At 54.1% G+C, this 112,604-nt stretch carries 113 protein-coding genes, 2 tRNA genes and 2 CRISPR repeat arrays (2 of these 117 running past the window's edge); of the genes, 74 read left to right on the top strand and 41 right to left on the bottom strand.

From position 1 onward, the window contains the following. Together ACPT9Q_RS04625 and ACPT9Q_RS04620 are read right to left on the bottom strand one after the other, a co-directional pair. Positions 1–823, bottom strand: the 5' portion of a protein-coding gene (locus ACPT9Q_RS04625; protein WP_017872566.1) for a TrkH family potassium uptake protein. It extends 536 nt beyond the left edge of the window; the window shows 823 of its 1,359 coding nt (coding positions 1–823); its start codon is at positions 821–823; its stop codon lies off the left edge, out of view. Between the two features lie 12 nt (positions 824–835). Next, entirely contained in the window at positions 836–1,960 is a 1,125-nt protein-coding gene (locus ACPT9Q_RS04620; RefSeq protein WP_026137218.1) for a uroporphyrinogen decarboxylase family protein, read from the bottom strand. Between the two features lie 148 nt (positions 1,961–2,108). Between ACPT9Q_RS04620 and ACPT9Q_RS04615 the strand changes: the two genes are divergently transcribed. Then, positions 2,109–2,318, top strand: coding sequence for a hypothetical protein (locus ACPT9Q_RS04615; protein WP_427366509.1), 210 nt, complete (start codon positions 2,109–2,111; stop codon positions 2,316–2,318). 5 nt (positions 2,319–2,323) lie between these two features. After that, entirely contained in the window at positions 2,324–2,797 is a 474-nt protein-coding gene (locus tag ACPT9Q_RS04610; RefSeq protein ID WP_017872563.1) for a chemotaxis protein CheW, read from the top strand. Here ACPT9Q_RS04610 and ACPT9Q_RS04605 read toward each other — a convergent pair. The 13 genes from ACPT9Q_RS04605 to ACPT9Q_RS04545 form a co-directional block, all read right to left on the bottom strand. Continuing rightward, positions 2,794–3,792 carry an NAD-binding protein gene (locus ACPT9Q_RS04605; protein WP_017872562.1) on the bottom strand — a complete coding sequence of 333 codons (999 nt, stop codon included), beginning with the start codon at positions 3,790–3,792 and terminating at the stop codon, positions 2,794–2,796. The genes ACPT9Q_RS04610 and ACPT9Q_RS04605 overlap by 4 nt on opposite strands. Continuing rightward, on the bottom strand, positions 3,789–5,216 hold the full coding sequence (locus tag ACPT9Q_RS04600) for a hypothetical protein (protein ID WP_427366507.1): 1,428 nt from the start codon (positions 5,214–5,216) through the stop codon (positions 3,789–3,791). The genes ACPT9Q_RS04605 and ACPT9Q_RS04600 overlap by 4 nt, the downstream gene beginning before the upstream one ends. Before the next feature lie 116 nt (positions 5,217–5,332). After that, a complete protein-coding gene (locus tag ACPT9Q_RS04595) occupies positions 5,333–6,112 on the bottom strand; it encodes a hypothetical protein (protein ID WP_017872559.1) in 780 nt (259 codons plus the stop codon). Positions 6,113–6,125: 13 nt separating this feature from the next. Next, on the bottom strand, positions 6,126–7,214 hold the full coding sequence (locus tag ACPT9Q_RS04590) for a hypothetical protein (RefSeq protein WP_427366505.1): 1,089 nt from the start codon (positions 7,212–7,214) through the stop codon (positions 6,126–6,128). Continuing rightward, positions 7,214–8,197, bottom strand: a complete 984-nt coding sequence (locus ACPT9Q_RS04585; protein ID WP_427366503.1) for a diguanylate cyclase — start codon at positions 8,195–8,197, stop codon at positions 7,214–7,216. Before ACPT9Q_RS04585 ends, ACPT9Q_RS04590 begins: the two co-directional genes overlap by 1 nt. Continuing rightward, positions 8,190–9,236, bottom strand: coding sequence for an acyl-CoA dehydratase activase (locus ACPT9Q_RS04580; protein WP_017872556.1), 1,047 nt, complete (start codon positions 9,234–9,236; stop codon positions 8,190–8,192). The genes ACPT9Q_RS04585 and ACPT9Q_RS04580 overlap by 8 nt, the downstream gene beginning before the upstream one ends. Beyond that, the gene (locus ACPT9Q_RS04575) at positions 9,214–10,335 is read right to left on the bottom strand and encodes an acyl-CoA dehydratase activase-related protein (protein ID WP_427366501.1); all 1,122 of its coding nucleotides are present in this window, start codon (positions 10,333–10,335) and stop codon (positions 9,214–9,216) included. The genes ACPT9Q_RS04580 and ACPT9Q_RS04575 overlap by 23 nt, the downstream gene beginning before the upstream one ends. Further along, the gene (locus ACPT9Q_RS04570) at positions 10,301–11,299 is read right to left on the bottom strand and encodes an acyl-CoA dehydratase activase-related protein (protein ID WP_017872554.1); all 999 of its coding nucleotides are present in this window, start codon (positions 11,297–11,299) and stop codon (positions 10,301–10,303) included. Before ACPT9Q_RS04570 ends, ACPT9Q_RS04575 begins: the two co-directional genes overlap by 35 nt. A 31-nt stretch (positions 11,300–11,330) precedes the next feature. Continuing rightward, positions 11,331–12,344 carry a M20 family metallopeptidase gene (locus ACPT9Q_RS04565; RefSeq protein ID WP_427366500.1) on the bottom strand — a complete coding sequence of 338 codons (1,014 nt, stop codon included), beginning with the start codon at positions 12,342–12,344 and terminating at the stop codon, positions 11,331–11,333. Continuing rightward, positions 12,325–12,858 (bottom strand): GNAT family N-acetyltransferase, encoded by a 534-nt coding sequence (locus ACPT9Q_RS04560; RefSeq protein WP_017872552.1) that lies wholly within the window; start codon positions 12,856–12,858, stop codon positions 12,325–12,327. The genes ACPT9Q_RS04565 and ACPT9Q_RS04560 overlap by 20 nt, the downstream gene beginning before the upstream one ends. Positions 12,859–12,913: 55 nt before the next feature. Further along, complete coding sequence (locus ACPT9Q_RS04555; RefSeq protein WP_427366499.1) at positions 12,914–14,242, bottom strand: tagaturonate epimerase family protein; 1,329 nt, start codon at positions 14,240–14,242, stop codon at positions 12,914–12,916. 1 nt (position 14,243) lies between these two features. After that, a complete protein-coding gene (locus ACPT9Q_RS04550; RefSeq protein ID WP_017872550.1) occupies positions 14,244–14,660 on the bottom strand; it encodes an ACT domain-containing protein in 417 nt (138 codons plus the stop codon). After that, entirely contained in the window at positions 14,657–15,925 is a 1,269-nt protein-coding gene (locus ACPT9Q_RS04545; protein ID WP_051040746.1) for an AMP-binding protein, read from the bottom strand. Before ACPT9Q_RS04545 ends, ACPT9Q_RS04550 begins: the two co-directional genes overlap by 4 nt. A gap of 126 nt (positions 15,926–16,051) precedes the next feature. On the opposite strand from ACPT9Q_RS04545, the gene ilvE reads away from it, so the two are divergent. From ilvE to ACPT9Q_RS04460, 17 genes are all read left to right on the top strand, one after another. Further along, positions 16,052–16,969 (top strand): branched-chain-amino-acid transaminase, encoded by a 918-nt coding sequence (gene ilvE, locus ACPT9Q_RS04540; RefSeq protein ID WP_427366498.1) that lies wholly within the window; start codon positions 16,052–16,054, stop codon positions 16,967–16,969. Between the two features lie 15 nt (positions 16,970–16,984). After that, on the top strand, positions 16,985–17,266 hold the full coding sequence (locus ACPT9Q_RS04535; RefSeq protein WP_017872547.1) for a hypothetical protein: 282 nt from the start codon (positions 16,985–16,987) through the stop codon (positions 17,264–17,266). 46 nt (positions 17,267–17,312) lie between these two features. Further along, positions 17,313–18,419: an MFS transporter gene (locus tag ACPT9Q_RS04530; protein WP_427366497.1), complete on the top strand. Its 1,107-nt coding sequence runs from the start codon at positions 17,313–17,315 to the stop codon at positions 18,417–18,419. A 5-nt stretch (positions 18,420–18,424) separates the two neighbouring features. Then, positions 18,425–20,194 (top strand): family 10 glycosylhydrolase, encoded by a 1,770-nt coding sequence (locus ACPT9Q_RS04525; RefSeq protein WP_427366496.1) that lies wholly within the window; start codon positions 18,425–18,427, stop codon positions 20,192–20,194. Positions 20,195–20,480: 286 nt separating this feature from the next. Beyond that, positions 20,481–21,479 (top strand): PfkB family carbohydrate kinase, encoded by a 999-nt coding sequence (locus ACPT9Q_RS04520; protein WP_017872544.1) that lies wholly within the window; start codon positions 20,481–20,483, stop codon positions 21,477–21,479. Positions 21,480–21,492: 13 nt separating this feature from the next. Further along, a complete protein-coding gene (gene uxuA, locus ACPT9Q_RS04515) occupies positions 21,493–22,620 on the top strand; it encodes a mannonate dehydratase (protein WP_427366495.1) in 1,128 nt (375 codons plus the stop codon). 79 nt (positions 22,621–22,699) lie between these two features. Continuing rightward, entirely contained in the window at positions 22,700–23,041 is a 342-nt protein-coding gene (locus ACPT9Q_RS04510; protein WP_427366494.1) for a hypothetical protein, read from the top strand. A 421-nt stretch (positions 23,042–23,462) separates the two neighbouring features. After that, a CRISPR array of direct repeats spans positions 23,463–24,156; the repeat unit is 30 nt; unit sequence GTTTGTAGCCTACCTATGAGGGATTGAAAC. A 133-nt stretch (positions 24,157–24,289) separates the two neighbouring features. After that, a complete protein-coding gene (locus tag ACPT9Q_RS04505; protein ID WP_017873987.1) occupies positions 24,290–25,267 on the top strand; it encodes a DctP family TRAP transporter solute-binding subunit in 978 nt (325 codons plus the stop codon). Between the two features lie 78 nt (positions 25,268–25,345). Further along, complete coding sequence (locus ACPT9Q_RS04500; protein WP_427366493.1) at positions 25,346–25,822, top strand: TRAP transporter small permease; 477 nt, start codon at positions 25,346–25,348, stop codon at positions 25,820–25,822. Further along, positions 25,819–27,093, top strand: a complete 1,275-nt coding sequence (locus ACPT9Q_RS04495) for a TRAP transporter large permease (RefSeq protein ID WP_427366492.1) — start codon at positions 25,819–25,821, stop codon at positions 27,091–27,093. The genes ACPT9Q_RS04500 and ACPT9Q_RS04495 overlap by 4 nt, the downstream gene beginning before the upstream one ends. 11 nt (positions 27,094–27,104) lie before the next feature. Beyond that, the gene (locus ACPT9Q_RS04490; RefSeq protein ID WP_017873984.1) at positions 27,105–28,118 is read left to right on the top strand and encodes an alcohol dehydrogenase catalytic domain-containing protein; all 1,014 of its coding nucleotides are present in this window, start codon (positions 27,105–27,107) and stop codon (positions 28,116–28,118) included. Positions 28,119–28,132: 14 nt separating this feature from the next. Further along, the gene (locus ACPT9Q_RS04485) at positions 28,133–28,966 is read left to right on the top strand and encodes an SDR family oxidoreductase (RefSeq protein ID WP_017873983.1); all 834 of its coding nucleotides are present in this window, start codon (positions 28,133–28,135) and stop codon (positions 28,964–28,966) included. A gap of 53 nt (positions 28,967–29,019) precedes the next feature. Beyond that, positions 29,020–29,709: a GntR family transcriptional regulator gene (locus ACPT9Q_RS04480; protein WP_427366491.1), complete on the top strand. Its 690-nt coding sequence runs from the start codon at positions 29,020–29,022 to the stop codon at positions 29,707–29,709. Between the two features lie 68 nt (positions 29,710–29,777). Next, the gene (locus ACPT9Q_RS04475; RefSeq protein WP_427366490.1) at positions 29,778–30,767 is read left to right on the top strand and encodes a C4-dicarboxylate TRAP transporter substrate-binding protein; all 990 of its coding nucleotides are present in this window, start codon (positions 29,778–29,780) and stop codon (positions 30,765–30,767) included. 42 nt (positions 30,768–30,809) lie between these two features. Then, a complete protein-coding gene (locus ACPT9Q_RS04470) occupies positions 30,810–31,283 on the top strand; it encodes a TRAP transporter small permease subunit (RefSeq protein WP_017873992.1) in 474 nt (157 codons plus the stop codon). Positions 31,284–31,293: 10 nt separating this feature from the next. Further along, a complete protein-coding gene (locus ACPT9Q_RS04465; RefSeq protein ID WP_017873991.1) occupies positions 31,294–32,580 on the top strand; it encodes a TRAP transporter large permease subunit in 1,287 nt (428 codons plus the stop codon). A 13-nt stretch (positions 32,581–32,593) separates the two neighbouring features. Beyond that, positions 32,594–33,634: a uroporphyrinogen decarboxylase family protein gene (locus tag ACPT9Q_RS04460; RefSeq protein ID WP_427366489.1), complete on the top strand. Its 1,041-nt coding sequence runs from the start codon at positions 32,594–32,596 to the stop codon at positions 33,632–33,634. Here the strand turns inward: ACPT9Q_RS04460 and ACPT9Q_RS04455 are convergent, their stop codons facing one another. Together ACPT9Q_RS04455 and ACPT9Q_RS04450 are read right to left on the bottom strand one after the other, a co-directional pair. Further along, entirely contained in the window at positions 33,635–34,411 is a 777-nt protein-coding gene (locus tag ACPT9Q_RS04455) for an HAD-IIA family hydrolase (RefSeq protein ID WP_017873989.1), read from the bottom strand. Positions 34,412–34,421: 10 nt separating this feature from the next. Further along, positions 34,422–35,063 carry a 4Fe-4S binding protein gene (locus ACPT9Q_RS04450; RefSeq protein WP_017873988.1) on the bottom strand — a complete coding sequence of 214 codons (642 nt, stop codon included), beginning with the start codon at positions 35,061–35,063 and terminating at the stop codon, positions 34,422–34,424. A 502-nt stretch (positions 35,064–35,565) separates the two neighbouring features. Here ACPT9Q_RS04450 and ACPT9Q_RS04445 point away from each other — a divergent pair. From ACPT9Q_RS04445 to ACPT9Q_RS04370, 16 genes are all read left to right on the top strand, one after another. Continuing rightward, positions 35,566–36,678 (top strand): DUF362 domain-containing protein, encoded by a 1,113-nt coding sequence (locus ACPT9Q_RS04445; protein ID WP_427366488.1) that lies wholly within the window; start codon positions 35,566–35,568, stop codon positions 36,676–36,678. A 119-nt stretch (positions 36,679–36,797) separates the two neighbouring features. Beyond that, positions 36,798–37,106, top strand: coding sequence for a helix-turn-helix transcriptional regulator (locus tag ACPT9Q_RS04440; protein ID WP_427366487.1), 309 nt, complete (start codon positions 36,798–36,800; stop codon positions 37,104–37,106). Between the two features lie 129 nt (positions 37,107–37,235). After that, entirely contained in the window at positions 37,236–37,637 is a 402-nt protein-coding gene (gene tnpA / locus ACPT9Q_RS04435; protein WP_427366486.1) for an IS200/IS605 family transposase, read from the top strand. A gap of 5 nt (positions 37,638–37,642) precedes the next feature. Beyond that, on the top strand, positions 37,643–38,881 hold the full coding sequence (locus ACPT9Q_RS04430) for an RNA-guided endonuclease InsQ/TnpB family protein (RefSeq protein WP_427366485.1): 1,239 nt from the start codon (positions 37,643–37,645) through the stop codon (positions 38,879–38,881). 70 nt (positions 38,882–38,951) lie between these two features. Then, entirely contained in the window at positions 38,952–39,086 is a 135-nt protein-coding gene (locus tag ACPT9Q_RS04425; RefSeq protein ID WP_427366484.1) for a WYL domain-containing protein, read from the top strand. Positions 39,087–39,227: 141 nt separating this feature from the next. Continuing rightward, positions 39,228–39,983: a CRISPR-associated endoribonuclease Cas6 gene (gene cas6 / locus ACPT9Q_RS04420; protein ID WP_427366483.1), complete on the top strand. Its 756-nt coding sequence runs from the start codon at positions 39,228–39,230 to the stop codon at positions 39,981–39,983. 114 nt (positions 39,984–40,097) lie between these two features. Further along, positions 40,098–41,561, top strand: coding sequence for a CRISPR-associated helicase Cas3' (cas3, locus tag ACPT9Q_RS04415; protein WP_427366481.1), 1,464 nt, complete (start codon positions 40,098–40,100; stop codon positions 41,559–41,561). After that, entirely contained in the window at positions 41,551–42,750 is a 1,200-nt protein-coding gene (locus ACPT9Q_RS04410) for a CRISPR-associated endonuclease Cas3'' (protein ID WP_427366480.1), read from the top strand. Before cas3 ends, ACPT9Q_RS04410 begins: the two co-directional genes overlap by 11 nt. Before the next feature lie 5 nt (positions 42,751–42,755). Next, positions 42,756–44,240, top strand: a complete 1,485-nt coding sequence (locus ACPT9Q_RS04405; protein ID WP_427366479.1) for a hypothetical protein — start codon at positions 42,756–42,758, stop codon at positions 44,238–44,240. 22 nt (positions 44,241–44,262) lie between these two features. Then, entirely contained in the window at positions 44,263–45,294 is a 1,032-nt protein-coding gene (locus ACPT9Q_RS04400) for a DevR family CRISPR-associated autoregulator (protein WP_427366478.1), read from the top strand. Next, positions 45,263–46,030: a hypothetical protein gene (locus tag ACPT9Q_RS04395; RefSeq protein ID WP_427366477.1), complete on the top strand. Its 768-nt coding sequence runs from the start codon at positions 45,263–45,265 to the stop codon at positions 46,028–46,030. Before ACPT9Q_RS04400 ends, ACPT9Q_RS04395 begins: the two co-directional genes overlap by 32 nt. Before the next feature lie 426 nt (positions 46,031–46,456). Further along, the gene (cas4, locus tag ACPT9Q_RS04390; protein WP_427366475.1) at positions 46,457–46,888 is read left to right on the top strand and encodes a CRISPR-associated protein Cas4; all 432 of its coding nucleotides are present in this window, start codon (positions 46,457–46,459) and stop codon (positions 46,886–46,888) included. A 17-nt stretch (positions 46,889–46,905) separates the two neighbouring features. After that, entirely contained in the window at positions 46,906–47,901 is a 996-nt protein-coding gene (cas1b, locus tag ACPT9Q_RS04385; protein WP_427366474.1) for a type I-B CRISPR-associated endonuclease Cas1b, read from the top strand. A 24-nt stretch (positions 47,902–47,925) separates the two neighbouring features. After that, positions 47,926–48,189: a CRISPR-associated endonuclease Cas2 gene (gene cas2, locus ACPT9Q_RS04380; RefSeq protein WP_427366473.1), complete on the top strand. Its 264-nt coding sequence runs from the start codon at positions 47,926–47,928 to the stop codon at positions 48,187–48,189. A 184-nt stretch (positions 48,190–48,373) separates the two neighbouring features. Beyond that, positions 48,374–49,435, top strand: a complete 1,062-nt coding sequence (locus tag ACPT9Q_RS04375; RefSeq protein ID WP_427366300.1) for an integrase core domain-containing protein — start codon at positions 48,374–48,376, stop codon at positions 49,433–49,435. Between the two features lie 118 nt (positions 49,436–49,553). Then, positions 49,554–50,180: a CRISPR direct-repeat array (repeat unit 30 nt; unit sequence GTTTGTAGCCTACCTATGAGGGATTGAAAC). A 344-nt stretch (positions 50,181–50,524) separates the two neighbouring features. Further along, on the top strand, positions 50,525–50,959 hold the full coding sequence (locus tag ACPT9Q_RS04370) for a hypothetical protein (RefSeq protein WP_427366472.1): 435 nt from the start codon (positions 50,525–50,527) through the stop codon (positions 50,957–50,959). A gap of 7 nt (positions 50,960–50,966) precedes the next feature. Here the strand turns inward: ACPT9Q_RS04370 and ACPT9Q_RS04365 are convergent, their stop codons facing one another. Genes ACPT9Q_RS04365 through ACPT9Q_RS04330 form a run of 8 tightly spaced genes read right to left on the bottom strand, consistent with a single transcriptional unit; the run spans position 50,967 to position 59,093 of the window. Continuing rightward, positions 50,967–51,818, bottom strand: a complete 852-nt coding sequence (locus ACPT9Q_RS04365; RefSeq protein WP_017874116.1) for an ABC transporter permease subunit — start codon at positions 51,816–51,818, stop codon at positions 50,967–50,969. A 9-nt stretch (positions 51,819–51,827) separates the two neighbouring features. Beyond that, positions 51,828–52,763: a carbohydrate ABC transporter permease gene (locus tag ACPT9Q_RS04360; RefSeq protein WP_427366471.1), complete on the bottom strand. Its 936-nt coding sequence runs from the start codon at positions 52,761–52,763 to the stop codon at positions 51,828–51,830. Beyond that, on the bottom strand, positions 52,753–54,006 hold the full coding sequence (locus ACPT9Q_RS04355) for an extracellular solute-binding protein (protein ID WP_427366470.1): 1,254 nt from the start codon (positions 54,004–54,006) through the stop codon (positions 52,753–52,755). Before ACPT9Q_RS04355 ends, ACPT9Q_RS04360 begins: the two co-directional genes overlap by 11 nt. Before the next feature lie 13 nt (positions 54,007–54,019). Continuing rightward, positions 54,020–55,057, bottom strand: coding sequence for a Gfo/Idh/MocA family protein (locus ACPT9Q_RS04350; RefSeq protein ID WP_427366469.1), 1,038 nt, complete (start codon positions 55,055–55,057; stop codon positions 54,020–54,022). 9 nt (positions 55,058–55,066) lie between these two features. Further along, entirely contained in the window at positions 55,067–56,341 is a 1,275-nt protein-coding gene (locus ACPT9Q_RS04345; RefSeq protein WP_017873897.1) for an aminotransferase class I/II-fold pyridoxal phosphate-dependent enzyme, read from the bottom strand. 12 nt (positions 56,342–56,353) lie between these two features. Beyond that, positions 56,354–57,271 carry a hypothetical protein gene (locus ACPT9Q_RS04340; RefSeq protein WP_017873898.1) on the bottom strand — a complete coding sequence of 306 codons (918 nt, stop codon included), beginning with the start codon at positions 57,269–57,271 and terminating at the stop codon, positions 56,354–56,356. A gap of 54 nt (positions 57,272–57,325) precedes the next feature. After that, entirely contained in the window at positions 57,326–58,231 is a 906-nt protein-coding gene (locus ACPT9Q_RS04335) for a GntR family transcriptional regulator (RefSeq protein WP_427366468.1), read from the bottom strand. Beyond that, positions 58,215–59,093, bottom strand: a complete 879-nt coding sequence (locus ACPT9Q_RS04330; RefSeq protein WP_427366467.1) for a PIG-L deacetylase family protein — start codon at positions 59,091–59,093, stop codon at positions 58,215–58,217. The genes ACPT9Q_RS04335 and ACPT9Q_RS04330 overlap by 17 nt, the downstream gene beginning before the upstream one ends. 102 nt (positions 59,094–59,195) lie before the next feature. Between ACPT9Q_RS04330 and ACPT9Q_RS04325 the strand changes: the two genes are divergently transcribed. The 11 genes from ACPT9Q_RS04325 (at position 59,196) to ACPT9Q_RS04275 (ending at position 70,633) form a co-directional block, all read left to right on the top strand. After that, on the top strand, positions 59,196–59,951 hold the full coding sequence (locus ACPT9Q_RS04325; RefSeq protein WP_427366466.1) for a sugar isomerase domain-containing protein: 756 nt from the start codon (positions 59,196–59,198) through the stop codon (positions 59,949–59,951). Positions 59,952–60,035: 84 nt separating this feature from the next. Further along, positions 60,036–61,364, top strand: a complete 1,329-nt coding sequence (locus tag ACPT9Q_RS04320; RefSeq protein WP_427366465.1) for an ABC transporter substrate-binding protein — start codon at positions 60,036–60,038, stop codon at positions 61,362–61,364. A gap of 72 nt (positions 61,365–61,436) precedes the next feature. Beyond that, positions 61,437–62,318: a carbohydrate ABC transporter permease gene (locus tag ACPT9Q_RS04315; RefSeq protein WP_427366463.1), complete on the top strand. Its 882-nt coding sequence runs from the start codon at positions 61,437–61,439 to the stop codon at positions 62,316–62,318. 4 nt (positions 62,319–62,322) lie between these two features. Continuing rightward, positions 62,323–63,438: a uroporphyrinogen decarboxylase family protein gene (locus tag ACPT9Q_RS04310; RefSeq protein WP_427366462.1), complete on the top strand. Its 1,116-nt coding sequence runs from the start codon at positions 62,323–62,325 to the stop codon at positions 63,436–63,438. After that, entirely contained in the window at positions 63,435–64,286 is an 852-nt protein-coding gene (locus ACPT9Q_RS04305) for a carbohydrate ABC transporter permease (protein ID WP_427366461.1), read from the top strand. The genes ACPT9Q_RS04310 and ACPT9Q_RS04305 overlap by 4 nt, the downstream gene beginning before the upstream one ends. 73 nt (positions 64,287–64,359) lie before the next feature. Beyond that, positions 64,360–65,346 (top strand): hypothetical protein, encoded by a 987-nt coding sequence (locus tag ACPT9Q_RS04300; protein WP_427366460.1) that lies wholly within the window; start codon positions 64,360–64,362, stop codon positions 65,344–65,346. A gap of 42 nt (positions 65,347–65,388) precedes the next feature. Next, positions 65,389–66,126, top strand: coding sequence for a sugar isomerase domain-containing protein (locus ACPT9Q_RS04295; protein WP_427366459.1), 738 nt, complete (start codon positions 65,389–65,391; stop codon positions 66,124–66,126). A gap of 9 nt (positions 66,127–66,135) precedes the next feature. Continuing rightward, the gene (locus tag ACPT9Q_RS04290; RefSeq protein ID WP_427366458.1) at positions 66,136–67,662 is read left to right on the top strand and encodes a xylulokinase; all 1,527 of its coding nucleotides are present in this window, start codon (positions 66,136–66,138) and stop codon (positions 67,660–67,662) included. A gap of 6 nt (positions 67,663–67,668) precedes the next feature. Beyond that, positions 67,669–68,415 carry a GntR family transcriptional regulator gene (locus ACPT9Q_RS04285; RefSeq protein ID WP_427366457.1) on the top strand — a complete coding sequence of 249 codons (747 nt, stop codon included), beginning with the start codon at positions 67,669–67,671 and terminating at the stop codon, positions 68,413–68,415. Between the two features lie 11 nt (positions 68,416–68,426). Beyond that, positions 68,427–69,587, top strand: a complete 1,161-nt coding sequence (nagA, locus tag ACPT9Q_RS04280; RefSeq protein WP_427366456.1) for an N-acetylglucosamine-6-phosphate deacetylase — start codon at positions 68,427–68,429, stop codon at positions 69,585–69,587. Positions 69,588–69,634: 47 nt separating this feature from the next. After that, positions 69,635–70,633: a GNAT family N-acetyltransferase gene (locus tag ACPT9Q_RS04275; RefSeq protein WP_427366455.1), complete on the top strand. Its 999-nt coding sequence runs from the start codon at positions 69,635–69,637 to the stop codon at positions 70,631–70,633. Between the two features lie 9 nt (positions 70,634–70,642). Here ACPT9Q_RS04275 and ACPT9Q_RS04270 read toward each other — a convergent pair whose 3' ends face one another. The 12 genes from ACPT9Q_RS04270 to ACPT9Q_RS04215 form a co-directional block, all read right to left on the bottom strand. Beyond that, positions 70,643–71,374, bottom strand: coding sequence for a carbohydrate ABC transporter permease (locus tag ACPT9Q_RS04270; protein ID WP_427366454.1), 732 nt, complete (start codon positions 71,372–71,374; stop codon positions 70,643–70,645). A 99-nt stretch (positions 71,375–71,473) separates the two neighbouring features. Beyond that, the gene (locus ACPT9Q_RS04265; RefSeq protein WP_427366453.1) at positions 71,474–72,358 is read right to left on the bottom strand and encodes a carbohydrate ABC transporter permease; all 885 of its coding nucleotides are present in this window, start codon (positions 72,356–72,358) and stop codon (positions 71,474–71,476) included. A 57-nt stretch (positions 72,359–72,415) separates the two neighbouring features. Then, complete coding sequence (locus ACPT9Q_RS04260) at positions 72,416–73,759, bottom strand: ABC transporter substrate-binding protein (RefSeq protein WP_427366452.1); 1,344 nt, start codon at positions 73,757–73,759, stop codon at positions 72,416–72,418. 89 nt (positions 73,760–73,848) lie between these two features. Continuing rightward, positions 73,849–74,883: a Gfo/Idh/MocA family protein gene (locus ACPT9Q_RS04255; RefSeq protein WP_427366451.1), complete on the bottom strand. Its 1,035-nt coding sequence runs from the start codon at positions 74,881–74,883 to the stop codon at positions 73,849–73,851. A gap of 12 nt (positions 74,884–74,895) precedes the next feature. Then, complete coding sequence (locus tag ACPT9Q_RS04250; protein WP_427366450.1) at positions 74,896–76,059, bottom strand: ROK family protein; 1,164 nt, start codon at positions 76,057–76,059, stop codon at positions 74,896–74,898. Between the two features lie 83 nt (positions 76,060–76,142). Next, on the bottom strand, positions 76,143–76,460 hold the full coding sequence (locus ACPT9Q_RS04245) for an integrase core domain-containing protein (RefSeq protein WP_427366449.1): 318 nt from the start codon (positions 76,458–76,460) through the stop codon (positions 76,143–76,145). Then, positions 76,442–77,203 carry a helix-turn-helix domain-containing protein gene (locus tag ACPT9Q_RS04240; RefSeq protein WP_427366448.1) on the bottom strand — a complete coding sequence of 254 codons (762 nt, stop codon included), beginning with the start codon at positions 77,201–77,203 and terminating at the stop codon, positions 76,442–76,444. The genes ACPT9Q_RS04245 and ACPT9Q_RS04240 overlap by 19 nt, the downstream gene beginning before the upstream one ends. A gap of 137 nt (positions 77,204–77,340) precedes the next feature. Next, a complete protein-coding gene (locus tag ACPT9Q_RS04235) occupies positions 77,341–78,165 on the bottom strand; it encodes a carbohydrate ABC transporter permease (RefSeq protein WP_427366447.1) in 825 nt (274 codons plus the stop codon). 1 nt (position 78,166) lies between these two features. After that, entirely contained in the window at positions 78,167–79,060 is an 894-nt protein-coding gene (locus ACPT9Q_RS04230; RefSeq protein ID WP_427366446.1) for a carbohydrate ABC transporter permease, read from the bottom strand. A 60-nt stretch (positions 79,061–79,120) separates the two neighbouring features. Beyond that, on the bottom strand, positions 79,121–80,353 hold the full coding sequence (locus ACPT9Q_RS04225; protein ID WP_427366445.1) for an ABC transporter substrate-binding protein: 1,233 nt from the start codon (positions 80,351–80,353) through the stop codon (positions 79,121–79,123). A 58-nt stretch (positions 80,354–80,411) separates the two neighbouring features. Beyond that, positions 80,412–81,275 (bottom strand): sugar phosphate isomerase/epimerase family protein, encoded by an 864-nt coding sequence (locus tag ACPT9Q_RS04220; protein WP_427366444.1) that lies wholly within the window; start codon positions 81,273–81,275, stop codon positions 80,412–80,414. A 13-nt stretch (positions 81,276–81,288) separates the two neighbouring features. Continuing rightward, positions 81,289–82,491, bottom strand: coding sequence for an ROK family protein (locus ACPT9Q_RS04215; protein ID WP_427366443.1), 1,203 nt, complete (start codon positions 82,489–82,491; stop codon positions 81,289–81,291). A gap of 160 nt (positions 82,492–82,651) precedes the next feature. Between ACPT9Q_RS04215 and ACPT9Q_RS04210 the strand changes: the two genes are divergently transcribed. From ACPT9Q_RS04210 to ACPT9Q_RS04105, 22 genes are all read left to right on the top strand, one after another. Further along, positions 82,652–83,140 carry a DUF488 family protein gene (locus tag ACPT9Q_RS04210; RefSeq protein WP_427366442.1) on the top strand — a complete coding sequence of 163 codons (489 nt, stop codon included), beginning with the start codon at positions 82,652–82,654 and terminating at the stop codon, positions 83,138–83,140. 10 nt (positions 83,141–83,150) lie between these two features. After that, on the top strand, positions 83,151–83,585 hold the full coding sequence (locus tag ACPT9Q_RS04205) for a DUF488 family protein (protein ID WP_427366441.1): 435 nt from the start codon (positions 83,151–83,153) through the stop codon (positions 83,583–83,585). Beyond that, a complete protein-coding gene (locus tag ACPT9Q_RS04200; protein WP_427366440.1) occupies positions 83,536–83,799 on the top strand; it encodes a dual OB domain-containing protein in 264 nt (87 codons plus the stop codon). The genes ACPT9Q_RS04205 and ACPT9Q_RS04200 overlap by 50 nt, the downstream gene beginning before the upstream one ends. Before the next feature lie 70 nt (positions 83,800–83,869). Then, on the top strand, positions 83,870–84,145 hold the full coding sequence (locus tag ACPT9Q_RS04195) for a dual OB domain-containing protein (protein WP_427366439.1): 276 nt from the start codon (positions 83,870–83,872) through the stop codon (positions 84,143–84,145). A 214-nt stretch (positions 84,146–84,359) separates the two neighbouring features. Next, the gene (locus ACPT9Q_RS04190; protein WP_427366437.1) at positions 84,360–86,981 is read left to right on the top strand and encodes a heavy metal translocating P-type ATPase; all 2,622 of its coding nucleotides are present in this window, start codon (positions 84,360–84,362) and stop codon (positions 86,979–86,981) included. A gap of 158 nt (positions 86,982–87,139) precedes the next feature. After that, positions 87,140–87,214 (top strand) — tRNA-Gln (locus tag ACPT9Q_RS04185). A gap of 27 nt (positions 87,215–87,241) precedes the next feature. Beyond that, on the top strand, positions 87,242–88,612 hold the full coding sequence (gene glmU, locus ACPT9Q_RS04180) for a bifunctional UDP-N-acetylglucosamine diphosphorylase/glucosamine-1-phosphate N-acetyltransferase GlmU (RefSeq protein ID WP_427366718.1): 1,371 nt from the start codon (positions 87,242–87,244) through the stop codon (positions 88,610–88,612). Between the two features lie 3 nt (positions 88,613–88,615). Continuing rightward, positions 88,616–89,584 (top strand): ribose-phosphate diphosphokinase, encoded by a 969-nt coding sequence (locus ACPT9Q_RS04175; RefSeq protein ID WP_017872680.1) that lies wholly within the window; start codon positions 88,616–88,618, stop codon positions 89,582–89,584. Between the two features lie 14 nt (positions 89,585–89,598). Next, positions 89,599–90,261 (top strand): 50S ribosomal protein L25/general stress protein Ctc, encoded by a 663-nt coding sequence (locus ACPT9Q_RS04170; RefSeq protein ID WP_427366435.1) that lies wholly within the window; start codon positions 89,599–89,601, stop codon positions 90,259–90,261. A gap of 8 nt (positions 90,262–90,269) precedes the next feature. Next, a complete protein-coding gene (gene pth / locus ACPT9Q_RS04165; RefSeq protein ID WP_017872677.1) occupies positions 90,270–90,860 on the top strand; it encodes an aminoacyl-tRNA hydrolase in 591 nt (196 codons plus the stop codon). Continuing rightward, positions 90,838–91,419: a hypothetical protein gene (locus ACPT9Q_RS04160; RefSeq protein WP_017872676.1), complete on the top strand. Its 582-nt coding sequence runs from the start codon at positions 90,838–90,840 to the stop codon at positions 91,417–91,419. Before pth ends, ACPT9Q_RS04160 begins: the two co-directional genes overlap by 23 nt. A 6-nt stretch (positions 91,420–91,425) precedes the next feature. Next, positions 91,426–94,497 carry a transcription-repair coupling factor gene (gene mfd, locus ACPT9Q_RS04155; RefSeq protein WP_427366433.1) on the top strand — a complete coding sequence of 1,024 codons (3,072 nt, stop codon included), beginning with the start codon at positions 91,426–91,428 and terminating at the stop codon, positions 94,495–94,497. Further along, positions 94,475–95,269 (top strand): nucleoside triphosphate pyrophosphohydrolase, encoded by a 795-nt coding sequence (gene mazG / locus ACPT9Q_RS04150; protein ID WP_017872674.1) that lies wholly within the window; start codon positions 94,475–94,477, stop codon positions 95,267–95,269. The genes mfd and mazG overlap by 23 nt, the downstream gene beginning before the upstream one ends. Beyond that, positions 95,230–95,655 carry a hypothetical protein gene (locus ACPT9Q_RS04145; protein WP_017872673.1) on the top strand — a complete coding sequence of 142 codons (426 nt, stop codon included), beginning with the start codon at positions 95,230–95,232 and terminating at the stop codon, positions 95,653–95,655. Before mazG ends, ACPT9Q_RS04145 begins: the two co-directional genes overlap by 40 nt. After that, positions 95,634–95,894, top strand: coding sequence for a S4 domain-containing protein (locus ACPT9Q_RS04140; RefSeq protein WP_017872672.1), 261 nt, complete (start codon positions 95,634–95,636; stop codon positions 95,892–95,894). The genes ACPT9Q_RS04145 and ACPT9Q_RS04140 overlap by 22 nt, the downstream gene beginning before the upstream one ends. Continuing rightward, complete coding sequence (locus ACPT9Q_RS04135; RefSeq protein ID WP_427366431.1) at positions 95,888–96,472, top strand: glycerate kinase; 585 nt, start codon at positions 95,888–95,890, stop codon at positions 96,470–96,472. Before ACPT9Q_RS04140 ends, ACPT9Q_RS04135 begins: the two co-directional genes overlap by 7 nt. After that, positions 96,451–96,849 carry a cyclophilin-like fold protein gene (locus ACPT9Q_RS04130; RefSeq protein ID WP_427366430.1) on the top strand — a complete coding sequence of 133 codons (399 nt, stop codon included), beginning with the start codon at positions 96,451–96,453 and terminating at the stop codon, positions 96,847–96,849. The genes ACPT9Q_RS04135 and ACPT9Q_RS04130 overlap by 22 nt, the downstream gene beginning before the upstream one ends. Next, on the top strand, positions 96,846–98,132 hold the full coding sequence (eno, locus tag ACPT9Q_RS04125) for a phosphopyruvate hydratase (protein ID WP_017872669.1): 1,287 nt from the start codon (positions 96,846–96,848) through the stop codon (positions 98,130–98,132). The genes ACPT9Q_RS04130 and eno overlap by 4 nt, the downstream gene beginning before the upstream one ends. A 25-nt stretch (positions 98,133–98,157) precedes the next feature. Continuing rightward, complete coding sequence (locus tag ACPT9Q_RS04120) at positions 98,158–98,412, top strand: septum formation initiator family protein (RefSeq protein ID WP_017872668.1); 255 nt, start codon at positions 98,158–98,160, stop codon at positions 98,410–98,412. A gap of 76 nt (positions 98,413–98,488) precedes the next feature. Beyond that, positions 98,489–98,564 (top strand) — tRNA-Ala (locus tag ACPT9Q_RS04115). Positions 98,565–98,618: 54 nt separating this feature from the next. After that, a complete protein-coding gene (gene leuS, locus ACPT9Q_RS04110; RefSeq protein ID WP_427366428.1) occupies positions 98,619–101,084 on the top strand; it encodes a leucine--tRNA ligase in 2,466 nt (821 codons plus the stop codon). Then, positions 101,084–101,641 carry a helix-hairpin-helix domain-containing protein gene (locus ACPT9Q_RS04105; RefSeq protein WP_427366427.1) on the top strand — a complete coding sequence of 186 codons (558 nt, stop codon included), beginning with the start codon at positions 101,084–101,086 and terminating at the stop codon, positions 101,639–101,641. Before leuS ends, ACPT9Q_RS04105 begins: the two co-directional genes overlap by 1 nt. On the opposite strand, the gene ACPT9Q_RS04100 is transcribed toward ACPT9Q_RS04105, so the two are convergent. From ACPT9Q_RS04100 to ACPT9Q_RS04085, 4 genes are all read right to left on the bottom strand, one after another. Continuing rightward, a complete protein-coding gene (locus tag ACPT9Q_RS04100) occupies positions 101,638–102,054 on the bottom strand; it encodes an Asp23/Gls24 family envelope stress response protein (protein WP_017872666.1) in 417 nt (138 codons plus the stop codon). The genes ACPT9Q_RS04105 and ACPT9Q_RS04100 overlap by 4 nt on opposite strands. 114 nt (positions 102,055–102,168) lie before the next feature. Beyond that, positions 102,169–102,777 carry a hypothetical protein gene (locus tag ACPT9Q_RS04095; RefSeq protein WP_427366426.1) on the bottom strand — a complete coding sequence of 203 codons (609 nt, stop codon included), beginning with the start codon at positions 102,775–102,777 and terminating at the stop codon, positions 102,169–102,171. Continuing rightward, positions 102,731–104,332, bottom strand: coding sequence for a TRM11 family SAM-dependent methyltransferase (locus ACPT9Q_RS04090; protein WP_427366425.1), 1,602 nt, complete (start codon positions 104,330–104,332; stop codon positions 102,731–102,733). The genes ACPT9Q_RS04095 and ACPT9Q_RS04090 overlap by 47 nt, the downstream gene beginning before the upstream one ends. A 31-nt stretch (positions 104,333–104,363) precedes the next feature. Further along, the gene (locus tag ACPT9Q_RS04085) at positions 104,364–105,488 is read right to left on the bottom strand and encodes an AAA family ATPase (protein WP_427366424.1); all 1,125 of its coding nucleotides are present in this window, start codon (positions 105,486–105,488) and stop codon (positions 104,364–104,366) included. Between the two features lie 234 nt (positions 105,489–105,722). Between ACPT9Q_RS04085 and ACPT9Q_RS04080 the strand changes: the two genes are divergently transcribed. The 6 genes from ACPT9Q_RS04080 to ACPT9Q_RS04055 all read left to right on the top strand — a co-directional run. Beyond that, positions 105,723–106,703: a LacI family DNA-binding transcriptional regulator gene (locus tag ACPT9Q_RS04080; protein WP_427366423.1), complete on the top strand. Its 981-nt coding sequence runs from the start codon at positions 105,723–105,725 to the stop codon at positions 106,701–106,703. Between the two features lie 103 nt (positions 106,704–106,806). Then, positions 106,807–107,757 (top strand): substrate-binding domain-containing protein, encoded by a 951-nt coding sequence (locus ACPT9Q_RS04075; RefSeq protein WP_017872662.1) that lies wholly within the window; start codon positions 106,807–106,809, stop codon positions 107,755–107,757. An 80-nt stretch (positions 107,758–107,837) separates the two neighbouring features. Further along, the gene (locus ACPT9Q_RS04070; RefSeq protein ID WP_017872661.1) at positions 107,838–109,343 is read left to right on the top strand and encodes an ATP-binding cassette domain-containing protein; all 1,506 of its coding nucleotides are present in this window, start codon (positions 107,838–107,840) and stop codon (positions 109,341–109,343) included. A 28-nt stretch (positions 109,344–109,371) separates the two neighbouring features. Further along, the gene (locus ACPT9Q_RS04065) at positions 109,372–110,364 is read left to right on the top strand and encodes an ABC transporter permease subunit (RefSeq protein ID WP_017872660.1); all 993 of its coding nucleotides are present in this window, start codon (positions 109,372–109,374) and stop codon (positions 110,362–110,364) included. Positions 110,365–110,696: 332 nt separating this feature from the next. Beyond that, the gene (locus ACPT9Q_RS04060; RefSeq protein WP_427366422.1) at positions 110,697–111,758 is read left to right on the top strand and encodes a LacI family DNA-binding transcriptional regulator; all 1,062 of its coding nucleotides are present in this window, start codon (positions 110,697–110,699) and stop codon (positions 111,756–111,758) included. Further along, a protein-coding gene (locus ACPT9Q_RS04055) for an ABC transporter substrate-binding protein (RefSeq protein ID WP_427366421.1) crosses the window boundary here: on the top strand, positions 111,755–112,604 show its 5' portion. The gene runs 488 nt beyond the window's last position; 850 of the gene's 1,338 nt are visible here — the first part of the coding sequence; its start codon is at positions 111,755–111,757; its stop codon lies off the right edge, out of view. The genes ACPT9Q_RS04060 and ACPT9Q_RS04055 overlap by 4 nt, the downstream gene beginning before the upstream one ends.

Below are 112,604 nucleotides of genomic sequence, written 5' to 3'. Positions count from 1 at the left end.
CAGCCATGAGCTTTCCCCAGAAGGGGAATGCTCCCAGGGTCGTGGGGTTTGAGGATTCTGTAAGGAGGAGGAAGAGCGTCCCCAGGGCAATGAGGGCGACGGTGGTGGTTACCACCGTTTTGGCGTGTAGAGAACTCAGGCGGCGGTGTTCCACGAGCTCCCGAATCACCACAAATCCGATACCTCCAATCACGATGAGCCCTATAACGGTGAGGTTCACAAGGGGGTCGAGAGCGAAACTCTCGAGGCTATTCGAGAACACTGAGAACCCGGCATTGCAGAAGGCAGACACCGAGTGGAAGAGGGCGGAGAAGAACGCCTGCGGAAGAGAGAAGTGCCGCAGAAAGGCCACAAAAAGCAGGAGAAATCCCACGCCTTCGACCCAGAGAACATACCGCAGAACGTCTAAAACGAAGCGCACCGCTCCTCCGGGGACGTCGAGGCTGAAGGAATCCCGTATGGCCAGGCGATCCCGGTACTCAATGCGACGCCTCAGGGCAAGGGCAAGGAGCGTTGCTACCGTCATATATCCCAACCCTCCGAACTGAATGAGAATGAGAATGATTATCTGGCCCCAGAGGGAAAAGAACGTCCCGGTATCCACAACGACAAGACCCGTGACGCACACTGCAGAGGTGGCAGTGAAGAGGGCGTCGATGAACCGCATGGCGTTCCCTGAAGCCACGGAGAAGGGGAAAAGCAGGAGGACCGTCCCAATGAGGATGAGGGCAGAGAACCCAAAAAGCACTAAAGAAGCTGGGGAAAGCAGAACCAGGCGTCTTCTCAGGCTTTGGAGAAGTGCCAAAAGACTTTCACTGGTCACCCTATCGCCTTCTTATGCGAAGATTCCGAAACGTCGGGCTTCATCGTACATAGCGACGATGTTCTCTGGGGGAACGTCCGGCTGAATGTCGTGCACCGCGCAGAGCACATACCCCTCAGGACCGAGGTCCTCGATGCGGCGGCGAACTTCCCGGCGCACGTCCTCTGTCCCTCCCCGGGGGAGGACGAAGGTCGTGTCGACGGCTCCCCAGAAGCACAGGTCCCTGCCGAAGCGCTCTTTCAGGGCTTTCGTGTCCATGCCCTGAGCAGAAACCTGGATGGGGTTGAGAATATCCACTCCGATTTCGATGAGGTCGGGAATGAAGGGGGCGATACTCCCGCAGGAGTGGTAGAGGAGCTTCGCCCTGGGTGCCATTTTCTTGAGGTTTTTGAAGTACTCCTTGTGGTATGGTTTCACGATGTCCCGGTAGGTCTTCGGGCTCATGATGGTGCTCTCGGCGGTGGCCAAATCGTCGCCCACGAAGATCACGTCGAGGAACTCCCCGCACTCAGCGAGGAACAGCGAGTACCGCTTGAGCTGGTACTCGTACATCTTCTCAAGGAGTGCCGTGGCGAAATCCACGTTGCAGACAAGGTCAACGAGGAAGTTCTCAAACCCCCGCAGGTACCAGCAGGGCTCGAAAATCCCCGTGTCGATCATATCCCCCACAAGGAGGTACTTTCCCTCTTTGGCGAGTGCTTCCGCCCGCTCCCGTACCCCCTCAAGGTTCATGGTCTTTGCAGGGTCCGGCCATTCGTAGTCCTCGAGTTCTTCCAGGGTTTTTCCTGCCAGGGGATGCTCCACCATATCGTAGTAGAGCCCGTCTTCGGGCATCCGGTATTTGATGCCAAATTCGTTGTAGTACGTTCGCTCATCAACCCACCGCTTTTGCGAAAGGGGTTCAGGATGAACGCCCCGGGTATCGATGCCCAGGATTTCGAGGACTTCCTCGTCCACAAAGACGATCTGGAAGTTCTCCATCATGAGGCGGGTTTCCTTCTCAATCCCCAGATAGGCCTTGAGGTTCTCGTAGGCTTTCTTCGTGAGGGTGGTACAGTTCGTCGTCCCAAGGTCCAGAGGAATGCGGTCGGGAACTTCATGGTTCAACGCGCGTAGCGCTCGCTCTCTCGGTGTCATGGCACTCCCTCCAGAGCACGCAACTAAAGAGAATTATACCACACAGGAGCATTTCGGAAAGCTCTTTCGAAAAACGTCCCATATGGTACAATGGAGACTAAAGTCCTGCAGATTTCGTCCGATAGAAATGGAGGGAAGGGGTGTCCTGGTGCTTCTTGTTGCCGGCGGCGAGGAGACCATGAGTCCCAGGGAGCTCGTGCTTGCTGCTTTCGAGGAGGTGGTCTTTCTCCAGGACCTTGTGGCACGAGTAGGGTTGCCCCTTCCGGTGGTGTGGGAGATTGTCCTGAGCCTGGAGAAGGAGGGAAAGGTAACGTACTTCTCCTGGCGAGGGAAAACCGTGATTATGAAAAGGAGGTGAGGCGTATGCCTCAGGAACTGCAGCTTGTGGCCTTTCAGCTTGCTCAGGAAGTGTATGGGGTGGATATCGCCCAGGTCCAGGAAATCATCAGGATGCAGCCCATCACCAAGGTCCCCGGGGCTCCCGACTTCGTTGAAGGGGTGATCAACCTCCGGGGTCGGGTCATTCCGGTTATCGACCTTCGCAAGCGTTTCCGCCTCCCCAAGGGTGAGGAAACCAAATCCACCCGCATCATCGTCGTTGACGTCCCCCCCCACACGGTTGGGATGATTGTGGACAGCGTCGATGAAGTTCTCCGCTTGAGCGAAGACAAGATTGAACCGCCCTCACCCCTTATTGCCTCCATCGACACCGAGTACATCAAGGGGGTGGGGAAGCTCGAAGGGAAACTCCTCATTCTTCTTGACCTTGCCAGGGTTCTGACCAAAGAGGAGAAACACGCCCTTGAAGACCTGAAGGGGACTCTGGAGAAGGCCTAAAGAGCGAGTTTCTGGAGCTCCAGGATTTGCTCGGTTCTCCCGAGGACAATCAGCGTGTCATGGGGCCCAAGGCGAGTGTTGCCCTTGGGGTTGAAGAGGAAGTTCCCTTTTTCTCTATCCCTGATGGCCACAACGAGGACGCCAAACTCCTCCGGGAGGTTGGCCTCTCCGAGGGTCTTCCCGCAAAGAGGCGACTGCGGCTGGATTTCGATTTCCTCGATGGTAAGGTCCAGCGTTTCACTGCGAAGGAGAAGGTCGAGAAAAAACGAGGCATGGGGTCGTAAGGCTGCGGCGGCCAGGCGCAGCGCGCCGATTTTCTGGGGGCAGATAACATAGTCGGCGCCGGCGCGGCGGAGGATTTCCACGGATTCAGGAACAATGGCCCGGGCCACAATCCGAAGGTGAGGATTAAGGTGCCTGGCGGTAAGGGTGATGTAGACGTTCTCCGGATCACTCCCCACAAGAGCCAGAAGCCCCCGGGCCCGCTCGATTCCTGCTTCTTTAAGGATTTCCTCCTGGGTAGCGTCACCCTCAAGGAAGAGAAGGTCAGGATGCAGAAGCATCGCCCGCTCGATTTTCCCCCGGTCTTTCTCGATGACCACATACGGAACGCGGGATCGAACGAAGTACTCCACCACTTCGCTTCCCACCACCCCGCATCCGCAGATGATGAAGTGCCCCTTGATGGTTTTGAGCATCCGCTTCACCTCCTGCCTTCGCCAGTACTCGCCGAATTTCCCTTCAGAAAGCAGCCTCACCAGGGAGGACACACCATACGTCACGGTGAGTACCCCTGACCCCACAATGCCGATGGTGAAGATTCGTCCTGCGGGGCTCAGGGGACGGACCTCCTGGAACCCCACGGTGGTCAGAGTGATGACCGTCATGTAGAGGGCATCGAAGAACGGCCACTTTTCGATAAAGACGTACCCCAGACTTCCGCCAAAGACAAGGGCCAGGATAAGGCCTCCGAGGATGAAGAGTTGCCGGATCATGGCGTGTTCGTTTCCCGCCGGAAACTGAGAGGATCAAAGGGCTCCTCTTCGTCGAAGAGGCTCTCACTTCGCTGGGGTTTATCGAACCCCGAGAAGTTCATGGCCACAAAAAGACTCCCTTCAGGGTCGAAAAACGAGAGCTCCAGGCTGACACAGTCCTCGATGCTCCGGCGCAGGAAGTACCGTTTCTCCGTAAGGGTTCCCTTTTCGGGGGAGTACACCCCCTCGATTCCCAGGGACAATTTCCCGCTTCCTATGCCGATGCCGAAGGTCCAGTCCCGGAAGGCCCCGGCGTTCAGATCGTACCGTCCCCGAAGGCGAAGGAAGCTCTCTTCCACATCCCCCAGGAGGCACTCAAGGGTGAGGGTGGACTCTCCTGTGGGGTCGAAGAAAAAGGGCGATGCCTCCCCTGCTACGAAACGCCACCGGAAGCGGGTCCAGAACTCTGGAGAGAGGTCCTTTTCCCAGAATACTTCTGCGCCCCACCGCATGGTGCGCTCGCCACTCCCAAAGAGCGTTCCCCATCCAAAGACAGTGGCACCGGTGTTTTCCCCCTTCAAAGAGAGGTTCAAGCGGGCATCGAGACGGTTATCCTGCACGGTTTCGGTGGCAAAGTACCCGTAGCTCAGTTTGCCCGAAAGCGCGAGGGAGCTTCCTGCGGACTTTTCAAAGGAGGCTACAATCTGGGGGGAGCGGGAAAGGGTATGCGAGCCGACCTCCTCGTTGTGGGTGCCAAGGAAAGACAGAGAAAAGTCGCCGCTTCGTAGAGTAGCCACCGCTCCGAATGAGTCCTCACCTGAAAAACGGGTATCCCAGAAAGCCCATCCGGTGAAGGAATCCCCCGTAACAATGAGGTCCGTCTGGAGTTTCTGCCCCTTTCGGCTCCCAAGGGTGTACCGGACAAGGAAGAGTGTTTCTGGCGACAGAGCGTACTCGTAGCGGAAACCTGTGTACCACCCTTTCTCCCGGGAAAAACCAAAAGCAGGAAGGAGGAACCCTCCCTCACCGGTGAAGGTTCGGGTGTACCAGGGAATTTCCAGGATTTTCTTCTCCCGAACGTACAGGGCAAGCCCCTTGATGACCACTTTTCCTTCCGGGAACACCGTTGCTTCTTTCGCCCGGAGACTCACAAGGGGCGGCTCTCTCCTGCACCCCGTGCAGAGGATGCCCTCTCCGCGCCAGGTTCCCGCCGTGTACTCCAGGCGTTTCCCCCGAAAGAAGAGCTCCCCCCTTTCCCCAAGGGCGTACGTGAGTGAAGCGTTTTCCACAAACCCCTGACGTCGGGCAAAGGAGTAGTGCAGCACCTCTCCCCGTACCTTCGCGCTTCCCCAGGAGGCCTCAAAGGGAGTATCGACGAAAATCTCAAGTGTGGGGATGGAGAAACGAATGTGTTCGGTGACGAGGACAAAATCCTCCCACGCCACCCTTACTCCCCCCAGGGCCTCAAGGACCTCGCCAGCCTCATCATACAGGAGGGTTGCCGCTTTGATGTGGATGCCCTCCCCGGCAAAGAGGAGGGGTGTCCAAAGGAAAAATAGAGCTACTGTCCACGCTGCCTTTTGAGCTCTTCGAGGCGCTCCTGGACCCTCCTCTCCTCTTCCTCGAGTTGTCTCAGATTCTCTTCAAGTTGCTTTTTCCGGTACTCCAGGTCCTTCAGACGTTCCTCAAGGCGGAGGATTTCCTCTTCAAGAACAGGTTTCCACTCCGGCCGGGAAAAGTCGGGAGGAATGTAGGGGTCATCGAAGCGGAGCTCAACCTCATGGGCAAAGAGCGAGGCTTCGGGAGAGAGTTGGCTCAGGTGGAGCACGATGTACCTGGTTTCAGGAGTGATGAAGGGATTGCCGTCTTTGTCGAAACGGGGGAAGTAGATTTTTCCCGTGAATTCCCGGAGAATCTTTTCCTCAAACCCCTTATCGTAGTCGGCAGGGAAAATCTTGCGGCCTTTGTCGTCCACGAGGTAGGTATTCTGGGCAAAGCGCAGAGGATAAAGAGGAGCTCCCTTGAGTTTCTTCAGGGTGACTTCAAAGACGAGGTACCGGTTAAGGCGCTCTCGCTGGATGAAGTCCCGGTGGTACGCGAGCTCCTCTTCAGAAGAGAGGAGATTCTCCTTGCCGTACTTTGCCACCCAGGCCTGGGTCACCTCTTCGTTCCAGAAAAGGGCCGAAACGGCAAAGCTCTCCCGGACGGTGACCGAACGGGTCCACCGGGCCACCGTATCTTTGTAGATTTTCTCGTAGTCCCTGGTTTCCGCTTTTGCGGCAGAAAACCCAAGACACAGGATACAGAGAGCAAGAAGGACACTCGCGGCTGTGCGTCTCATGGCTCACCTCTCCTTACCATTCTTCAAAGGGTTGCACTTCAATCTCCACCTGAGGAGTCGGGGTGGCCTCAGGGAGAGCCTCCTCGGTTTCGGGGAGTTCCTCAATGCCCTCGCTCTCCTCAGAAATCGAGGGGAGAGGGGTGGCCGACGGGAATGCCTCCTCAGGCTTTTCGAAATGCGGAACCTCTAAGGGTCCTGCGACCTCCCGGTCTTCCGCAACCTCGAGGTAGAACTCTTTCCCCTTTTCCACTCTCGCCGGTTCCCCCTGGACGAAGACTCCGGCAACGGCTCCCACGGGACCGAAAATGGCGAGTCCAGCGATGCTTGCCCCCACCGCGTACGCCAGGGCCTTGTTCTCCTGGATGGCCCGCTCACCCATGGTGAGGGGGATAGGGGTCCCATCGACAGCCTCCACAGTCCCAAAGTCGATTTCAATCCGTCCCGGTCTCCCAAAGGCTCCCCGCCGGCGGACTTTCACGATTCTGCCCTGCCCCCGGGTGTTCTTGGCGATGACCAGCACTCCCTCAATCCGCACGTCCTCCAAAACTACATAGGGCACCGGGTCTCCCGCTTCGTTCCGTTCGGAATTGAGCTCGGTCTCTAAGGCTATTTTGACCAGGGTCTCTTTAGGGACGAGGACGGTGAAGCTCGCGGCCTTCGTGGGGTCCACACAGGTCCGGTAGAGCCGGTCCACCCGAACACCAATGGGGTCGCTGCTTGCCACGCCGAAGATCAGGCGTTCCAGCTCCTCGAGTTCGGCAAGGAGCACACCGCTTTTCGGTGGTTCCGAACGGAGGGTAAGGCGGATGGCCCGCATTTTGAAGGCCAGAGAGGGCTCATCCTTTGTACCATCGAGAATGAAGGCTTTCAGCCGCCCCACCCGTTCCATGAGTGTTCCGGAGAGGGTGTCCCCGGTGAGGTCTCTCTCAATCTTCTCCACCCGGGCGAGAACGCTGCCGCTTTGAGGCATCCCATAGAGGACTTTCTCCATTTCCTCAAGGTCCCGCACGATTGGCGAGACCACCGTTCCCTCCTGGGCATGGGCCAGAGCCACCGAAAAAAGGAATACCCAGAGCACCGTAAAGCCAAAAACCCTTCGCATTATGCGTCACGCTCCTTTGCTGTCCACTCCTCTTCCTGAAGCTCCTCAAAGGCCACCACCCGGTTTCGTCCTCTCTTTTTGGCCTCGTACAGCGCACGGTCTGCCCGGGTGAAGAGGTCTGTAGCACTTCTTGCGTGCTCCCGGCCACAGACACCGCAGGAAACCGTCACCACTTTGGCTATCGGGCTTTTGGGGTGGGGGAAAGACTGTTCCTCAACGTTTTTCCTGAGGCGATCGGCCACCACCAGGCCCTCCTCTTCCCGGGCGCCGAAGCAGAGGACCACGAACTCTTCCCCGCCGAAGCGGGACACGAAATCGCCACCCCGCACAGAGCGCAGGAAGACCTGGGCAAGGGACCGCAAAAGCTCGTCTCCCCTGTGGTGTCCAAGGACGTCGTTGTAGTACTTGAAGTGGTCGATGTCGATGACGATGAGGGCGTAGGGGGTCCCGTAGCGGAGGTGGTTGGCCTCCATCTCTGCAAGGCGCTGGTCAAAGGAACGACGGTTGGGAATACCGGTGAGAGCGTCAAAGAAGGCCAGGTGTTCCAGCTCAGCGGTGAGCTCCTCGAGTTTGCGGTTCTTCTCCTCAAGTTCCCTCAGATACTTCCGCAGCTTCACATGGGTCCTGACCCGGGCTAAAAGTTCTTGAGGGTGGATGGGCTTGACCAGGTAATCGTTCCCTCCCACCTCAAAACTCTTCACTCTGGCGTCCTGCGTTTCGAGGGCGGTAAGGAAGATAATCGGCAGGTGGGCAAGCTCAGGATGCATCCTGAGCTTGCGGCATAACGTGAACCCGTCGATGTCTGGAAGGACGACGTCAAGGAGCAGAACGTCAGTCGTCTCGAGGTCCCTGCAGGCCAGAAGCGCCTGACCGTCGGGAAGGGTCGTTACGGTGAACCCTTCCTGCTCGAGGACGTCTTTCACGAGGTAGCGGATGAACCGGGAGTCGTCGACAACAATAACTTTCCCTTCCGTATCACCCATGCATGGCGCACCTTTCTGTGGAACACCCCGGATATAATGAGAGGGAAGAGAGGGTTTCGTCCTCTTCCTCGCAGCGAACCGTGGCCGTCTCCGGGGTCCATTTGCCGCAGCGGCTGCCCCAGAGGGCTTTCACCCGGTCGTCTTCCTTGAGGACCACAATTTCGCAGGCGTTGGGGCAGTCGGTGCAGATGAAGCTCCGGCTTTTGAAGTTCCGTTCCACAACTGAGAACCCCTGGAAGGCCGTTTCTTGAGGGGCGTATTCCATGGCGAGAATTGCCGCACCCCATGCTCCCATGACGCCGTGTTCTGGAGGGACGATGATGCGCTTTTTCCCTCCGAAGAAATCCCGGAAAGCCTGCACCATTCCCTGGTTAGCAGCCACGCCCCCCTGGAAAACGATGGGATCTTCAATCTCTCGTCCCGAGGCGAGGTTATTGATGAAGTTCCGCACCAGGGCCTCACAGAGCCCTTTCACAATCTCTGCTTTTCCAAAGCCCAGCTGTTGCTTGTGGATCATATCCGATTCGGCGAACACGGTACAGCGCCCCGCAATCCGGACCGACTGCCTGGCCTGGAGGGCGAGTTTCCCGAACTCCTCAATGGGGACGTTGAGGCGAACTGCCTGGTGTTCCAGGAACGACCCGGTTCCGGCAGCACAGACGGTGTTCATGGCAAAGTCCTCGACGACGCCGTTGCGGATAATGATGAGCTTAGAGTCCTGCCCACCGATTTCGAAAACCGTCCGCACGTCGGGAACCCGGGTGATGGCGGCCACGGCATGGGCGGTGATTTCGTTTTTCACGATATCGGCGCCCACAATGACTCCGGCTAAGTGCCGGGCGCTTCCCGTGGTGCCCACACCCCTGATGACCCCTCCCTGGGGCATGTGGTGCTCGATGTAGCGCAGACCCTCTTTCAGGGCGGCGATGGGGTCGCCACTTGTCCTGAGGTAGCAACTTGCCAGGATACGCTTTTCTCTATCCATGAGCACGAATTTTGTGGTCACCGAACCCACATCAACTCCGAGAAAGAGATCCATTCCGCTTCAGCCCCCGTTTTTTCTCCTGTTTTCTCCGCTCGAGAACATCCACAAAGGCCTCCACCCTGGTGACAAGCCCTGCTTCTCCTGAGTGCTCGTCGATGGCCAGGTGGAGCACCGGAAGGTCGAAATCCCGGCTCACCGCCTGGAGCACCCCTTTGGCCACGATCTCTGGCATGCAGGTGAAAGGATACAGGTGCACCACCCCGTCGAAGCCCTCCCGGGCGTAGCGGATGGCGCTCCCCACGCTGTCGATGCCCTCTCCCCCCACGAACCGCTTGAGGTAGGGTTTTGCAAGTTCCCAGGCTTCGAGTTTCTCTCGAGAGCGGGTGAAGGGCCGAAAGGTGTGGAGGACGTACTCCACCGTTGAGACCGAGTTGTGGACGTACACCCCAAGATCACCAAGGAGTTTTTCCACGTTGAAGTTCACCCGCGTCTCCTGGGCGATGTACACCTCCCCAACAATCCCTACCTTCAGGAAGTCTTTTCTCCCATTCCGGGGGAGGGCGTTGAGTTTCTCCAGGGCGCCTGTTTTGAGCGCCTCGAGTTCTCCGAAAGTCTTTACCTGTCGCAGGGCTTCAATGGTTCCATCGATGACCCGGTCGAGTTCCTGGGGGTCCTTCACCTGGCAGCGCAGTGCCCGCCGGTGGGCTTCGAGCTCTTCGGTGAAGCGCAACACCGCAAAGCTCAGGCGGGCAACCCGGACGATTTCAGGCAGAAACAGCCGCCCCCCCGTCATGGCCCGGAGGGCCGAGAGGAACGACCGCATGCCATACCGGGGGTGGTCTAAAAGGACAAACCGCACCCTGTACCCCAAATCTTCAAGGATGATTCGCTGAATCTGCCCGTAGTATCCGAAGCGACATGGCCCCACGCCCCCGACCATGAAGATGGTATCAGCCCCCCGCTCAATCGCCTCGATGAAGTTGCCCAGGGTCACCTTCAGGGGGAAACAGGCATTTTGAGGCGCGAGTTTCACCCCGATTTCGATAGTCTTCTGGGTGATTGGTGGAGGTGGAACGATCTCAATACCCAGACTGGGGTAGAGAATACCCAGGGCCACGTCAAGGTGCAGAAGGTGTGGGAAGGTAGCTCGCATGGTGGGCGTTCCTCCACTCCATCATGTCCACAAAGGCCTCAAGACGCGTCACAAGCCCTGCTTCCCCAGTGTGCTCGTCAATCTCCAGGCGCAGGTACGGGAAGGATCGTTTCTCCCGCTTGATGTACCGCTCGACGACCTCACCAACCAGGGAATCCGGCCCGCATTCGAAAGAGACGAGGTGCACAAAGCCCCGGACGCTTGGGTCTTCCTTTTTGAGGAACGAGAACGCCGTACCCACGATTTCGTTCGAGATAGTCCAGAAACTCGCCTTAGGAAGAATGGCAAGGGCCTTCCGTATGGCCCTTTCGGGGACCATGTCCGGGGTGATCACCGAGTACCCGAGGTCATAGATTTTCCGTACGATGTTCATGTTGATGTAGCTGTCACCAAGGAGGTACGGATGTCCCAGAAGCACAACCCGTTTTTCCCTTTGGGGGAGAACGGGTCGGTGGTCGATGAGATTCTCAGGAAGAAATCCTTCCCGGAGCTTTCTCCGGTACTCCCGGTGGGCCTGTTCTGCACGGTTCAGGGCCCGAACGATTTTCCTGTCATCCCGGGTGAATCGCCGCCCGATGGCCAGAAATCCCTCCCACCATCCCCGGATTCCCCGGTCCCGCATGTTGATTTCCTCGTCGATGATGGCTTCGCTTTTCACCTGAAAGAGATTCCGCACGAGATCAGGAAGCCCCAGGATTTTCGGGCAGTTGTACTCGTTTTTGTGGAAGCTCACCATCCGGGGGATGAAGAGGGCATCGACTTTCCCAAGGAGGGTGTACGCATGCCCGAGGAAAACCTTCACGGGAAAGCAGATTTCCTCAACCCCGTACACAAGGCCATGCTGGATGATGGCCTTGTTCGAGGGTGGGGAAACCACCACTTCCACCCCGAGTTCTTCGAGGAACGTTTTCCAGAGCGCAAAAAAGCGATAGAATAGCAATCCCCGGGGAATGCCGACGCGCATACCTCTTCCTCCCAATGGTGACGCTACTTTATTATACCGTAGAACCAAGAAAAGACAAAAAGACTTCCCGGAGCCTCTCGAGTTCCGCGATGCTCACGCACTCTCTTTCTGAGTGAGCCAGGGCGAGGTCCCCTGCGCCGAAGACCACGCTTGGAACCCCGCGCATGGCAAGATACGTCGCATCGGTCCAGGAGGGCATCCCGGCGTACACCGCCCCCCTTGCGTCGACCTGTTCCAGAGCGCTCCTGAGACGGACGACAACGGGGTTTTCGGGGGCAATGGAAAACGCCGGGTTCGTATCGAGGAATACCACCTGCAGGGGGTACCGCCTGGTCAGGGCTAAGACTCGCTCCTTAACCTCTTCAACACCGTAGGGAGGCGGGAAAGGGAGCGCACATTCGAGCATACAGCGCTCCGGGATAACGTAACTCGACTCGCCCCCCTCGATTTTCCCCAGCATCAGGCGGAGGGGAGGGACGAAGAGGGGATGCCGGGCAAAAGAAGCCACGATATCCTCGCATTCCCGGGCCACCTCCATGGCCAGTGTGATGGCGTTCTGCGCCGCATGAGGATATGCCCCGTGGCCGCTCAAGCCCTCGATGAAGAACCGCACCTCCACGTCCCCGGCCAGGGCCACGCAGAGGCTGAAGCTTGTAGGCTCAAGGACCAGAGCGCCCTCAAAGGGCCTGTGGGGTTCAAAATGCCAGGAGCCTGCTCCTGTGGTTTCTTCCTCAGAGAAGAACACGAGTTCTGCGGGGCTTGTGGTACGCTGCACGGCATCAAGGAGCGCCGCAATCTGCCCCCGGGTATCCAGGACTCCAGCGCCGAAGACAAAGCCATCCCGCACGATGAAATCCCGCTTTCGTCCGGCGTAGTGCACGTCCACATGGGTGGCTATGAGGAACGGCGAGGTCCCCCGCCGGGCGTAGAGGTTCCACTTCCCCGGGTCGTACTCCTGCCAGTGGAGGTCCTCGAACCCGCAGTCCTCAAGAAACGAGGCAATCCACTGGAGCACCGGGAATTCTTCACCGCTTCCTCCGCCCAAAAGAAGGAGTTTCTCCAGAATCTCGAGGAGATACAGAGACCGTCACCTCCTTCACCATGCGGACCCATTTCCCGTACTGGCCGGATTTCTGGAAGCCCCGCCGGAGGTAGAACTGAATGGCGCTGTCGTTTTTCTCTCCCACCCACAGGCCAATCTTCGTCCTCCCGGACCTCTCGAGGTACTCCAGGGCATGGGCGAAAAGGGCGCTCCCAATGCCCCTTCCCTGAAAGTCGGGATCTACAACAAATTCGTGGACCTCCCCGAAGAGTTCCCCGTCCTCCCACCACCGGGAGTGCACGCCGATGAATCCGACGATACGTTCCCCAAGGCGGGCCACGAAGAACCCCTTTGGGTCCCCTCGCCACAGCCAGCGGATGTACCCTTCGATGCGCTGAGGGAGATGGTACCCGTATTCGGGAAGTGCAGCATAGGCTCGCTGGTAGAGGGAGACGAGTGCTGGCATCGCTTCCTCGAGTTCTTTTTCCGTGAGGGTCGTGATGCAGAGCTCCTCCATAAATGATCCACATCACCATTATAGAAAGCCTGCCGGAAAAAGTACACACCCATTTTCATCGGAGGTTCAGGTGTTCACGGAGCCTCCGGGCGATTTCGTTTTCGAAGGCAAAGAGGTACGCCTCGAGGGTTTCTCTGTGGCGGGTGAAAAGGAGCGGAGCTGCATTCCGCACCGCGTTGCGAAGGGATGGTTTTTCCAGGATGCCGGGGAGTTCCCGGTCGGGCACGGCTTCAAGGGCAGAGAGCGCTCCGGGTGCCTCGAGGGCTTCCTGAAGGAGGCGGCGGAGGAAATCGGGATCCTGCAGGGCGATGACCTCAAGGAGTGCGGGGAATCCCGGATGCGCCGAGAAAAGGTAGAGCGATCTCCAGTCTTCCGGGAAAGAAGGTAAGGATTCCGGATCGCGACAGGAGAACCCCAGACGGTATCCACCGATGGTACGGGCAAGGAGGATATGGAAGGAAGGATCATGGTCCCCTTCCGGAATCCCCGGGAACAGGACGTGGAAGTCCACTCCCCGGCGGTGGAGTTCCTCGGCAAGGAAAAAGTGCGCTTCAGGAGGGAGTTTTTCGAAAGATACGCCAAGGTCAAAGGGAATGTCCTGGTTTTCAAGGAACGCGAAAGCTTCCTCCAGGATGTCAAGAAGCGGAAAATAGGCAAAAAGCAATCGCAGGCAGTGCTCTTCAGGGAAGGAGAGCACGAAATCCTGGGAGAAGCGGAAGCTCCGATCACGGTAGCGCTTCCAGGTCTCTTTTTCCCTGGAAGACATGCGGAAGAAAGCCTCTCTAAGTTGCGATTCCTCCCAGGCGAATACCTCCTTCCTCACGTACCCTTCGCCCTCGAGGATGTACACCGTGTACCCCAGAAACGACGCTTCTTTGAAAAACTGCCAGGCTTTTTCCTGAGAAAACACCCCGAACTTCCCCCGTCCTCCTCCTGCAAAGGCACCCCAGAGGGAGGACCGCAAGGCTTTTTCGAGTTCTTCTCTCTTTCCCTCAGCGGTACATGTCCCGGAAAGTGGGAAAACCCCCTTTTCCCAGAGGGCGCCAAAGACCAGGGAGAGGAGCGCAGGGCTCTCCTCCACCACGCCCCAGGACACCTCCCCGCAGAGTGTCGTGGGGGTGAGTTCCGGAATGACATCCCGCAGGCTGCGGGCATTGCCCAGGGTGAAGGGGAAAACGGAGAACCTCTTCCCCTGAAAGTCCAGGGTCACAAGCTTCCCTTCAAAGGGAGGTTCTTCCAGGGAGAGAACGCCAAAATACTGCGCTCCCCGGGATTCGAGGGGGAAAAGCACCCGGTCTTTTCCGGAGAACACAAAAGAACAACGGAGTTCCTGTCCCAGACGTTCGGCAATCTGGCGAATACTCTGCTCCAGTTCCTCAACCATCCTAAAAGGTGAGGTGCTCTATGACCGGAATGCCTTTCTCTTCAAGGATTTTCTTTGCTGTTTCGAGATCCTCCACCCGCAGGACGACATAGGCCCGGTCGCCTTTTGGAGAGACAAAAGCGTAGAGGTATTCAATGGAGATTCCCTGCTGGGTGAGGACTTCTACCACGTCACAGAGTCCCCCGGGGCGGTCCTCCACCCCTACAGCGAGGACCTCGGTGAGCGTGGCGGCAAAATTTTCCTCCTTGAGTCTGGTCACAAGGTCCTCGGGGTGCTCCACGATGAAGCGCAGAACACCGAACTCTGCCGTATCGGCTAAAGACAGGGCTCGCAGGTTAACGTTCCACTCCTTGAGTTTTTTGAGCACCGCGTAGAGACTTCCCGGCCTGTTCTCAAGGAACACTGAAATCTGCTTCATGCCATCCCCTCTTTTTTCCGCAGGTCCACGACCCGTCTGGCTTTCCCTTCACTTCGAGTCAGGGATTTGGGTTCTAAGAGTTTCACCTCACAGTGGATGTTGAGCTCAGCTTTGAGGCGTTCTTCGATCTGCTTTTTGAGGCGCTCCAGGACTTTCACCTCGTCAGAGAAGAACTGGGGTGCCACCTCCACCTGGACCTCGAGAAGATCGAGGTAATTCTCCCGCCGGACCACAATCTGGTAGTGGGGCTCAACACCGTCAAAGCTCAAAAGGACGCTTTCGATTTGAGAAGGATACACGTTCACTCCCCGGATGATGAGCATATCGTCGGTGCGGGATGCCACCCGCTTCATGCGCACGAGTGTCCGGCCACAGGAGCACGGCTCGTACATGAGGGCAGAGAGGTCTCCGGTGCGGTAGCGAATGACCGGGGTACCCTCCTTGGTGAGGGTGGTGAAGACGAGTTCTCCCACCTCCCCTGGAGGCAGGACCTTTCCCGTCTGGGGATCGATGACTTCAGGAAGGAAGTGGTCTTCAGAGATATGGAGGCCACACCGCGCTTCACACTCAAAGGCTACTCCGGGCCCAATGACCTCGCTGAGCCCGTAGATGTCACAGGCCCTGATGGGGAGCTTCCGCTCGATTTCTGCCCGCATTTCCTCCGACCAGGGCTCGGCCCCGAAAATCCCCAGGCGGAGCTTCGTCTTTCCCCAGTCAATGCCGTTTTCCCGGGCGACTTCAGCAAGGTACAGGGCATAAGACGGAGTGCAGCAGAGTACTGAAACCCCGAAATCCCGCATGATCTGGATTTGCCGAAGGGTATTCCCGGTGGACATGGGGACGACAGTAGCGCCGAGTTTCTCTGCTCCGTAGTGAACACCAAGGCCTCCGGTGAAAAGGCCGTACCCAAAGGCCACCTGGATGACGTCTTCGGCTGTGACCCCGCAGCCGCACAGCGTCCGGGCCATGAGCTCAGCCCAGGTATCGATGTCTTTCCTGGTGTAGCCGACGACGGTAGCGGTCCCGGTGGTTCCCGATGAGGAGTGGATGCGGACAATGTTCCGCATGGGCTCGGCAATGGCCCCGAAGGGATATGCCCGCCGGAGATCGTCCTTGGTTGTAAAGGGGAGGTACTTGAGGTCCTCAAGGGAGTGGATGTCGTACACATTCACCCCGGCGTCTTCGAGCTTTTCCCGGTAGTACGGGAGGCTGTGGTATGCCCGGATGAGGACCTTTTTCAGGCGGTTGAGCTGGATTTTCTCCATCTCTTCTCGGGGCAAAAGTTCAAAATATTCGTCCCAGAACGTAGGCGTCACCCCCTTCCTTTTTTCACTGTGTACAATACAATAAAGACAGCGAAAAGGGAAGAGGAGAAAGGCAGGAGTGGGAAGATGCAGGAGCTCCGACTCATCTGGAGAAACGGGAAACTCGTGGACTGGAAGGAAGCAACAACCCACGTTTTGACCCATGCACTCCACTACGGGACGGCGGTTTTTGAGGGTATCCGCTGCTACAAAACACAAAAAGGCCCGGCCATCTTTCGCCTCAAAGAACACGTGCGACGTCTCTTTGACTCTGCCCACATCATCAAAATGAGCATTCCCTACACCCCTCAGGAAATCGAAGAAGCCATTGTGGAGACCGTGCGGGCGAATGAGGTCGAGGAGTGTTACATCCGCCCGGTAGTTTTCCGGGGGTATGGCGAGATGGGGGTGGACCCAAGCCGCTGTGAAGTGGACTGCGCTATTGCTGCCTGGTGCTGGGGAGCCTACATGGGGGATAAAGCCCTGAAGGAAGGAATTCGGGCCAAGATTTCCTCCTATGTCCGCATTTACGCCAACTCCGGTTCTCCCCGGGCCAAAACGAGTGCGAACTACCTCAATTCTGCCCTGGCGAAACTCGAGGCCAAAGAACTCGGGTACGACGAGGCTATTCTCCTTGATGCCCATGGCTTTGTGGCGGAAGGGAGTGGAGAGAATATCTTCTACGTGAAGGACGGCGTCCTCTACACGCCGCACCCCTACTCCATCCTCCTTGGGATCACGCGCGACACGGTCATGCGCCTTGCCGAGGACCTTGGAATCCCCGTGCGGGAGACCCTCTGTACCCGGGATGACCTCTACCTTGCGGATGAGGCCTTCTTCACGGGCACTGCTGCAGAAATCACGCCCATCGTGGAGATTGACGGGCGGAGGATTGGCGAGGGGAAGCCCGGGCCTGTCACCCGGAGACTCCAGGAGGTGTTCTTCCGGGTGGTTCGAGGGGATGAAGAGAAGTACGAACACTGGTTGACCTATGTCAACCCGTAGAGAGGAGGAAGGCATATGTGCTACGTGGGACCGCTTTCGGGAGCCATCATCACCTCGATTCTCTGGAAGCGGACAAAAAGCCTCAGGATGTTCTGGCTCAACCTGCTCTTCTGGGGAGGGGCGCTCTTTGGGGTCATCGACCACCTTCTGAACGGCGAGCTCTTCCTCATTTCGGAGGATATCTCCCGAGACCTCTTCATCGGTGGCGTGATCACCGGGGCCATCCTTGCCGCATGGGGTGGCGTGCTGTACCTTGTCCGGAAACGCCCTGAGCTTTTGAAGACCCTCTCATCTTGAAGGCTTTCCTGCCCCGGAAGTCCGGGGCAGGAACACCCCTTTTACCATGGCTTTTCTCCTTTTTCTCTTTCATTTCTTTGTTGACTGGGCGAGTTCTTTTCCGGCGCCGCTTGGTCCGTATTTTGTGGAACACTACCACCTGAGCACGAAGACGGTATCTATGGCCATCACGGCTTTGGGGTTCCTCGGGTCGCTCACCCAGCCCCTTTTTGCCCTCTGGGCCGGGAGGATGAGTAACCACCTCCTGAGCCTCTATCTCTCCCTCTCCGGTGTTGCCCTGGCGCTTTCGCTTTTCGCTTTGCCACTCTCTTTTGTCTTGCTTTTCGGCGCCTTTCTTTTGCTTTTCCTCGCGAATGCCTCTTTCCATCCCGTGGGGGCGGCACTTTCGGGGATGCGGGGGAACGCCTCCGGGGTGGCGTTTTTCACCGCCGGGGGCATTGCGGGGGGAGCCGTGGGGCCGCTTTTCATCACCTGGTTTGCCTCTCGCTTTTCCCTTTCTGCCATCGTCTGGGTAGTTCTTTTGCTGTGGGGGCTTTTGAGTTTTGGTTTCTGGAGGTTCAGAGGGATCAGCCTCCATGTCCCCCACGCTGAGTTTTCCTGGCGCCTTTTCCGGATGCTCTTTTCGGTGTTTCTCCTTGTGGGCATTCGCACCTTTTTTATATCCCTTTTTCACACCTTCCTCCCCCTCTACGTGGCGACCTTTGCGTCTTTTGTCCTTGGGGGGATGCTTCTGTCCTTTGGGGTGCTTGTGGGGTTTTTCGCCAATTTCCTCGGTGTGCGTCTTGCCCGGGTTTTCCCCATCTGGGTAGTGAACTTTCTCTCCTTCATCGGTCTTGGGGTGGGACTCTTCTTCCTTCCGGTGATGCGGAGTATCCCTGGACTTTTCCTCCTCTCACTCAGCGCCGACTTTTCAGCTTTTCTCACCATGAGCGTCAACGTCCACGAGGCTCAGGAAATCCTTCCAGAACACCGGGTTTTCGCTTCTTCGGTGGCCATGGGGCTTGCCTGGTCCTTTGGCAATCTCCTGAGTTTCCTTTTTGCCAGTGCTTTTGGGGATAGCGTTGCGTTCGTGCTCAGGACAGTGGGTGTCCTGGGAATGGTGGTGGCTCTCTTTCTTCTTTTTGTGCGTCCTCTCCACGCAGAAAAGGGGTGATGGGGATGCTGCGGCGGTTTCTTCTTGGGCTTTTACTGATTTTTGGTTTTGGCATGCTGGCTTATGCCGGGGAGTTTTCTGAGCTTCGGGGTGTCTGGATTGACGTGCGGAGTATTCCGGGGGATGAAGCGGGTGTACGGCACATGGTGGAGCGGCTTTCCCGGGCACACTTCAACGCCCTCTTTGTGGAATCCTTCTACCGGGGGGAGACCATCTACCCTTCGGAGTTCCTTGAAAGTGCCGGCCTTTCCGCACAGATGGAGCATTTCAGGCGTCCTGGGTTTGACCCCCTCAGGGTGTTCATCGAGGAGGCCCATCGGCGCAACATGCAGGTTCACGCCTGGTTCCATATGTTCTACGTAGGGCTTGATGCGCCGGGACCCGTGCTTTCGACTTTTCCCCAGTGGGCGGCCCGGAACCGGGATGGGTCGTCCGGGTACACCCAGGGGGGCAAGCGGTTCTTTTTCGTGTGCCCCCTGCATGAGGGGGTACTCGAGTTTTATCGGGGACTTCTTGGGGAGGTTGTGGAACGCTACGACCTTGACGGGGTACACCTCGATTACTTCCGTTTCCCTGACCCCACCATCGCCGATACCTGTTACTGTGAAGCCTGCCGTCAGGCGTTCCGGAGAGTGAAAGGGTTCGACCCCCTTGCCCTTGATCCGGTGGAAGACTTCGAGGCTTACCGGGAATGGGTGGCCTTCAGAGCAAGGGAACTTTCGGACTTTGCCGCTTCCCTTTCGGCACACCTCCGCCGCCTCCGGCCAGAACTCCTTCTTTCCTGTGCGGTGAAACCCTTTGGCTTTCCCCTTGAAGGGTATCCGGGGTTTTTGCAGGACTGGCCCACCTGGGGAAGGAAAGGGATTTTCGATTTCCTCGTCCCCATGACCTACAGTTCCCGACCGCAGGAATTCGAGGGAATGCTGCGCTTTGTTCGGACGTTCCTGCGGGGGGTCCCGTTCTGTGCAGGGGTGTGGTGCATGGGGATGGATGCGGCCACCGTTTTCGAGGAAATCCAGAGAGCTCGAGAGCACACTCCCTGTGGCGTTGTCCTTTTCGCCTATCCCTACCTTGGAGACGACCTTCTTGCTGCCCTTTCCCGGGATGCTTTCGCCACTTTTTCTCCACCTCCTGGAAAGGAAGATTTCCCTCGCCTCGTCTTTTCGCCCCTTGATCCTCAGGATTTCCTTGAAAAACGCCGGACCATAAGGGCAAAGAGGGTGGACGCGCCCTGTGTGGTGGACGGGGTACTTGAGGAACTCTGGCGGGAAGCGGACTGGCAGGGAGATTTTACCCTCATCGTGGGAGGGAAGCCCTCCCGGGACACGAAAATCGCCGTTCTTTACGATGAGGAATGCCTCTATGTGGCCTTTGTCCTCTGGGGGGCATCGCGCGAGGGGAAAATCACCCGGCGCGACGGCCCGGTGTTCTACGACGACTCGGTGGAACTCTTCCTCGACCCCTGGGCAAGCCGGAGCTTCTTCTTCCAGTTTGCAGCGAACTTCCTCGGGACGCAGTACGACGGCTCTTCCTTCCTGGGAGCCCGTTTTGATGGAACCTGGCAGGTGGGCGTGGCAGAGGTGGTGGGGGCAACGGTTGTGGAGATGGCCATACCCTTCAAAACGCTTGGCCGGGGTACTCCCCGGGTGGGGGAGTGCTTCGGGGTGAACTTTTGCCGGAATGACCTGACGCAGGGAGAATTCTCCACCTGGACGGAGGTACCCGGAATCTACGGGGCCTCGTTCTTTTTCGGAACCCTGGAATTTGGGCCCTAAGAAACACCTATAGGGGAGCCGCCTCTCTGCGGGAAGGCAGCCCCCCTATAGGTGCAAGGAGGGGATTTTCGCTCGTCAGAAACCTTTTTCTGAACTCCAGGAAGTAATTATAGAGGGTTTCCCTCACCTGTCAAGGGGGTGGGGGAGGAATTTTTTAAAAAATTTTGGAAAGCATCCGGTGACCGAAGAAATCAGGTTTCTCTGGCCTTCCGGAGCGTGCCTCGTCCTCCCCTTGTTTTAGGTATTTTAGTATGGTAGCATACAATAAGAAAGGAGCTGGTTCCGCATGCGTGTTATCGCCTTTGGAGAGGTTCTCCTTCGCCTCACTCCTCCAGGATTTACCCGTATTGTCCAGGCCGAGACCTTTGAGGTCACCTATGGTGGTGCTGAGGCCAATGTGTGCGCCTTCCTCGCTCAGATGGGCATTCCAGCGTCTCTTGTGACCAGGCTCCCCCTGAATCCCCTTGGGGATGCGGCGCTCTGGCATCTCCGCCGTTTTGGCGTGGGCACAGAGTACATCGTGCGGGGTGGCGAGCGGATTGGTATGTACTTTTTCGAGCGCGGGGTCTCGCAGCGTCCTGGAAGGGTCATCTATGACCGGAAGCATTCAAGCTTTGCCTGTGCCAAGAGAGGAGAATTCTCCTGGGAAAGCATTCTTGAAGGAGCCTCGTGGCTGCATTCCTCAGGGATTACTCCCGCTTTGGGAGGAGAACTGCCTGGGGTCCTCGAAGAGGCTTTCCGTACGGCCAGAAAACTTGGCGTGACTGTGAGTTTTGACCTGAATTACCGGGAAACGCTCTGGGGTCCGGAAACGGCAAGAGCCACCCTCTCTCCCCTGATGCCGTATGTTGATGTTTTCGTGGGCAACGAACACCAGGTGAGGGAGGTCTTTGGTTTTTCCTGTAATGGGGAGCGACGGGAGTACCTTCCTCGCCTTGCCCGGGAACTCCACGAGCGTTTCGGCGTGAAGACCGTTGCCCTGACCTTTCGGGAGGGGAGTCTTGCGCATCTGAGTCGAATTGGCGCCATGCTCTCCAGCGGGGAAACCACCTGGTTTTCGCGAATGTACGAAGTGGCCGTTGTTGAGAGCATCGGTGCCGGGGACTGCTTCACCGGAGGGCTGATATTCGGAATGCTCCGGGGGTTTCCTCCCGGAGAGTGCCTTGAGTTCGCCGTTGCCGCGTACTGTCTCAAACACACCGTTCCCGGGGACTTCGGCGTTCTGAGCTTCGAAGAAATCCAGCATCTTGCCCTGGGAATGTTCTCCCCTGTGACCAGGCGATAGGAGGTGGGCAGCAATGTGGAAGGTGGTTTTTCGCTGGTTTGGCGAAGGGCACGATCCAGTTCCTCTTGAGTACATCCGCCAGATTCCGGGAGTTGAGGGTATCGTCAGCATGCTCATTGATGTGCCCACAGGGGAGGTCTGGCCGAAAGAACGAATTCTTGCCCTCAAAAAGACCATAGAACGGCACGGTCTCACCTTTGAGGTTGTGGAGAGCGTCAATGTCCATGAGGACATCAAGCTCGGCCTGCCGTCTAAGGACCGGTACATTGAGAACTACAGGACAACACTCCAGCATCTTGCAGAGGCGGGAGTTCGGGTAGTGGTCTACAACTTCATGCCCATGTTCGACTGGGTGCGGACGGACCTCTGGAAAGTGCTTCCCGACGGCTCGAAAACCATGGCGTACGACCATCGGGTGCTTGCCGGTCTTTCGCCCCGGGAAATCATCGACCGGATGAAGCGTGATGGCCGTTCCTTTGCCCTCCCCGGCTGGGAGTGGGAACGCCTGGAAGAGATTGAACGCCTTTTCGCGCTCTACGAGAGTATGGACGAGGAAAGACTCTTTGCGAATCTCGTGGACTTTCTGAAAGCGGTTGTTCCGCTGTGTGAGGAGCTTGGGATTTTCCTTGCCATCCATCCCGATGACCCCCCATTCAGTGTTTTTGGACTTCCCAGAATTGTGACCAGCAAAAAGCAGATTCTGCGCCTGCTTGAAGCTGTGGACAGTCTGGCGAATGGCCTTGCCCTCTGCACCGGGTCCCTCGGGGTTCTCGAAAACAATGACATCCCTGACATGATTCGGACCTTTGGGAGGATGGGCCGGCTGCATTTCGTGCACCTCAGGAACCTGAAGAGAACTGGGGATCGGTCGTTCCACGAGGTCGCCCATCCCTCCTTCTGCGGATCTCTGGATATGTTCGCCATTGTGGAGGCCTTAGTGGAAATTGGATACAGCGGCTATATGCGACCGGACCACGGACGGATGATCTGGGGGGAGGAGGGGCGTCCGGGATACGGCCTCTATGACCGGGCCCTGGGCATTGCCTATCTTCTGGGGCTTTGGGAGGGGGTGGAGCGAATGCGTGGGGAGGTCTCTCGAAGCAGGGAGGAGTTCATGGTGGCCTCTTCCGGGAATCCGTGAGCCGGGGTGCCGGTTTTTGTTTGACCCTTCGAATGGGAAATGGTATAATGAATCATCCTTAACGAAAGGAGGGGCGAGGATGCGAAGGATTTTACCCCTGATTCTGACTCTCCTGGTAGTATCCGCTCTGGTGGCCACAGGGTGCGGTGGAACAGGTGGAACTCAGCCGCCTGGTCCAGTTCAGCCAGCGATGTGCACGCTTCGGGTTCAGTCGACTTCTCCATACGTGTGGGGATACGTCTGGGTGAACGGGATGAACACGGGTGTATACCTGGATCCCATGGGTGTAGCACAGGTGGGTCAGTATCCCTGCGGCCAGCAGGTGAGCGTGCAGATTGTCGACGAATTCGGTCAGTTCAGTCACATTGAAGTCGTCACCATGGTTAGCCCGGTGACAACACTGAACTTCTCCTGGTGGTAATATATAATGTGAGGTGAGAAGGCGCCGGGGTGGAAGATCCACCCCGGGTTCTGACGTTGTGCTTTTCCCCTTCCCGTTCTTCCTCCAGATTCTCTGTTTTGTGCTCAGGAGAGGAGCTTTCTGTGGCCTCCTGCGCCCTTTCTCAGGATGGTCCTGATGGACATGAAGGGGCCCCACGTAACCCCGTTTCTGGAGGACTCTTTCTGCTTTTCCCAGCCTTTTGCTTGGCCCCTGACCGGTACAGAGGACAATGTCGTCGACCTCCGGTGGTGCAAAAACCCCCGGAGATCGACGACACTTCAAAAAAAACCCTCTAACCCGCTTGACAGAGGGGAAAACTTGTGCTTTCATTAACATAAAGCGTACCTTGACAGGTGAACGTGGTCTTTTCAGAAATCCTTATTTAAAGCCCACAAAACGGGTTTGTAGCCTACCTATGAGGGATTGAAACCCACCCCCTCGAGCCACATAATCCTCCCAAGCAGCTGTTTGTAGCCTACCTATGAGGGATTGAAACGGAGTTGCATACGATGCTTATTGCTGGGGGCGAATCGTTTGTAGCCTACCTATGAGGGATTGAAACATGGTTTTCTCAACAGTCCTGGCTCGCTCGCAAATTGGTTTGTAGCCTACCTATGAGGGATTGAAACCTTCCACAATGTACTTGTAGACGAATTCGTACAACTGTTTGTAGCCTACCTATGAGGGATTGAAACTACTTTTTGTCCTTGAATCAAACCTTGGAAGCAAGGGTTTGTAGCCTACCTATGAGGGATTGAAACAAGCTTCTCACGTTCGCTGCTGGGTTCTCAGGATCAAGTTTGTAGCCTACCTATGAGGGATTGAAACTCGTTGTCGGTGTCGTAGACCGACCTCAGCATCGCGTGTTTGTAGCCTACCTATGAGGGATTGAAACGGATTTCCTGCGCAGAGCTAAACATCGCTCACTTCCCGTTTGTAGCCTACCTATGAGGGATTGAAACCCGGGCGCCTTCGCCACTACGGCTCGCTCATATTTCGTTTGTAGCCTACCTATGAGGGATTGAAACAGCTCGCTGATGGTCACAAGCGCCAGAACAGCGAGGGTTTGTAGCCTACCTATGAGGGATTCAACGTGCTTTCCTTTTCGTCTTCTTGTCTTGTCCCTCCCCGAATCTCTTCTTTTCTCGCGGTATATGGAAGTTGCTTCTTGACGCCTCCTTTAAAGAATGCTAACATGGTAGCATACAAAAGAGGGGAGGTAAGAGTATGCGCCGTTTTTCCCTTATCTTCCTCGTGGTGCTCCTTGGGGTTTTTGGGGTGTGTCTCCTCGGTGCGGAGGCCAAAATCGTCTGGAAGTTCGGACATCTGGTGAACGAGGAACACATGTGGCACCGCACTGCGGTAAAATTCGCTGAACTCGTGAAGGAAAAGACGAACGGCGAAATCGAGATTGTGATTTACCCCAATGAACAGCTGGGGAAGGAAATCGAGGTCCTCACCATGATTCAGGCTGGTACCGCAGACCTCACCATTTCTGGAGAATCCATGCAGAACTGGGCACCCAAGGCCGCGCTCATTGCTGCACCCTATGCCTTTAAATCCATCGACCACATGGTGAAGGCCATAAATAGTGACATTGGCCATGAGATTCGCCAGGAAATCATTGAGAAAGTCGGCGTGATTCCCCTCTACTACCACATCCGGGCACCGCGGAATCTCACCTCCAACAAACCCATCCACAAACCAGAAGATGTACGGGGGCTCCGGCTTCGTCTGCCCAACGTTCCGCTCTTTGTAGAGGCCTGGAAGGCGGTAGGGGCAAGCCCACAGGTTATGGCCTTCAGCGAGGTCTTCACTGCCCTGCAGCAGGGAGTTATTGACGCCCAGGAAAACCCTTACGACCTCATCTACAACGCCAGTTTCTACGAGGTTCAGAAGTACGTGAACGAGACCGAGCATGTCATCGGCTGGGTCTGGGTGGTTCTGGGGAAAAAGCAGTTTGAATCCCTTCCCAAAAATCTCCAGGATGCTGTTCTCGAAGCAGCCCGGGAAGCCCAGCAGTATGCGGATCTCCTCTTCTGGCAGGAAATCCCCACGTTTAAGCAGAAGCTCGTCGAAAAGGGCATGGTTATCAACTCTGAGGTGGATAAGGAGGCCTTCCGGAAGATTATGTCTGAGGCCGTAGAAAAGGTTCTCACCCCTGAGCAGGCAGCCCTCTACAGGCGCATCCAGGAGCTTGAGTAGGAATCCGGGTGGTGGGGGATGGCACGTGGGAAGCCTCGGCAGTTTCCTGCCGGGGCTTTCTTTTTTGGAGGGAGTGCAATGGAAAAGCGGGATCCTCTCGAGGCGATTCTGGCCACAGGAATGATGGTGGCCTTTATGGCACTCGTTGGCGTGGTGATGCTGAGCGTTATCACAAGGTTTTTCCTCCCCTTCATCGTGTTCTCCTGGACTGAGGAGACCTCGAGGTTCCTCTTTGTATGGGCCGTGGCTCTTGGAGCTCCCTGCGCACTGAAGCGAGGGGAGTTTGTGAGCGTCGATTTCCTGATCCGCCGTTTTCCCGAGAAAGCGGCAAGGGGCTTTCAGGCCGCCTTCAGCTTCATCACAGGAGGGTTCTTCCTTGTGGTTTTCTGGTACAGCCTCCAGTTTGCCCGGCTTGGGCTTTTGCAGATGTCGCCAACCATGCGTATTCCCATGGTCTTCGCCTATGCCAGCATGGTTGTCGTTTCCTTTTTTCTTGCCCTTTACGCTTTTCGACAAGGGGTTCTTGTTTTCAGAAAGAGGAGTGATGCCAGGTGATGGCGCTTTTGCTCTTTCTCTCCTTTGTGGTCCTTTTGCTTTTGGGGTTCCCCGTGGCCTTTTCTCTGGGGGTTTCTTCGCTATTCTACCTCCTCGTTAAAGGCATTCCTCTAAGCATCATTCCACAGAAGATGTACTCGGGAATTGATTCCTTTGTCCTTCTCTGCATCCCTGCTTTCATCGTGGCAGGGAATCTCATGAATACGGCGGGGATAACACGGCGTATCATCAATTTCTCCAACGCCATTGTGGGGCATATTCGCGGGGGACTGGCTCTGGCCAATGTGGCGGCCTCCATGATTTTTGCCGGAATATCGGGAACGGCACTTGCTGATACCGCGAGCATCGGGGCAATTCTCATCCCGGCGATGAAGGAAGAAGGGTACGATGCCGACTTTTCCGCGGCAGTTACAGCCTCGTCTTCCACCGTTGGTCCTATCATCCCTCCAAGCGTTCCCATGATTATCGTGGGGACCCTCACGGGGCTATCCGTCACGCGTCTTTTCCTGGCCGGGGCCATCCCTGGAGTGATTCTTGGATTTTCCCTTATGGCCATCACCTACTACCTCTCGGTGAAAAGGAACTATCCGAAAGAGGAACGACTTTCCCTTCGGGCCGTCTTCAGGACGTTTCTTGACGCTTCCTGGGCTCTGGGAATGGTTGTCCTTATTCTTGTGGGCATTCTTGGGGGGATTTTCACGCCCACCGAAGCTTCAGTTGTGGCCGTGGTGTATGCTCTTCTTGTGGGGACTCTGGTGTACCGGGAGCTCAAACCCGGCGATATCCCCAGGATTGTCGTAGAGTCGGTCCGGATGACGACTTCGGTAATGGTGCTTGTGGGTCTGGCCCGCCTTTTTGCCTGGATTATCACCACCGAGAGAATTCCCCAGCTTGTAGCTCAGGGGATTCTGAGCATTTCTACCAATCCCTTTGTGGTTATCCTCCTCATTAACGCCATTCTCCTCTTTGTAGGTTGTTTCATGGAGACGGTGGCGGCGCTTGTGATTTTTGTCCCGGTTCTTCTTCCCGTAGCCATGAAGATTGGCATGGACCCCATTCATTTTGCCGTCATGGTGGTTTTGAATCTCATCATCGGTTTGACCACACCTCCGGTGGGAGTGTGCCTTTTCGTGGCGGCAAACATCGCCAGAATTTCCCTGGGAGACCTGGTGAGGGCCAACGTCCCTTTCTTCCTCGTCCTTCTTGCGGTATTGTTCCTTGTGAGCTACTGCCCTCCACTGAGTCTGGCGCTGCCGGGTCTTTTGCGTTAGGAGGTGAGAGGATGAAGGCCGTGGTGGTGCCCCGGCCAGGGGTGCTTACGGTGGAAGAGCGGGAGGTTCCCCGTCTCGAGCAAGAAGACGGGGTTCTTGTGCGGGTGCGGGCAGGGGGAATCTGTGGCTCAGACCTCCACATCTACCACGGAACCTCCCCGGTGGCCACGTATCCCCGGGTCATCGGGCATGAGTTTGTGGGAGAGGTTGTGGAAATCGGCCGGAAAGTCACGAGGGTGAAACGAGGTGACCGTGTGGTCGTGGAGCCCATAATGTACTGCGGGCAATGTTACCCCTGCCGTACTGGTCGACCCAATGTGTGCGAGCGCCTTGAAGTCCTGGGGGTACACAGAGATGGGGGATTTCAGGAATATGTGGTGGTCCCGGAGAGGAATCTCCATCCCTTTTCGGGAGATCTCTCCTGGGAAGAAGCCGCACTCATTGAGCCTTTCACCATTGCTGCGCAGGTGGCCGATCGGGGAATGGTGCAGGAGGGAGACAGGGTCCTGATCCTTGGAGCAGGACCGATAGGTTTGTGCATCCTTGCGTACCTGAGTCTTATTGGGGCTTTGTGCGGAGTGGCCGACATCATCCCGGAACGCCTGGAGCGAGCCAGAGAACTCGGTGCGGCATTCGTCGTCAATACAAAGGCTTCAAGTCTCGAAGACGAAGTACTGCACCACTTCCCGGATGGTGCTAACGTGGTCATCGATGCCGTGGGTCTTCCCGAGACCTTCGAGCGGGCAGTTCGACTCGTTTCCCGGGCCGGGAGGGTTGTTGTTCTGGGGTTCCATACGACTCCCTCTGCTATTCCTCAGGCCCTGGTGACCTTGCGGGAACTCACCATTGTGGGGTCGAGGCTTCAGGCGCACAAGTTCCCCCGAGTGGTGGAGCTTTTTGAAAAGAAACAGCTTCACTCCCGAAAGCTCATCAGCCACGTCTTTCCCCTTTTGGAGGTGCACAGAGCCTTTGCACTCCTTGAGCATTACCCTGAAGCAACGTGCAAGGTTGTGCTCACAATGTAAGCGGAGGTGAGAGGATGTTCGATTTTACCGGAAAGGTTGCGGTGGTCACCGGTGGCGGTGGGGTGCTCTGCAGTGCCTTTTCGAAGGCACTGGCCGCCCATGGAGCGAAAGTGGCAGTTCTGGACCTGAATTTCGCAGCCGCTCAAAAGGTGGCCGAGGAAATCCGGGGAGCCGGTGGAGTGGCCCAGGCTGTGGAGTGCAATGTCCTTGACCGGGACAGTGTCCTCCAGGCGGCTTCGAAGGTTCGGGAAGTTCTCGGGGTGTGCGACATCCTCATCAACGGGGCGGGAGGGAATCACCCCAGGGGAACGCTCCCGAAAGAGTTTTTCGAGCCTGCTGACCTTGCACAGGGAGAGACAACTTTCTTTGATCTTGACCCTGAAGGATTTCGCTTTGTTTTCGACCTCAATCTCCTCGGAACTGTTATCCCCACTCAGGTCTTTGGAAAGGACATGGTCCGGAAAGGCAGGGGGGTCATCATCAACATTGCTTCCATGGCCTCTTTTCGGGCCATCACCAGGGTTCCGGCCTATGCCGCAGCGAAAGCCGCAGTGGCGAATTTCACCCAGTGGCTCGCCGTATACCTGGGGAAGACAGGGGTTCGGGTCAATGCCATTGCTCCAGGCTTTTTCCTCACCCAGCAGAATTACCGCCTCCTTGTGGCTGAAGACGGGTCGCTGACTCCCCGGGCGCAGAAGATTCTCGCCCACACCCCCATGGGGAGACTCGGGAAACCGGAAGAGCTCCTGGGAACGCTCCTGTGGCTCTGTGACGACGAGGCTTCCGGTTTTGTTACCGGTGCTGTTATTCCCGTGGATGGAGGATTCCTGGCGTACGCTGGCGTGTGACGGTTGACATGAGTATGTGTGCATGGTAGTATACAACAAAGAGGAGGGAGAGTGTGGAACTCCTTTCTGTACCCCGCAGGGGGTCTTCTGCTCGTGAATATGTGTACGAGGCGTTGAAAAAGAACATCATCCTGCTCCACTTGAAACCTGGCCAGAGCATTACGGAACAGGAAATTGCCGAGAAGTTCTCCGTGAGCCGAACCCCAGTCCGGGAGGCCTTCATCCGGCTTGCTCAGGAGGGCCTTCTTGAGACCTTTCCCCAGCGGGGAACGGTGGTTTCCCTCATCGACCTTGAGCGGGTGGACGAAGCCCGCTTCATGCGCCGGACCCTGGAAAAGGCTGTTCTTCGCCTGGCCTGCGAGGCATTCCCTTCGGAACTCGCCTTCGAGCTTCGCTCAAACCTTGCCCTCCAGGAGGTGTGTCTTGAGGAGAAGAACTTCCTCCGCCTTTTCGAGTTAGACGAGGAATTCCATCGCCTCATTTACCGGGGGTGTAAAAAGGAGCGTATCTGGGACCTCATCTGCCAGATCAATGCGGACTTCCGACGAATCCGGGTCCTCAAACTCTCTCTGGGGATTCGGGTTGGAGAGGTAGTGGAGCAGCACCGGAAGATCGCCGGGGTAATCTTTGACCGCGATCCTGGACGGGTTGAAGCAATCCTTGACGAACACCTGCCGCAGAATGACCCGGATTTTGAACGCTTGCGCGAGGAATACCCTGAGTACTTCCGGCAGAGGGGGTGAGAAAGGGGATACGCTTTTTAACTCTTACGAGGAGAATTCCTTTGAAATCCTCCTGAGGAGGTGGAGACATGCGACGTCGTTTAGCCTTTGGGGTTTTTGTGGGAGTGCTCCTTCTTTTCAGCCTGGTCGGTTCTGTGGTCGCTGCGGAGAAGACCTATGAGCTCAAGGTTTCCATGGTCATTACCCAGGATGACACCATCTACAAGGGCTATGAGAAGTTCAAAGAAGGGGTTGAGGCTCGCACCAACGGCAAAGTCAAAGTAGAGCTCTACCCCGGAGGTGTCTTAGGACGAGATGAGGAAATGCTTGAGCAGGCAGTGCTTGGAGCAGGAGTTTGCGTCAACACCGATGCAGGACGGCTGGGTGTGTGGGTTCCGGAAATTGGTATTCTCCTCTGTCCTTACCTTGTGGACAGCGTCGAGGAAATGCAGAAGCTTTTGAAGTCCGACCTTCCGAAGGAATGGTTTGAGAAACTCCGCAAGGAACAGGGTCTTGTGGTTCTGGCTTTCAACTGGTACGCCGGGGCCCGCCATTTTCTGACGAAAAAGCCCATCCAGAAACCTGAAGACCTTGAAGGCCTGAAGATTCGTACCCCCGGTGCTCCTGTGTGGCAGGAAACCATAAGGGCGCTGGGAGCAACACCCGTGGCACTCCCCTGGACTGAAGTGTATCCAGCACTGCAGCAGGGGGTCATCGACGGCGCAGAAGCCCAGCACCCGGCCACTTACGGTTCCAAACTTTATGAAGTGACGAAGTACATCACCCGCACCGGTCACATCCAGCTCTGGAATGCTCCGGTCGTGGGGGATAAATGGTTCAGCCAGCTTCCTGAGGAATACCAGAAAATCCTCTTTGAAGAGGCTGAAAAAGCAGGGGACTACGCTACTTCACTTCTCCTTGAGACGCTTGACGACCTTGAAGCGAAAATGGCCGCTGAAGGGGCTGTAATTAGCGATGTCGACCTCGAACCCTTCAAGAAACGAGCCGAAGCGGTTTACGAGAAGCTCGGGTACCAGGAGCTTCGCAAAAAAATCCGGGAATTCCTGGGGAAAGAGTGAAAACTGGGGCGGCTTTTGCCGCCCCTTCCGGAGGGGTGAAAGGTGCAGCGGGCTCTTGAAATCCTTGACCGGATTGAGGTTGCGTTCTGCCAGGGTTTGCTGCTTGTCATTGTCGGACTGGTGTTCGTTTCCGCGGTGCTCCGCTATGTGGGGTACCCCATCAACTGGACGAATGCCCTGGCCTCTGGGCTTTTTGTGTGGCTCATTTACATCGGTGCTGACCGGGCCCTGCGCCGGAGCCGCCACATCGGAATGAGCTCGCTTGTGGACCGCCTGCCCCGGGGCGTACGAGATATCATTGAACTTCTGACTGCTGTGCTCATCCTGGTTTTCCTCCTTATCATTGCTTTTCTCGGAGTGCGCATGGTTTTGGCGAATACCAGGAGAGTTTTCGAAGAGCTTTTCTTTTTGAGCTACTCCGTGGTGGTTGCGGCTGTCCCGGTGGGAACGGCGCTCATGGGCTTTACGGTTCTGGTTCGGATTATGGAGAAGGTACGGGCGCTCCAGAAAAAGTGAGGGAGAGACCATGTCACTGCTGTATTCTGCGCTGACCTTCGTCATTCTTCTTCTTGCCAACGTCCCCATTGCCTTCACGCTCGGTATCTCCGGGATGGTGTACTTTCTTTCCCAGACGAGCATTCCCATTCCCATTGTGGCCCAGCGACTTGTGGCCGGGACCCAGTCTTTTCCTCTGCTTGCCGTTCCTTTCTTCGTCCTTGCGGGACATCTCATGAACGTTTCGGGCATCACCCGGCGGCTCATTCACCTTGCTGATGTTCTCGTGGGGCATCTTCCAGGAGCCCTGGCGCAGGTGAGCTGTGTTCTCAGCATGCTCATGGGGGGTGTTTCGGGATCCTCCAATGCCGATGCGGCGATGGAGACCCGCGTTCTTCTTCCTGAGATGCGCCAGAGGGGCTACGCCGATGGGTTTTCCGCAGCGGTCCTGGCCTGCAGCTCCCTGAGTACGGCCATTATTCCTCCAAGTATTGGTCTTGTGCTCTATGGCTTTGCGGGACAGGTTTCGGTGGGCAAACTCTTCATCGCTGGAATTATCCCCGGCATCCTCATGGGTATCACCATGATGGGGGTGACGCACTGGAAGGCGGTTCACAGGGGCTACGATCTCGAGCGGCGGGGACGGCGACATTCTTTCCGGGAGGTTCTTTCTGCTTTCCGGGAGTCTATCTGGGCTCTGCTATTTCCCCTCTTTCTCGTTGTAACTCTCCGTTTTGGCATTTTTGCTCCGGTTGAGGCCGCAGCCTTTGCCGTGGTCTACGCTTTCTTTGTGGGGAAGTTCATCCACCGGGAACTCACCCGGGAGAAATTCTGGGAGGCCATACGGGATGCTGCTGAGGACAACGCTGTGATTATGCTCATCGTCTCCATGGCGGCCATTCTCATGTACGCCCTGGCGTACGAGAAAGTCCCGGTGAAGATGTCCACTTTTATCCTTGGCCTCACCAGCCATCCTTTTCTCTTGATGCTGGCCATCACAGCCTTCCTTTTCGTGGCCGGAATGGTCATGGAGGGGACGGTGAACATACTGCTTCTCACTCCCATTTTCCTGCCCATCGTCAGGGCTGCAGGGTTTGACCCGGTGCACTTTGGCATCATCATGGCCATCCTCATCCAGATTGGTGGGGTCACTCCTCCTGTGGGTGTCAACATGTACACGGTGTGCTCTCTGGGAGGCATAAAAGTTGAGGAATGCATCCGGGAAAGCTGGGCTTACGTGGGGGCGTTGCTCGCCCTGGTAGTGGTCCTGATTCTTGTGCCGCAGCTCTCTTTAGCCCTTGTGGGGTTGATGAAGTGAAAGGAGGAAAGGTATGGACGAGGCACGCTGGAACCGGTTCAAAGAGGCAGTTTCTGGGCATTCGAAGCATTCTCCCTCCGTGGCCCTTATCGTGGACAGCCCCTGGATTCCGGGATGGCGGGGCATCTCTCACTTTGACTATTACCTCGCTTTTGATGCCTGGCTTGAGGCTAACCTCCGGGTATACGAGACCTATCCCCACATCGTCTTCCTCCCCGGATTCTGGGTGGAGTACGGCATGGCGGCTGAGCCCTCAGGCTTTGGGTGCAAAATCAACTGGTACGGGGGGAGCACGCCGACCATAAACCCGGTCCTCAGAAGCATTGACGAGGTCGATGCCCTGACCGTTCCTGATCCGGAACGCGATGGTCTCATGCCCTTTGTGCTCTGGTGGTACCGGAAAGCCCAGGAGGTCCTGAGAGAACAGGGCATATTCATCCGCATGGTGGCGGCCCGGGGGCCTCTTGTGACCGCTGCACACCTTCGAGGGCTCACCGAGTTCCTTCTTGATCTCAAGACCGAGCCTGAGAGGACAAAGAAACTCCTTGAGATCACGACCGAAACGGTCATTGCCTGGCTGAAGGCACAGGTGTGCACCGTTCCGGCGTGCGAGGGCATTATGCTCCTTGATGACGTGGTCGGATTTCTGTCCCGGAGAGACTACGAGGAGTTTGCCCATCCGTATCTTCAGGCGATTTTCGAGGCGTTCCCTGACAAAATTCGGGTCTACCATAATGACGCCAACATCCTGCCCTTTGCCGATCTTCTTGCGGACACAGGATTGCAGGTGCTCAACTTCAGCCACACCATTAGCATCACAGCCCTTGCGGAGAAGACCGGGGGCAGAGTTTGCCTTATGGGGAACATTCCTCCCCTGGAGGTGCTTGCCCAGGGAACGCCTGAAGAGGTTCAGAATGCAGCCTCGGCCTGTTTACAGGAAGCGGAGAACTCTGGGAACGTCCGGCTCCTCCTCTCTGCCGGAGGGGGAGTTTCCCCGGGGACGCCGGCGGAAAACATCGCTGTGCTCGAGAGAATCGCCGCAGAAATGTGGTGACTACAGCGCGATTTCTTTGAGGGACTCCACCACCCGGTGGGGCTTGTAGGGGAAGCGGGCGACGTCCTCCCGTTTGGTGACTCCGGTGAGGACAAGGATGGTTTCTAAGCCTGATTCAAGCCCCACCCGGATGTCGGTATCCATCCGGTCCCCAATCATCACGGCGTTTTCCGAATGCTCTCCAAGGTACCGGAGGGCAAGGCGGAGGATCAGGGGATTGGGTTTTCCGACAAAATACGGAGTGGCACCGGTTGCCCGCTCAATGAGGGCAGCAACGGCTCCGCAGGCGGGGACGATGCCGCTTGTCCCGGGACCTGTTGGGTCAGGGTTGGTGGCGATGAAAGAGGCTCCAGCCATGATGAGCTGACAGGCCCGGACGATCCCATCGTACGGGTACGATTCCATCTCTCCTAAGATGACGAAGTCAGGACGGTAGTCGGTGAAGGAATACCCCACTTCCATCAGGGCCTGGTAGAGGCCCGTTCCACCGAGAACGAAAGCCGATCCCCGGGGTTTCTGGGAACTCACAAAATGCGCGGTGGCCATAGCGCTACTGTAGAAGTCCTTTGCCTCCACAGCAATTCCTGCTCTCTGCATCCGGTGCATGAGGTCAAAAGGAGTATACCGGGAGTTGTTGGTGAGGATGAGAAACTTGTACCCTCCCGCCTTGAGGCTTTCGATGAACTCCCTCGCTCCCGGGATGGCCCGTTCCCCAAAAAGAAGAACGCCGTCCATATCGATGAGAAAGGCCTTTTTCGCCCTGCTGTTTTCTCCCATTCCTCCTTCATTATACCTGTGCCTGAGATACGGGCAAGCTCTCTTTTGGGTCTTCTTGTCCGGCGACCTTGGAAACCTTGCGGATGACCCTTCCCTGGATTGAGAGGGTGGTGATAGTGAGGGGGAGAACCTTTCCGCTTATCCCGATGCTCTCCTCCACAAGCCGCACAAGGCCAAAACAGCAGGGAACTTCCATGTGGAGGATCTCAAGGGAGTTGATGTCATTCCGGCGAAAGATTTCAGCGAGTTTTTCTCCATAACCTCGGGGAGGATCGAGCTTGGGGCAGGCGATGAGCACCCTGCGCTCCCCAAGGAGCTCGTGGAAGTTCGGGGTGACAAAAGCGGTGCAATCTGCGGCGATGACCAGGTCTTTCGGGAAAGGAGCAAAGGGAGTAACAAGGGCAAGCTGAATGGGCCAAAAAGACTGTGTTTCCACAAAAATGTGTGGGCACTCTCCGGCGGGTCTTTCCACCAGGCGAATAGCGCCCTGAGGGCACTGGGGAATGCAGCTTCCCAGGCCATCGCAAAGGAATTCCCGAACGACTTTTGCCTTCCCGTTCACCAGGGCGATAACCCCTTCGTGACAAGCAGCCACACATTGCCCGCATCCATTGCATTTTGCCTCGTCGATTTCGATGACTTTCCGTGTCATCGGGGCCTCATCTCCTCTCTTTTTATTTTTAGGTACTTTAATACTTAAATAGAACGGTGTCAAGCCAACCGGGAAGGAATTCCGGTACAGCTCGCCCATCTCTTTTTACGGCTTTTCATGAGAGGCTATCGATTTTGTCGGACTACAGGGAGAGAGCGTGGAGGAACGGAAGGAAAAAGCTAAGGTGCCAGAGAATCCCCGCACCTCCTCGATGAGCAAATGAGTTTCAGGAAAAAGAAAAGGATTGACCCTTCTTCAAAGCCCTGGTCCTTGAGAGGACCCAGAGCTCTCCTCCCAGAAAGCAGGGAGGGACATCCTCCTCAAGAACCAGGAGTGCACCGTCAGCCCTGAGGTGGTGAAGAGGCTGGTCCATAATGTGGGGAGAGACGGAGGAGCAGGGATACAGAGGGGTCTTCCTCCATGGCACTCCTTTCATGTGGTCGTCGTTTCTTGTAGAGTTATAATGAGGAGAAAAACATAATGAGTCCTGGAGGTTCACATCATGGCTTCGACAGTGTACTTTGTTAGCCTGCGGGCAGAAAACGAACACGATACGGTCCTGGGACGTCTGAAAACCTGTGCAAGGAAACTCCTTGAGGGGAAGCTCTCCTCAGGAGACCTTGTGGCGGTGAAGCTCCATTTCGGAGAGCGGGGCAACCACGGCTTCATCCGGCCGGTTTTCGTTCGGGCGGTGGTCGAGGTTGTCCGGGAACTCGGAGGTAAACCCTTCCTCACCGATACCAACACCCCCTACACCGGCTTCAGGCACAACGCCTTCGACCATCTGGAGACGGCTCTCTTCCACGGGTTCGGGTACCCGGCGGTCCCCGCTCCTTTAGTCATCGCCGACGGCCTTCGGGGAAAAGACCACCGGGAGGTTGAGGTCAACCTCAGGCATTTCCGGAAAGTTACCATCGCTTCGGCCATTCAGGAGGCCGATTTTCTCCTTGTGATGACCCACGTGAAGGGGCATATCGAGGCAGGGCTTGGCGGCGCGATCAAGAACGTCGGCATGGGCTGTGCTTCCCGGTTGGGGAAGCAGATGCAGCACGGGGGGACTTTCCTCCCAGAAATCCGGAAGGAGAAGTGCATCGGGTGCCGGCGGTGCATCCTCCACTGCCCTCAGGGAGCCCTCTTCCTCAATGAGCACGGGAAGGCCGAGGTGCGACCGGAACTCTGCATTGGGTGCGCCGAGTGTCTCCTTTTCTGCCCTACCGGTGCCATTGATGCGGCATTCTCGGCAAAGAGTGAACTCCTCCAGGAACGGATGGTGGAGTACGCCTTTGGGGCCCTGAAGGAGAAGGGTGAGAAGGTGGCCTTCCTCAACTTCCTCCTTGATATCAGCCCCGACTGCGACTGCGCTCCCTGGCACGATGCGAGCATCGTTCCCGATATCGGGATTCTCGGGTCCTCCGACATCGTGGCCATCGACCAGGCCTCAGCAGACCTCATCAATAGAGCTTGGGGCCTTGAGAACTCAAAGCTCGGGAAACCCCTTCCCCCGGGAGAGGACAAGCTTTCTGCCGTTCACCCCACGGCGCTGTGGCAGCGGCAGATCGACTATGCCGAAGAAATCGGCTTAGGGAGCAAAGCGTACGTGCTTGAGGAGGTATAATAAAAAAAAGACAGAGGAGGGGTCTGGTCTTCGGGGAGAACGTTTCTCCGGCACGGCGTTCGCTTCTCTTCAGATTGTACTGCCTTTCCCGGGAGATCCAGAAGGGTGCTTTCCCCAGCGTGGAACGCCTTGCCGCACTGCTTGAAGTCAGCAAGCGTACGGTATACCGGTACCTGGAACTCCTCCGTGACGATTTCGGGGCTCCCCTTGCGTTCGACCGGGAAAGGGGTGGGTACTGTTTCACCGAACCGTGGGATTTCCCCTTTCCCGAGCTCACCGAGGGAGAGGTGCTTTCGCTCTTTATCCTCGTCAACGTCCTCAGGCAGTTTACCGGTACTCCTCTTGAGAGCGCCTTCCAGAGTCTCAGGAAGAAACTCGAGAGGTTTTTCCCAGTCCTTTTGGAGATACCTCGCCACGTCTTGACATGATGCTCTCGCCCTTCGCTACGAACCCCCGCCGGGAAAGCCCACCCTTTCAAGGGTGGATGAAAGGCGGGCATCCTTGCTTGGATTGTTAGATATTGCACAGAAAACTAACATTTATGGTATAATAATGCCATGAACGGCAAACGATGGAAGCGATCAGCTACAACAGTATATAACATCGGCTACCACCTCATCTGGTGCCCTAAGTACCGGCGCAAAGTGCTGGTAGGTGAGGTGGCTGAGCGGTTGAAGGAACTGCTGCTCCAAAAAGCCCGGGAAATTGGAGTGGAGATTGCTCAGATGAAGGTCATGCCGGATCACATTCATCTATTTGTGAAATCCGACCCTACCAACAGCCCTCATTTTATCGTCAACCAACTGAAAGGTTATACTTCCAGGATGTTAAGAAAAGAGTTTCCTTCCCTGAAAAGCCGGCTTCCATCCCTGTGGACGCGCTCGTACTACTGTGAGTCGGTAGGACACATATCGGAAGAAACCATCAGGAAGTACATTGAGGACCAGAAAGGAAAGTAACTATTATGACCAGGGCTGAGAGGATAAAAAATACTCTTCAGAAGACGAAACAGCGCAGAAAGGCCCAAAGGCCCGTTGTGTACGAGCTGAAACTCCAGAACCTTTCTAAAAGGAAAACTGAGGCGCTCAGAAAGGCATTTCTTGAGGCAAAGTGGCTGTACAACTGGTTGATATCGGACGCTGAGCGGCTGAACATTCCCGCCAACAAGGTAAGCATTGTCGACGTCAAGATCGGGGACACCTATGAACAAAGGGAACTGGCTGTTCTGGGTTCCCAGATTAAGCAGGAGATAGCGGATCGGCTCAAAGACAACTTCCGTACGCTCAAGAAGCTGAAGGAAAACGGCCACAAAGTCGGAACACTGAAACACAAAAGGTTTGTCAATTCGATACCGCTCAAGCAGTACGGCGTGACATACAGTTTAGACTTTGCCCGGAACAGGGTGAGGATTCAGAAGCTGGGAAAGTTCCGCGCATTGGGCCTGTGCCAGATACCTGCTGAGGCGGAGATAGCGAACGCCGTCCTGGTCCAAAAGCCCAGCGGCTACTACCTGCACGTGACGTGCTACCTCCCGAAAAACAGCCATGGTTCCCAAAATCCAATCGGCAGTGCAGTCGGGATTGATTTCGGTGTCAATTCAAAGCTGACGTTATCTAACGGCCTGAAGATAGATTTTGAGGTCCGCGAAACGCCGAGGTTAAAACGTTTGCAGAGGAAGCTGGCCAGGTCGCAAAAAGGTTCCAGGAACAGGGAGAAAATCCGGTTTCTTCTGAGGAAAGAATACGAAAAACAGAATAACAGGCGCAGGGACGCCCAGAACAAGGTTCTGGCATTTTTAAAACTGTGTGATGCGGTAGTTTTTCAGGACGATAATGTAAAAGGGTGGGCGAAACTCTTCGGCAGGCAGGTCCACTCCTCGGGGATAGGCGGACTGAAGTCAAGGTTGAGGGCCAGCCTTGAGACGGCTATCTCCGTGAACAGGACGGAGACCACCACCGGTGAGTGTTTCGTCTGCGGAAAGGAACACCGACTTTCCCTTTCGGACAGGGCAATTGAGTGCAGCTGCGGATGGAAGTGCGACAGGGATGTGAACGCCGCACTTGTCATTCTGAGAAAGGGGCTTGGCCTGGACCCTGAACAGGCCGTAGGGCTGGACCGGCCCGAACTGAAGCCTCCGGAGAGGGAGGCCGCTGCGCGGATACTGGGGAGCAGCCCCTACATTCGCGTAAGCTTCCCTCAATGAAAGAGGAAGCCCACCCCTTCAGGGGTGGGAGGAGGTCACCGAGCTTGAGGATGGAGGACTGCTCTTTGAGGTGGAGGCAAATCCCGAGGAAATCACGAGGTGGATTATCGGGTATGGGAGTCATGCGGAAATCGTGAGCCCTCCTTCCCTCCGTGAAGCGGTGAAGGAAGAACTTCGAAAAACCCTGTCGCAGTACACAGACTGACACGTAATGTCACCGGCTTCGGGTACAATGGGAGTGGAAGTTTTCGGTTCTTTATGCGGGCGGTTATGCAAGGGGAGCTTGCCGTGAAGGGGACGGGCGTGGGACCTCCTTTTTGGGGAGCGTACCGGAGGATGGCGCAAGGTGCAGCTTCTTATTACATTGACCGGAAGCAGGGAAATCGTCCTGCCGTTTGAGCACAACCACCTCCTTCAGGCGGTCATCTACCACCAGATAGAGCAGCCGGCTCTCAGGAGTCTCCTGCACGATCAGGGTTTTGCTTTTGGCAAGCGACGCTTCAAGCTTTTCGCCTTCTCGCGCCTCATGGGGAAATTCAGGGTTCTTGGAGAAAAAGGGGAAATTGCCTTCACCCCTCCCTGCCGGCTGGTCGTCTGCTCGCCTCTCCTTGTGGTGGTGGAGGAGATGGCAAGGGGGTTTTTGCGGCAGGGGCAGGTTTACCTGGGAAAGAACAGGCTCACCGTGGGGTCTGTTGAGGTGCGGGATACGGAAGTCACGGAAAACCGTATCACTGTGCGCATGCTCTCGCCTCTGACTGTCTACAGTACGCTTGAGAATGCCGGAAAACCCTTCACGTACTACTATTCGCCTTTTGAGCCCCGCTTTGCCGAGCTCGTTAGAGAGAACCTGGCCAAAAAGTACCAGCTTGTCTTCGGGCAATCGGCAGATCTTGCCGGCTTTAGCATCACTCCTGTGGGGGTGAGGGAGCAGGACCTGAAGGTGATCCGCTACAAGGGCACAATCATCAAGGGATGGATGGGGAAGTACCGGCTGACCGGAAAGCCGGAGCTTCTTACGGTGGCGCTTGATGCGGGCCTGGGAGCCAAGAACTCTCAGGGGTTTGGGTGCTGCGAAGTGGTGGAGGAGAGACAAAAGTACTGAATTCTACTCGCACACCCGGCTGGTTGGTGTGAGATGCTACTTCGGAGAAGTTCTGTCGCTATACGGGTGGGAGTGGATCGCCCGGACTTTGAATGTTTCTGTGGAGGGGAAGTAATGACCCAAAGGTACTTTCAACATGAGGTTTTACGAAAATTGTCAGCTGGTCAGTCAGTGTTAGTCGTAGCGCCGACTGGTCTTGGGAAAACCAGAGCGGCTTTAGAGCCTTTTCTACGTGCGTCTGTCAACGGAGGCCTGCTCGGAACGCGATTGATCTATGCTCTGCCTTTGCGGGCGCTCACCAAGGGCGTTGTGGAGGAGTTCAATGAATTACGAGCAGGACTTCGACCGATAGTTCATCACGGTGACGCGCCTGAAAGTCGGTTCTTCTCTGAACGGGCTATCGTAACCACTATTGATCAGTATTTTACTGCCTTTGCAGGTGCTCCCCTTTCCTGGGCATCGCACTTAAGCCATGCTGCGGCAGGAGCAGTTCTTACCAGCTATTCCGTTTTTGACGAAGTGCATTTGCTCTCTCCCCAAAAAGGGCTCCACCTGCTCTTTGCTGCCCTCTATCTGCGAAAACGATGGGGGCTTCTATCGTGCGTAATGACTGCCACCTTGCCACCCTCCGTAGTAGAGTTTTTTGAGAACTTTTGCAGGCTTGAGAAGGTGGAGGCGACGGACGAGGACATCCAAGAGCGTGACAGTTGGAGGCAGGTAAGACTGGAGTTAATGGGTAGGCTAGCAAACTCTAAAGCCAAAGGCAAGAAGAAAGAAGCGCAGGCTATTACCTTTGAATGGGATGAAAAAACCCCGACCGAATTGGCCGAATTCGTTTTTGAGAAATGGAATCAGTGGAATGAGCTGGGAATAGACGGTTCGAGGAAAATCATTGTGTTTGTGAATACTGTGGACCGCGCTCTTCAAGTGTACCGAGAACTGAAAAGCAGACCCAATGTGAATGTTCTGCTGGCGCATTCAAGGTTTACCAAGGAGCATAGAGAAAAAATTGAAGCCGAGTTGCATCGCTTCTTTGGAAAGAATTCTGGCCCCGAAGAAGCGATTCTCGTGACTACACAAGTAGCGGAGGCCGGGCTAAATATTTCTGCACCTCTGGTCATCACGGAGCTGTGTCCGATGGATTCACTGATCCAGCGTGCAGGACGCTGCCAGCGATTTAGGCCATCAAACGGTCGGGCAAGCTGTGGAAAAATTTTGGTTGTCAAGCCCGCGGGAGATGATTGGTATCTTCCGTATGCTGACAAGGTAAGACTTGTTAGAGTAGGTAAAGAAGACAACAAGGAAAAACGAGAGCTTAGCGAACAATTCTTTGCTATCGAGTTCACCCGAGCGGTTCTTGAGCAAAGGGCAGGAAAAGACCTGAGGCTTCGGTGGGAGGAGGAAAGACACCTTGTTGAGCAAGCCTTGAATCGACTCTACCAATCCTTCCTGAAGGGTTCTGTTGACGTTGAGTTTCAGAAAGGCGAAGAATTCTTCGAGACTCTATTTAACCGTCATTTTAACCGTCATAAAGGCAAGCAAAGGGAGGCTGAAGAGGAGGAAAGCGATGAGGAGTGATAGGGCCATAACTCCATCGGAAGCCCTGGGTGCGTATGAGCGGGCATTTCGTGCGGGTTATCCCGCCGAAGTGGAGAGCTTACTACGGGAAATGCTTAATGTACAGGTGGCTGTGGTTGACGATATTGAGCGTGCAAAGCAGCAGATTGCCCAGGGCAAGCGTTTTAAAACAGTGACGGTACCCTATGGTGTCTTTTTGGGAAAGTCGAAAGGGAAAAAGATCTGGCTGTTGGGTTTCGAATCTTTAAAACAAACCGGGGCAGATAATGTTATCCAAAAGGTCGGTTCACGGGAAGAAATCCTTCCCAACCGTACATATATCCTGCTTAGGAGCGAAGCGGGATATAGCCAGACCGAAGGCTTGACTTTCGAGGGTGAGGGCGAAACTACCGGTTTTGAGGAGGAACCTGAGGCAGAACGGCGAGAAAAGTCTACAGAAGGACAATTCCAGTCTTGGAAGGAACACAGCTATGGGGTATGGCAGCGCTCGGAACGCATTGCTAATCTATATCGACCATTCGTGGAAGCATGGGCTGGGAGTGTTCTGAGTGAACATTGGGATGGTGAAGAAAAGAAGAAAAACGCATTTGTCGAGATCGTGCTGTGGGCCATCCGTTTCGCTGCTCTGCTGCACGATGTGGGGAAGTTAAATCAAGAGTGGCAGGAGGTGGTCTGGAGGAACGAGAAGCACATACAAAATGGATCTGTCAACAAGGACACTTGGGATCCGTTTATTGCTCGAACCAGCTCGGCTTCGGATAAGGTTAGAAAGCAACTACAGAAACCACCTGCTCATGCCCCTTTTGCTTATCCGTTTCTCAAGACACTGCTTAGGAATTTAGTTGGAGATTACCGTTTGTGGGATATCGTTGCTTTAGCGGCTGCTCGCCACCATAGTCTTGAAGTTACTGGGGCTTTCTCAAGTGATCAATTTCAGTGGGATAATGGCGCCGAGACTTTTCTCAGAAAACTGATAGAGGAGGTCCTTGGAGAACTCCTGGAAGAAGACAAGAAGAGGTTAGAAGGTGCCCTTGCTGAAGCATCGAAAGCCATTTGTTCGGCATCCAAGGCAGACGAACCTCCTGGACCTACTGATGATTTGTACTTTCTGTATTGCCTTGCTAACCGCCTGGTCAAAGTGTGTGACTGGGAAGATGCAGGAAATCAAGAAATTGAGCTTAAAGGGTGAGTGTTATGGGGCTACCGGAGCCAATCACGCTTAAGAAGAACGTGTTTTATGTGTACAAAACCGGCATCCCCTTTTTTGACGCTGCCCGCCTGATCGGTGTTGCGCACCTTTTCTTTGGTACTGCTTCGGCAGAAGTGGAGGATAAAGGAGCGTACTGGGAGGTTTCAGGAGTTGTTACAAGACGAGATGAGCAACAAGTGTTATGGGTTGTAGAATTCATTAATCCTACAGCTACCGAGCGCAAGCTTTTTGAAGTTAAAGTTAAAAACGACAGTAAGTTTCCCTGGAAAGAGCTCCTTCAGTATTTTGAGGAAAAGGAATTAGGGAAACGCAAAGGGCGTAAGCAGGAACTGAAAGCGGAATACGATGCAGCTCTTCAGATAGGGACCCGTGGTGTGGATCCCCTTGCTAAATACGAAGTGCTTGCACCACGTTCAACTTCTGAGACGCTTAAAAAATGTAAAACAAACTTTCAGGAGGTTGCTGCTGCCACTTTAGGAAGAGCTTTTGCAGCAAAAGTAGACAGTCGTGCTAAGCGCCAGCGGGATGAAATGTACATTTTGCCCATTTTTCGTGAGCGTTTCGTGCTAAGCGGTTTCTTAGATTATAAACGTGACTTTTCTCATGCTGGTGGTGGATGGATTGCTGCCATTTGGGCTGCACTTTCAATTCTTGTAGACCTCACTGCAAAACGCCTTCCAGTGACAGACTTTGCCTATACCCGTGAAGTAAAGGGACCGAACAATCAACCTATCTTTTCAGGGAGTGGCTACCTTGGTCTTGAAAGACTGTGCATTTATTGGTGGGAGAGAGTTGTTCAGAAAGGCGATCAGGGTTCTATCAACCTCCTGAGAAATCTTCGGTCCTTCCTGCAAAGTACAAGCAATAAAAATATTCATGAACAAATGCAGATGCTAGCCCGCTGGATTGCAGATTTTGTAGCGAATCCCAATGTGGAAGCATTGGTAAAGATCCAGCAGCTCAAGGCTCGTATACTTGCGGCATCGCAGAGTCAGAACATTTCGGGGTCCAGTGCGGTCCGGCAGCTGCTTCATCGGAGTGAGCTCATAAAGGAGGTGGGAAACATGCTCTTAGAGAATTTACCAGAAGTACCTTGGCAAGTGGCCGAGTCCCTTGCACGCGCCCTGGCTTTCCGCGAAAAAGGGTGGATGAACCAGTTTACCCGCCTTGAAAATGCTCCCAATTTTTCGCAGTTCATTCGACAGGTGGAGCACATTATCTCACGAGGTTACTACAGAGAACAGCTGGAACAAGGTGAGGGTTTGGGTATTCGGGAAGCGCTGGCCATGGCCTACAATCTCGCGGATCAGCTTCGCCGAATGGCACCAGCACTGCAGGATGAAAGAACCTTTCGTGCATGGAAGGCTATCTTTCTGCTGGACGTGCTGAGCCGAGCGCGCATAAAAAGCGTAGAAGCCACCGGGGAGGCTCAAAAAACTGAAGAGGAGCAGTCTGGGGCCAGTCAATAATCAACAATAGGGAGGGATAAATATGGAGTATAAGAGCCTTGCTATATCGTTTCGCATTGAGTTGGGGTTCCACGCCGCCAACAATGAGGGTGCTGGCGGCACAAATGTGATGGAGTCTCGACGCATTACTGTGGGCGACAAAGAGTATGACGGTATCAGCGGTGAAATCATCCGCCATCACATTCTTGAGCAGTTCGTCAAACTCTGTCAGGCAAACAAAGTTTCGCTTCATCAGCGCTGCCATGGTCTTGTTCCAGATCGGTGTAGGGAAGAGGTTAAACAGTGGATGCAGAACCACAACGTCGAAAGGCTATTTCCAGAACAGCATTACTCACCTCTTAGTAGGGAGATTTTGAATAATTGTGCATTATGTGATGCTGGAGGGTATCTGGTGGCTTTACAGCAACAACAAGACAAAGTCGAAGGCACACTCAAGCGCGATTCCTGTTTTGAGGTCGGATGGTTAATTACGGAACATCCTACTATCGTGAATTACACACAACATAGCGCATATGATCCAGATCCGGAAAAGCACAATCTGTTTGTCCAGAATATGCGCAACGGCGTTTATGGTGGTGTGTTGCGAATTGACCTTGACCGAATTGGTTTCAACGATTGGTGGTGGCTGGAACAGAATAACCAGTATGCCATTGGTGACGCAGAACGGGCCAAGCGTATCCGGTTGTTACTTCAGGCGATCCGCCATTGGTTGCTCTCACCTTCATTCGCCAAACAAGCCGGTTGGCTCCAGCACATGAGTGGGTTACTGGAAGGAAGTATTGTGCTCTCTAAGGATGGCCCTGCGCCATTTTATTCGCCCATCAAGTTCGAACTGGAAAATGGCGATCCCAACAAACCGATTATCCGTCCAAATCGTGAATACCGAGACCTGCTTGATAAATTGAAGGACGCTTGTGGGAAAACCTTGGAAGTCTGTCGTTTCGATAGCCCGGACGAGTTTAAGAAAAGGATGGTGGAGATTGAGGAGAAGTTTAGGGCTTTGGAAAAGGAGGATAATAAGGGTGACGACAACGAAAGCTCAACCTCGAGCTGAACAGCAGGTTTTTGCACTATCTCAGGCACGTTCGGAGCCTGTTCTCTGGCTCAAAGCAGTTTACCATTTTTGCGTCTTCCACTACCGAATGCCGGATACGGTGGCCATCGCGGCCATCACTCCTTTTGTGCCTTCGCCACTGACGGTAAAAATGAGCATGGTTGCTGCCTTGCTTCAACGTGGAGAACATGCTGAAGCAGAGAAGCTCGCCCCTGTGCTGCCTCAGATTAATGTGCGAGTCGTTCCTCCTTCAGCAGCGTTCTCCTTTAAAGCCTTTCTTCGCTACCGGAGCGTGCCAGCAGTCGAGTCTGCAATTGGTTTAGATGAGACGGGGAGCTTCTATCCCTCTCGCCCACACACTCGCGAGTATGCACTTTTCGCCGATGACCTAACTGTTTTCATCGGGTTGCAGGATGACCAGCTCAAGCCGGTTGTCGAAAGAGCACTTTGTTCTATTCGGTATCTGGGGTGCAAGGATTCCCAGGTTTGGTGTCGTAAGGTAGAAGTGGTGACGTTCGATGAAGTACAAGGTGCACCTCATGTTGTTCCTTTTTCGGAAGGGCTTACAGGTGTCATGATTTTGGGCGCTGATTTTGTGGACGACGCAAGGTTGACCCTGGAAGACTTGATTCCAGGCAATCGCAAGAAAGAGCATTACCGGAACTCTTCATTTGTTTTGCCCGGGAGGATATCCGTTAAGGGACGGGCTCGAGTATTTGTGAGGCAAGATATTTAGGTTTAGGAAGAGATGTGCTTCTGTTCTGGAGAATTGTGAATGGGCATAGGAGAACCCCTGGCCAAATCAGGTGAATGGCCGGTTTCGTTGGTGGAGCACTTATGCCAGGTCGCCCTACTGCCTCCATACTGAATATGAAGCACATCGCACTGCAAGACGGTATCTCTTAGCAACACAGCTACTGGTGCCCGTTCCATCCGGTACCTTCTGGATGCTGAAGAGTTCGGGTAGGCTTGCATTTCTTGAGGATGGAACGGTTCTGGCAGACGTTGCGTATGACCCTGAGTTGGGTTTGTTGCCCAGGGAGATTGATTTGGATACCGGATTTGTTTGAGAACATCGTGCAGGAGGTGTACCTTTACGCCACAACCGGTTATCGGTAGCTTTGTTCATGCCTATCTCATCTGCCCCCGCAAGGTCTGGCTCATGTCCCGCCAGATATGCCCGGACGAAAGCCACGAGCTTCTTCAGATTGGGAGGCTCGTACAGAATCAAACTTATGCCCGTGAACACAAGGAGGTTCGTTTTGAACACTTGACTCTGGACCTTATTCGCCGTGCGGGGAAGAATTTCGTGGTGGCCGAGGTTAAGAAGAGCTCCCGTGCCCTTGAGGCGGCGAGGATGCAGCTGGCCTTCTACCTTTTCGAGCTCAAGCAAATGGGCATCGATGCAGAGGGAGAACTTCTTTTTCCGGAAGAAAAGAGACGGGAGTCCGTGGTGCTGACCCCGGAGTTAGAGGAAAAAGTGGTAGCGGTCAAGCAGGCGGTGTCTCAGGTTGTATCGCAGCCGCTACCACCTTCTCCTCTTCGTAACCGTTACTGCAGAAGGTGTGCCTATGGGGAGTTTTGCTGGGCTTAGCAGGGGGTACAGGTCCGGTGAAAAGAACCCTCTACCTCTTTTCAAGTGGTAGGCTAAAGCGCAAAGACAACACTATCTGCGTGGAAGCCCAGGAGGGTAAGAGGTATTTCCCTGTTGAGAGCGTCCGGGATATCTATGTCTTCGGTGAAGTGGACCTCAACAAGAAGCTCCTGGAGTTCCTGGAAGACAAAGAGATTATCCTTCACTTTTTTGGCTACTACGGGAACTATGTGGGGAGCTTTTACCCTCGTGAACACTATAACTCCGGTTACCTTCTCCTCAAACAGGCAGAGCACTACCTGGATCCTGCGTTGCGCCTGGAACTTGCCCGAAAGTTCGTGGAAGGGGCTTTAGCCAACATGCTTCAGGTCTTACGCTACTACAGTGCGCGGGGTAAAGAACTCCAGTCCTTTATCGATACCATTTCTTCTTTCCTCCAGGAGTCCTTGCCCCAGTGTACCAGCGTGGAAGAGCTCATGGCCGTCGAGGGGAATGCTCGGAAGTGCTACTATGAGAGCTTCAACACCATACTGGTGGACACTCCCTTTGCGATGGAAGCAAGGAGCAAACATCCACCGGCCGATCCTCTCAATGCTTTAATAAGTTTCGGGAACTCTCTCGTGTACACCAAAATCCTCACCGAGATATACAGAACACACCTTGATCCCCGTATTGGGTACCTGCACGCCACGAACTTCCGTCGTTTCACATTGAACCTGGACCTGGCGGAAATTTTTAAGCCCCTCTGTGCCGATAGGGTGCTCTTCGCTCTTTTAGGGAAGAAGATGATTGGTATAGAGGATTTTGAAAACGAAGGTGGTATTTGTCTCTTGAGAGAAAGGGGACGCCGCCTTTACGTCCAGGAATTTGAGGAAAAGCTCCAGAGCACCTTTTACCACCGGCGTCTCAGGCGCAATGTGAGTTACCAGACGCTCATCCGTTTGGAGCTTTACAAGCTGGAGAAGCACCTCATAGGGGAACAGCCCTATGAGCCTTTCGTCAGCCGGTGGTAGTTTGCCCCGGGGTGACAATCTGCCATGTATGTCATCATGGTTTACGACGTCGACGTGGCGCGGGTGAGCAGAGTACTGAAGGTGGCTCGTCGCTACCTTACCTGGATACAGAATTCTGTTTTAGAGGGGGAACTCACCGGGGCCTCTTTTAAGGCTCCGCAAAAAGAGCTGGACCGTGTCGTAAACCTCAACGAAGATTCGGTTATTTTCTATATCCTTGATAGCAAGCAATACATCCGAAGGGAACTCCTGGGGATTCAGAAGGGTGGGGAGAAGTGGGTTTTCTGAAAAAATGTCGTCGACCTCCGGTAGTGCAAAAACCCCTGGAGGTCGACGACACTTTACGAAATCTCCCTGAACCTCTGGATAGGTTCACAGAGATCTGCAACAGGTAGGGTAGACAAAAAGGTGCAGGACCCTGTATCCTAACTCGGTGTCGAAAACCCTAAGAGAAGGGAGGCCCTGCACCTACATGAAGAGTAGCACAAAGGGAGCAAAAAGTCTATCGGCATATTCTGGTGCATCCATGCACCTGGTGAGCTTCCCCCATGGAAGCTCCATTGCTAAGCTCGCTAGAATCCATGGACTCTCCAAAAAAGCCAGGATTCGCCTTGAAATCCTCGACTTTGCTAAAACCCACCCTGTGGCCGTCACTTGCCGGAGGTACGGAATAGCTCGGAGTACATACTACCGGTGGAAGAAAAAGTTCAACCCCAGAAACCTCCAAAGCCTTGAGGATAGGTCCAGAAGACCCAAAAAGATCCGGAAGCCCCAGTGGACACCAGAGCTTGTGGAGAGGATTCAAAGACTCCGGGAGGAATTCCCCTTCCTGGGGAAAGGGAAGCTCACCGTCCTCCTCAGGAGAGAGGGTTTCACCGCTTCTTCCTCCACCGTGGGGAGGATCCTCAGGTATCTCAAGACCCGGGGTCTCCTCAAAGAGGGAGAGAAACCGAGGAGGGTTTCTGCGACAAAAAGCCCACGGGGGAATCAAAGACCCCATGCCCAGAGAAAACCCAGAGACTACAAGGTGGTATCCCCAGGAGACCTCATCGCCATCGATACCCTGGACATCCGTCCCCTTCCTGGAAAGGTGTATAAGCAATTCACTGCCGGAGATCTTATCTCCAGGTGGGCCTATTCCTCCCTCCATTCTCAAGCCACGGCCAACCTCGCCAGGGTGTTCCTCGAGGAACTCCTCAGGAAGTGCCCCTTTCCGGTGCGGGCTATTCAGGTAGATGGAGGAAGTGAATTCTATGGGGAGTTTGAGAAGGCCTGTAAGGAATACGGTATCAAGCTCTTCGTCCTTCCTCCAAGGTCTCCCAAGCTCAATGGGATGGTGGAACGGCTCAACCGGACCTTCCGGGAGGAGTTCTGGGCGCACTATGAGGATGAAGTAGATCTTGCAACCATGAGGTTCCACCTTAAAAGGTGGACGGAAGAGGTGTACAATAGGAAAAGACCACACTGGAGCTTGGGATACAGGAGTCCTTGGGAGTACCTGAGAGACACCGGACTTGTTGAGTGTCCCACATGATGTGGACCTATACAACCTCTTGACAGAGAGGAAGAGTTGTGATTTCATTGACATAAGGCGTACCTTGACAGGTGAAGATGGTCTTTTCAAAAATCCTTATTTTAAGCCCACAAAACGGGTTTGTAGCCTACCTATGAGGGATTGAAACCCTTTCAGACCACGTGCCCTCTTATCAGCGGCCTCCGTTTGTAGCCTACCTATGAGGGATTGAAACGTTCCACAGAAGCTGCAGGCTATCAGCTTTGAGGCAGTTTGTAGCCTACCTATGAGGGATTGAAACCTCATGCTCACACCCTCCTTAAGTGGTTCAGGTAGTGTTTGTAGCCTACCTATGAGGGATTGAAACACCTCCACCTCGTACCAATTGCCACGACCGAGGGGGTTTGTAGCCTACCTATGAGGGATTGAAACAAAACTTCACAAAAGAGGGAAAGAGATGATACTCGCGTTTGTAGCCTACCTATGAGGGATTGAAACCAACCCCAACCCCCGACATTGCAGCAGGACGCAGACTAGTTTGTAGCCTACCTATGAGGGATTGAAACAGTGCATCGGCAGCTACTGCACCAAGTAGTACGGTAGTTTGTAGCCTACCTATGAGGGATTGAAACATGTTGAGGTAATCAAGGACGGTGCTTGCTCCGCCAAGTTTGTAGCCTACCTATGAGGGATTGAAACATGTACGCTCCCACGGCTTCCGTAAGATCCCCGCCGGGTTTGTAGCCTACCTATGAGGGATTGCAACGGAGCACACTCAATCTGCAGCCCTGGAGAAAGGTATCCATGGTATTTCGAGTGAGCGCCTGCTTTGAGCCAGCAGAAGTGTCCTGGTGGGCTGGCTTCCGGCTCACCATCGGTTGCAAATCCTGATGTGCCCTGCGAACTGGAGGTTTGCCGGCTTTGCCCTCAGGTAGCCTGCTGTACCTGGATTTTTAGGTACACCTTTCCCGCGTCCTTTGTATCCTGAAACCTCTCCAGAACTCTCCTCCCACCTCGAAAAATGTTTTGCCTGTTCGGTAGTGCCAGCTTTTGACACCCTCACCGTTTACCATAATTTCCAGAGTGATTGCCCACGGTGGGGGTGATACCATGCACAAGCGGTGGATGCGGGGTTTGGCGATATCTGTGGTGCTCATAGCGGTTGCGTCTCTCCTTACCGGATGCGGTGGTGTTCCTTCAGCTGGTTCAGGGGTTTCTCTCGAAATTCGGGTCCTGGAGGCGACCACCTACACAGCGAGGATTCAAATGATTTTTGCCAACCGGAGCTCGTTCACCTTCTATCCCGAAAGCGCTACAGTCCGTGGAGAGGAGTGTTCCCTCTGGAGTACTGCCTGTGTCACGGTAGAATTTTCGATGTCGCTTAGCGGTGGCGGTACACCTCTTTTGCCTGGGGAGACGCGCTCGGTCACCGAAGTGGTGCCTATCAGTGATGGCTACACACGCGTGCGATGGGTGGAATTCGTCGTGAGGGGGCGCCTGGGAGGCTCCTGGCTTGAGGTTGCCTCAAACAGGGTATACTTCTGAAACGTTTTCACCCCTTCACGGCCCCGGAGAGTAACCCTCCAATGATGTATTTCTGGAAGAAGAGGGCGATAAATACCGGTGGGAGACTGGCTAAGATGCCACCAGTAGCCATCATGCCGAAGTCGATGGAGTGCCGGCCGGAGAATTCGGCGATGGCCACGGGGATGGTCTTAGCCTGAGGCGTTGAGGTGAGGATGAGGGCGATGAAGAACTCCTCCCAGGACATGAGGAAGGCAAAGAGAAGGGTGGCCACAATCCCGGGAAGGGAAAGCGGGAGGATGACCCGGAAAAGCGTTTGCAGATGGGTGCATCCGTCGATTTTTGCCGCATCTTCGAGGTCCCGGGGGATGGTGTCGAAGTAGGTGCGCATCATCCAGATGACGAAGGGAACGAGGATAGCCGAGTACACGAGGATGAGAGCTTCTTTCGTGTCGAGCATTTTGAGGTTGCTGAACATCTGGTAGAGGGGAATGATGACGGCAATAGGGGGGAGCATGTACGAGAAAAGTAAAACGAAGAGCACCCGGTCTTTCCCGGGGAAGCGGAGGCGGGAGAAGGCGTAGGCGGCAAGAACCCCTAAGGCCACGCAGATGACCGTCACAAAAGTCGCCACGTAGAGGCTGTTTACCATGATTTTCCGGAATTCGCTCTCCGGACCCTGCCCGAAGAGGATGCCGGCGTAGCGGGAAAACGACGGATTTTCGGGGATCCAGCGAAGGGGGATACGCAAAAGGTCCTTCAGGTCGGCAATGCTTGAGATGAAGAGCCACGCCGGTGGGGCAAGGAGGAGGAAAGCCAGAAGCACCGAGAACACCCCGATGATGATGCTTCGAACGATTCGTCTTCGTCGCAGGCCCATGGTATCACCTCAGTACTCAATCTGCCGCTTCATGGCCCGGGTATAGAGGAGCGCAAGAACGGCCACAATCAGGGTGATGAGGTATGAAAGCGCTGCGCCCCGGCTGAAGTGGAGGAATTTAAAGGCTTCCTGGTAAGTGAGAAAGGAGATGACTTTGGTGGCGTTGGCCGGTCCACCCTGGGTCATGACGTAGACGATGTCGAAAACCCGGAAGGCGTCAAGGGTTCGAAGCACGAGGACCACGGTCATCGTGGGGCCGAGGAGGGGAATGGTGATTTTCCAGAGGCTCCGGAACCACCCGGCGCCGTCGACTTCAGCGGCTTCGTAGAGTTCCCGGGGAATAGTCTGGAGACCGGCTAAAAGCAGCAACGCCACAAGAGGTGTGACCTTCCACACGTCGGCGGCAATGACACAGTGCATGGCGCTCCAGGGCCTGGTGAGCCAGGGCTGGTACTTCTCAATGAGGCCGAGCTGCTGCAAAAGCGCATTGAACGCCCCGTAGTTGGCGTTGAAAATCCACTTCCACATGATGGCGTCGACGGTAATCGGCAGCGCCCAGGGCAAAAGCAAGAGGCTGCGGAGGATGCCTCGTCCCCGGAATTTCTCATTGAGAAGAAGGGCGATGAAAAGCCCGAGAACCATTTCGATGGCGATGGAGACCACGGTGAAGTACGCTGTCCTCCCCACGGAGCTCCAGAAGTACCCGCTTTTGAGGATATCGATGTAGTTGGCCAGGCCCACGAAGGGGGTTCCTGCTCCTCTCCGGGTGAGGTCAACCTGGAAGAGGCTGAGACGCAGCGAGAGCCCCATGGGGTAGAAAATGATAACGCCGATGAAAACGAAGGAGGGGAGGATGAGTGCCCAGGCAAAGGCGGTTTCTCTTTTTCGGAGAAGGCCCCCTCCGGGGTGAATCCCGGAGGGGGCCGGTGGAACCTTACTGCGCATACCGCTCCATGACCTCTTTTGCTCGGGACACGGCGTCGTCCATCGCCTGTTTGGGGGTTTTGGCTTTGGTGAGCGCTGCCTGGAGTTCCTCACTCAGAATGAGGGAGAGCTGGGAGTACCAGGGGACCTGGGGCCGGTCGAAGATATAGTGGATTTGCTCCTTGGCAACTTTGATGAGCTCCGGCTGCTGGGCGATGAGTTCCGGATCGTCGTAAAGGGACTTCCAGATGGGGAGGGCATTCTGGCTGTACTTTTTCTGGACTTCTTTGCTCGCAAGGTACTGGATGTAGTCCCAGGCTTCATCGGGGTGCTGGCTTGAGGTGAGAATGCTCAGCCCCATGCCGCCGTTGCAGGTGGCGCTCCGCCGGCCATCGGGAAAACCGGGAATCACGGCGATCACGGCATCTCCGGCAATCTGGGATTCGGCAGGGTCATTGGCGAGGTTGTACATGTACGTCCAGTTGAGACCGAACGCCGCCTGTCCGGCGGAGAATACCCGCCGCACTTCTTCGTAAAAGGACTCAATGCAGGCCGGGTTGAAAAGACCCTCGTCCATGTGCTGCACCATGAACTCCAGGGCTTCAAGGGGTTTCCCCTGGTTCATCGTGGGGTTTCCGGCTTCGTCAAAGAGCGTCCCTCCCATGGCGTAGACGTACTGGAGCCACTGGATGACCACGGCCTCACCCTGTCCCCAGGCGTCGATGATGGGGTACTCGACGACGTTCTGGGCTTTCAGCTTCCTCGCAATGTCGATGACTTCGGTCCAGTAGGTTGGGGGCTCGGCACCGACGGCTTCGAGCATCTTTTTGTTGTAAAAGAAGTATTCCCAGTCGTTGAGCCAGGGCATCCCGTAGAGCCGGCCCCTGTAGGTCACGGCAGAGAGCACCTCAGGGAAGATGTCGGCCCGGTCTTCTTCAGAGAGCCGCTCGGTGACGTCAAGAAGCCATCCCGCCTCGGCGAACTCTGCTGGCCAGATGCAGTCAAGGAGGATGACGTCATAGGTTCCGGCTCCACTTGCTGCGGCCACGACGATTTTGTCGTGGAGTTCTTCGTAGGCCACGAAAGAGAGCTTCACGTCAATGTCGGGCCGCATCTTCAGGAACTCCTCGGTCATGGCCCGGATGTCGCTCTCCTGGTACCCTGCCTGCTTCATGAAAAGCCCGCTGATTTCCACCTTCCCCAGGGCACAGGCTCCAAAAAGCACCACGCCCACAAGAAAAAGCATGCCGATGAGCCGTTTCATTTTTCTCCCTCCTTTATACCGTTACGGCGCGCTTTTCCGCTGCCGAGCGGTAGATTGCCGCAAGGACCCTCATGTTCCTGAGACCCACTTCTGCACTGATTCTCGGCTTTTCCCCACCGAGAATCCACGCACTCATGGCGTCCACTTCCCGGGCATATAAGGGTTTTGGCTCGAGTTCGAGTTTCTGCCAGGAAGAGGACACCCTCTTCTGGAGGGCATCGTAGCCCTTCTCTTCTTCGAGGAAGAGGCACCACACCTCTCCCCCAGGGTCCTGGCCGATGGTGTGCTGGGCGACGATGGCCCCTTTCGTACCGTAGACTTCAAGGACGTTCCGTGCCGCTTCGTCGGGGACGTTGAAGAAGTTGTCCACAAATCCCTGCGCCCCATTCCGGAATTTGAGGAGAACGGTGCTTGTGTCCTCCACCTCGTAAGTATGGGTGATGGTGTCGAGGAACCCGAAGACTTCCCGGGTTTCCCCAAAGAACCACTCAAGGAGATCCACGCAGTGGCACCCCATGTCGGTCAGAGCACCACCGCCTCCGGTGGCTTTTGTCTGCCGCCAGGCTCCTGGAATGGGAGGGTAGAAACAGGTGAGCTGGGCCCGGGCAAAGACGGGTTGTCCCAGCTTCCCCTCGTCGATGAACTCCTTGATACGCTCGTGGTAGACGTTGTACCGCATCATGAAGGCGACACCGAACTTGAGGTTGTTCTTTTCCGCAAGCTCCAGGAGCTCTTCCGCTTCCTCAACCCGGAGGGCAAGGGGTTTTTCGCAGAGGACGTGCTTCCCCGCCTCAAGAGCTTGCTTTGTCTGAGTGTAGTGGAAAGCCACAGGAGAGGCGATGTACACGGCATCGATGTCCTCGCGAAGGAGTTCCTCCACCGTGAGGTGTACCCGGGGAATCCCAAAGGCCGCTGCTGCAGCAGAGAGGGCTTCTCTGTCCACATCCATGAGGGCGATGATTTCGCTTTTTTCGGCAAAGCGCAGAACCTCGGGAATGGTCCGCCGCCGGGCGATACCTCCTGCACCGATAACCCCCCATCGGACTTTCATGGTCCCCTCCTATCGCCTGAAGTACTGGTAGACCTTGTCAAAGGCGGCGATCATGAGGTCCACGTGACGGTCCTCGTACACCGGATGGCAGGGGAAACAGAACGTCCGCTCTTCGAGCCAGGCGGCATTGGGGCAGTGAACCTTGTCGTACTCGACGCTTTTCGGGTCGGTGTACTCCTTAGAGCGGAAGGGGAACTTCGCCCGCCCGAAGCCGTTGTGCTTCAGGAAAGCCTCTTCCCGGTACATCTGGGGCCAGAGTACCGGAGCAACGGGCACCCCCTCGGCCTCAATGGCCTGCCAGAATTCCTTGATGGAACAGCGGATTCTCCCGGTGTCAAGGACAATGGGGAAGAGCCAGAAGGAGATGTACTTCCCCTCCTTTTTGTGCGGGGGAAGGTAGAGCACGGCTTCATGTCCTTCAAAATAAGAGAGGAGCTTCTCCCCTATGGCAATCCGGCGGGGTTTGTTCCAGGTCTCGAAGCGCTCAAGCTCACAGAGACCAATAATGGACTGGATTTCCGTCATCCGGTAGTTGAACCCCACCCGTTCGTGGATGTAGAAGAGTTTGCGCTCGAGTTCTAAAAGCCTCAACCGCTCTTTCACGTTGAACCCGTGGTCCCGGAAGGACTTCGCCCGCCAGAAGATGTCCTCGTCGTTCGTCACGACGCATCCGCCCTCACCGCCTGTGGTGAAGTGCTTCGACTGGCAGAAGCTGAAGGCCCCGGCATGGCCGATGCTCCCCACCTTTTTCCCTTTGTACTCGCTCCCGTGGGCCTGGGCGCAGTCCTCAATGACGAAGAGGTCGTGAGCTTTTGCGATGGCCATGAGTTCATCCATGTCGCAGGGGATGCCATAGAGGTGCACCGGGAGGATGGCCCGGGTTCTCGGGGTGATTTTCCGGGCTACGTCTTCCGGGTCGAGGGTATGGGTGTCTTTGCGGACGTCGGCAAAAACAGGAATGGCTCCTGCCTGGAGCACGCAGAACGCTGAGGCGATGAAGGAGTAGGAAGGCACGATTACCTCGTCCCCCGGGCCGATTTCGCACGCTGCCAGGGCGGTGTGAAGGGCCGAGGTGCCATTTGTGGTGGAGACCCCAAACTTACACCCACAGTATGCCGCCCACCGCTCCTCAAACTCCACGCCCTTTGTCCCCGTCCAGTAGTTCACAAGACCCGTTTCCAGAGGTTTCAGGGCTTCCTGCTTTGTTTTCTCCGAGAACGACGGCCACATGGGGAAGGGCTCCGTGTTGAGGGGCTTCCCCCCAAAAAGCGCAAGCTCTGCCATACATCCCCCTCCTTAAGCCATGTGAATTTCCACATTCTCCGCCACACCTCCAAGGAGCGTGTAGTCTCCAGGAAGTGTCTGGAGAATGGATGCCGGAACCAGAGGAGTTACCGGGCCGTGGGCAGCAAGCCGGGCGATAAAGCGCTGCCAGCTCACGCCTCCCCCGATGTATCCGTCAAGCCAGAAACTCCGCCACTTCGCCTGGACAACCTGGGCCGGGCCGATGGTGGCGGCTTTCGGGGGAACCCAGGACCAGTCGCCACTAAAGGAGTGCAGGGCGTTCTGCATGATGGTCATGGGGTGGAGTTCCACAATCCGGGGACCAGCCTGCTTGAAGGCCTCAAGGTCGTCTCCGAATTCAAAGCCAAGGTGGGCCTCAAAGAAGGCGATGTGTCCGCACCAGCCCACACCTCCATAGCAGCAGTCGGCTCCCCCGAGGTCTTCAATCATTCTGGCGTAGTCGGGGAGGACGTCTTTCGTGGGGAAGTGGATGTTCTTCTCCGGGGGACGGAGTTTCGGGTCAATGCGCCCGAAGAAGTTCTCCCACATGGCCCTCTGGAAGGACCCTGGCCAGTCGAAGGGAGCGGTGTTTCCCTCCTCATCGGCGTACTCATCCATGTTGAAGGTGTGCACGTGGTCCATGGGGATGCGGAGCCTGTTGATCATCTCTGCGGCCAGGGGGTACTGGGGTACAGGGCCCACGGGGAGAATGAGGACGAGCTTCTCTCCCTTCTCCCGGGCTTCCACGATCCGGGTGACGATGTCGAGGGCGAACTGGAAGTAGAAGTCGTTTTTCTCCTCGATGATGCGGATATGGAAGTCGGGATTGGGGTGTTTCGTGATCTCTTCTTTGGTGATTTTCCGTACCCGCTCACACGCCTCCCGGTCCTGAAAGGGGATGAACCTGGCCAGAGAATAGGTGAAACTCATAAGCATCCCTCCTTTAGTTTTTCCTGGGTTGCTGTTGGACCACCCAGAAAACAACTAGAAACGATTCCCAAGATAGGCATTTCTTCCGAACCCAGGTCGGGCTAAGTTCACAACAAATTTGTAGCGATCGGCCCTGTACAGGAACTCAACGTATTCCACAGGGTTGTCCATTTCATCAAAGGTAATTCTTTTACACAGAAGCCCAGGAGAATTTTCTTGAACTCCAAGTAACTTGGCTTCTTTGCCAGTAATGAGAACAGATTCCAGAGTTTGTCTTGCCCATACAACGGGTCTTGAAATAAACATGTTGAGGATATCACACAATTCCCGTGTCTCAACTTCTCTTTCATCGACCGTCAGGAAGCCAGCAAAGATTCTGAAAGGTAAGAATACCTTCTGGAGACAAATCGGCTCTTCATTGGCAAGAAGCAGTCTTTCCAGATAAATCACTTTTTCATCTTGCGATAATCGTAAGTATTCGGCAATGTCCGTTGGTGGTGTGATGATATCTCGCTTCATGAGCTTGCTTCCAGGCTTCAAGCCGCGACTGAGCATGTCTTCGGTAAACGTCACAAGAAGTCCGAGTTTTTCGGTGATTTTAGGAGTTGATACGAAAGTCCCTTTCCCCGGTACTTTTCGGAGGTAACCTTCGCGTGCCAGATCGTCAATTGCTCTTCGGGCAGTTATGCGGCTTATGTTGTACTTCTCACACAGCTCGGATTCGGACATAATTTTATCGCCTGGTTTCAATTCTCCTTCCTCGATCATTTTTAGGAGCGCTCTCTTAAGCTGAACGTGGAGAGGTATTGGTGACGTTTTATCGATTTGCAACATGGTGTCCTTTGTTCGGCCCCTTTCCTTTTGGAGAATTTCAATTGGGAAACTCAGCCCCCTTGTTTTACCGTTATCATTAGCATTATACATCAGGTGTATCGAAGGTTCTTTAGGCGCCAGTTTCATCAATTACTCTGATCAGGTTTACGTATGGTCGGAAATCAAACTTTGGTCTAGCCTCAAAGGAAAGATACAACTCTATAAAAAGGTTGTCCTTGACCCTCCTTTCCTGTCGTTGCTTTATTAATTCGGAGATAATTTTGGCCTGGCTTTTATATTCAGACAGGGCAAGGGCAACCCGCTCTTCAACCCCTTGAGATACGCCAATGGCGATGTTGGCACTGACGTCGGGATCCTTTCCTGCGGCAAGGGCATGGAGAGGAGAAAACTTGCTCCAGACAGAGTATACAAAGTAACTTTTAATGGGAGCTTGGGGTTGACCATAGTCGGGCATGATCGGATCACCAGCCTGTGGACCGTCCCATGCCCCTATAAAGTAGGCTGCTTCGTGATCGATGTGTTCGCAGTAGGGATTTGGGAGCAATAATCTCGTTGTCCTGAGATCGCGAAGTATTTTAAGCATTTTCCCCATTGTCCCGGTTTCGCCCCAGGGCATTTTCCAGCCAATGTTTGGTCTCAGACTGAAATCAGGATAATCCATTCTGATTATATGGTCTTCTGGGATACCGATTCGAGAGTAAGCTTTTACGGTTTCCTCTTTTCTAATGTCCACTATGCTGTTTTTTTCTTCAAGGGTTGTGTAGCCCCCACACCCATTACAGGCTATGACTATGTAGACCTCTGCACCGAAGTACTGGGCGGCTTGTAAGATATACCCTGCTCCCAGTAAAGCGTCATCGTCGTGCGGGGAAAGCACAGCGATAACTTCTTCTTTGCCAACCCACGAAGGAAAGACCGTTTCAATTTCAAGCGAACGCTTTCTTTCCCAGAGATTGTAGAAAACAAATTCTTGACGGTTGTTCACCATCGCGGTCGCCTCCTGTCGATTGTCCCTTGACAAAGATTATAACCCATTATATCCTATACGAGAAGTAATAACCTGTTATTTCATGTAGGGGAGGGATTACTGATGAGTACTCAAAAGTCCTTCTTGGATATCTGTATCGAGTTCCTGCAGAAAATCGAGAAAGAACAGGCTGAGAATTTCAGGAAGGCTGGTCAGGTCATTGGGGATGCAATTATGGCTGGTAAACTGATACACGCTGTTGGGACTGGTGGTCACACCTGTCTCCCCGCTTACGATATGTTCTACCGGGCCGGTGGTTTGGTGCCTGTTAGCCTCATTATTCCTATCGGTGCACTTTATGGAGCGGCTGGTGCTCTTCACGGCATGCGTATCGAACGCTGTCCGGGGTATATGAATAGAGTTATAGATTACTATAAGGTCAGCCCTGGTGATGTGGCGATTATTTTCAACAACATAGGCGTCAATGCGGCTACAATTGACGCGGCTTTAGAGTGTAAGGCGAAGGGGGCTTATACCATAGGAGTGGGTGGATCGCCGTGGCAAAAAGAGATTCCCCTGGATCACTACACCAGACATCCAAGCAAGAAAAATCTGATGGACATTGTCGATCTCTTCATCGACGATTATAACCCCGTGGGGGATGCTGTCATTGAGCTCGAAGGCTTTGACCGGCCAATAGCTCCTATCTCGCAAGTAACCGATTCGTACATAGTAAGGAGAATCGAAATTGAGGCATGCAAGTACATGCTGAGCAAGGGATTTAAGCCCCCTGTCTGGATGAGTGCGAACAGGGTAGGAGGTGATGAGGCCAACGCCAGGTATCAGGAGGAGTACTTTTACAGGATTAAGTTGTTGTGAGTTTTATCAAAGAGGTGTGAAATACAAAAGAAGAGGATTTAGAGTTGTGTCAGAAATCTGTTGATTAAGGAGGGTTATCAAGCGATGCAAAATCAAAGACTTTTATGGGTTGGAGTTCTCTTGTGCCTCTTTTTCCTGACCAGCTTTGCCGGGGCCCAGGATACCATCGAGATTACTTTCTGGCATCACGAGGCACCGGCGCATCGTGTTGCAGCTTTTCAGAAAGTGCTGGATCTCTTCATGCAGGAAAATCCTGGCGTCAAGGTAACTCAAGAGGTCGTTATGTGGGGAGATGCCTGGGTCAAGACTCTCTCCGCTATAGAGGCTGGAACATTGCCTGATTTCCAGTTTTCCATACCCGATCTGCTACTTACAGTGTACAGAGCTGGGGCTGTTGTTCCAGTAACTGACCTGGTGAAAGAACTCGATGAAAAATATCAGTTCTTTCCTAAACAGAGGGATATGTACCTGCATCAGGGGGAATACTGGGGAGTTCCAATCTGGACAATGATCATGCTCTTCACATATCGTCCCAGTTTCCTTGAGGAGTATGTGGGAACTACGGAGCCCCCAAAGACCTGGGATGAGGCACTGGACTATGCTCAGAAAATTACCGAGGCTTCCCAGGGCGAGGTGTACGGAATAGGTATTGGTGGAGCGAAGAATCTCATGACGAGTGAGCAAGCCTACATCTTCCTGGCCAGTGTTGGAGCAAGGTTTTTCGATGAAAATGGGAAAGTGATTTTCAATAATCCGAAAACGATAGAAGCTGTGAAACTCTACGCCGAGCTCTTCAAATTCGCTCCTCCAGGGGCTGAAGCATGGTCCTGGGGAGAGATTGAACTGAATATAGCTGCAGGGACCATTGCAATGTCACCGTACTTCCCGTCGGTTCAGAAAAGATTCCACGAAGAGTTTGACAGTAGTGATTACGCTGCTGCGCATATTCCCTACTATAAGGACAGGAAAGAACGAGGGACAATAACCTATCCAAACGAAGTACACATCTACAAACAGACCCTTGAAAAGGGTGACAAGCATGTCAACGCAGTAAAGGAATTGATAAGGTTTATGATGCGACCGGACATCAATGCTATCTTGACTGCAGAACAGGAGCCAGGTGGATTCTTCCCTGCAACCGTTGCTGCTTCTCAAGCAGAAGAGTACTGGAATAACCCCATTGTTAAGCGTTTCGAGGGTATCCACAAGGTTGCTTTTGAAGCACTACAGGAGTATGCGACTTTGTATGGTTTTGAGTACGGAAAATGGGTGAACCTGGGGATTGGCGACATCACCGGAGCCGATATCTTGGCGGAGGTTATCAACAAGGTCGTTAGCGGCCAGATGAGTGCTGAAGAGGCGGTTGCTTGGGGACATGAGCAGATGGAGAAGTACTCGGTTCCAGTAAGCTGACGAGATGGGCAGGCTGCCCTGGCGAACAGTTTTCTGTGTCTGCCAGGGCAGCCTAAGTGGGGAGGAACTTCAGTGTCGTCAGGCAGCGTGAAAAGAGTGGTACGGGAAATGTTGCCCCTGCTTCCTCTTGTGATTCTGCTTCTGTTCGTCTTTGCTTATCCTTGTGCATCGGCTCTTTTTTTGGCTCTTCATGAGATATCGTTCGGCGAAGCGGTAGGGAAATATGTGGCTTTTGGGAATTTTGGGGGACTTATCCGGAACCAGGTTTTCTGGGACGCTCTGAGTAAAAGCTTTCTCTGGGCAGGGGGCAACCTCGTGATCCAGCTTCTTGCGCCTCTGGGTATTGCTCTGGTGCTCAACAAGAGGATTCGGGGCATAAACGTAGCTCGATCGCTGGTGATGCTGCCGTGGATTATCCCTGCGGTTACTATAGCGATTTGTATGAGGTGGATGCTGCTACCGAGAATTGGTATTGTTAATGAGGCGCTTCTCTTTTTGAGGGTTCTCCGTAAACCGGTTCATTTTCTTGGGTCTTCGTCCACTGCCATGCCGTTCCTTATACTATTGAATTCCTGGAAATTCCTCCCTTTTGGCACCTTGCTCATTCTTGCTGCTCTCCAGACCATTCCAGAAAGTGTGCTTGAAGCCGCGGCTGTCGATGGAGCCAAAGGGTTTCAGCAGTTCAGATACATTACCTTCCCGCTTCTTGGGTCAATGATATGGTTTGTGGGTTTCCTGGCTTTTGCCTGGAATTTCAACACGTTTGACCTCATATGGCTTACTACTCAGGGGGGACCGGGAACCGCAACGCAAACACTTCCTGTTCTGATCTACAGGACAGCTTTTAAGGTTTTTCGCCTGGGAGAGGCTTCTGCCATTTCGGTAATCATTGTTGTTCTCCTTTTAGCCATAGGAGTGGTCTACTTACGGTTTTTTGCCCCAAAGGGGGAATAGAACCATGACCAGTCGGCAGCGATTACAGTTAGCCATCAATCACCGTATCCCCGACAGGGTTCCCCTAGACTTGGGTAGCAGCATCACTGGTCTGACCCGCGCTTCTGCTGAGCAGCTTTGTCGCTTTTTAGGGATAGAGCAGGCATTGAAAGTAATTGTGAAACCCCTTCAGCTTGTCGAACCTCCGGAAGAACTTCTGGAAAGACTCCATATCGATACAAGATACGTAAGGCCAATTTTTCCCAACCAGGACGGTTTAGAGGAAGAATACATCGATGAGTGGGGTATAAAGCGGAGACTTTCATCTGATGGTTTGTACTACGACATCGTGGAACACCCCCTCAGAGAGGGCACTCTGGAAGAGATAGATCGATTCCAGTGGCCAGAACCAAGGCGGAGAGAGATTTTTCAGGGCCTGGAGGAACGTGCTAGGTATTTATATTTTCATACAGATTACGCGATAATTGGAGACCCTTTAAGTCCCGCGCTTTTTGAACCGGCGTGGTATCTCCGGGGCATGGAGAACTTTCTGGTTGATCTCGTACAAAACAGGAAGTACGCTGAAAAACTCTTAGATACATTGCTTGAGTTTCAGCTTCAGTTCTTCGACGAGTTTCTCTCGCGAGTGGGCGGTTATATTCAGGTTATCATGCTCGGTGACGACCTGGGAACTCAGAGGGCACCTTTGATTTCTCCTGAGCTGTATCGAGAGATTATAAAACCTCGGCATAAGAGACTATTTGAGTTTATCAAAAGTCGCAGTGAGGCAAAAATCTTTCTTCATTCCTGTGGTGCCATTAGGCCCCTTATTCCCGATTTGATTGACGCGGGAGTCGAGATTCTTCATCCTTTGCAACCCCTTGCCTGGGGCATGGAGCATTTCGAGTTGAAAAAGGAATACGGTAATAAACTTTGTTTCTGGGGTGGTATTGATATTCAAAGCGCTTTACGCGGCTCCTTGCAAGAGGTTGTCTTTGAGGTGGAGCGAAGGATTAACGCTTTAGGTCAAGGCGGTGGTTATGTGTTGGCGCCTGCCCACAATATCCAGCCAGATGTACCTCCTGAGAATATTGTGGAGATGTTCGACCACGCGATTGAGGTGGGGAGGTACGTAGCATGAAACGTTGGTTTTTGGCGAAATCCTTGAATAGCCTTATCGCTGGCATGCTTGTTGTGATCATCATACTACTTATGATCTGGCCGTTCGTGTATATCTTTCTGTCTTCTTTCAAACCTATGAAGGAAATTATGTCGCGGGCAACTTTGCTGCCAAAGGAATTTACCCTTCGCAACTACAGGACTCTCCTTTTTGCGCGAACACCGGTAAGAGATTTTCCAAGATTTCTCTATAACAGTTTTATGGTTTCTCTCATCACGGCGTTATGTACCCTGGTGGTGGCTTCGGTTGGTGGTTACTCCATATCCAGGAATGCCAGGTTAAAAAGGGGAATTGCGTCTCGCTTGTTGCTCCTCTTATACGTTTTCCCCACGGTTATACTCCTGGTTCCGCTCTACAAAGCGTTTGTTTCTTTCGGGCTTTATGATAACCTTGCTTCGCTGGTCATTGTGTACACTGCACTTGCTGCTCCTTTCTGTACCTGGCTTCTTGTTTCCTTTTTTGACAGTATTCCTCGGGACTTGGAAGAATCGGCGAGTATAGATGGAGCAAGTTCAACTGTTGCCTTTGTGCGGATTATTTTGCCACTTGCAGCTCCAGGACTTGTAACGGCAGGAGCCTATTCTTTTATTACTGCTTGGGGGGAGTACATGTTTGCCCTGGTGCTCATCAGTAGTAACCTGAAAAAAACTGGTCCGCTGGGCCTTGCTACCTTTGCCGCAGAGCAATATGTCGAGTGGGGTCCCCTCCTTGCTGGTGCTATTCTCATCATGCTCCCGGTTTTCGTGCTTTTTCTCCCTATCTCTGGGTATTTCATTAAGGGTTTCACTGCTGGAGCAGTGAAAGAATAGAGGTGGAGTTAGAAAGGAGGTCCGGAGGGTGAGAAAGGGTCTCATTTTGATCCTCGTGGTTCTGGGTACAGTTATGTTTGTGGCGGGGAATTCTTCTCTGTGTCTGGCGAAGGTCTCGGTAGAAATCCTCCAGGATATATACGTATTGCCTGTGGCGGAACTTGCCACCACCAAAACACATCCGGAAGTCATCAGAATCGAGAACGATTTTGTAGAAATGACTCTTATTCCGAATCGGGGTCGAGTACTTTCCTCGTATGTTCTTAAGGGAAAAGAACCTGTATCCGTTATTTACCAAAATCTTGTCCCGGGACCTATGGTCTTGCCGGGTGGCCTGCATGTTGTAGAGTTTGGGGGTTACTACCTTTCGCTTCCCTGGAATGACCGCGACCGTCAGCCCTTTGATCTCTCTTTTGCCCTGACTCGAGAAGAGGAGAGCCTCGTGGAGGTGTTCCTCTCAGGAAAAGACATGTTCAAAAAGACCTTAACCGAATGCTGGGTGAGAGTGCGTGATGACTCTCCTGTCGTAGAGGTAGAGGTCAAAATTACCAATCTTTCAAAGAGAGAGGCACGGAGCTTTCCCTTTAAGGATTTCGTGGTTCTGGATGTTCGCAGGAACTGTTATCTATCTTTACCAGTGAAGAGCGTGAAGCTTGTGGCAAGCAGAGGCGATTGGGCCGGTCAACCAGGACAAGTATTAGGCTGGCCGGCAATGTTTGCCAGCTGGGACAATATGAAGGATTATCTGCATTTTGAGACAGAGAATTCGCCTCTCCTGCCATGTGTAGCTGCTATGTACCCTGATGAACGTGTTGCCTTCGTAAAATGGTGGGAACCCGCGGAGTTTTTCCCGGCTCTTAGTGCGTGGTCCTGGGGGCAATCATGGGCTGTTGAGCCAGGTGCCGGTGCGTACATCGTTGTCTCTGGCCTTCGGGATAATTTTCACCTGGAACCACAGGAACAGGTCTCTTTTAAGGTATATTTTGTTGCCTTCGAGGGTGTATCGCAGGATGTTTCCTGTCAGGAACTCTTTGACCAGGCAAGATCGCTATTGCGTTGAGAAGTTTTCAAACAAAAGAGAAGGCCAGGGAGTGATGACTCAGTGAAAACGCCTTGTAGTGAATTCCTTGCAAAAGTCCGTGAGATTATTGCGAGAATTGAGGAGGAAGAAAGAGGGAATATTGAAAAGGGAGCGGAATTCCTTGCTCGGAGTATTCGTGAGGGAGGTCTTATACACGTTTTTGGAACGGGCCATTCCCATATTTTTGCTGAAGAGGCATTTTTTCGCGCTGGTGGTTTAGCCTGCATCAATCCCATGCTTGAACCAAGCCTTATGCTTCACACAGGAGCCGTCAAATCTTCGATATTAGAGGATCGCGGTGGCATTGCAGAGGTAATTTTTGAGCATTTTGGGCCCAAGCCGCCGGATTCATTGGTGCTGTTTTCCAATTCTGGGGTAAATTCTGTCCCTGTGGAGATGGCGATGTTGGCAAAGAAGAGAGGTATTTCGGTAATAGGCGTGGGGAGCAAAAGGTATATTGAATACTTAAAAAAGGAGAAGAACAGAGAGAGCATAATGGAGTACTGTGATGTCTTCATAGACAACAAGGGAGAAATTGGAGATGCTTGTGTAGAACTTGGGGGTTCTATGCAACGCATCGGTCCCACTTCTACTATTGCCGGTGCGTTGATTCTCCATCTTCTCGTCATTGAAACAGCCCTGAGACTGGCTGAAGAGGGTTTCCCGCCCCCAATCTTTGTGAGTGGGAACCTTCCGGGAGGGAAAGAAGCGAATCGGAAGCTCATCGAGCAATATCGTCAGTTCATCAGAATGCTCTGAGGTGAAAGCTTGGCTTCGGAGTTTATCTTAACGATTGATGTTGGAACCACAAATCTGAAGGGCATTCTTTTCGATGAGGAGGGTAATGAGGTTTTCAGAGTTACCCGACCAAACACTACACGGTATCCGGAGCCTTTTTTCGCCGAACAGGAGCCGCAGCAGTGGATCGAAAATCTTTTGGCAGTTATGAAAGATATAAACCAGCTGTGCCCTGAGAAGCTCCGATTGGTCAGGGCGGTTTCTCTTACCGGTCAGATGCATGGGCCTGTGCTATTTGAAAGCGAAAGCGGAAGGGTTCTTCATCCATGCCTCATCTGGTCCGATGCTCGAGCGGTAGAGGAAGTGAGAATGCTACAGGAAATGTTCGGTGACGATTTTTTCCTTCGCGAGATGGGTAACCCGCTGCAACAGAGTTTCACGCTACCGAAGCTTCTCTGGATAAAGCGTCACAGACCGGAAGTATTTGAGGAAAGGAGTATCAAGCTCCTTTTCCCCAAAGACTACATTGGCTATATCCTGGGAGGGGAAGTGACTACTGATTACTCTGATGCTTCCGGTTCCCTGTTTTTTGGTCTCCGAGAAAAGGAGTGGAAGAAAGAAATATTGCGAGATCTTGGGCTGCCACAAGATATGCTTCCCGAGGTTGTTCCTGGCGAATCGACTGTCGGTTATGTCTCTGAAGAGGCGGCAGCAACATTTTTCCTCCCCGCCGGGATCCCTATAGTTAAAGGCGGAGGCGATTTGGCCACAACTGCTCTTGCCACCGGTGCAGGAATAGAGGGGAATCTTTCTCTCTGCGTAGGAACAGCGGGGCAGCTTCTTCTCTGTACCGACGAGGTTAACGAGGAAACGCTGGGGAAGCTTTATATCTTTCTGCACTGTGTTCAGGATAAGTACTTCTATTTGGGCACGGTTCCTACCGGAGGGGCTGCTCTTGATTGGTTTCTTTCTGCCGTTACCGGTGACGGAAAACAAAAACACAATCTCTGGGAAAAGATTGGTTCTCTTGCGGATATTTCTCCTCGGCAGGTTATTCTTTTCTATCCTTTTCTTTTAGGAACCGGAACACCCTATTTTGATTACCAGGCGAAAGCTGCCTTTTTGGGTTTACAGATGAACCATAAAGCTGAAGATATGATTGTGGCTATTTTAGAAGGCGTGGCATTTGCCTTAAAGGAATCGTTTGAGAGGGTTCCTGCTGTTTCCGAAAAGATTCGACAGATTATTCTGAGTGGTGGCCTGGCGAGGTTGCCCATCTTCTCTCGTATCGTGACTAACGTATTCAACCTTCCCGTTGCCGTTTCGCGGTATGCCGATACTGCTTCAGTAGGGGCTTTTCTTCTGGCAGCGAAGGCATTGGGAATCGTGCGTGGTTATGGAGATAGCGCGGCAGGACTCGAGAGTAACGTGTTTCCAGAACGTTTCTATGTCCAGCATTACAGGAAAGTGTATAGTTTGTATCGGTCGTTTTTAGACATGGTGCTCTCTTTTGCCTCTGAAAGCAACCGTATTCAGGGTAAAGGAGAAGAGAGTTGAGGACTGATGAAAATTGCCAAAAACTCGCCGATACCGGTGCATGTACAGCTTAAGGAAGCACTGAGACGTCTTCTTGAAAGCAAGGACTATAAGCCGGGAGACAGGTTTCTTTCAGAAAGCGAAATCGCAAAGGAATACGGGGTTAGCCGAATGACGGCAAGAAGAGCAATGGATGATCTCTCGAAGGAAGGCCTTATTTTGCGCGTTCCTGGAAAAGGATCCTTCGTCACAAGGCGAAAGTTTGTTGAAAAATTGACCGAGCTTGTCGGATTTACACAGGACATGGAGAGGAAGGGGTATGTTCCGGGTACTCGGGTTTTGCAGAAAGACTCAATATATCCTCCGAAGGAAGTTCAGGAGATCCTCCAGCTGGAGAAAGGAGAGAAGGTTTTGGTTCTTCGAAGGGTTCGTTATGCTTCCGCAGAACCTGTAGCATTGCAAATTGCATACGTCCCTTTGAAGTTTTTCCCCGGGATTGAAAATGTAGACTTCGAAAAGGAGTCACTCTATGCCACTTTTAAGAAGTTTGGTAGGCCCCCAGCGTGGGCGAAACAGGATATGGAAGCCATCGTTATTCAAGACCTGGAGCAGGCGGAGCTTCTTGGTGTTGCACCCGGTTCTCCCGGTCTCGTGAGCGAACGGTTGACTTATGACTTAGACGGGAATCCCATAGAATTTACGATTACCGTCTTTCGTGGGGACAAATACCGTTTTACCGTGCATCTTACGAATCCCGAATTTGCAAGGGTATAGGGGTGTACACGATGTTCCTCATTAGAGGCCAGATTGTCGCTCCTTATGGTGTGCTCCAGGGGGGAGCGCTCCTCGTTAAGGATCAGCGCATTCAAGAAGTTATTGTGCCCGATGACGTATCGTTGTTCGTATCTACTCGTGGGCAAGGGTTGTCTCTTAGGGATTTTGGGAATTGTTACGTTTTCCCAGGATTCATTGACCTCCATGTTCACGGAGCGCTGGGCTTTGATTTTATGGATGGCGACGAGGAAAAAACGCTAAAAATTACCGATTTTCTCCTGAGAGAGGGAGTGACGAGATTCCTTGCGACTACTCTGACGGAGAGTAGGGAAAAGATTGTGGCGGCTATTGAAGCAATTGCGCAGGCTGCGAAACGCTCTCCATCTATTTTGGGAATTCACCTTGAAGGTCCCTATCTCTCTTATGGAAGGCGGGGGGCGCATAACGCCCGTTTCTTGCGACGGCCCGATCTCGAAGAAATTGAAGAATTCATGAAAGTAGGGAACGGCCTGGTGAAACGGGTAACCATTGCCCCAGAGCTTGAAGGTTCCATGGAGGCAATAGCCTATCTCTCTTCCCAGGGGATTCTGGTTTCTCTGGGACACAGTGAAGCCGATTATGCAACGAGCTTTCGGGCTTTTTTGCAGGGAGCAAGGCTTATTACTCACGTCTTTAACGGTATGGACCCCTTGCATCATCGGGTACCAAATCTTCTTTCCTTTGCTCTGGGTTTTGAGGGGGTTTTTGTTGAACTTATTGCTGATGGGGTTCATGTTGTACCTGAGGTTATGAGGGTCGTGCTCGCTTGTAAGGCTGACAGGGTGGTTGTTGTGAGTGATATGGTACGGGTTGCTGGTGTGGAAGAGGGAATATACGAAATGGGTGGAGAAGCGGTGGAAGTGAAGGATGGCATTGCCCGTTTGGTATCTTCGGGGAATTTAGCCGGAAGCACCACCACTCTCAGGCGCGCAATGTTCTCTCTGAAGACCATTTTCGGATTGCCTCTGCCAAAGCTTGCCTGGATGGGCAGTCTTCTTCCGGCAAAGCTCCTGGGAGTAGACAGGGTGCTGGGGAGTCTTGAAAAAGGGAAAATAGCTGATATTGTGGTACTGGACGAAGCATTTAACGTCAGGGCTGTTTTTATCGGAGGAGAACAGGTACTCGGTGCATAGCGCAGTGGGTCTTGTGTAATGAGCATCTTTTAGAAATGGGGGTTAAGATGGAAGGTTATCGCCTTGTTTGCGGTGCTGAGGTTTCGGAGCCCTATCAGCAGCTTTTGGCGCTCCACAGGGTGTGTTTTGGCCAGTACGAGGGCGTATTGCCATTCGATGAGGAGATTCTGCGCTGGTTTATTCAGAGGCCGGGGCTTGGCCTCGAACACACCCTGGTTGTTGTTTACAACAATACTGTTGTTTCGAGTCTTTTTCTCACTTTGACCTCCTTTTATATTGATGGTCATCTCGTCCCCGTGGGAATCGTGGATACGGTGATGACTCATCCTGCCCACAGAGGCAAAGGGCTTGCTTCGATGCTCTTAGAAGAGGCTAAAGGAATCATGAGGAAACACCAGTGCTGGTTTGGATATCTCTACACGATCCCCGAAACCAGGCAGTTCTCCCTCTACCAGCGATTGGGTTACAGGGACTTCAGACGGGTTTTTCACCTCAAACGGGATGCCCGTCCTCTTCGAGGTGAGCTCTTCGCAGAAGACGAAGCCCATGTTTTTCTTGAGGACGGAGAAATGGTGAGGAGCTTTTTGAACGACGTTTTTCAGGGTTATGATGGTTTCATTCCTTTTGACAAGGAACTTTGGGAGTGGCGGAAGATGAGGCGCCCCTCTGCTATTCCTGCAAAAGTTATCGCTCTTAAGGATGAACGAGGATTGCCGGAAGGGACGCTGACCCTCACTTTTGGGGAGATTGTGACCTCCTCCGGTACCGAGAAGGTCGTTTTTCTCAGTGACTGGGTGGGGTTATCTCAAGCCGCGAAGCGAAAGGTGCTTCGCCAGGCTCTTTCTCGCTTGGAAGGCACAAAAGTGGACATTCTCTGTCCCGTTGACAACTCGGAGGATTGGAACATTCTCGGTGAGGAGGGTTTCTTGCCTTATCTTGCTGAATCAGCAATGCTTTGTCCCCTTAGTAAGGAAGCAGAAGCGATGCTTCAACAACCTTCTCAGAGACCATGGTATCCTCTGATTGAGTCGGTTGTAGGTGTGTGAGATTGAGAATTAGCTTTTGATAGCTCCGAATGTCAACCCCCTGACGAGGTATTTCTGCACCACAAAGGCAAAGGCGAGAACCGGTATGCTTGCTACAACCCCCACGGCAGCCATTTCACCCCAGATAATCCCCATGACTGACAGGAAAAAGGTGACCGTTGTGGGAACTGTTCTCGCGTTGAAGCTTGTCAAGAAAAAGGCTAGGGCGAATTCATTCCACGATTGGATAACGCAGAAAATAGCTGTTGCAGCGATACCTGGAAGTGTTAAGGGAAAGACAATCTTTGTAAGAACTCTTAGACGTGAACAACCATCGATTAAGGCTGCTTCCTCAATTTCCTGGGGGATTTCTTCGATAAACCCCCGCATCATCCATATCGTGAACGGGATGTTGAAACTGAGATACACAATGGCGAGGAGAATGTGGGTGTCAAGCAGACCTAAAAAACGACCAAGGAGAAAAAAAGGAATAACGACAGCCATGGGAGGAAGCATCCGTAAGGAAAGAATCCAGAAAGCTACGTCTTCCTTCCGGGAGAAGTGAAAGCGGGCAAAGCCATATGCAGCAAGGGTTCCCAGGAAGATAGAGATAGCGGTAGTGGTAACCACGACGATGGCGCTATTCTTGATGTACAGCAGCAAGTCCCTTTTCTGAAAAACAGAACGATAGTTTTCAAGGGTGGGAGTGAAGATCCATATTGCGGGATTGATAGCCTGTACCCTTGTTTTAAGCGACGTCATGAGCATCCACACGAATGGGAAAATACATACAGCAACTACCAGTGCGATGAGTATGCTTAAAAGGACTTTCTTCCAGGTTTTTAAGGATGACAAGGATTCTCACGCTCCTCCAAGGCGTTCCCTTCGAAGAGTTCTTAGGAGAACGGTAGTTAACAGGGTACTTAAGAAAAGAAGGATAACGGCATTTGCTGAGGCTCGGCCTATCCAGTTTGTATGACGAAAACCCAGACGGTAGATATGAAGGCTCATAAGCTCGGTAGCGTTTCCTGGCCCTCCTTGGGTCAGTCCGTAAACCACGTCGAACATTTTGAGAGCGTCAATGGATCGCAGGAGAAGAGCAATAATAATCATTGGTTTCAGGAGAGGTAATGTCAGGTAGAAGAAGATTTGTCTGGGATTTGCTCCGTCCACAACAGCCGCTTCGTATGGTTCTTGCGGCAAGGCTTGTAAGCCTGCATAAAGGATTAGAGCAATAAAAGGTGTCCATTCCCATACGTCGACTAATATCAAGGACCAGAAGGCTTCTTTCGGGCCAAGCCAGTTTACCTTCCCCAGGCCAAGTTGCGAGAGAATGAAGTTGAGTACCCCATATTCGGTGTTCAGCATGAGTTTCCAAATAAGCGAGATGATCGTTGGTGTAATCACCATTGGAAGAATGAGACAGGACATCCAGACTCGTTTACCCCAAATGTACCGGTGGAATAAAAGAGCGACTCCAAGGCCCAGCACAAACTCCAGGCTAACCGTAACAGCTGTAAAGAAAAGGGTGATTCTTAGGGAATGCCAGAAGTCTTTGTCTTCAAAAAAGAGAAAAAAGTAGTTTCGGGGCCCCACAAAGGATTTCTGTTCCCATCCCATTGATAAATCGTAGTTAGTAAGGCTTACATACCAGAGGAAGATCGTAGGGAAGATAACGATGGCTACAAGGGTAGCTAAAGAAGGTAAGATAAAGGAATATGCCTCTCTCTTTTTTCTTTTACGCACTGCCCATGCCTCCAATTGGTGCCAGGGGAGGGGTACCCCTCCCCTGGCTACTGTGGGTTACTCCGCCATGATTTTCTCTACTTCGACTTGGGCCTTGTCGAGGGCTTCTTTGGCCGTCATCTGACCCGCTAAAACCGCCGAGCCGTAGTCGCCAACTACTTCAAGTACTTTCATGTACTTAGGATGAGGTGGTATCCAGCTAATACCAGCCTGTACCAGATTGTTTGCTCGCTCAAGAGATGCGAGCTGAATGGGGAACGTCCAATTCTTTGCCACTAACTCGGGGTCTTCGTACACCGAGCGACGTACCGGTGTCCCCCCATTCTCTACGTATTTTTTGGCATTGTATCGACTTGTCATCCAGACAATGAACGCCCATGCAGCCTCTTTGCGCTTTTCATCTATGTCGCTGGAAATACCTACATTCCAGCCAGCCAAAGCTCCATAGGCTCCTGCTGGACCAGCTGGAGGAGGAACGAAGCCAACTCTGTCAGCGATTTGGGACTTTGTTGGGTCGATAATCCAGGGAGTCAGGGCGGTAGAATCAAACCACATTGCTGTTTTTCCAGAGGTGAAGGCAGATACGGCTTCTTCATGGGTATAGACTCCAATATCTGGTGGTCCTTGTTTCAAAAGTTCAACATAGTACTCAAGTGAAGCGACTGTCTTCGGGTCGTTTACGAGAACCTTCCAGGTTTTCTGGTCCAGGAACTGCCCGCCCAATTGGTACATCACTGTCATCCAACCAGAACCAAAGTGAATGCCCTTTTGTCCTCGCATGGCGATACCATAGAGCCCTTCCTCTTTGCCTTTGAAGAACTTTGCCAGGTTCAGGAATTCATCCATTGTTTCCGGAGGTTTTTGTCCGTATTTTTCAAAGAGGTCTTTCCGGTACCCGACATACCGGGTTTCACCGGCAACAGGTATTCCGTAAATAACTCCTTGGTACTTGCCAATACCATCTCTGTAGGCCGGGAGAATGTCTTCGTAGTCGAACCAGGAAGGGGTCAGCTCTGTGTTCTCAAGAAGCGGTTTGAGATCAATGGCAACACCACTGGGAGCATATTCTGCCATGTTAAAAGCGTCGATGAGGAGGACATCATAAACTGCAGTTTTGGCCTGGTGTTCAATAAGGAGCTTTTGCCGGAGATACCCTTCCTCGATGATGTCCCATCGCACTCGGATTCCCGTAAGCTTTGTGAATTCGTCGACCATTGCTTGCATGGCATCAGTTGTGGGGTGAGGGCAGAAGGCACAGGTAATTGTTGCTCCTCCGAGTTTCTCTCGCACAAGGTTAACCCAGTTACTAACGTCTGGCGGGAGTTCCTCGGCCCATACCAGGCATGCCACACTCATGATGAATATCATCACACATGCCACTAACGCGACACAGCGACTCATGGAAATCCCCCCTTCGAGTTTCTGAGAAAGTTCTTTAGTCTCTGTACCTTTTACACCATACAAACAGAAGGTTGTGCTTTCACCTCCTTTCAATCATACTGAACCTCACGGGGCATTCTCTCCTCTGCCGAGGCCATAAGGGCAAGGATGACTTTACTTACCCGGTATCCATCCTCAAAATCGGCCAAAAATTTTTCCCCGCTTATGAGTTTCTCCACAAAATCTCGAATGCTCTCATGGGCAAAGCCCATTGGTTTCCCATGAATAATGGGCATAATGAGGAAGTCGGGATGGTCGCTTTTGTGCTCTAAGTAACGCTCGAAGGCCTGGTTGTTTGTAAGGTCCATGTTGATCATGCCCTTGCTTCCCAGGATGTTCAATTTAATATCATTCCAGTGGGGATGGGTATTGGGGACGATCCAGTTATTTTCAATCGTAGCAATAACACCATTTTCAAACTCGAGGATGCTTTGGTAGATGTCAGCGACTGGAATTCCACGTTTCACTAAGACTTCGGACCGTGAGACAGAGTAAACCCTCCTCACTTCACTTCCGATGAGAAAGCGAAGCGTATCAATGGCATGGCTTCCCAAAAACCACAGAATGGAAGAGTGCCTTGCCCAGGAGAGCATCTGGGTGGGAACATAGATAGTATCGTTGAGCCTGTAATAAGCGGAAATGATTTCTCCCAAGTCTCCTCTTTGAATAGTGTCTCGAGCAATAACAATAGGGGGGCTAAATCGAGAGTGAAAATCGACCATGACCCTTGTCCGGTCCTTTTGTTTTTCGTATGCTTTCTTCATTGCTTGTAGGTCTGCTTCATCAGTCGCCAGTGGTTTCTCGACAATGACGTGTTTTCCTGCCTCCATTGCAGCGATGAACGGGTCACGGTGGGCAAAATCGGGAGTTACGATTGCAACAGCTTCCACTTCAGGATCTTCCATTAACTTGCGAAAGTCAGTATAATGCCTTTTTGCTCCATACTTTGCAGCTAAAGCCTGTGCTTTTTCCTCAACGATATCGCTTACCGCCACAAGACGGGAATATGGATGTGAGGAGTAGATACGGGCATGAGCCTCACCCCACATACCTGCTCCAACGATGCCAAACCCTATCTTCTCCATAGTTTATCCCCCTCATAGAATGTTTGTCGCAAACAGGCGTTCCATTACAACTGCTGCGCCCCACAGGGCTTCTTCACCTTCTTTAAGGGAACTTATTTCCAGGGCAATCCTGTGAACCAGGGGATAAAGCGCTTTTTGGTTTACTATCCTCTCAATTGTGTGGAGAAAAAGGGGAGGGTCTATTTTCGAGAGGGTTCCGGTGAAAATGACTTTTTCAGGTGCAAGGGTGTTGATGAGAATAGCTGTAACTTCACCAATAACTTCAAAAGCCTCTTCAAGGAGAGTCTTAACTTCCGGGACGTTACAATACTCACGGAGGAAAGCAAGAGACTCTTTCTCACTGTGGTGAACTTTCCCCAGCCGCTGCATGATGGACGGCAAAGCAACGATGGTTTCTGCACATCCTTTTCTTCCGCAAGAACATGTTTGTGGATCCGCTCGATGTATGGAAATGTGACCTATCTCGCCAGCTCCTTTGAGACCGCCTCTGTGGATTTTTTCTCCGATTACGATTCCTGCTGCGAAAACGTCACCGCAGTGAATGCAAATGAAATCTCGACTCCCCAGTGCCTTTCCATACCACATCTCCCCAAGAGTAGCGGCAATGGTGCGGTTCTCTATGAATACAGGATATGGGAGTTTTTCCTGTATCATTTCTCCAAGGGGAAAGTCCGTCCAGTTGAAGTGGGCAGAATATTCGATTCGCCCCGTATGGTGATCAACAATACCCGGTACGCCTATGCCAATTCCAAGAATTGTCGGAGAGACCAGAACTTTGTTTAACGTTTCTAAGATACATTCCACAGCTTCTTTTGGAGACGGAGCCCTCCAGGGCAAAACGGCACCTATCCTTTTGACTATGTTCCCATCAAGGTTCAAGAGAGCAGCATCAATTTCTCCTGTGTCCTTCAGGAGAAGGCTAACAATCTTGGGACCATTAGGATTTATGGATAAGAGCTCAGCTTTCCGCCCCAGAGAAGCAGAATTACTGAAGCCCGAAGCTGTAATAAGGCCTTCTTCTGTGAGATCGCGAACGATTTCCGAAACTGTGGACTTGCTAAAGCCAAAGGTTTTGCTTATTTCCGGTCGTGAAGTGAGTTTTCTTTTCCATATAAAGCGGAAAACCATTGATTTATGGAGAGCATTGACCTTTGAGCTTGTAAATGTGTGGTGCATGTTCTACCCCCTGAATTTATTCGTCCTCCGAACGAATTATATTTTACACAAATAAATCTGTCAATCTGTTGTATAGGTCCACATCATGTGGGACACTCAACAAGTCCGGTGTCTCTCAGGTACTCCCAAGGACTCCTGTATCCCAAGCTCCAGTGTGGTCTTTTCCTATTGTACACCTCTTCCGTCCACCTTTTAAGGTGGAACCTCATGGTTGCAAGATCTACTTCATCCTCATAGTGCACCCAGAACTCCTCCCGGAAGGTCCGGTTGAGCCGTTCCACCATCCCATTGAGCTTGGGAGACCTTGGAGGAAGGACGAAGAGCTTGATACCGTATTCCTTGCAGGCCTCCTCAAATTCCCCATAGAATTCACTTCCTCCATCTACCTGAATAGCCCGCACCGGAAAGGGGCACTTCCTGAGGAGTTCCTCGAGGAACACCCTGGCGAGGTTGGCCGTGGCTTGAGCATGGAGGGAGGAATAGGCCCACCGCAAGACGAGATCTCCGGCAGGAATTCCCTATACACCTTTCCAGGAAGGGGACGGATGTCCAGGGTATCGATGGCGATGAGGTCTCCTGGGGATACCACCTTGTAGTCTCTGGGTTTTCTCTGGGCATGGGGTCTTTGATTCCCCCGTGGGCTTTTTGTCGCAGAAACCCTCCTCGGTTTCTCTCCCTCTTTGAGGAGACCCCGGGTCTTGAGATACCTGAGGATCCTCCCCACGGTGGAGGAAGAAGCGGTGAAACCCTCTCTCCTGAGGAGGACGGTGAGCTTCCCTTTCCCCAGGAAGGGGAATTCCTCCCGGAGTCTTTGAATCCTCTCCACAAGCTCTGAGGTCCACTGGGGCTTCCGGACCTTTTTGGGTCTTCTGGACCTATCCTCAAGGCTTTGGAGGTTTCTGGGGTTGAACTTTTTCTTCCACCGGTAGTAGGTGCTTCGAGCTATTCCGTACCTCCGGCAAGTGACGGCCACAGGGTGGGTTTTAGCAAAGTCGAGGATTTCAAGGCGAATCCTGGCTTTTTTTGAGAGTCCATGGATTCTAGCGAGCTTAGCAATGGAGCTTCCATGGGGGAAGCTCACCAGGTGCATGGACGCACCAGAATATGCTGGAAGAATCCTTGCTCCCTTTGTGCTACTCTTCATGTAGGTGCAGGGCCTCCCTTCTCTTAGGGTTTTCGACACCGAGTTAGGATACAGGGTCCTGCACCTTTTTGTCTACCCTACCTGTTGCAGATCTCTGTGAACCTATCCATCTGTGAGAACTCCTCGACCCCCTTTTTTTATCCCTTCACGGCACCGCCGGCCAGCCCGTGCACGAGTTCCCGCTCGATGAAGAAGAAGAGGATCACCACCGGGAGCAGGGCAAGGAGCGCTGCCGCCATGAGGTACTGCCACTGGACGGTCCAGCGGCCAATGAAGTTGTACAGTCCCAGGGTAAGGGGTCGCTTGTCCATGGACTGGATGAAGGTCAGGGCGAACATGAATTCGTTCCAGGCAGTGATGAAGGTGTAGATGATAGTGGTGACCACCCCGGGCATGGCAACGGGCAAAAGCACCCGGACAATGGCCTGGAGCCTCGTGCATCCGTCGATGAGCGCAGCTTCTTCGATTTCTTTCGGGACGTTGCGGAAGTACCCGCCAAGGAGCCATATGGAGAAGGTGAGGGTGAAGACGCTGTTTGTGAGGATGAGGGAGAGGAGGGTGTTTAAAAGCCCGAGGCGTGCGATGATTTTGAAAAGCGATATGACCACGATGATGGGAGAGAACATCTGCACGACAAGAATGAGGTACATGATGAAGCTTTTCGAGCGGAAGCGGAGCCGTGCCACTGCGTACGCTGCAGGGATGCAGAAAGCCATGTTCACAAGAGTAGCCCCCAGGGCCACGATGAAGCTATTTTTGAAGTACGCCCCCATGGGGTACTTTACCCAGATGTCGCTGAAGTTCGCCCAGCGGATGGTTCGAGGAATCCAGTGGGGAGGTGTGGCGTAGACTTCCTCAAGGGGCTTCAGGGCCGTTGAGACCATGACAAAGAAGGGGAAAAGGAGGACGAGGAGGATGAAGACGATGAGGGGATACACAAAGTAGAGGTTGCGCCTTCGCATTTCAGTACACCCCTCCTCCTTTGAAGTAGCTCCGGGCATAGAGGATGCTCACGGTGAGGAGAATCACAAAAGTGATGACCGCCATGGCAGCGGCCGGTCCAAAGCGCAGGTACTGGAAGGCGTACTTGTAGATGTACGTGATGAGGATGTCGGTGGATGTCCCCGGCCCACCGCCGGTGAGAACGTAAATGACGTTGAAATCGTTGAAGGTCCAGAGAATCGAAAGGAGCGTGGCCACCGTGAGGACGCTGCTTAAAAGGGGCAGGGTCACGAAGCGGAATTTGGCAAAAGGTGTAGCACCGTCGACTTCGGCAGCTTCATAGAGTTCTTGAGGAATGGCCTGGAGTCCCGCAAGGAAAACGAGTGCCATGAAGGGAATACCGCACCAGATGTCCACCCAGAGGTTGGCGAAGAACGCCGAACGGGGTTCGGCAAGCCAGATGGGTGGCTCGCCGAAAATCCGTAGAGTCCTCAGAGTATGGTTCAAAAGTCCAAAGTCGTTGTTGTAGGTCCACTGCCAGATCATGGCGCTGATTGGAACAGAGCTTGCCCAGGGGATGATCACAAGACTCCGGGCGACTTTCCTTCCCCGGAAGTCCACGTTTAAAAGCAGGGCAATCACAAGGCCTATCCCCGTTTTCACCGCTACGGCTGAAGCGGTCCACACGCAGGATCGGACGATGATTTGCCAGAACTCGGGCCGGTCGAACATGAAGCGGAAGTTGGCAAGACCGGAGAAGCTCACGAGGTCCCCGAGCTTGTTCACCTTGAAAAAGGACATGAGGATGACGTACACGATGGGATAGAACATGAAAAGCAAAAGGAAGACGCAGGCGGGGAGGAGGAAGAAAAACGCCAGACCCGATTCCGTTTTCCAGAACTTTCCTTTCTGCAACCTCGCCTTCCCTCCTTTACGAAAGAAAACCGGGAGGGCACTCGCCCTCCCGGTTTTCTTTCACATGCCCCGCAGGGCGTCGATTTCCCGGGCAGCGTCGTCCATGGCGGTCTTCGGGTCTTTCTCACCAAGGAAAGTGGCGACGATATTGTCCCAGATGATGTCGTTGCACTCGGGCCACTCGGGGATGAGCGGCCAGCCCTTGGCATTCGGAATCTGCTCAATCATGACCTTGTAGACCGGCTTCTGGAAGAAGGGGTCATTAGCCAGGGATTTGGTAACCGGCGGGAAGCCCACCATCTTGTCGAACTGAATCCTCCAGGGGTCGGAGTAGAAGAAATCAAGGAATTTCCCGGCCTCTTCCTTGGCGTCTGAGGTCTTGAAGAGGACGATGGAGTCGGTCACGATGAGGGTGCTCTGGGGTTTCCCTTCAAAGTGCGGCATAGGAGCAACGTCCCATTTGAAAGTTACACCCCGCTGTTCAAGAAGTGCGGCCGTGAATCCACCGCTCAGGAAAATACCGAGGTTTCCGGCGACGAAGAGGTCCTGGACCTCATCCCGGGTGTAGGCAGTCACACCGGGCTGGGTGACCTTGTACTTGTTCACGAGGTCGTTCATGAAGGTCAGGGCACCAACGCCGGCTTCGTCGTTCACCCTGCACTTCCCATAGCTCCCGTCAGGAAGCATCTCGAAGTAGTAACCGCCGTTGCCGAAAAGGTAGTATGCGTGCTCCGTGAGTTCCACGTACTTTTTCCCCGCCATGCCCACGGCATAGAACTTCTCTTCGGGTTTGTTGATCTTCTGGGCGATGGTGAGCATTTCCTCGAAGGTCTCTGGGGCTTTGTCGATGATGTCCGAACGGTAGTACATGAGGCGCGTTCCGGCGGCAACCGGAAGCCCGTAGAGCACGCCTTTCACCTTGCCTTCCATGAGGGCCGGGTCGATGTTGTTGAGGAGGTCCTTGCTTACCCATTTCTCGATGGGTTCCACAACGTCCATGTCGAGGAGCTCAAGGAGCCACCGGGTTCCGATGACTGCAAGGTCTGGAGGTTCTTTCCCGGCAAGAAGGGAAATGAGCCGGTCGTGCCCGAGGTTCCAGGGGGTGGAGATGATTTCAAGGTCGACACCGGGATTCGCTTCTTCGAAGGCCTTTTCGAGGTTCAGGGCATAATCCGGGGTGAGTCCATCGTACTCCATCCAGAGGATGCTCACCTTCTTCTGGGCTCCTGCAAGAGCCGAAAGCACGAGCACCATTGTCACAACCACCACACAGCCGATGATCCACCGCCTCATGGTCCTCCCTCCTTCTTAAGAATTTCTGAGTTTTTGAAGCACCTGGGCATCCTTTTTTCTACCCCTTCGCATCACCTCCCTGGATGAGGTTGATCAAAACGTCTAAGTTGTAGGAGAGGTTGGCCAGGAGCGCTTCACTACTGTGGCGATAGGGAGGAATGAATTCGGCGATGAGGTAGTCATTGTAGGGGATGTTCCGGAGTGCTTCCATAACTTTGGGCCAGTTCACGTCGCCTTCAAGGGGAAGGCAGAATCCCTGGAGCGTACCAACCTCTTTTTTGAAATCCTTCACGTGGACTGTGGCGATGCGCTTCCCGAGGGTCGCAATCCACTGTTCCGGATACCCGAAGAGCACCACATTCCCGGTGTCGAAATGGGCCTGCACGAAGGGGCTATTAAAGGAGTCGATGAAAGCAGCAAACTCAAGAGGGGAGAGGAAACACTCGTTCCAGACGTTTTCTAAGGCTAAGACGACACCGGCACTCTGGGCGTAGGGAAGGACCTCGTGCAGGGACTCCCGGGCACGTTCTATGACCTCTCCGTAAGGGACGAGTTCGGATGCCGGGTCCCAGGGAACGTGGACGTACCCGGGGATGACGAGAACCGAGGGGACAGAAAGCTCATAGGCGAGATCGACCAGGGCCTTGACCACATCTTTTGCTTTATCCCGGCGAGCAGGGTCGGGAGAGGCAAGATTGTATTTCCAGAAAAGCCCTGTGGCTAGGCTTCGAACCTCGACCTTCGTTTCCTGTGAGAGACTGCGAATTTCCTGGAGAACCTCCCTATCCGGCTTTAAGGGGAACATCCCTTCCTCATCTGGGCAGAGTTCAACGCCTGCAAAGCCGTACTTTGCAGCAAGGGTGAAGATATCGCGGAAGGTGGCGTTACCAGGAAATGCCCACTGGTTGATACCTTTTTTCATGGTTTCCCTCCTTTCAGAGGATTGGTACCCGTTCACCAAAAACCCGCTCAACCGTCAAGGCTGCGGCCCCTACGAGTTCTGAGTCCCCACCGAAGAATGCTCTCCGTACTGCCACTGGTCTTCGATGGAGGAAAAGAGACTGGATTTCCACGGTTCTCTTCAAGCTCTCGAAGAACACCGGATGGGCGAGAGAGAGTCCTCCGCCGATGACGACGAGTTCCGGATCGAAGAGGTTAACGAGGTTACCAATTGCCCGGCCAAGGAGTGTTCCTGTCTCTTCGAGGAGCTGCAAGGCAAAGGAATCACCGAGGTATGCGGCTTCGCTCACGAGTTCCGCGGTGAGGTCTTTGCCTTCCTCGAGGAAGTTGCGGATAAGAGTCTTTTCCCCTTGTTGCAGTGCCTTTTCAACCCTTCGGACCAGGGCCCGGGCTGAAGCGTAGAGCTCAAGGCACCCTCGATTGCCGCAGGGGCAGGAAGGGCCAGAGAAATCGATGCTTGTGTGCCCGAACTCCCCAGCGACGTGTTGCTGTCCCGTGTACAGCTCTCCATGGAGGATAATTCCTGACCCAATTCCGTTCCCCACCACGACGTAGATGAGGTTTTCCACATCCTGGCCGCTACCAAACCATTTCTCCCCCAGAGCACCGGCGTCAGCCCCATCTTCTACGAAAACGGGCCAGGGAGAATACTCAGCAAGAAGGCTCCTCAGGGGAACATTCTCCCATCCCAGGTTCACTGCCTTGAGCACCTCTCCTGTTTCCCGGTCAATGACCCCCGGGCAGCACACACCCATGCCGAGGATTCGGGGGTGGGGCAGTTCTTCAAGGAGCATGGAGACCATGCGGGTGACCTGGTACACCACGTCTTTAGGATTCCGGGAAGCAAGAGGCTCGACCCTTTTGCCCTTGAGCTCTCCTTTGAGATTGGCCAGGCCCACCCGGACTCTGGTTACCCCGACTTTGGCGGCCACCACCCAGGCCCATTCGGCGTTGAAGCGGAGGATGGCTGGCTTTCTTCCCCCCCGGGATTTCCCCAGCCCGTCTTCCTGGACAAGACCACACTCCTCGAGTTCAGCCACAAGACTTGCCACCGTGGCGGGACTCAGGTGGAGTTCCTGGGCAATGGCCGGGCGGCTTGTACTCCCCATGCGGTGGATGAAGCGGAGTACCTTCCTGAGGTTATCCTCTCGTACCCTCTTTTGGTAGAGCGTGGTCATGAGTACCACTTTATTCTTTTACTGAAAAAACAAACTTTGCTTTCCTTATACCGTAAATTCCGAGCGATGTCAACCCCCCTCACGTGTTGTATCTCCCTTTTCAGGGGAAACTTCTGCAGGTATAATCCCAAAAAAGGGCTTTTTCGAGGGGATTGTTCCTGTGTTGACCATCTACACCATCGGCCATTCCAGTCATCCTTTTGAGAGGTTTCTGGAGCTTCTCAGAAAGCATGGGATTGCGCTTGTCGTTGACGTACGTTCCAGGCCGTACTCCCGCTACGTCCCGCATTTCAACCGCAGGGCCCTTGAGGACGCACTGGAGAAAGAGGGCATCGAGTACCGCTTCCTGGGGGACAAACTGGGTGGACAACCGGAGAACGAGGCCTTTCGACGGAAGGACGGCGCCGTGGACTACGAGCGCCTCTTGCGTTCTCCTCACCTTCGGGAAGGCGTTGAGGAGATCATCGCCCTTGCTGCGAGATTCCGGCTTGCGCTTCTTTGTGGGGAGGAAGACCCCGGGAAGTGCCACAGAAAGCGGCTTCTTGCACCTCTTTTCAGGGAGCGGGGGGTCGAGGTGCTCCACATTCGGGGGAATGGTGCAATTGATAGCACCGACGAGGTATTCCCGACGCTGCCTCTAAAGGGGTGAGAAACCATGCGTGTGTACAGTATCGGCTCTGGCGGGAAAAGTGCCCGGGAGTTTTTTTGGGAAACTGGAAGAAGCCGGCATCAAAAGGGTCATCGATGTCCGGTTGCACAACGCCTCACAGCTTGCCGGATTCACGAAGCGTGAAGATCTCCAGTTCTTTCTGGAACGCATTCTCTGTGCCGAATACCGCCATGAACCTCTTTTTGCTCCTACCGGGGAAATGCTGAGGAAATACCGTACGGGACAGTATTCCTGGGAAGATTACGAGAAAGAGTTCCTGGCGCTTTTGCGGGAACGGGCCGTAGAACAGAAGTTTTCCCCGGATCTTTTTGCCCTGCCTACGGTGCTTCTCTGTAGCGAAGCCTCTCCCACGCACTGCCACAGGAGGCTAATCCTTGAGTATCTCCGGGGACACTGGGGTGGACTGGAAATCGTCCACCTTTGAGAGGGGAGAAGAGGTGCCAGTCTTTGAGATTCTTTGTCTGGCGAACTCCGTTAAGTACCAGGGACGATGCATCGCTGGGGTGTGCCTTGATGATGGAAAATGGGTACGGCCGGTATCGGATAATGCCGAAGCCCGGGGCGCACTTTTTGGGTCTCAATACTGCTACGACGATGGTCGGGAAGTTTTGCCCCTTGAGGTGGCAAAAAGGGAATGAGGAGTTCCGAAAACGCCCACCCCGCTCCTTGTTGCTTCTTGTGGAACCGGAAGAGTTGAGGCTTCGGCTGGTGAGGCGTAGAGAGGGATTCCAGACGAGAGCTCGTTTTTTGCTCGGTGACGAGCGTTACGACCTCGTGGTGACTGACCCCATCTACAGGGAGCACATGGAGAGATTTCCCCCGGAAGAAGAATACCCTTTTACCCAGGTTGTACCCCTTGCTCCTGGTGCCAGGGTCTTTCTCACCATAAGTCTGGGGGAAGAGTTCAGAGGAGCCTTTTACAAGCTTGTTGCGGCCATTATCGTCTTCCCTCTTCAGGTGGTGCGATGGCGGGGCGGTTGCTGAAACTCTGACTTTCGGGGAGTACCGCGGCATTTTTCTGGGGGAGGCTTTTCCGGTTTTCCTTGTCGTAGAGCAGGAGAGAGGTCTTTTCCGGATACTTCCAGCGTGCTTGACAGGAGCACTGGAATAAAGTATACTAAACCAATAAAAACTATTAACTTAGTGGTAGAAAGTGGGATAACCTGAGATTGCCGTATTCCCCTGGGGGGTGAGGGAGATGAAAAAGCGCGTGCGGGTCAGCATAGAGGGTATACATTGTCCAAGCTGCGCCAGAGTGATTCAGGAAGAACTCCGGGGTCTTCCCGGTGTTTATGGAGCACAAGTCGACTTTGCGGAAAAGCGGGGAACGATAACCTTTGACCCTCAGACAGTACCGTTGCAGAAGCTCCTCGACACCGTGGGAGAGCTGGGGTACAGTGCCTTTGTGGAGGAAGAAGAGGAGGAAGAGGAGGAAGAGCGCTCCTCAAAAGAAGACGGAGGTTTTCGGGAAAGCGGGGGTGCCTCGTCACAGCAGGTCATCCTCTCCATTTCTGGGATGCACTGTGCCGCCTGTGCAACGCTCATCGAAAGGGCATTGAAGAAGAGTCCTGGGGTCCGGGAGGCTCGGGTCAACTTTGCGGCCGAAAGGGCTCAGGTGGTCTTTGATCCCCAGCTGACCAGCGTGGAACAGCTTCTTGAAGTCATCCGCAGGGCAGGGTATGGTGCGTCACCCGAAAAAGACCTCGGAGAAGAATCCCGAAAGCAGGAAAAAACCGTTCAGTCTTTCCAGAGGCGTTTCCTCTGGAGCTTGCTTTTGAGCCTGCCCCTGGCCTATTTCATGGTGCTCGACTTCTTCCCCCATCTTCCCGGAAGCGCTGTCCTCCCTCCTTGGATAGGCTTGCTCTCTCTGATCCTTGCGACACCCGTGCAGTTCCTCTTTGGAATGCCCTTTTACCGGGGAATGTGGTCGAGCCTGCGCCTGCGCTCCTTCAACATGGATAGCCTCATTGCTACCGGTACTTCAGTTGCGTACTTCTACAGCCTCGGGAACTACCTTACCCATGCGTTCCGCCACGGCTCTTTGCTTTGGGTGGAAGGAACAGAAACTCCTCATCTCTACTTTGAAGTTTCGGCCTTTTTAATCACCTTTGTGCTTTTGGGGAAGTGGCTTGAAGGGAAAACCAAAAGCAAAACGTCTGAGGCGGTGCGAAAGCTTTTGAGTCTACAGGCCAGAACCGCCCGGGTGAAGAGAGGGGACACGTTTGAGGATGTGCCTTTAGAAGAGGTTCGGGAAGGAGATGTGATTCTCGTCCGTCCTGGGGAGAAGATTCCGGTGGATGGGCGAGTGATACGGGGCTATTCAGCAGTTGACGAATCGCTCCTCACCGGAGAAAGTCTTCCGGTAGAGAAAAAACCTGGAGACCCGGTGATCGGTGCAACCATCAACAGAACCGGGAGTTTTGAGTTTGTGGCCACACGAGTTGGAAAAGACACGGTCCTTGCCCGTATTGCCCGGCTTGTTGCCGAGGCGCAGAACTCGAAGGCCCCCATTCAGGATCTGGCAGACCGGATTGCCGCAGTGTTCGTCCCGGCAGTATTCTCGGTGGCGCTGGCGACGTTTCTTGTCTGGTACTTCCTCTTGGGGGCTTCGCTCTCCTTCTCGCTCCTTGCCATGGTTTCGGTGATTGTGATTGCCTGCCCCTGCGCTTTAGGCCTTGCGACCCCCACAGCACTTATGGTGGGGACTGGAAAGGGAGCTGAGTACGGCATCCTCATCAAAGGTGGGGAGGTTCTGGAAAAGGTCAAAGACATCGACCTTGTGGTGTTCGACAAAACCGGGACCCTCACTCAAGGGAAACCCCGGGTGACCGAGGTGGTGGGGTTGAGGAGGCCGGAAAAGGAGGTCCTTCGCATTGCCGCCACTCTGGAACAATCCTCGGAACACCCTCTGGCGGAGGCGATTCTGGAAAGGGCTAAAGAGGAAGGTATTGTCCCCGAGAAAGCAGAGGATTTCCAGGCTTTCCCTGGGAAGGGCGTCGTGGGGAGAATCGGCCAGGAGGAATACTACCTGGGGAATGCCTCCTTCGTTGCTGAGAACACGAAGGGAGAGCTTGAGGGGGAGATGGTGCGAAGGTTCGAGGAGGAAGGGAAAACCGTGGTGCTTCTGTCCAACGCGCGGGAGGTCCTGGGCCTTCTGGCCGTTGCCGATACCCTCAAGGCCGGCGCCAGGGAAGCGGTCCAGAAGCTCAAAAACCTTGGGCTTCTGGTGTACATGGTAACCGGCGATAACCCGAGAGTTGCCCGGGCCATTGCCCGGGAAGTGGGCATCGAGGATGAACACGTGATTGCTGGGATCCTTCCTGAAGACAAGGCCCGTGAGGTACAGAAACTCCAGAAAAGCGGCCATAAGGTGGCTTTTGTGGGGGATGGGGTGAACGACGCACCGGCCCTGGCGGTGGCAGATCTTGGCATTGCCATGGGGCAGGGAGCGGATGTGGCTCTGGAAACCGGTGAGATTGTCCTTGTTCGGGGTGACCCACAGGATGTGGTGACGGCTCTTGAGCTCTCCCGGAAAACCATGGGGAAAATCCGGCAAAATCTCTTTTTCGCCCTTTTTTACAACCTTCTGGGCATTCCCATCGCGGCCCGAGTATTTTCAGGTTTTGGGCTTTCTCTGAAGCCAGAACTCGCAGGTCTGGCTATGGCCCTGAGTTCTGTATCGGTGGTGACCAACTCCCTGCTCCTTCGGGGTTTCCGTCCTGGAAAGCGGGACATCTTTTCTCAGGTTGCCCCGATCTTGATGGCGGCTTTCTTTGTCTTTCTCTTCTTCAGCTTTGCCAGGTTGAGCGCTGCAATGTAAGGTGTGTCGGGGTCTTCTGATCCTGGTTTCTGGGAAAGTCCAGAGGGACAATCCCTGAGAAGTCTGGATTCTTCAATCTCTGTATGAGGTAGACCTGAACACTTCGTTGACACTCTCCCAGAGTGTTCGGTATGATATAATTGAAAATGCTTCACTGCTGGGGTGTCGCCAAGCGGTAAGGCAAGGGACTTTGGATCCCTCATTCGGAGGTTCGAATCCTCCCACCCCAGCCATTGTCCTTTCCTGGAGCGTGGGTCTTGGTGCACACTTGGGCTTTGGTGGTGCTGGCGGCAGGGCTGGGGAAGAGAATGCGCTCTCCTGTCCCCAAGATTTTTTTTCCTGCTCTGGGGAAACCGCTTGTGGGGTACCTCATCGATGAAGCGAGTGCCCTGGGGTTTGGAGCGCGTTTCCTTGTTGTAGCTCCCCATTTTCTGGAAAAAGCGCGGGAGCTCTTCGGAGACAGGGTGACAGTTGTCCCCCAGGAACAGCCTCTTGGGACGGGAGACGCGGCGAAAGCAGTCCTCCCGTACCTGCGGGAGGATACGACCTTTCTCCTCGTCGTCTATGCCGATATGCCGCTCCTTTCCCGAAAGACCCTCGAGGAGCTCTGCGTTTTCCTCAAGCAGGGCTCATGCGACCTTGTTTTTGCCACTTCCTGCGCTCCTGACCCTTCGGGGTTCGGTCGGGTGGTCCGGGAAGGGGAGGGCGTTCGAATCGTCGAGGAAAGGGACTGTTCCCCAGAAGAGCGTAGGCTCCACGAGGTCAACGTGGGGGTTTTTGCCCTTCGCCGGGAGGTGGCGATAGAGCTCCTCCCTCTTCTTCGCAACGGGAATGCCCAGGGAGAGTTCTACCTCACCGATCTTGTGGCGCTGGCACAAAGGCACGGTTTCCGGGTGGCTCCCTGCACGCTTCCCTGGAGTGAGGAGTTCACCAACGTGAATACGCCCCGGGACTTCGCCCGGGTTCTTGGTATCCTCAGGGAAAGGAAGCTCGAGGACCTCTTTGCCCGGGGAGTGAAAATCCTCGATCCCCAAACGACTTACATTGATTGGGATGTTGAGGTCGGGGAGGACGTGTGGATTTACCCCGGGGTGCTCATTGAGGGGAAGAGTATCATCGCTTCCTGTGCGCACATTGGGCCTTACGCTCGGATTGTGGAGAGCGTGGTTGGTGAGCGGAGCCGGGTGGAGTACAGCGTGGTGGAGCACTCCCGGCTGGCTGAAGACGTCACCGTTGGCCCCTTTGCCCATCTCCGTCCGGGAACAGAACTGGCCCGGGGGGTGCGCATCGGGAATTTCGTGGAGGTGAAGAACTCCTTCGTTGGGGAGGGAACCAAAGCCCTGCACCTGTCGTACCTTGGCGATGCAACCATCGGGAAAACGGTGAATATCGGTGCGGGGACCATTACCTGTAACTTCGACGGAAAAAAGAAGAACCCAACCTTCATCGAGGACGAGGTTTTCATCGGTAGCAACAACTCCCTGGTGGCTCCTGTCCGCATCGGTAGGGGAGCTTACACCGCTGCCGGTTCCACCATTACCCAGGATGTTCCTCCCTATGCTCTGGGGGTGGGGAGAGCGAAACAGGTGAACATCGAGGGATGGGTGAAGAGAAAACGTAGGGATGGGTGAAGGATGTTCAATGTCATCGATATGACCCAGCACCTGAAGGTCTTTTCGGGGAGTGCCAATCCCTATCTTGCCCAGGAAATTTGCTGGTACCTTGATATTCCCCTTGGGCGGGTGGATCTCGGACGTTTCCCCAATGGGGAAATCCGGGTTCGGATTGAAGAGAGCGTGCGGGGCTGTGATGTCTTCGTCATCCAGCCCACTTCTCCTCCGGCCAATGACCATCTCATGGAGCTCCTCATCATGATCGATGCCCTGCATCGAGCCTCGGCCGAGCGTATCACGGCGGTTATCCCCTTTTACGGGTACTGCAAACAGGACCGGAAGACCAAGGGGCGGGAACCGATTTCGGCAAAACTTGTGGCCAATCTCCTGGTGACCGCGGGGGCAGACCGGATCCTCACCATGGACCTCCACGCTGGGCAGATCCAGGGCTTTTTCGATATCCCCGTGGACAACCTCGCTGCTCAGTCACTCCTTGCCCGGTACTTTGCCTCGAAGAACCTGGAGAACGTTGTGGTAGTGAGCCCTGACGTGGGGGGTACGGCCCGGGCCCGGAACTTTGCCAACCGCCTCGGGGTGGACCTTGCGGTCATCGACAAGCACCGTCCGTCGTACTCTGAAGTCATGGTGATGAACGTCATTGGTGACGTGAAGGGGCGGACGGCCATCATCGTCGATGACCTCATCGACACGGCGGGGACCCTCGTGGAGGGAGCCGAGGCACTCCTTGAGCGGGGGGCGAGAGAGGTCTACGCCTGTGCCACGCATCCCCTCTTCAGCGAACCGGCGCTTGACCGTATCCGGGAATCGGCCATTAAGGAGGTGGTGGTGACCAACACCATCCACCTTGATAAAGAGGAGCTCGCCCGCCGGGTAGGGGATAAGGTCAAGGTGCTCTCGGTAGCACCCATTTTTGCTGAAGCCATCAAGCGCATCCACGGAGAACGTTCCGTGAGCGAACTCTTCATATAGTGGTGGAGGAGTGAATGGCGATGAAAAGAGGAGAAACCGTCACCGTTGCCCTTGAACGGCGCCAGGAACTCGGTAAGGGTGGAGCAAGGAAACTCCGCCGCGTGGGGTATGTGCCTGCTGTTCTGTACTCCCGGGATAGCGCTTCAGGGTCTGAACCGCTGAAGATCCGTCTTGGAGAGCTGGAGCGCATCCTCCGCATTCCGGGGGTCACACACCATATCCTTGAGCTTTCCATTGACGGTGAGAAACGGCGGGGCATCATCAAGGACATCCAGTACAACCCGGTGAAGAACGAAATCTGGCACATTGATTTCTACGAGGTGAAGGCCGACCAGAAAATCTCCCTCACGGTTCCGGTGGTCATTCAGGGTGAGTCAAAGGGTGTGAAGGCGGGGGGTATTCTCGAGATCGTTACGCCAGAGCTTGAGATTGAATGCCTCCCGGACGCCATTCCTGAGGCCATTGTGGTTGATGTGACGGAGCTTGAAGTCGGCGATGCCATCCACGTTCGGGAGCTCAAGGTTCCAGAAGGCGTGACCGTTGCGGAAAATCCTGACGAGGTTGTGGTGGTGGTCACGCCACCTGAGGTTGCGGTGGAGGAAGAGGAGGAGAAGACCGAGGAGGAGCCCGAAGCTCCGAAAGTCATTGCCAAGGGGAAGACCGAGAAAGAGAAATGAGGTAACCCGTGTTTCTCGCTGTGGGGCTGGGGAATCCCGGGGCGCGGTTTGAAAAAACGCGGCACAACGCGGGATTTCGTGTGGTGGACATTCTGGCAGAGCGTCTCGGTATTCCCTGGAGGAGTAAAGACCGCTTCAGCTGGGCCCGGGGAGTGGTGGGGGGCAAAACCCTCTATCTCCTCAAACCCCTGACCTTTATGAACTTAAGTGGTGAGGGGCTTTTGGCCTTTTTTGCCCATCATGGCTGCGCCTTTGAGGAGCTCATCGTCGTTCACGACGAGCTCGACTTCCCCCCAGGGGTAGTGCGCATCAAGGTTGGTGGAGGCGTGGCGGGGCACCGAGGGTTGCAGTCCATCGTGGAAGCCCTGGGGCGGGAGGATTTCATCCGGGTGCGGGTGGGCATTGGGAAGCCCGAACGCCGGGAGCTCGTGGTGGACCACGTGCTTGGGGTTCCCGGAAAAGAAGAAAGCGCCATTCTTGAGGCGGCGGAAAAGAGAGCTGCTGAGGCAGTGCTGTGTATTGTGGAGTGGGGGGTGCAGCGGGCGATGAACGTCTTCAACGCCCGGGAGGAGGAGAATGGACAGAAAGAGGCTTGCTGAGCTTCTGTCCCTTGTTTTGCAGCCTCAGGCTGTGGCCATCCTGCTTTATGCCCTGGTGTCGGCGAAGTACCTCAGGGGGATGAGGGCTCTGGGACTTTTTCTCCTTTCGGTGCTTTTCGTAAGCGTTCTCCCCACCGTCTTTGTCCTGTGGCTGGCCAGAAAGGGGAAGGTCTCGGATCCGGACCTTCCAAAAAGAGAGGAGCGGTTCTTCCCGTATCTTGGGATTGTGGGGATATACGGGGTGCTCCTTGCTGTTCTTGTACTCTTTGATGCCCCGCCTCCGCTTCTTGCCATTACCCTGTGCTACATTGCCGTGACCCTTGCGGGGGCGGTGATTTCGCTTTTCTGGAAGATCAGTCTGCACCTTGCCGGTATTGCGGGGCCGGTGACGGCTCTTTTGCTTCTTGTGCACCCGCTCTTTGCCCTGCTTTATGGGCTCCTTGTGCCGCTTGGGTGGGCACGGGTGGTGCTCCGCAAGCACAACGTTCTGCAGGCAGCCTGCGGAAGCCTTCTGTCTTTCGGTCTCACCTATGCCATTGTGACCTGGGTGGCGCTCTGAACGTTCATGGGGAATGGGCTTGAGCTTTTTGAGGATCTTCACAACCTCGAAAGAGAGCTCCTGCGCTCTTTCTCGGTGAACCTCTCCGTTCCTTCTTCCTTTGGGTCGCTGTGTGCGCTCTTTCTGGGGACACGGTACCCGGTGGTGTACGTGGTCTCCCAGGAAGTGGAGCGGAAACGGGTAGTTGAGGAACTGAGGACGTGGCGGAAATTTTTTGGGCGCGATGAACCGGTGCTTGAGGTGAATCTCGCCCTACCCTTTTCGGGCGTGACACTCCAGAAGGATCTCCGGGAGTCTCCCCGGGGGGTTCTGGTGGTGGCTGTGGGCGACCTGCGTCAGGACGTTGAGGAGCTCGAGTACTTCCTCTCACACTCCTTTTTCTTAGAGAGAGGTGCCCGCGTTGACCGGGAGAAGCTCCTTGACCTCCTCTTCGCCCTGGGGTATGAGCGGGTAGAGACCGTTCGGGAACGGGGCCAGGTTGCCCCGCGGGGCGAGGTACTGGATCTCTTCCCACCTCACCTCGAGGAGCCGGTTCGCACCTACTGGTGGGGAAACGTTTTGGAGAGGATGCGGCTCTTTGACCCTGAAACCCAGAGGACGAGGTTCGACATTGACAGCCTCTTCCTCCCTCCCCGGAGTGGAGAGTTTCGGAAAATCGAGCTCCGGAAAGTTCTCGGACGGTGGGCAAAAGTCGTGTTCTGGGAAGGCGTGCTGCTTGAGGGAGTCCTTTTCCCGGTCCCCTACACGGTGTTCCTTGGTTTTGGCGAGGGGAAAAGGGTTTCCCTTTCCGTGGAGCGTGCTCCTGCCTTTTCGGGGGACCTTGAGGCGCTTTTCCGCTTTGTGCAGGATCAGGCCCTTGCACAGGCGGTGTTCTTCCTTCCCGAGGGGAAGCGGGCACTCCTTGAAGAGATGCTCCAGGGCGAGGGGATAAAGCAACGGGTGATGCTCGTTGAGGGATTCCTCCGAAAGGGGTTCCTCCTTAATCGCCTGCAGCAGGTCTTCCTGGGGGAAGAGGATATCTTTGGGTATGCATTCGTGCGGGGGAAGGAACGTCGCCGGGTTTCCCCTCAGGAGCTTCTCCAGACGCTCTCTCCCGGGGACTACGTGGTCCACGAGGAGGAAGGCATCGGCATCTTCCAGGGGCTGCGGGAGATGGTGGTGGGGGGAGTTCGGCGAGTGTACCTCGAGATCGCCTATGCCGGAGGGGACAGGCTCTATGTCCCTGTGGAGAATGCGCACCTTGTGGAGAAGTATGTGGGTCTTGGGGAAGCAAAGCCCGAGGTCCATCGGCTGGGGAGGGATGACTGGAAAAGGACCAAGGAACGGGTCCGCCGGGCGGTAGAGAAGGTGGCCCGGGATCTCCTCGAGCTCTACGCCCGGAGGCACATTGAACGGGGGCACGCCTTCTCCCCCGATACCTCCTGGCAGCGGGAGCTCGAACTCTCCTTCCCTTTCCTCGAGACTCCCGATCAGAAGCGGGCCATTGAGGAGGTCAAAAGAGACATGGAGAGCCCCTGTCCCATGGATCGGCTGGTCTGTGGGGATGTGGGCTACGGGAAAACGGAGGTTGCCGTTCGGGCAGCGTTCAAGGCGGTGATGGACGGAAAGCAGGTCGCCCTTCTTGCCCCCACCACCCTCCTTTCTGAACAGCACTACCTCACCTTCTGTGAACGCATGAAGCATTTTCCGGTGCGGATTGCTGTCCTCAATCGTTTCCGTACCCCTCAGGAACAGCGGGAGATCATCGAGAAAACCGCCCGGGGGGAGATTGACATTCTCATCGGCACGCACCGGATCCTCCAGAAAGACGTGCAGTTCAAGGACCTGGGACTTCTCATCATTGATGAGGAGCAGCGTTTTGGGGTCATGCACAAGGAGCACCTGAAAAAACTCCGTGCGAATATCGACGTCCTCACGCTCACGGCCACGCCAATTCCCCGAACGCTCTACCTTTCCCTTCTGGGTATCCGGGACATCAGCGTCATCGAAACCCCTCCTGAGGGACGAAAACCGGTGTACACCATTGTTCTTCCTCGAGACCTCAAGACCATTGAGGAGGCTATTCGCCGGGAACTCGCCCGGGGTGGCCAGGTCTTCTACGTGTGTCCCCGTATCCGGGATCTCTTCCGGGTGGAACAAGAACTCCGGGCACTTTTCCCCGATCTCCCCCTTGCGGTGGCTCACGGGAAGCTCCGGGGGCGGGAACTTGAGCGGATTATGGAAGGGTTCTACCGGGGTGATATCCCACTGCTCCTTTCAACAACCATTGTGGAGATTGGCATTGATGTCCCCCGGGCTAACACGCTCATTGTGGATTTCGCTCCCTTCTTCGGTCTGGCGCAGCTCTACCAGCTCCGGGGCCGGGTGGGGAGGTTTGACCGGGAAGCCTACGCCTATTTCCTTTACCCCCGTCACCTCACGAATGAGGCCCGGGAACGCCTTGAGGCGCTTTTGGAATTTGGCGGGACGGGCTCGGGGTTGAAGCTTGCCCTGCGGGACCTGGAAATCCGGGGAGCGGGAAATATCCTCGGTACAGAACAGCATGGATTCATCCAGGAGGTTGGGTTCTCCCTCTACATGAAGCTCCTCGAAGAGGAGATTGCCCGCCAGCGGGGGGAAGAGGTGCCATCCGGTCCAGAACCCGTGATACGCCTGCGGGAGGAAGCGTTCATTCCCTCGTCATACATCGGGAACGAGAGTGAGCGCCTCCGTTTCTACCAGCGGCTTTTTACTGCGCGGACTGAGAAAGAGAGGCAGGAACTTCAAGAGGAGCTTGAGGACCGCTTTGGCAAGATGCCGGAGGAGGTTCGCCGGCTCTTTGAGATTACACGAATTCGCTCTTGTGCTAAAATAACTCAGGTTACGATTCTGGAGGAGCGAGGTGACGGCGTGTACCTCGCCGCTCCTCTTGAGGTGCTCGTGAGGTTTCAAGAGGAAGGGAAGGCTCTGGGCATAGAGGGGAAGCTTGTGACCGACCGCGCACAGGTGCTCCTGCGCCTGCCTCGAGTGCCTGTGGAGACGCTGGGAATGCTCTTTGCAAAGGTGGCGAATCACGGTGGAGAAAAGGACCGTCGGTGAGCTTTTTGAAGAACTCGTGGACATTGTAGCGCAGCTTCGGGGAGAGCACGGATGCCCCTGGGATCGGGAGCAGACCCGCACAACCCTCAAGCCCCTTATGCTTGAGGAGCTCTACGAAGCGTTTGATGCCATCGACCGGGAAGATGAGGGAGCGCTTCGGGAAGAGCTTGGGGATATGCTCCTTCACATTGTCTTCCACGCCCAGATTGGGAAGGAGAAGTCTTCTTTCACCATTGAGGACGTCCTCACCCATATCATCGCCAAGATGAAAAAGCGCCATCCCCATGTTTTTGGGGAAGCAAGCGTAAAGGATGTTGAAGAGGTACTCCTCAACTGGGAGAAAATCAAGGAGAAGGAGCGCGAGAAAGAAGGCATGCTCGCCTCTCTCCCCAGGTCTTTGCCGGCTCTTCTGCGGGCATTCTCCATGCAGGCCCGGGTGGCCAGGGTGGGTTTTGACTGGAAGGATGCTCATGATGTGGAGAAGAAGGTTGAGGAGGAATGGCGGGAGTTCAAGGAGGCCTGGAAAAACGCCGACCGGAAGCGGATGGAAGAGGAGTGGGGTGACCTGCTTTTTGCCCTGGTAAACCTCGCCAGACATCTGGGAATCCAGCCAGAGGACGCGCTGCAGAAGGCCTGTGATCGCTTTGCGGAGCGATTCGCCTTTGTGGAGGAAAACCTGAGGGCCCTGGGGAAAGATGTTTCCGAAGCTTCCTTGGAGGAGATGGATGCCCTATGGGAAAAGGCCAAAAGAGAACCTTTGAAGCGCTCTTAGAACGGGTTCGGCTGCTTTTACCCCTTGTTCGGGGATGGAACCCGGATTGCATTGTAGGGGTGAACGCTGGCGGGGTGCTCCTTGCGAGCGTTTTGAGCGGTATCTTGGAGAAAGAAGTCCGCGCCCTGGGGCTTTCGACCGAACCCCCTGAGGTACTCTGGGAGAGCGTGGGGGATCTTTCGGGCAAACGCGTGGTTGCCGTGGTGCGTTCCTTTACTTCAGAGAAAGAGCGGGAGTTCCTCGAGCGATTCCTGAAAAGCCGGGGAGCGCTTTCTGTGCTCACCATGGTCATGGTGGGGAAGGGAGGGGATTACTCCTGTTTCCCTGAGCTTGAGGGAGAAGAGCTCTTTTCCTGGGAAGAGGAATGCGACTTGATAAATTCCTGAAGGTCTCACGGCTCATCAAACGTCGTCCGGTAGCGCAGCTTGCCTGCCGGAGTGAGCGGGTTCTGGTCAATGGCCATGTGGCCAAGCCGGCCTACCAGGTGAAAGTCGGGGATCTCATCACCCTCCGGTCACCGGAGTGGGAGATGACGGTGGAGGTTCTGGCTCTTACAGCCCCGCGGGGAGAAGAGGAGTCCATGTACCGGGTGGTGAAGCTGGAGCGGAAGGAGGAGGAATGGTAGGCAAAGGGCATTTGTTCCGGGTGCAGGGTCCCATGGGCGAGCGAGTGCAGATTGTGGGGTATGCACCCTCCCCCGAAACGGTGGTCTTTGACCTCTGTGAGTTTTTTCGGGAGTGGGATCCGCTTTTTGCGACCACCTATGGAGTTGGTGAACTCCTCCTTGAGGCGATGGTGCGGGGAGGGAAACACATTGTGCTTGTGCTTCCTGAAAGACACCCCCTGGACGGTGGTATGGGCCTTCTGGAAGCCCTGGGGGTACGCTTCTTCGACGCTGCAGGTCGGGAGCTCACCGGAATGGGAGAGAACCTGAAGAGGGTGGCGTCGCTTGACTTAAGCGGTATTTTGAAGAAACCCCAGAATGTGCGCGTGACCCTTGCCCTGGGGGAAGAAAGGGACGAAGAGGCTCTGAAGTTGCTCTGTGAGGATCTTTTCCACTTTGCCCGTCTTCTTTTCCGTTTCACGGGAGAGCAACCCCCAGATGTTCGGGAGGTTGGAGGAATTGGCATGGGCCTTGGGGTCGTCTGGGGAGTACATGTTACAGGGAGGGAGGAAATGCCATGCCTGAGCGGATTGTGCTGAGCTTTCCGGATCAGGGGATAACGATTTCGGCAGAGCTTTTCGACACTGCTTGTGCGGAGAAAATCCTCAAGATACTCCCCTTTGAAGGGCGGGTGAACACCTGGGGGAAGGAAATTTACTTCCCCATCCCGGTGAAGAGCACCATCGCCCATCCCCGGGAAGTGGTTGATCTGGGAGATGTGGCCTACTGGCCGGATGGGGCGTGTCTCTGCCTCTTCTTCGGCCCAACACCGGCGAGTCGGACCCCTGGGGAGATCCGCCCGGCAAGCCCGGTAGAGGTGGTAGGGAAAATGGTGGGGGATATCGCAGGTCTGGAGCGGGTCCCCTCAGGAAGTATCGTTCGAATCACGAGAGAAGAAAGGAGTGGAGCCCAGTGAGCACCATTTTCGATGTCCATGCCCGGGAGATCCTTGATTCCCGGGGGAACCCAACGGTTGAGGTGGAGGTAACCCTGGCTTCTGGGGCCTTCGGCAGAGCTGCCGTGCCCTCTGGTGCCTCAACGGGAACTTTTGAGGCAGTGGAGCTTCGCGATGGGGACAAGAGCCGCTATGGAGGAAAGGGTGTCCGCAAGGCTGTGGAGAACGTAAACGAAATCATCGCCCCGGAAATCATCGGGCTTGATGCTTTAGACCAGGCACTTATTGATAAAACCCTTATCGAGCTTGACGGAACGCCAAATAAAAGTAAACTCGGTGCCAACGCCATCCTCGGGGTGTCCCTGGCCTGTGCGAAGGCGGCGGCGATGTACACGGAACTCCCCCTCTACCGCTACCTCGGTGGGGTCAATGCCCGGGAACTCCCCGTGCCTTTCATGAACATCCTGAACGGAGGCAAGCACGCCGACAGCGGTGTCGACATTCAGGAGTTCATGATCGTCCCCTGCGGGGCACCCTCTTTTTCGGAGGCCCTCCGGATGGGTGCCGAAGTGTTCCACACCCTGGCGAAGGTGCTGAAAAGGCGGGGGTACTCTATCGGTGTGGGGGATGAAGGAGGATTTGCGCCGAATCTGCGATCGTCCATCGAGGCCATCGAGGTGATTCTCGAGGCCATCCAGATGAGCGGGTACGAGCCGGGAAAGGATGTGTACCTCGCCCTGGACACAGCCGCTTCAGAACTCTATAAAGACGGCATGTACGTTTTCGAGCGCGAGGGTGTGCGCCGGAACGTTGATGAGATGGTGGAGTTCTACACAGAGCTTGTGGAGAAGTACCCGATTATCTCCATTGAGGACGGTCTTGCTGAGGAAGACTGGGAGGGCTGGAAGAAGCTCACCTTTGCCCTGGGGCATCGGGTGCAGCTTGTGGGTGATGACCTCTTTGTGACCAATAAGGAGCGGCTTGAGCGGGGTATTCGGGAGCGCGTGTGCAACTCGATCCTCATTAAGCTCAACCAGATTGGCACCCTTACTGAAACCATGGAGACCATTGAGATTGCGAAGAAAGCCGGGTACACGGCAATGATTTCCCACCGCTCAGGGGAAACCGAGGATACCACCATTGCTGACCTGGCGGTAGCCTGCAACACCGGGCAGATCAAAACGGGGTCTCTGTGTCGTTCTGAGCGTATCGCCAAGTACAATCAGCTTCTGCGAATTGAGGAAGAGCTGGGGAGTGCGGCCATATTCCGGGGTAAGGCGGTTTTCCGATTCGCTGCCTCCTGAACCCAGGTGGCAGAAGTTTCTGTTTGTGGTGCTCTTCACCTTTGCGCTCTTTTTCTTTGCTCCTCGCTTCAGCGCAAAGGTGGCGGAGTACGTTCGCTTTTCCCGGGAACTTGAAGAACTCACAAAGAGAGAGGCAGAACTCCGAACGCAGATTGCGTATCTTGCCAAGGAACGGCAGTACCTTGAAGAGGACTGGTACATTGAGAAACTCGCCCGGGAAAAGCTCTACCTCGTTAAACCCGGCGAGATTCTCGTGCGGGTCGTCCGGCCCGGGGAGTGAATCCCCGGGCTTTGGTTCTTTTCGCTGGTGCCCCCTTGTGGGTGCTGAAAAAGATGGTATAATATGGGTGCATTCTGGGGCTGTGGCGCAGTTGGGAGCGCGCCTCCTTGGCGTGGAGGAGGTCACGGGTTCAAATCCCGTCAGCTCCACCAGAAATTCCAAGCTCGTCCGAAAGGGCGGGCTTTTTCTCTATTGGGGGGTTTTCCGTGGCGCAGGGGTACGATTTCACTGCAATTGAGGAAAAGTGGCAAAAGCGCTGGGAAGAGGGGAAAGTTTTCCAGGTCGAGCGGGACGAGACAAAGAAGAAGTACTATGTCCTTGAGATGTTCCCTTACCCTTCGGGTGACCCGCACATGGGCCACGTGAAGAACTACGTGATTGGCGATGTGGTGGCCCGGTATTTCATCCGCCAGGGGTACAATGTCCTCCACCCCATGGGCTTTGACGCCTTTGGACTTCCGGCTGAAAACGCTGCTATTCAGCACGGGATTCATCCAGCCATCTGGACCCACGAGAAAATCGAGCGCATGCGGGAAGTTCTGAAACGCCTGGGGATAAGTTATGACTGGCGGAGAGAAGTGATCACCTGCGAGCCCGAGTACTACCGCTTCACCCAGTGGTTTTTCCTCCAGTTCTACAAAGCAGGCCTCGCTTACAAGAAGGAAGGCCCGGTGAACTGGTGTCCTTCCTGTGCCACGGTTTTAGCCAACGAGCAGGTGGTGGATGGCGCGTGTGAGCGCTGTGGAACCCCGGTGGTGCGACGCAAGCTCAGCCAGTGGTACTTCCGCATCACGAAATACGCCGAGGACCTGCTCAAGGACATGGAGCTTCTGGGAAGCTGGCCCGAGCGCGTCCTCACCATGCAGCGGAACTGGATTGGGAGGAGCGAAGGAGCCTACATCGATTTCCTGCTCCCCGACCTTGGGAAAACCATCACGGTGTTCACCACCCGTCCTGATACTGTCTTTGGGGTGACCTTTTTCCTCCTTGCTCCGGAACACCCCCTGGTGGATGAGCTTGTTCGGGGAACCCCGTATGAGGTGCAGGTGCAGGAGTTCCGGGAGCGAATCGCCCGAAAGAGCGAAATCGAGCGGGTTTCCGACCTCTCGGAAAAAGAGGGAATATACATCGGTAAAGAGGTGGTGAACCCCCTCAATGGCGAGCGGATTCCCATCTGGATTGCCGATTACGTCCTCCTTGAGTATGGGACCGGAGCGGTCATGGCCGTTCCAGCTCATGATGAGCGGGACTGGCAGTTTGCGAAAAAGTATGGTCTTCCCATCCGGCAGGTCATCGCACCTCCTGAAGGGGCTTTTGAGGGGTGCTACACCGGCCCGGGCATCATGGTGAACTCTGGTCCTTTCAACGGTCTGCCTTCTGAGGAAGGGAAGGAGAAGATTATTGCCTTCCTCGAAGAGAAAGGCCTGGGGAAGCGGGCGGTGTCGTACCGTCTTCGGGACTGGCTCATCTCAAGGCAGCGTTACTGGGGTGCCCCGATCCCCATCGTTTACTGTGACCGCTGCGGTGAGGTTCCAGTGCCGGAGGAGGATTTGCCAGTACTCCTTCCACCCAATGTGGATTTCCTTCCCACCGGTCCTTCACCCCTTGCCCGGTGTGAGGAGTTCGTGCGAACAACCTGCCCTCGCTGCAAGGGTCCGGCCAGGCGCGAGACCGACACTATGGATACCTTCGTGTGCTCGTCCTGGTACTACCTCCGGTACTGCTCTCCCTGGGCAAAAGATAAACCCTTTGAACCGGAGGATATTGACTACTGGATGCCCGTTGACCAGTACATTGGCGGGGTGGAACACGCCATTCTGCATCTCCTGTACGCCCGCTTCTTCACCAAAGTCCTCCACGACCTTGGTCTTGTGAAGTTCCGGGAGCCCTTCGTGAACCTCTTTGCCCAGGGGATGGTCACCAAAGACGGGGCCAAGATGTCGAAGTCGAAGGGGAACACGGTGAGCCCTCGGGATATCATCGAGAAATTCGGGGCCGACACGGTGCGGGTTTTCATCCTCTTTGCCGGTCCTCCGGAACTCGACATGGAGTGGTCCGACCGGGGTGTGGAGGGGGCTTTCCGTTTCCTGAACCGGGTGTGGCGCACGGCCCAGGACATCCTGGGACTTGTTCCCAAAGATGGTGTTCCCTTTGGGGAAGAGGAATACCAGAAGATGGAGCGCCGAATCCACCAGACGATTTTCCGGGTCAATACCGACATTACCGAGAAGTTCCACTTCAACACGGCGATAAGCGCCATGATGGAGCTCCTCAACGATGTCACCGATTACCTCCGCTTCCTGGGGGAAAAGGGTGTACATCCCAGGGAGAAAGAACTCCTCCTTTCCGGAATGCGGACGCTCGTGTCCCTGCTGAACCCCATTGCTCCCCACATTACTGAAGAACTCTGGGAACTTCTGGGGGGAAAAGGGTATCTCTCCGTGGCTCCCTGGCCCGTCTATGATCCGGAGAAACTCCAGGAGAACATGGTGGAGATCGTTGTCCAGGTCAACGGCAAGGTTCGGGGTAAAGTCGTGGTGCCCCGGGGGATGCGGGAAGAAGAAGTACTCCGAAGGGCCCTGGAAGACGAGCGCATTCGCCAGTGGCTCGATGGAAAATCGGTGAAAAAACACATTTACGTTCCAGATAAGCTCGTCAACCTCGTGGTGTGATGTTCCTCACCCAAAGGGAACGGATCTTTGCCGTTCTGGCTCTGGGTTTTGCTCTGCTTTTCGTGGGGACAGTCTGGTGGGTAAACCGTCCACAGGAGAAGGCCCCTGCAGTGCTTGTTGTCCAGATTGAGGGTGGTGTCCACCGTCCAGGGGTATACCGGGTTCCCGAGGGGACACGAGTGTACGAGCTCATTGAGCGTGCTGGAGGAGCGAAGGAGGGAGCGGATCTCTCCGGGCTCAACCTCGCTGCGTCACTCTACGACGGACAGAAAATTGCCATCCCCCTCATCCCTCCTTCATCCTCTGGAGAAATTCCTGAGGCAGCCTCTTCTCAAGTAGTAGTACAGAGCTCTGTTGCGTCGTCTTCACTGGTCAACGTGAACACGGCTTCTCCGAAAGAGCTCGAATCCCTTCCCGGGATTGGTGAGGTGCTGGCGCAGCGGATTGTTGAATACCGGGAAACCCATGGACCCTTTCGGAGTCCTGAAGACCTCCTCAAGGTCAAGGGTATTGGCCCCAGGAAACTCGAGAACATCCGGGACAGGATTACCTTTTAGCCCTGAGGAACTTCTTCTTTTGGCTCTTCTTTGTAGGAGACGTCGCGGATGTTGATATCGACTTTGGTAACCGTCATGCCAGTTTTCGTCTCCACGACGTTTTTAACTTCCCGCTGGATCTGCCGGGCGACATCGATGAGCACGGAATCAATGTCGGCCACAATGGCGATCTCAAGGTGGACCGTTTTGTCCTTAACTTCCACCTTGACGCCTTTGTTGAGCTCCCGCTTGCCGATGAGGGCACTCAGAGAAGCTGCTGGTACTCCAGCCATTCCCGTGACCCCGGGGACCTTCATGGTAGTGATGGCCGCTAAAGTCGCGATGATATCCGGAGCGATAGTGATTTCCCCCAGGACCTCTGGAGACTCCTTCGTTTCCTCAGGGCGGGTTTCCTCGCGGTACTCCTCGTTCATATTTCCGCCTCCTTTCTTTCTCTATTGTACAGGAAAAATCTTCATCCCACACCTGGAAAACCGAGATTAGGGTTCTGGCGTCAGAAGAGAGTTGAAAAAGTGGATATTCAACCATTAGGACGCACTACTTCTGACCCTTAAAAATTGCTTTCTGGATGACCGAGAACCGATCCTTGTGCCGAAATCCCTGTAGAGACTTTCGGTGAGCAATCCCTGGGGGTAGTTCGTTTTTTCCTGGATGGCAAGAAGCTCAATCACAACGAGGAGGAATTCCACGGTGAACTCTCCAACCCTGTCGAGTTCCCGGAAGGGATCAACATGTTGAGGTTTGAAAAACTGAAGGTGTGGAGGGAAGGAGTTCGCAGGCCTAATCTGTTGCATCATTTGAAGAATGTGTTCTTTAAGTTTCAAGGTGAGGTTTGGGTTGTGAGCGTGCTTGACATACATTTCCACAATGATGTGGACATGGGCAGGAGTTCGTTCTTTCTTTCCCGGTTCTTGAAACTTCACTTTAAAATCGTGAGGAGATTCCTTCTTTTTTCCGGGATAGACGTTTATCCTTATCCCTTTCTCGGTAGTATAAATGCAGTCATCCACCTGGAGGTGCTTGACCCGCCATATCTGGTACGAGGACTTAAGGTAATAGTAGAGGGCAACAATCAGAGCCAGAATTCTTTTACTCCAGAACTTCATAAACGAGGAGGTACTGATGAACGATTTCAAGATTCTCGTCGTCCCTTCTTGGGGGAAGTGGGCTTTTTCTCTCCGAGGTTGCAATGACGATCTCTTTCAGCCAGAGTTTCTGATGGTGGAGGGCATCGATAACGTGCTTTCCCATGGGTTCAATATATCCGTCAACCCGAACATCCCGTGTTTCAACGACAAGAAATCCTCCAGGGGTGAGCTGGGGAAGGCGTTGTTCCAGAAGCTCGAGGTAAGAGTGCAAGGTTTGCCGGTCTTGGATTTCCAAAAGCACTGGTGATTTTATGAAAAGTAGAGCAAGTGGCTCAAAAGAAAAAGCGGGCTCCGCTTCTTGGGAGGAAGGCTCGATAGAAAGCACCAGGTACGATCCTCTCTGGGCGTACCGTTGAATAACGTTGACATCAAGATAAGCGTTGTATTCTTCTTCGGGAAGGATCCAGACGGAGGTGGTTTCGAGATCCACCTCGTGATGAGCAAGAGGCACAGGGTCAATGAGCCGGACACCAATGTTGGAGCTTGGGGATGAATAGGAGGAAGAACAAACCGGTCGGTTAGGTTTTTTTTCAAAGATGGGCAGGTACTCATGGGCCAGAAGGAGGAAGTTGGAAGCGAGACTTTTCTCCTTCCAAAAGCCGGTCGTCTTACAGTTATGTTGCCGTTTGATCACGAGCTCTTTCAGTGCGAATCCCGCCTCAAGGAAAACTCCGATAAGAGCAAAACCGATGGGAACAACATGTTTTCTCTTCCTGGTATCCCCGATGAGAATGGCGCACTTGCCTCCTGGCTTAAGGACCCGAAAACTTTCCCGGGCAACTTTGCGCATCTCCTCCAGAAAGTCCGGCACATCAAGCCCTGAGAGATCCCCTTCGATCCTGGTGCTGTAGTTTATGATGCCGGCATATGGTGGATGAGCACAGATGAGGTCAATTGTACCATCTTCGATGTCGGAAAGATCCCTCGCATCCCCGACAGAAACCACGGGCTCGAAAACAGGACCTTCTTCAAAAAGAGTTTTCGGCGGGGTAAAGTCAAGATGTTCTTTGGTCATCGTTACACAAACGGGGTTGATGTCTTTGGCGATGCATCGGCGATGGAGGAGTTTGGCTTCAACCGCCGTTGTTCCTCCACCCACAAAGTAGTCAAGCACAAGGTCTCCAGGCTGGGAGTACTTGAGGATAACATTGCGGGGAATATACGGAGACCAGTTCCCCCGGTATCCTCCGTGGTGAGTAGCCCAGTCTCCACGCTTGGGATAGCTCCAGACTGTCGTGGTTTCCTCTCGAAACCCCTTCGGTTCCCATGAAGTGATGCGCCGAGACCGCTGGAGCGTTGAGATATTCGCCCCATAGGCTTCAATGACAATACGTTCGAGCTGCCGAAAGGTAATCCCGAATATTGCCCCAATCTGAGCATCGGAAAGACCGGATTGCTTCGCCTCAAGAACAGCTTTCTTGAAAGCTTCTTCGCCGTGTTCCCGGAGAAGGTGCTCTCCCAGGTTAGGTTCAGAACAAATCTGGCACACAGGGCAACGCAAAAACGCTTTCGCGGCGGTTTCTACACGCCTTGCCAGGGACATCACCCCTCACTTCCAGGGAATTATACCACACTCATCGGCTTCCAAATCGCCGTTCCACGTACATGGCAAAGAGCGGGTCAAGGAGTTCGTACTTCCCGGGGTGGAGTTTTTCCACAATGCCGTAGTCGATGAGTTTTGCCAGGGTCTTCTGGAGGAGCGCCGGACTCGAGATGCCCCATCTTGTCAGGACCTGGGGATTGAAGATCTCCTTTTCTTTTGAGGCGAGAAGCGAAAGGACTTTTTTGAGGTGCTTGTACCCCAGGGCCTCGATGAGGACATCATAGTTGTAGGACTCGTGGCACAGAAGCATCTCGCAGGCAGCATCGACCGTATCCTTTGTGATCCACTGTCCGCCCAGGTTCCAGACCTCGTAGGAGAGAAACTGGACGTAGTAAGGGTGTCCCCGGGTGAGGTCAAAAAGATACAGCAGGGCCTCTTCCTGGATGTTTTTGCCGCTTTTTCGAAACCGCTCTTCAAGGTAGCTCAGGGTGGCCTCTCTGGGGAGGAAGTTACTCATGTCAACACGTTTGGCTGAGAAGTAGAGGGGGCCGCTTGTGGTGAAGAAGAGCCGTTCCAGGAGATGCCGCCGGGAACCGGAGAAAATGTAGCTTGTCCCCCCTTTGCGCTGGAAAGCACTTCGGATGAGTCCGGGAAGCTTTGGGGAGAGGCGCTCGTATTCCTGGAACTCGTCAAGGATAACCACAACCTGGGTCTTCAGGGTTTCGTGGAGCACATGGGGAAGTCTCAGGGCCTCCTGGAGACACTCCTCTTCAGGAAGCGTGGGGTGCAGGGAGAAGGAAACCCCCCAGGCGGTGATGCTGAAGGACACGTACTGGGCGATGTCCTTCAAAAAGCGCGTGACGAAAGCGACCGGGTTTTCCTCTCTGAGGAGGCGGTAGGCCTCCTGCGCCATCTGCGTGGCGAAATCCCTCACGGAAAGAATGCCAAAGAGGTCGATATAGAGCGTGGGGAAGCCGCTTTCCCGGGCAAACTTCTGCAAAAGCCAGGTCTTCCCAAAACGCCGGGGAGCGATGAGTACGAGATTCACCCCATTCTGGACCCCGGCAAGAATTTCGCTGTACTCCCTTTCCCGGTCGATGAAGCACTCCGGGACGTATTCTTTCCCAAAACGGAAGGGGTTCACAGGACGCCTCAATATACCTTTTTGGTATATTATAGCAGAATCATTTTGGTGAGTAAGCATGATGTAGTAAAAGACCCTGGGAATTTCCTCCGGTCGGGAAAACCCAGGAGATTTCTTACAATAAAACCTTTGTTCTAATGCTCTTCTACTTCACTTTGTGTTATTATTGTTACCGCTAACAAAAAATCAATCACAATCGCTATGGCGACCATTTACGATGTTGCTCGAAAAGCTGGCGTCTCTCCAATGACCGTCTCGAGGGTCATCAATGGCAGACGAGGGGTACGCCCTGAGACCAGGGAAAAAGTGCTGAGGGCGATTGAGGAAACTGGTTACATTCCGAATTCTCTTGCCCGGAGTTTTGTCCTGCAGCAAACGAAGACGGTTGGTCTGGTTATCCCCGATATCACCAATCCCTTCTTTACCACCCTCGCTCGGGGTGTCGAAGATACGGCAGCCAAAAGCCAGTTTGGGGTTATCTTCTGCAACACCGATGAAAGCCATGAGAAGGAGGTCATGTACCTCGAGTTTTTGGCAAGGAAAAGGGTTGACGGGGTGATTCTGGCTCCCGCGAGTAGGAAAAGGCACTCCTTGAAGCTCCTTCTCTCAAGGAATGTTCCTGTGGTCCTCGTGGATAGGGAGATCGAAGGGCTGGAAAATCTCGACCTTGATATCGTCAAAGGCGACAGCGTCTACGGAGCGTATATGCTCACTCAGCATCTTATACGCCTGGGCCATCGGCGTATCGGGATCATCGTGGGGAGTCGGGAAATCTCCACCGCTGAGGATAGGGTTGAGGGGTACCGTAGGGCTCTTGAAGAAGCAGGAATACCATTGGACGAGTCGCTCATCCGTTTCTCCTCGTACTCTGAAGAAGGGGGGTACACGGCGACAAAAGAGCTTCTTGCTCTTGAGCACAGGCCGACGGCTATCTTTGGGGGAAATAATTTCATCGCTATTGGGGCAATTTTGGCCATAAGGGAGCTTGGGCTTAGGGTTCCCGAGGATGTGGCGTTGGTGTGTTTTGAAGATATCGATTTTCTCTCCAAGGTCTATCCATTCTTGACGGTTGTGACCCAGCCGGCGTACTCGATGGGGGTGATTGCTACAGAGCTCTTAATCCGGAGAATCGAAAATCGGGACAAGATCCGGGAAAGGAGAGAAGTTGTTCTGAAGCCGGAGCTCATTATCCGGGAATCTGCGGGAGAAAAACTCGTGAGGGGGTGAGATCGGCGGAAGAGTCGGCAGGAGCAAGCATTATCGGCAGGAGTTGCTCTCGATGGTGGTACCAGAAAGTCGTTTGAATTTATGGAGAAGGAGGTCAATGGCGATGAAGTCGAGGAAGTTGCTCGCAATTGTCGGTGTTGTGGTGCTTCTTTTTGTCGCCAGTGTGGCATATGCTGCAGAGAAGAACTACTTTATCCCGATGATTTCCAAGGGCTTCCAGCACCAGTTCTGGCAGGCTGTAAAATCTGGGGCGGAAAAGGCAGCAAAGGACTACGGTGTGACCATTACCTTTGAGGGACCAGAGTCTGAAGCCATGGTGGATAAGCAAATCGACATGCTTCAGGCAGCCCTGGCCAAAAAGCCTGATGCCCTTTGCCTGGCTGCACTGGACGCAAAGGCGGTTATCCCCTACGTTGAAAAGGCCAAGGAAATGGGTATTCCTGTGATTTGTTTTGACTCTGGGGTCGAGAGCGATATTCCCGTAACGACTGTGGCTACTGACAACCTGAAGGCGGCTGCCTATGCTGCGGATAAAATGGCCGAACTCATCGGTGGAGAGGGAGAAGTCGCACTTGTGGTTCATGACCAGACCAGCAGAACCGGTATCGAGCGGCGCGATGGTTTTGTGAACCGCATTAAAGAGGCCTATCCAAAAATCAAAATTGTGGACATTCAGTACGGTGGTGGAGACCACTTGAAGTCTACAGACCTTGCAAAGGCCATCATTCAAGCTCACCCCAACCTCAAAGGCATTTTCGGAGCCAACGAAGGATCCGCTATTGGCGTGATCAATGCCGTCAAGGAACTCGGAAAAGTTGGGCAAATTGTCGTCATCGGTTATGACTCAGGGAAGCAGCAAATCGATGCCATTCTTGAGGGCGTTATGGCTGGTGCCATCACACAAAACCCGGTTGGCATGGGATATATGGCGGTTGAAGCTGCGATTAAGGCCATCGAGGGCAAAGAGCTGCCAAAGTACATCGATAGCGGTTTCTTCTGGTACGATAAGACCAATATCGACGATCCCCAGATTCGTGCGTGCCTGTACGAGTAAAAGTGACCGTGGCTTCTGGGGAAGTTGTGCTTCCCCAGAAGCCTGTTATATAGACTGGTTATTTTTCCGGGAGTTTTACAATGCAGAGAGATCCACTTGTCCTTATGGAAGGGATCGATAAGAGTTTCCCCGGGGTACGGGCGTTGCAAAATTGCCGTTTCGAGCTTCTTCCCGGGGAAATTCACGCCCTTGTGGGAGAAAACGGGGCGGGAAAATCCACGCTGGTGAAGATTCTGACGGGAGTTTTTCAGAAGGATGCGGGACGCATTATCTACAAGGGCAAGGAGGTCAAAATACCTAATCCCCGGGTTGCACAGGAACTCGGCATCAGTATTGTGCACCAGGAGCTCAACCTCATGCCACACCTCACCGTGGCTCAGAATATCTTCATTGGCCGAGAATTCCGCCGCAAAGGGTTTCCTGTGTTTCTTGACGAAGAGGAGATGAATCGAAGGGCTCAGGAGCTCCTGAACACGCTCCATATGCCTATTGATCCCAGGACCAAGGTTCGGGACCTTACAGTGGCGAAGCAGCAAATGGTCGAGATTGCAAAAGCCCTGTCCTTTAACGTTGAAGTCCTCATTATGGATGAGCCCACTGCTACGCTCAGCGAAGCGGAGGTTGAGGAACTCTTCAGAGTTTTGCGAAAGCTCAAGGAAAAGGGCATAGGCATTATCTACATATCCCATCGTCTGGAAGAATTGCACCACATTGCTGATAGGGTGACGGTGATGCGGGACGGCCAGTATGTCGGGACTCTGGATATTCGAGAGGCTACCATCGATAAGATCATCAGCATGATGGTGGGAAGAAACGTGTACGTTGCTGCGAGTAAAACCCGAGACGAAAGAAGCTCAGAGGTCGTCCTGGAAGTGAAGCATCTTAACCGGGGCAGGGAAATCCGGGATGTGAGTTTTCAGCTACGGAAGGGCGAGATCTTGGGGTTGGCAGGCCTTGTTGGTGCAGGAAGGACCGAGGTCGCTAGGGCAATCTTTGGTGCGGACCCGGTGGAATCGGGAGAGATCTATGTCAGGGGTCGAAGGGTTGTCATCAAGAGTCCGGCGGACGCCATCCGGCACGGCATTGCTTACCTTTCCGAGGACCGTAGACGCTATGGGTTAATGCTTGGACTTGACGTCGAGTCGAACATGGTTCTCCCTTCGATGAAGGACTTTCTGAGTTTCTCTTTCTTTGTGAATAGAAAGAAGGCTCAGGAACAGTGCGAGGAGTACGTTCGAAAGTTGCGCATTAAAACGCCGACCTTGGCTCAGAAGGTCAAAAACCTCTCTGGTGGCAATCAGCAAAAGGTTATCCTTGCCAAGTGGCTCATGAAAAACTGTGATATACTGATTTTCGACGAACCAACCAGAGGTATCGATGTTGGGGCCAAAAGCGAGATCTATCGGCTTCTTAACGAGCTTGTTGAGGAAGGGAAATCCATCATTATGATTTCTTCAGAATTGCCTGAAATCCTCCGTATGAGCCACCGAATCCTCGTTATGTGTGAGGGGAGGATAACAGGCGAGATCGATGCAAGCGAAGCAACGGAAGAATTGATTATGAAGTATGCCACTATGAGAAATTGATATTGGGAAACAACTGGGGGTCGGAAACATGGGCATGGAGACCACCTACCAGGCCAGATATACTCGTCGGGAAGCGTTGCGCCAGTTTTTAATGTTCGGGAGCCTATTGCTCCTTTTCCTCTTTTTCTCACTTTCTTCGCCCTACTTTTTCACCTTTGGGAATATCGTTTCCATTATGCTGGCGACTTGTGTCAACGGGATGTTAGCCTTGGGCGTCACTTTTGTCATTATAACAGGAGGTATTGATCTCTCAATCGGTACGGTCATGACCCTTTCGGCTGTCATGAGCGGTGTTTTCATCACATACTGGCGTCTTCCGGTTTTCCTTGGAGTCCTCGGGGGCATTGCCACGGGGATGCTTTGCGGCTTTGTCAACGGTACGGTGATATCTCGAATGAAGTTGCCTCCCTTTATTGCAACTCTTGGAATGATGATGATTGCAAGGGGCCTTGCTCTTGTGATCTCCAGGACGACTCCGATTTATTTTACCCATGCCCCGAGTTTTTCCCGTATTGCGATGGGCTCGGTTATCGGTAGGGTATTCCCGGGCTTTGACGTTCCCAATGCAGTGCTGATTTTTATTCTGTCGGCAGTACTTGCCAGCATTTTGCTCACCAGGACCGTGGTTGGCAGGTACGATTTCGCAATCGGAAGCAACGAGGAGGCAGCCCGGCTTTCTGGACTTGATGTCGACCGATGGAAAACCATCATTTACACCCTGTGCGGTATTTTCGTGGGTATGGGTGGGGTAATGATGGCGTCACGCTTGAATTCTGCCCAGCCTGCCCTGGGGCAGGGGTATGAGTTAGAGGCCATCGCAGCGGTGGTTATTGGGGGAACCTCGCTGAGTGGTGGTGAGGGATCCATTGTCGGTACTATTGTTGGAGCTTTTATTATGAGTACCCTCACGAACGGCCTGAGAATTCTTGCTGTTCCCCAAGAATGGCAGATAGTGGCAAGCGGGATTATTGTTATTGGAGCTGTCTATCTCGATATCATCAGAAGAAGGCAGACTTCTTGAGCGAGCCGCGAGGCCTTAAATCTTCTCTTATCGAGTCTTGGTGCTGTTTTTATTGGTGGTTTCTGAGGCTCGGTTGTTTATTCTTCGCCGGGGCAGGATCCTTGTCCCCTTTTTCATCCTACTGTGATGTACTCCTATGAAGGCCAAGCCGCTTGTTGTGGTAACTACTCGGTCTCCCCAGGCCCCGGACTTGTTGCAGAGGCGACGAATCCCTGTCATTCTATCCTGGGTGCTTTGTAGATTGCAGATGGCCTGCATCCGGTAAATTTTTAATTTTATTATTTCCCCAGGTGCAGTACTGTGGTATAATAGTTCCGTGAACGTTAACGGCCATGACGCCCAAGAAACGCCCAACCATTAAGGATATTGCCCTGGCTTCGGGGTTTTCTATCGGGACGGTTGATCGGGCCCTGCACGGGCGGAAGGGTATCAGTGCCGGGACGCGGGAGAAAATCCTGGCCACCGCCCGGAGCATGGGGTATGAGCCTAACAGGGTGGCGAGCGCGCTCACCCGGAAGAAACCTGTTGTCCTTGCCGCGCTTTTCCCCCGGGAACTCCATTACTTCTACGACGATGTTCGTCGGGGTTTCTATGACGCTGTGGCCCAGCTTCGGGATTTCAAGGTATTGCCCCTTGTTCGGGAAGTCGAAACCCTGGGGAAGGGTGAGGAAGAAGCGCTGGAAAACCTCTTGGAGGAACGGATCGATGGTCTCGTCCTTGTTCCAGGGCACCGGAGCCGGCTCAACGCCTTCATCAACCGTTTTGTGGAGAAAAGTGTCCCTGTGGTCACAGTCTCAACCGATGCTCCAGGAAGCAGCCGCCTGAGCGCCGTATACGTGGATCCCTGGAAAAACGGGGAGCTTGCGGGAGAACTCATGGCGCATTTCCTTGGGGGAAAAGGTCCTGTGGCCATCATGGTTGGGTCGCTGGACATCGAGGACCACTTTCAGAAAGTCCAGGGGTTCCTCTCCTCCTGGACTCGCTTTGCCCGAGGACCAGAGCCGGAAGTCTTTGAAAATGAAGAGGACGAGCAACGAGCCTATGAGACCACTGCTTGTGTCCTTGAAGAACATCCTGACCTTCAAGGGATTTACGTGGCAACGGCAAACTCTCCTGCGGTCTGCCGTGCGCTTGAGGACAGTGGCTTTGCAGGGCGAGTGAGGGTCATCACCACTGACCTTTTTGGAGAGATGCGACCATACCTTGAGAAGGGGGTGATCCATGCCACCATTTTTCAGAATCCGTACCGTCAGGGGTTTGAGGCGGTCATTGCGCTCTTTCGGTTTCTTGTGGAGGGAGTTGTTCCACCACCGTGCCGGTACCTTGAGCCTGTGGTGGTGATGCGGAGCAACATGGAATTCTACATCCCCTCAAAGGAGGAGGAGAAAGGATGAGAAAGGGGATAGTGGCTGGTCTTGCGGTTGTTCTGGTGTTCCTTTTTGTCTCGGTCGCCTGTGCTGCGAACCTTGTCGTCTGGTCCTCTCCGGATAACGCCGATGCACTCCATGAGCTTGCCCAGAACTTCATGCAGAAGAATCCCGACGTCCAGATTGAAATCACCCCGCTCTCCTGGGAAGTGCTCTACCCGAGGATTCTGCAAGACCTCACAAGTGGTGCAGGGTCTTTTGACGTCACCACCTGGGACCTCATGACGGCTGGAGCCATTGCCCCCGGGATGCTTGACCTTGAGGCTTTCGCAAAAGAGCATCCGGAGCTTGTGGATCCGAACTTTGACGACGAGGACTTCATCCCCACGGCAAAGTACGTCTACGGTTACTGGAAGGACAAGCGCATCGGGTATCCGTTCTACGGTGCCGCAATGTTCTTCTTCTACCGAAAGGACCTCTTCAGTGACCCTGCGCTTCAGGCAAAATTCAAGGCAGAGTACGGTAGAGACCTTGCCGTCCCGAAGACCTGGGAAGAGGCCAAAGAAGTGGCGAAGTTCTTCACGAAGAAATTCAACCCCGATTCCCCCACGGAATACGGTATCGCCCTGATGCTCCCGCGAACCCACACCCTCTTCTACATGTACCTCAACTTCTTCGGACCGTACCGGAGGAGTCCCGAAGGCATTGCGAAGTTCGGGAAAGTCGACCTCGACTGGGGTGACTACTTCACTGCCGATGGGCTTCCGGCCTTCAACTCTGAAGAAGGCGTTCGAGCCCTCCAGGACGTGATTGACCTCATGCAGTACGCTCCAGACCCCCTCGGTTCTGACTACGGAGAGACCCTGGAGGCCT

It is taken from the genome of Candidatus Caldatribacterium saccharofermentans, assembly GCF_050267035.1.
Taxonomy (GTDB): domain Bacteria; phylum Atribacterota; class Atribacteria; order Atribacterales; family Caldatribacteriaceae; genus Caldatribacterium; species Caldatribacterium saccharofermentans.
The sequence above is the reverse complement of the archived record's forward strand: the minus strand, read 5'-3'. Positions and strand labels throughout refer to the sequence as shown.

What these genes read in the sequence shown, in the direction of transcription:
- ACPT9Q_RS04620 (WP_026137218.1), bottom strand. Translation starts at nt 1,960, where the DNA reads ATGACACCGAGAGAGCGAGCGCTACGCGCGTTGAACCATGAAGTTCCC.
- ACPT9Q_RS04610 (WP_017872563.1), top strand. Translation starts at nt 2,324, where the DNA reads ATGCCTCAGGAACTGCAGCTTGTGGCCTTTCAGCTTGCTCAGGAAGTG.
- ACPT9Q_RS04605 (WP_017872562.1), bottom strand. Translation starts at nt 3,792, where the DNA reads ATGATCCGGCAACTCTTCATCCTCGGAGGCCTTATCCTGGCCCTTGTC.
- ACPT9Q_RS04595 (WP_017872559.1), bottom strand. Translation starts at nt 6,112, where the DNA reads ATGAGACGCACAGCCGCGAGTGTCCTTCTTGCTCTCTGTATCCTGTGT.
- ACPT9Q_RS04590 (WP_427366505.1), bottom strand. Translation starts at nt 7,214, where the DNA reads ATGCGAAGGGTTTTTGGCTTTACGGTGCTCTGGGTATTCCTTTTTTCG.
- ACPT9Q_RS04585 (WP_427366503.1), bottom strand. Translation starts at nt 8,197, where the DNA reads ATGGGTGATACGGAAGGGAAAGTTATTGTTGTCGACGACTCCCGGTTC.
- ACPT9Q_RS04580 (WP_017872556.1), bottom strand. Translation starts at nt 9,236, where the DNA reads ATGGATCTCTTTCTCGGAGTTGATGTGGGTTCGGTGACCACAAAATTC.
- ACPT9Q_RS04575 (WP_427366501.1), bottom strand. Translation starts at nt 10,335, where the DNA reads ATGCGAGCTACCTTCCCACACCTTCTGCACCTTGACGTGGCCCTGGGT.
- ACPT9Q_RS04570 (WP_017872554.1), bottom strand. Translation starts at nt 11,299, where the DNA reads ATGCGCGTCGGCATTCCCCGGGGATTGCTATTCTATCGCTTTTTTGCG.
- ACPT9Q_RS04560 (WP_017872552.1), bottom strand. Translation starts at nt 12,858, where the DNA reads ATGGAGGAGCTCTGCATCACGACCCTCACGGAAAAAGAACTCGAGGAA.
- ACPT9Q_RS04555 (WP_427366499.1), bottom strand. Translation starts at nt 14,242, where the DNA reads ATGGTTGAGGAACTGGAGCAGAGTATTCGCCAGATTGCCGAACGTCTG.
- ACPT9Q_RS04550 (WP_017872550.1), bottom strand. Translation starts at nt 14,660, where the DNA reads ATGAAGCAGATTTCAGTGTTCCTTGAGAACAGGCCGGGAAGTCTCTAC.
- ACPT9Q_RS04545 (WP_051040746.1), bottom strand. Translation starts at nt 15,925, where the DNA reads ATGGAGAAAATCCAGCTCAACCGCCTGAAAAAGGTCCTCATCCGGGCA.
- ilvE (WP_427366498.1), top strand. Translation starts at nt 16,052, where the DNA reads ATGCAGGAGCTCCGACTCATCTGGAGAAACGGGAAACTCGTGGACTGG.
- ACPT9Q_RS04535 (WP_017872547.1), top strand. Translation starts at nt 16,985, where the DNA reads ATGTGCTACGTGGGACCGCTTTCGGGAGCCATCATCACCTCGATTCTC.
- ACPT9Q_RS04530 (WP_427366497.1), top strand. Translation starts at nt 17,313, where the DNA reads ATGGCTTTTCTCCTTTTTCTCTTTCATTTCTTTGTTGACTGGGCGAGT.
- ACPT9Q_RS04525 (WP_427366496.1), top strand. Translation starts at nt 18,425, where the DNA reads ATGCTGCGGCGGTTTCTTCTTGGGCTTTTACTGATTTTTGGTTTTGGC.
- ACPT9Q_RS04520 (WP_017872544.1), top strand. Translation starts at nt 20,481, where the DNA reads ATGCGTGTTATCGCCTTTGGAGAGGTTCTCCTTCGCCTCACTCCTCCA.
- uxuA (WP_427366495.1), top strand. Translation starts at nt 21,493, where the DNA reads ATGTGGAAGGTGGTTTTTCGCTGGTTTGGCGAAGGGCACGATCCAGTT.
- ACPT9Q_RS04510 (WP_427366494.1), top strand. Translation starts at nt 22,700, where the DNA reads ATGCGAAGGATTTTACCCCTGATTCTGACTCTCCTGGTAGTATCCGCT.
- ACPT9Q_RS04505 (WP_017873987.1), top strand. Translation starts at nt 24,290, where the DNA reads ATGCGCCGTTTTTCCCTTATCTTCCTCGTGGTGCTCCTTGGGGTTTTT.
- ACPT9Q_RS04500 (WP_427366493.1), top strand. Translation starts at nt 25,346, where the DNA reads ATGGAAAAGCGGGATCCTCTCGAGGCGATTCTGGCCACAGGAATGATG.
- ACPT9Q_RS04490 (WP_017873984.1), top strand. Translation starts at nt 27,105, where the DNA reads ATGAAGGCCGTGGTGGTGCCCCGGCCAGGGGTGCTTACGGTGGAAGAG.
- ACPT9Q_RS04485 (WP_017873983.1), top strand. Translation starts at nt 28,133, where the DNA reads ATGTTCGATTTTACCGGAAAGGTTGCGGTGGTCACCGGTGGCGGTGGG.
- ACPT9Q_RS04475 (WP_427366490.1), top strand. Translation starts at nt 29,778, where the DNA reads ATGCGACGTCGTTTAGCCTTTGGGGTTTTTGTGGGAGTGCTCCTTCTT.
- ACPT9Q_RS04465 (WP_017873991.1), top strand. Translation starts at nt 31,294, where the DNA reads ATGTCACTGCTGTATTCTGCGCTGACCTTCGTCATTCTTCTTCTTGCC.
- ACPT9Q_RS04460 (WP_427366489.1), top strand. Translation starts at nt 32,594, where the DNA reads ATGGACGAGGCACGCTGGAACCGGTTCAAAGAGGCAGTTTCTGGGCAT.
- ACPT9Q_RS04455 (WP_017873989.1), bottom strand. Translation starts at nt 34,411, where the DNA reads ATGGGAGAAAACAGCAGGGCGAAAAAGGCCTTTCTCATCGATATGGAC.
- ACPT9Q_RS04450 (WP_017873988.1), bottom strand. Translation starts at nt 35,063, where the DNA reads ATGACACGGAAAGTCATCGAAATCGACGAGGCAAAATGCAATGGATGC.
- ACPT9Q_RS04445 (WP_427366488.1), top strand. Translation starts at nt 35,566, where the DNA reads ATGGCTTCGACAGTGTACTTTGTTAGCCTGCGGGCAGAAAACGAACAC.
- tnpA (WP_427366486.1), top strand. Translation starts at nt 37,236, where the DNA reads ATGAACGGCAAACGATGGAAGCGATCAGCTACAACAGTATATAACATC.
- ACPT9Q_RS04430 (WP_427366485.1), top strand. Translation starts at nt 37,643, where the DNA reads ATGACCAGGGCTGAGAGGATAAAAAATACTCTTCAGAAGACGAAACAG.
- cas3 (WP_427366481.1), top strand. Translation starts at nt 40,098, where the DNA reads ATGACCCAAAGGTACTTTCAACATGAGGTTTTACGAAAATTGTCAGCT.
- ACPT9Q_RS04410 (WP_427366480.1), top strand. Translation starts at nt 41,551, where the DNA reads ATGAGGAGTGATAGGGCCATAACTCCATCGGAAGCCCTGGGTGCGTAT.
- ACPT9Q_RS04405 (WP_427366479.1), top strand. Translation starts at nt 42,756, where the DNA reads ATGGGGCTACCGGAGCCAATCACGCTTAAGAAGAACGTGTTTTATGTG.
- ACPT9Q_RS04400 (WP_427366478.1), top strand. Translation starts at nt 44,263, where the DNA reads ATGGAGTATAAGAGCCTTGCTATATCGTTTCGCATTGAGTTGGGGTTC.
- cas4 (WP_427366475.1), top strand. Translation starts at nt 46,457, where the DNA reads ATGTCCCGCCAGATATGCCCGGACGAAAGCCACGAGCTTCTTCAGATT.
- cas2 (WP_427366473.1), top strand. Translation starts at nt 47,926, where the DNA reads ATGTATGTCATCATGGTTTACGACGTCGACGTGGCGCGGGTGAGCAGA.
- ACPT9Q_RS04375 (WP_427366300.1), top strand. Translation starts at nt 48,374, where the DNA reads ATGAAGAGTAGCACAAAGGGAGCAAAAAGTCTATCGGCATATTCTGGT.
- ACPT9Q_RS04370 (WP_427366472.1), top strand. Translation starts at nt 50,525, where the DNA reads ATGCACAAGCGGTGGATGCGGGGTTTGGCGATATCTGTGGTGCTCATA.
- ACPT9Q_RS04365 (WP_017874116.1), bottom strand. Translation starts at nt 51,818, where the DNA reads ATGGGCCTGCGACGAAGACGAATCGTTCGAAGCATCATCATCGGGGTG.
- ACPT9Q_RS04360 (WP_427366471.1), bottom strand. Translation starts at nt 52,763, where the DNA reads ATGCGCAGTAAGGTTCCACCGGCCCCCTCCGGGATTCACCCCGGAGGG.
- ACPT9Q_RS04355 (WP_427366470.1), bottom strand. Translation starts at nt 54,006, where the DNA reads ATGAAACGGCTCATCGGCATGCTTTTTCTTGTGGGCGTGGTGCTTTTT.
- ACPT9Q_RS04350 (WP_427366469.1), bottom strand. Translation starts at nt 55,057, where the DNA reads ATGAAAGTCCGATGGGGGGTTATCGGTGCAGGAGGTATCGCCCGGCGG.
- ACPT9Q_RS04345 (WP_017873897.1), bottom strand. Translation starts at nt 56,341, where the DNA reads ATGGCAGAGCTTGCGCTTTTTGGGGGGAAGCCCCTCAACACGGAGCCC.
- ACPT9Q_RS04340 (WP_017873898.1), bottom strand. Translation starts at nt 57,271, where the DNA reads ATGAGTTTCACCTATTCTCTGGCCAGGTTCATCCCCTTTCAGGACCGG.
- ACPT9Q_RS04335 (WP_427366468.1), bottom strand. Translation starts at nt 58,231, where the DNA reads ATGAAACTGGCGCCTAAAGAACCTTCGATACACCTGATGTATAATGCT.
- ACPT9Q_RS04330 (WP_427366467.1), bottom strand. Translation starts at nt 59,093, where the DNA reads ATGGTGAACAACCGTCAAGAATTTGTTTTCTACAATCTCTGGGAAAGA.
- ACPT9Q_RS04325 (WP_427366466.1), top strand. Translation starts at nt 59,196, where the DNA reads ATGAGTACTCAAAAGTCCTTCTTGGATATCTGTATCGAGTTCCTGCAG.
- ACPT9Q_RS04320 (WP_427366465.1), top strand. Translation starts at nt 60,036, where the DNA reads ATGCAAAATCAAAGACTTTTATGGGTTGGAGTTCTCTTGTGCCTCTTT.
- ACPT9Q_RS04310 (WP_427366462.1), top strand. Translation starts at nt 62,323, where the DNA reads ATGACCAGTCGGCAGCGATTACAGTTAGCCATCAATCACCGTATCCCC.
- ACPT9Q_RS04305 (WP_427366461.1), top strand. Translation starts at nt 63,435, where the DNA reads ATGAAACGTTGGTTTTTGGCGAAATCCTTGAATAGCCTTATCGCTGGC.
- ACPT9Q_RS04300 (WP_427366460.1), top strand. Translation starts at nt 64,360, where the DNA reads ATGTTTGTGGCGGGGAATTCTTCTCTGTGTCTGGCGAAGGTCTCGGTA.
- ACPT9Q_RS04285 (WP_427366457.1), top strand. Translation starts at nt 67,669, where the DNA reads ATGAAAATTGCCAAAAACTCGCCGATACCGGTGCATGTACAGCTTAAG.
- nagA (WP_427366456.1), top strand. Translation starts at nt 68,427, where the DNA reads ATGTTCCTCATTAGAGGCCAGATTGTCGCTCCTTATGGTGTGCTCCAG.
- ACPT9Q_RS04275 (WP_427366455.1), top strand. Translation starts at nt 69,635, where the DNA reads ATGGAAGGTTATCGCCTTGTTTGCGGTGCTGAGGTTTCGGAGCCCTAT.
- ACPT9Q_RS04270 (WP_427366454.1), bottom strand. Translation starts at nt 71,374, where the DNA reads ATGACGTCGCTTAAAACAAGGGTACAGGCTATCAATCCCGCAATATGG.
- ACPT9Q_RS04260 (WP_427366452.1), bottom strand. Translation starts at nt 73,759, where the DNA reads ATGAGTCGCTGTGTCGCGTTAGTGGCATGTGTGATGATATTCATCATG.
- ACPT9Q_RS04255 (WP_427366451.1), bottom strand. Translation starts at nt 74,883, where the DNA reads ATGGAGAAGATAGGGTTTGGCATCGTTGGAGCAGGTATGTGGGGTGAG.
- ACPT9Q_RS04250 (WP_427366450.1), bottom strand. Translation starts at nt 76,059, where the DNA reads ATGCACCACACATTTACAAGCTCAAAGGTCAATGCTCTCCATAAATCA.
- ACPT9Q_RS04240 (WP_427366448.1), bottom strand. Translation starts at nt 77,203, where the DNA reads ATGAAGAGTAGCACAAAGGGAGCAAGGATTCTTCCAGCATATTCTGGT.
- ACPT9Q_RS04235 (WP_427366447.1), bottom strand. Translation starts at nt 78,165, where the DNA reads ATGCGAAGGCGCAACCTCTACTTTGTGTATCCCCTCATCGTCTTCATC.
- ACPT9Q_RS04225 (WP_427366445.1), bottom strand. Translation starts at nt 80,353, where the DNA reads ATGAGGCGGTGGATCATCGGCTGTGTGGTGGTTGTGACAATGGTGCTC.
- ACPT9Q_RS04220 (WP_427366444.1), bottom strand. Translation starts at nt 81,275, where the DNA reads ATGAAAAAAGGTATCAACCAGTGGGCATTTCCTGGTAACGCCACCTTC.
- ACPT9Q_RS04215 (WP_427366443.1), bottom strand. Translation starts at nt 82,491, where the DNA reads ATGACCACGCTCTACCAAAAGAGGGTACGAGAGGATAACCTCAGGAAG.
- ACPT9Q_RS04190 (WP_427366437.1), top strand. Translation starts at nt 84,360, where the DNA reads ATGAAAAAGCGCGTGCGGGTCAGCATAGAGGGTATACATTGTCCAAGC.
- ACPT9Q_RS04175 (WP_017872680.1), top strand. Translation starts at nt 88,616, where the DNA reads ATGTTCAATGTCATCGATATGACCCAGCACCTGAAGGTCTTTTCGGGG.
- ACPT9Q_RS04170 (WP_427366435.1), top strand. Translation starts at nt 89,599, where the DNA reads ATGGCGATGAAAAGAGGAGAAACCGTCACCGTTGCCCTTGAACGGCGC.
- ACPT9Q_RS04160 (WP_017872676.1), top strand. Translation starts at nt 90,838, where the DNA reads ATGGACAGAAAGAGGCTTGCTGAGCTTCTGTCCCTTGTTTTGCAGCCT.
- mfd (WP_427366433.1), top strand. Translation starts at nt 91,426, where the DNA reads ATGGGGAATGGGCTTGAGCTTTTTGAGGATCTTCACAACCTCGAAAGA.
- ACPT9Q_RS04145 (WP_017872673.1), top strand. Translation starts at nt 95,230, where the DNA reads ATGGGAAAAGGCCAAAAGAGAACCTTTGAAGCGCTCTTAGAACGGGTT.
- ACPT9Q_RS04140 (WP_017872672.1), top strand. Translation starts at nt 95,634, where the DNA reads ATGCGACTTGATAAATTCCTGAAGGTCTCACGGCTCATCAAACGTCGT.
- ACPT9Q_RS04135 (WP_427366431.1), top strand. Translation starts at nt 95,888, where the DNA reads ATGGTAGGCAAAGGGCATTTGTTCCGGGTGCAGGGTCCCATGGGCGAG.
- ACPT9Q_RS04130 (WP_427366430.1), top strand. Translation starts at nt 96,451, where the DNA reads ATGCCTGAGCGGATTGTGCTGAGCTTTCCGGATCAGGGGATAACGATT.
- ACPT9Q_RS04105 (WP_427366427.1), top strand. Translation starts at nt 101,084, where the DNA reads ATGTTCCTCACCCAAAGGGAACGGATCTTTGCCGTTCTGGCTCTGGGT.
- ACPT9Q_RS04100 (WP_017872666.1), bottom strand. Translation starts at nt 102,054, where the DNA reads ATGAACGAGGAGTACCGCGAGGAAACCCGCCCTGAGGAAACGAAGGAG.
- ACPT9Q_RS04090 (WP_427366425.1), bottom strand. Translation starts at nt 104,332, where the DNA reads ATGTCCCTGGCAAGGCGTGTAGAAACCGCCGCGAAAGCGTTTTTGCGT.
- ACPT9Q_RS04080 (WP_427366423.1), top strand. Translation starts at nt 105,723, where the DNA reads ATGACCGTCTCGAGGGTCATCAATGGCAGACGAGGGGTACGCCCTGAG.
- ACPT9Q_RS04075 (WP_017872662.1), top strand. Translation starts at nt 106,807, where the DNA reads ATGAAGTCGAGGAAGTTGCTCGCAATTGTCGGTGTTGTGGTGCTTCTT.
- ACPT9Q_RS04070 (WP_017872661.1), top strand. Translation starts at nt 107,838, where the DNA reads ATGCAGAGAGATCCACTTGTCCTTATGGAAGGGATCGATAAGAGTTTC.
- ACPT9Q_RS04065 (WP_017872660.1), top strand. Translation starts at nt 109,372, where the DNA reads ATGGGCATGGAGACCACCTACCAGGCCAGATATACTCGTCGGGAAGCG.
- ACPT9Q_RS04060 (WP_427366422.1), top strand. Translation starts at nt 110,697, where the DNA reads ATGACGCCCAAGAAACGCCCAACCATTAAGGATATTGCCCTGGCTTCG.